127 protein-coding genes, 11 tRNA genes and 3 rRNA genes (2 of these 141 running past the window's edge) are annotated in these 115,343 nt (G+C 37.2%); 82 read left to right on the top strand and 59 right to left on the bottom strand.

What is annotated here, in order from left to right:
• The 3 genes in view from KKH39_01810 to KKH39_01800 are tightly spaced (at most 20 nt apart) and all read left to right on the top strand, a layout consistent with a single transcriptional unit that may run on beyond the window.
• Positions 1-433, top strand: the 3' portion of a protein-coding gene (locus KKH39_01810; protein MBU1202757.1) for a DUF523 domain-containing protein. Its footprint begins 35 nt before the window's first position; the window shows 433 of its 468 coding nt (coding positions 36-468); its start codon lies beyond the left edge, outside the window; its stop codon occupies positions 431-433.
• Positions 434-453: 20 nt separating this feature from the next.
• Positions 454-960 (top strand): hypothetical protein, encoded by a 507-nt coding sequence (locus tag KKH39_01805; protein ID MBU1202756.1) that lies wholly within the window; start codon positions 454-456, stop codon positions 958-960.
• A gap of 4 nt (positions 961-964) precedes the next feature.
• Positions 965-1,345: a HEAT repeat domain-containing protein gene (locus KKH39_01800; protein MBU1202755.1), complete on the top strand. Its 381-nt coding sequence runs from the start codon at positions 965-967 to the stop codon at positions 1,343-1,345.
• Between the two features lie 134 nt (positions 1,346-1,479).
• Here the strand turns inward: KKH39_01800 and KKH39_01795 are convergent, their stop codons facing one another.
• The 5 genes from KKH39_01795 to KKH39_01775 form a co-directional block, all read right to left on the bottom strand.
• On the bottom strand, positions 1,480-1,812 hold the full coding sequence (locus tag KKH39_01795) for an SDR family NAD(P)-dependent oxidoreductase (GenBank protein ID MBU1202754.1): 333 nt from the start codon (positions 1,810-1,812) through the stop codon (positions 1,480-1,482).
• A 134-nt stretch (positions 1,813-1,946) separates the two neighbouring features.
• On the bottom strand, positions 1,947-2,930 hold the full coding sequence (locus KKH39_01790; protein MBU1202753.1) for an LD-carboxypeptidase: 984 nt from the start codon (positions 2,928-2,930) through the stop codon (positions 1,947-1,949).
• Between the two features lie 190 nt (positions 2,931-3,120).
• Positions 3,121-4,179 (bottom strand): hypothetical protein, encoded by a 1,059-nt coding sequence (locus tag KKH39_01785; protein ID MBU1202752.1) that lies wholly within the window; start codon positions 4,177-4,179, stop codon positions 3,121-3,123.
• Positions 4,180-4,498: 319 nt separating this feature from the next.
• Entirely contained in the window at positions 4,499-4,894 is a 396-nt protein-coding gene (locus KKH39_01780; GenBank protein ID MBU1202751.1) for a hypothetical protein, read from the bottom strand.
• Positions 4,895-5,152: 258 nt separating this feature from the next.
• Positions 5,153-5,548 carry an NUDIX hydrolase gene (locus tag KKH39_01775; protein MBU1202750.1) on the bottom strand — a complete coding sequence of 132 codons (396 nt, stop codon included), beginning with the start codon at positions 5,546-5,548 and terminating at the stop codon, positions 5,153-5,155.
• Between the two features lie 87 nt (positions 5,549-5,635).
• Here KKH39_01775 and KKH39_01770 point away from each other — a divergent pair, with 87 nt between their 5' ends.
• From KKH39_01770 to KKH39_01750, 5 genes are read left to right on the top strand one after another with little or no spacing between them, the layout of a single operon-like run.
• A complete protein-coding gene (locus KKH39_01770; protein ID MBU1202749.1) occupies positions 5,636-6,442 on the top strand; it encodes a methyltransferase domain-containing protein in 807 nt (268 codons plus the stop codon).
• Positions 6,443-6,454: 12 nt separating this feature from the next.
• Positions 6,455-7,537 carry a Gfo/Idh/MocA family oxidoreductase gene (locus KKH39_01765; GenBank protein ID MBU1202748.1) on the top strand — a complete coding sequence of 361 codons (1,083 nt, stop codon included), beginning with the start codon at positions 6,455-6,457 and terminating at the stop codon, positions 7,535-7,537.
• 45 nt (positions 7,538-7,582) lie between these two features.
• Positions 7,583-8,734 carry a phosphopentomutase gene (locus KKH39_01760; protein MBU1202747.1) on the top strand — a complete coding sequence of 384 codons (1,152 nt, stop codon included), beginning with the start codon at positions 7,583-7,585 and terminating at the stop codon, positions 8,732-8,734.
• 2 nt (positions 8,735-8,736) lie between these two features.
• Positions 8,737-9,906, top strand: a complete 1,170-nt coding sequence (locus tag KKH39_01755; GenBank protein MBU1202746.1) for a DegT/DnrJ/EryC1/StrS family aminotransferase — start codon at positions 8,737-8,739, stop codon at positions 9,904-9,906.
• Positions 9,903-10,817, top strand: a complete 915-nt coding sequence (locus tag KKH39_01750) for a glycosyltransferase (protein MBU1202745.1) — start codon at positions 9,903-9,905, stop codon at positions 10,815-10,817. The genes KKH39_01755 and KKH39_01750 overlap by 4 nt, the downstream gene beginning before the upstream one ends.
• Before the next feature lie 174 nt (positions 10,818-10,991).
• Here the strand turns inward: KKH39_01750 and KKH39_01745 are convergent, their stop codons facing one another.
• From KKH39_01745 to KKH39_01735, 3 genes are all read right to left on the bottom strand, one after another.
• Entirely contained in the window at positions 10,992-11,141 is a 150-nt protein-coding gene (locus KKH39_01745; protein MBU1202744.1) for a hypothetical protein, read from the bottom strand.
• 5 nt (positions 11,142-11,146) lie between these two features.
• Positions 11,147-11,335 (bottom strand): hypothetical protein, encoded by a 189-nt coding sequence (locus tag KKH39_01740; protein MBU1202743.1) that lies wholly within the window; start codon positions 11,333-11,335, stop codon positions 11,147-11,149.
• A 174-nt stretch (positions 11,336-11,509) separates the two neighbouring features.
• On the bottom strand, positions 11,510-12,244 hold the full coding sequence (locus KKH39_01735) for a hypothetical protein (protein MBU1202742.1): 735 nt from the start codon (positions 12,242-12,244) through the stop codon (positions 11,510-11,512).
• A 197-nt stretch (positions 12,245-12,441) separates the two neighbouring features.
• Between KKH39_01735 and KKH39_01730 the strand changes: the two genes are divergently transcribed.
• Positions 12,442-13,950, top strand: a complete 1,509-nt coding sequence (locus KKH39_01730) for a B12-binding domain-containing radical SAM protein (protein MBU1202741.1) — start codon at positions 12,442-12,444, stop codon at positions 13,948-13,950.
• 100 nt (positions 13,951-14,050) lie between these two features.
• On the opposite strand, the gene KKH39_01725 is transcribed toward KKH39_01730, so the two are convergent.
• From KKH39_01725 to KKH39_01710, 4 genes are all read right to left on the bottom strand, one after another.
• Positions 14,051-14,125 (bottom strand) — tRNA-His (locus KKH39_01725).
• 94 nt (positions 14,126-14,219) lie between these two features.
• A tRNA-Arg gene (locus tag KKH39_01720) sits at positions 14,220-14,294 on the bottom strand.
• Between the two features lie 45 nt (positions 14,295-14,339).
• Positions 14,340-14,621, bottom strand: a complete 282-nt coding sequence (locus KKH39_01715) for a four helix bundle protein (protein MBU1202740.1) — start codon at positions 14,619-14,621, stop codon at positions 14,340-14,342.
• A gap of 113 nt (positions 14,622-14,734) precedes the next feature.
• Positions 14,735-16,483, bottom strand: a complete 1,749-nt coding sequence (locus tag KKH39_01710) for an ABC transporter ATP-binding protein/permease (protein ID MBU1202739.1) — start codon at positions 16,481-16,483, stop codon at positions 14,735-14,737.
• A 164-nt stretch (positions 16,484-16,647) separates the two neighbouring features.
• On the opposite strand from KKH39_01710, the gene KKH39_01705 reads away from it, so the two are divergent.
• Genes KKH39_01705 through KKH39_01695 form a run of 3 tightly spaced genes read left to right on the top strand, consistent with a single transcriptional unit; the run spans position 16,648 to position 18,137 of the window.
• Positions 16,648-17,040, top strand: coding sequence for a hypothetical protein (locus KKH39_01705; GenBank protein ID MBU1202738.1), 393 nt, complete (start codon positions 16,648-16,650; stop codon positions 17,038-17,040).
• A 19-nt stretch (positions 17,041-17,059) separates the two neighbouring features.
• Positions 17,060-17,500 (top strand): RpiB/LacA/LacB family sugar-phosphate isomerase, encoded by a 441-nt coding sequence (locus tag KKH39_01700; protein ID MBU1202737.1) that lies wholly within the window; start codon positions 17,060-17,062, stop codon positions 17,498-17,500.
• Positions 17,493-18,137 (top strand): ribulose-phosphate 3-epimerase, encoded by a 645-nt coding sequence (locus KKH39_01695; protein MBU1202736.1) that lies wholly within the window; start codon positions 17,493-17,495, stop codon positions 18,135-18,137. Before KKH39_01700 ends, KKH39_01695 begins: the two co-directional genes overlap by 8 nt.
• Positions 18,138-18,140: 3 nt before the next feature.
• On the opposite strand, the gene KKH39_01690 is transcribed toward KKH39_01695, so the two are convergent.
• The 6 genes from KKH39_01690 to KKH39_01665 form a co-directional block, all read right to left on the bottom strand.
• Complete coding sequence (locus tag KKH39_01690) at positions 18,141-18,755, bottom strand: MFS transporter (GenBank protein ID MBU1202735.1); 615 nt, start codon at positions 18,753-18,755, stop codon at positions 18,141-18,143.
• Between the two features lie 5 nt (positions 18,756-18,760).
• Positions 18,761-20,143, bottom strand: a complete 1,383-nt coding sequence (locus KKH39_01685) for a HAMP domain-containing histidine kinase (GenBank protein ID MBU1202734.1) — start codon at positions 20,141-20,143, stop codon at positions 18,761-18,763.
• A 2-nt stretch (positions 20,144-20,145) separates the two neighbouring features.
• The gene (locus KKH39_01680) at positions 20,146-23,679 is read right to left on the bottom strand and encodes a hypothetical protein (GenBank protein MBU1202733.1); all 3,534 of its coding nucleotides are present in this window, start codon (positions 23,677-23,679) and stop codon (positions 20,146-20,148) included.
• Between the two features lie 86 nt (positions 23,680-23,765).
• Positions 23,766-24,566 (bottom strand): hypothetical protein, encoded by an 801-nt coding sequence (locus KKH39_01675; GenBank protein MBU1202732.1) that lies wholly within the window; start codon positions 24,564-24,566, stop codon positions 23,766-23,768.
• Between the two features lie 4 nt (positions 24,567-24,570).
• Complete coding sequence (locus KKH39_01670; protein MBU1202731.1) at positions 24,571-25,428, bottom strand: 2-oxoacid:ferredoxin oxidoreductase subunit beta; 858 nt, start codon at positions 25,426-25,428, stop codon at positions 24,571-24,573.
• Positions 25,429-25,524: 96 nt separating this feature from the next.
• A complete protein-coding gene (locus KKH39_01665) occupies positions 25,525-27,297 on the bottom strand; it encodes a 2-oxoacid:acceptor oxidoreductase subunit alpha (protein ID MBU1202730.1) in 1,773 nt (590 codons plus the stop codon).
• Positions 27,298-28,453: 1,156 nt separating this feature from the next.
• Between KKH39_01665 and KKH39_01660 the strand changes: the two genes are divergently transcribed.
• The 7 genes from KKH39_01660 to KKH39_01630 all read left to right on the top strand — a co-directional run bounded on the left by KKH39_01660 (position 28,454) and on the right by KKH39_01630 (position 34,702).
• Positions 28,454-28,672 (top strand): ferredoxin, encoded by a 219-nt coding sequence (locus KKH39_01660; protein ID MBU1202729.1) that lies wholly within the window; start codon positions 28,454-28,456, stop codon positions 28,670-28,672.
• Between the two features lie 3 nt (positions 28,673-28,675).
• A complete protein-coding gene (locus KKH39_01655) occupies positions 28,676-29,920 on the top strand; it encodes an aminotransferase class V-fold PLP-dependent enzyme (protein MBU1202728.1) in 1,245 nt (414 codons plus the stop codon).
• Between the two features lie 49 nt (positions 29,921-29,969).
• Positions 29,970-30,677 carry an iron-sulfur cluster assembly scaffold protein gene (locus KKH39_01650; protein ID MBU1202727.1) on the top strand — a complete coding sequence of 236 codons (708 nt, stop codon included), beginning with the start codon at positions 29,970-29,972 and terminating at the stop codon, positions 30,675-30,677.
• A gap of 109 nt (positions 30,678-30,786) precedes the next feature.
• Positions 30,787-31,431 (top strand): superoxide dismutase, encoded by a 645-nt coding sequence (locus KKH39_01645; GenBank protein ID MBU1202726.1) that lies wholly within the window; start codon positions 30,787-30,789, stop codon positions 31,429-31,431.
• Between the two features lie 6 nt (positions 31,432-31,437).
• On the top strand, positions 31,438-32,328 hold the full coding sequence (locus KKH39_01640; GenBank protein ID MBU1202725.1) for a patatin-like phospholipase family protein: 891 nt from the start codon (positions 31,438-31,440) through the stop codon (positions 32,326-32,328).
• Positions 32,329-32,346: 18 nt separating this feature from the next.
• A complete protein-coding gene (locus tag KKH39_01635) occupies positions 32,347-33,003 on the top strand; it encodes a redoxin domain-containing protein (protein ID MBU1202724.1) in 657 nt (218 codons plus the stop codon).
• Positions 33,004-33,325: 322 nt separating this feature from the next.
• Positions 33,326-34,702: an MBL fold metallo-hydrolase gene (locus tag KKH39_01630; GenBank protein MBU1202723.1), complete on the top strand. Its 1,377-nt coding sequence runs from the start codon at positions 33,326-33,328 to the stop codon at positions 34,700-34,702.
• Between the two features lie 35 nt (positions 34,703-34,737).
• On the opposite strand, the gene KKH39_01625 is transcribed toward KKH39_01630, so the two are convergent.
• Entirely contained in the window at positions 34,738-35,007 is a 270-nt protein-coding gene (locus KKH39_01625) for a hypothetical protein (GenBank protein ID MBU1202722.1), read from the bottom strand.
• 186 nt (positions 35,008-35,193) lie between these two features.
• Here KKH39_01625 and KKH39_01620 point away from each other — a divergent pair, with 186 nt between their 5' ends.
• The gene (locus tag KKH39_01620) at positions 35,194-38,148 is read left to right on the top strand and encodes an adenosylcobalamin-dependent ribonucleoside-diphosphate reductase (protein MBU1202721.1); all 2,955 of its coding nucleotides are present in this window, start codon (positions 35,194-35,196) and stop codon (positions 38,146-38,148) included.
• A gap of 56 nt (positions 38,149-38,204) precedes the next feature.
• On the opposite strand, the gene KKH39_01615 is transcribed toward KKH39_01620, so the two are convergent.
• Positions 38,205-39,071, bottom strand: a complete 867-nt coding sequence (locus tag KKH39_01615) for a tyrosine-type recombinase/integrase (GenBank protein MBU1202720.1) — start codon at positions 39,069-39,071, stop codon at positions 38,205-38,207.
• A 152-nt stretch (positions 39,072-39,223) separates the two neighbouring features.
• On the opposite strand from KKH39_01615, the gene KKH39_01610 reads away from it, so the two are divergent.
• Positions 39,224-39,835, top strand: a complete 612-nt coding sequence (locus KKH39_01610; protein MBU1202719.1) for a hypothetical protein — start codon at positions 39,224-39,226, stop codon at positions 39,833-39,835.
• A gap of 550 nt (positions 39,836-40,385) precedes the next feature.
• Here the strand turns inward: KKH39_01610 and KKH39_01605 are convergent.
• Positions 40,386-40,820: a hypothetical protein gene (locus KKH39_01605; GenBank protein MBU1202718.1), complete on the bottom strand. Its 435-nt coding sequence runs from the start codon at positions 40,818-40,820 to the stop codon at positions 40,386-40,388.
• 470 nt (positions 40,821-41,290) lie between these two features.
• Here KKH39_01605 and KKH39_01600 point away from each other — a divergent pair, with 470 nt between their 5' ends.
• The 4 genes from KKH39_01600 to KKH39_01585 all read left to right on the top strand — a co-directional run bounded on the left by KKH39_01600 (position 41,291) and on the right by KKH39_01585 (position 46,217).
• On the top strand, positions 41,291-41,845 hold the full coding sequence (locus tag KKH39_01600) for a hypothetical protein (GenBank protein MBU1202717.1): 555 nt from the start codon (positions 41,291-41,293) through the stop codon (positions 41,843-41,845).
• Between the two features lie 11 nt (positions 41,846-41,856).
• Complete coding sequence (locus KKH39_01595; protein ID MBU1202716.1) at positions 41,857-42,678, top strand: hypothetical protein; 822 nt, start codon at positions 41,857-41,859, stop codon at positions 42,676-42,678.
• Positions 42,679-42,868: 190 nt separating this feature from the next.
• Positions 42,869-43,327 carry a hypothetical protein gene (locus tag KKH39_01590; protein MBU1202715.1) on the top strand — a complete coding sequence of 153 codons (459 nt, stop codon included), beginning with the start codon at positions 42,869-42,871 and terminating at the stop codon, positions 43,325-43,327.
• A gap of 316 nt (positions 43,328-43,643) precedes the next feature.
• Positions 43,644-46,217, top strand: a complete 2,574-nt coding sequence (locus KKH39_01585) for an N-6 DNA methylase (protein MBU1202714.1) — start codon at positions 43,644-43,646, stop codon at positions 46,215-46,217.
• A gap of 199 nt (positions 46,218-46,416) precedes the next feature.
• Here the strand turns inward: KKH39_01585 and KKH39_01580 are convergent, their stop codons facing one another.
• On the bottom strand, positions 46,417-46,608 hold the full coding sequence (locus tag KKH39_01580) for a hypothetical protein (protein MBU1202713.1): 192 nt from the start codon (positions 46,606-46,608) through the stop codon (positions 46,417-46,419).
• A gap of 254 nt (positions 46,609-46,862) precedes the next feature.
• Between KKH39_01580 and KKH39_01575 the strand changes: the two genes are divergently transcribed.
• From KKH39_01575 to KKH39_01525, 11 genes are all read left to right on the top strand, one after another.
• Positions 46,863-47,144, top strand: a complete 282-nt coding sequence (locus tag KKH39_01575; protein MBU1202712.1) for a hypothetical protein — start codon at positions 46,863-46,865, stop codon at positions 47,142-47,144.
• Positions 47,119-47,535, top strand: a complete 417-nt coding sequence (locus KKH39_01570) for a hypothetical protein (protein MBU1202711.1) — start codon at positions 47,119-47,121, stop codon at positions 47,533-47,535. Before KKH39_01575 ends, KKH39_01570 begins: the two co-directional genes overlap by 26 nt.
• 67 nt (positions 47,536-47,602) lie before the next feature.
• Positions 47,603-48,520, top strand: a complete 918-nt coding sequence (locus tag KKH39_01565; GenBank protein ID MBU1202710.1) for a hypothetical protein — start codon at positions 47,603-47,605, stop codon at positions 48,518-48,520.
• An 80-nt stretch (positions 48,521-48,600) separates the two neighbouring features.
• On the top strand, positions 48,601-49,131 hold the full coding sequence (locus KKH39_01560; GenBank protein ID MBU1202709.1) for a hypothetical protein: 531 nt from the start codon (positions 48,601-48,603) through the stop codon (positions 49,129-49,131).
• Positions 49,132-49,239: 108 nt separating this feature from the next.
• Entirely contained in the window at positions 49,240-49,728 is a 489-nt protein-coding gene (locus KKH39_01555; protein ID MBU1202708.1) for an NUDIX domain-containing protein, read from the top strand.
• A gap of 129 nt (positions 49,729-49,857) precedes the next feature.
• Positions 49,858-50,208: a hypothetical protein gene (locus KKH39_01550; protein ID MBU1202707.1), complete on the top strand. Its 351-nt coding sequence runs from the start codon at positions 49,858-49,860 to the stop codon at positions 50,206-50,208.
• 84 nt (positions 50,209-50,292) lie between these two features.
• Entirely contained in the window at positions 50,293-50,580 is a 288-nt protein-coding gene (locus KKH39_01545; GenBank protein ID MBU1202706.1) for a hypothetical protein, read from the top strand.
• Positions 50,581-50,714: 134 nt separating this feature from the next.
• Positions 50,715-51,524 carry a hypothetical protein gene (locus KKH39_01540; GenBank protein ID MBU1202705.1) on the top strand — a complete coding sequence of 270 codons (810 nt, stop codon included), beginning with the start codon at positions 50,715-50,717 and terminating at the stop codon, positions 51,522-51,524.
• A 75-nt stretch (positions 51,525-51,599) separates the two neighbouring features.
• On the top strand, positions 51,600-51,782 hold the full coding sequence (locus KKH39_01535) for a hypothetical protein (protein MBU1202704.1): 183 nt from the start codon (positions 51,600-51,602) through the stop codon (positions 51,780-51,782).
• Between the two features lie 126 nt (positions 51,783-51,908).
• Entirely contained in the window at positions 51,909-52,712 is an 804-nt protein-coding gene (locus KKH39_01530) for a hypothetical protein (GenBank protein MBU1202703.1), read from the top strand.
• Between the two features lie 217 nt (positions 52,713-52,929).
• Positions 52,930-53,682, top strand: a complete 753-nt coding sequence (locus KKH39_01525) for a hypothetical protein (protein ID MBU1202702.1) — start codon at positions 52,930-52,932, stop codon at positions 53,680-53,682.
• Between the two features lie 105 nt (positions 53,683-53,787).
• On the opposite strand, the gene KKH39_01520 is transcribed toward KKH39_01525, so the two are convergent.
• Complete coding sequence (locus KKH39_01520; GenBank protein ID MBU1202701.1) at positions 53,788-54,114, bottom strand: hypothetical protein; 327 nt, start codon at positions 54,112-54,114, stop codon at positions 53,788-53,790.
• A 249-nt stretch (positions 54,115-54,363) separates the two neighbouring features.
• Here KKH39_01520 and KKH39_01515 point away from each other — a divergent pair, with 249 nt between their 5' ends.
• Entirely contained in the window at positions 54,364-54,765 is a 402-nt protein-coding gene (locus tag KKH39_01515) for an NUDIX domain-containing protein (GenBank protein MBU1202700.1), read from the top strand.
• A gap of 66 nt (positions 54,766-54,831) precedes the next feature.
• Positions 54,832-55,185, top strand: a complete 354-nt coding sequence (locus tag KKH39_01510; GenBank protein ID MBU1202699.1) for a hypothetical protein — start codon at positions 54,832-54,834, stop codon at positions 55,183-55,185.
• Between the two features lie 217 nt (positions 55,186-55,402).
• Here KKH39_01510 and KKH39_01505 read toward each other — a convergent pair whose 3' ends face one another.
• From KKH39_01505 to KKH39_01495, 3 genes are all read right to left on the bottom strand, one after another.
• Complete coding sequence (locus KKH39_01505) at positions 55,403-55,816, bottom strand: hypothetical protein (GenBank protein MBU1202698.1); 414 nt, start codon at positions 55,814-55,816, stop codon at positions 55,403-55,405.
• Positions 55,817-56,245: 429 nt separating this feature from the next.
• Positions 56,246-56,620 carry a hypothetical protein gene (locus KKH39_01500; GenBank protein MBU1202697.1) on the bottom strand — a complete coding sequence of 125 codons (375 nt, stop codon included), beginning with the start codon at positions 56,618-56,620 and terminating at the stop codon, positions 56,246-56,248.
• Between the two features lie 447 nt (positions 56,621-57,067).
• Positions 57,068-57,706 (bottom strand): NYN domain-containing protein, encoded by a 639-nt coding sequence (locus KKH39_01495; GenBank protein MBU1202696.1) that lies wholly within the window; start codon positions 57,704-57,706, stop codon positions 57,068-57,070.
• A gap of 144 nt (positions 57,707-57,850) precedes the next feature.
• Here KKH39_01495 and KKH39_01490 point away from each other — a divergent pair, with 144 nt between their 5' ends.
• The 11 genes from KKH39_01490 (at position 57,851) to KKH39_01440 (ending at position 66,350) form a co-directional block, all read left to right on the top strand.
• Positions 57,851-58,090, top strand: a complete 240-nt coding sequence (locus KKH39_01490; GenBank protein ID MBU1202695.1) for a hypothetical protein — start codon at positions 57,851-57,853, stop codon at positions 58,088-58,090.
• 344 nt (positions 58,091-58,434) lie between these two features.
• The gene (locus tag KKH39_01485; GenBank protein MBU1202694.1) at positions 58,435-59,070 is read left to right on the top strand and encodes a hypothetical protein; all 636 of its coding nucleotides are present in this window, start codon (positions 58,435-58,437) and stop codon (positions 59,068-59,070) included.
• On the top strand, positions 59,063-60,355 hold the full coding sequence (locus tag KKH39_01480) for a nucleotidyl transferase AbiEii/AbiGii toxin family protein (GenBank protein ID MBU1202693.1): 1,293 nt from the start codon (positions 59,063-59,065) through the stop codon (positions 60,353-60,355). Before KKH39_01485 ends, KKH39_01480 begins: the two co-directional genes overlap by 8 nt.
• A gap of 163 nt (positions 60,356-60,518) precedes the next feature.
• The gene (locus KKH39_01475; protein ID MBU1202692.1) at positions 60,519-61,058 is read left to right on the top strand and encodes a histidine phosphatase family protein; all 540 of its coding nucleotides are present in this window, start codon (positions 60,519-60,521) and stop codon (positions 61,056-61,058) included.
• 137 nt (positions 61,059-61,195) lie between these two features.
• Positions 61,196-61,930: a class I SAM-dependent methyltransferase gene (locus KKH39_01470; GenBank protein ID MBU1202691.1), complete on the top strand. Its 735-nt coding sequence runs from the start codon at positions 61,196-61,198 to the stop codon at positions 61,928-61,930.
• A gap of 163 nt (positions 61,931-62,093) precedes the next feature.
• A complete protein-coding gene (locus KKH39_01465) occupies positions 62,094-62,432 on the top strand; it encodes a cupin domain-containing protein (protein MBU1202690.1) in 339 nt (112 codons plus the stop codon).
• A 148-nt stretch (positions 62,433-62,580) separates the two neighbouring features.
• Positions 62,581-62,994 (top strand): DUF1599 domain-containing protein, encoded by a 414-nt coding sequence (locus KKH39_01460; protein ID MBU1202689.1) that lies wholly within the window; start codon positions 62,581-62,583, stop codon positions 62,992-62,994.
• A gap of 62 nt (positions 62,995-63,056) precedes the next feature.
• Positions 63,057-63,596 carry an NUDIX hydrolase gene (locus KKH39_01455; protein ID MBU1202688.1) on the top strand — a complete coding sequence of 180 codons (540 nt, stop codon included), beginning with the start codon at positions 63,057-63,059 and terminating at the stop codon, positions 63,594-63,596.
• A 601-nt stretch (positions 63,597-64,197) separates the two neighbouring features.
• Entirely contained in the window at positions 64,198-64,902 is a 705-nt protein-coding gene (locus KKH39_01450) for a hypothetical protein (GenBank protein MBU1202687.1), read from the top strand.
• Between the two features lie 167 nt (positions 64,903-65,069).
• Positions 65,070-65,444: a hypothetical protein gene (locus KKH39_01445; GenBank protein ID MBU1202686.1), complete on the top strand. Its 375-nt coding sequence runs from the start codon at positions 65,070-65,072 to the stop codon at positions 65,442-65,444.
• Between the two features lie 36 nt (positions 65,445-65,480).
• Complete coding sequence (locus KKH39_01440; protein MBU1202685.1) at positions 65,481-66,350, top strand: PhzF family phenazine biosynthesis protein; 870 nt, start codon at positions 65,481-65,483, stop codon at positions 66,348-66,350.
• A gap of 125 nt (positions 66,351-66,475) precedes the next feature.
• On the opposite strand, the gene KKH39_01435 is transcribed toward KKH39_01440, so the two are convergent.
• Entirely contained in the window at positions 66,476-67,081 is a 606-nt protein-coding gene (locus KKH39_01435) for a hypothetical protein (GenBank protein ID MBU1202684.1), read from the bottom strand.
• Positions 67,082-67,665: 584 nt separating this feature from the next.
• Between KKH39_01435 and KKH39_01430 the strand changes: the two genes are divergently transcribed.
• From KKH39_01430 to KKH39_01415, 4 genes are all read left to right on the top strand, one after another.
• Entirely contained in the window at positions 67,666-68,289 is a 624-nt protein-coding gene (locus KKH39_01430; protein MBU1202683.1) for a hypothetical protein, read from the top strand.
• A gap of 206 nt (positions 68,290-68,495) precedes the next feature.
• Positions 68,496-69,269, top strand: a complete 774-nt coding sequence (locus KKH39_01425; protein MBU1202682.1) for a CPBP family intramembrane metalloprotease — start codon at positions 68,496-68,498, stop codon at positions 69,267-69,269.
• A 141-nt stretch (positions 69,270-69,410) separates the two neighbouring features.
• Positions 69,411-69,596, top strand: a complete 186-nt coding sequence (gene csrA, locus KKH39_01420) for a carbon storage regulator CsrA (protein MBU1202681.1) — start codon at positions 69,411-69,413, stop codon at positions 69,594-69,596.
• 144 nt (positions 69,597-69,740) lie between these two features.
• Positions 69,741-70,265, top strand: a complete 525-nt coding sequence (locus tag KKH39_01415; protein MBU1202680.1) for a leucine-rich repeat domain-containing protein — start codon at positions 69,741-69,743, stop codon at positions 70,263-70,265.
• Between the two features lie 40 nt (positions 70,266-70,305).
• On the opposite strand, the gene KKH39_01410 is transcribed toward KKH39_01415, so the two are convergent.
• Both KKH39_01410 and KKH39_01405 read right to left on the bottom strand, forming a co-directional pair.
• Positions 70,306-70,896: a hypothetical protein gene (locus KKH39_01410; GenBank protein ID MBU1202679.1), complete on the bottom strand. Its 591-nt coding sequence runs from the start codon at positions 70,894-70,896 to the stop codon at positions 70,306-70,308.
• 109 nt (positions 70,897-71,005) lie between these two features.
• Complete coding sequence (locus KKH39_01405) at positions 71,006-71,230, bottom strand: hypothetical protein (protein MBU1202678.1); 225 nt, start codon at positions 71,228-71,230, stop codon at positions 71,006-71,008.
• Positions 71,231-71,475: 245 nt separating this feature from the next.
• Between KKH39_01405 and KKH39_01400 the strand changes: the two genes are divergently transcribed.
• Positions 71,476-72,372, top strand: a complete 897-nt coding sequence (locus KKH39_01400; protein MBU1202677.1) for a glycosyltransferase — start codon at positions 71,476-71,478, stop codon at positions 72,370-72,372.
• Between the two features lie 68 nt (positions 72,373-72,440).
• Positions 72,441-72,734, top strand: a complete 294-nt coding sequence (locus KKH39_01395; protein ID MBU1202676.1) for a hypothetical protein — start codon at positions 72,441-72,443, stop codon at positions 72,732-72,734.
• Positions 72,735-72,821: 87 nt separating this feature from the next.
• On the opposite strand, the gene KKH39_01390 is transcribed toward KKH39_01395, so the two are convergent.
• Positions 72,822-73,100 (bottom strand): hypothetical protein, encoded by a 279-nt coding sequence (locus tag KKH39_01390; protein ID MBU1202675.1) that lies wholly within the window; start codon positions 73,098-73,100, stop codon positions 72,822-72,824.
• 196 nt (positions 73,101-73,296) lie between these two features.
• On the opposite strand from KKH39_01390, the gene KKH39_01385 reads away from it, so the two are divergent.
• From KKH39_01385 to KKH39_01300, 18 genes are all read left to right on the top strand, one after another.
• Positions 73,297-73,824 carry a cob(I)yrinic acid a,c-diamide adenosyltransferase gene (locus KKH39_01385; protein ID MBU1202674.1) on the top strand — a complete coding sequence of 176 codons (528 nt, stop codon included), beginning with the start codon at positions 73,297-73,299 and terminating at the stop codon, positions 73,822-73,824.
• A gap of 61 nt (positions 73,825-73,885) precedes the next feature.
• Entirely contained in the window at positions 73,886-74,326 is a 441-nt protein-coding gene (locus tag KKH39_01380) for a DUF4430 domain-containing protein (protein ID MBU1202673.1), read from the top strand.
• A 27-nt stretch (positions 74,327-74,353) separates the two neighbouring features.
• Positions 74,354-74,878, top strand: a complete 525-nt coding sequence (locus KKH39_01375) for a hypothetical protein (protein MBU1202672.1) — start codon at positions 74,354-74,356, stop codon at positions 74,876-74,878.
• Between the two features lie 267 nt (positions 74,879-75,145).
• Positions 75,146-76,177, top strand: coding sequence for a type IV pilus twitching motility protein PilT (locus KKH39_01370; protein ID MBU1202671.1), 1,032 nt, complete (start codon positions 75,146-75,148; stop codon positions 76,175-76,177).
• 1 nt (position 76,178) lies between these two features.
• A complete protein-coding gene (locus KKH39_01365) occupies positions 76,179-77,135 on the top strand; it encodes a cyclic nucleotide-binding domain-containing protein (protein ID MBU1202670.1) in 957 nt (318 codons plus the stop codon).
• A gap of 67 nt (positions 77,136-77,202) precedes the next feature.
• Positions 77,203-77,278 (top strand) — tRNA-Arg (locus KKH39_01360).
• 112 nt (positions 77,279-77,390) lie between these two features.
• Complete coding sequence (locus KKH39_01355) at positions 77,391-77,657, top strand: GIY-YIG nuclease family protein (GenBank protein ID MBU1202669.1); 267 nt, start codon at positions 77,391-77,393, stop codon at positions 77,655-77,657.
• Positions 77,648-77,723, top strand: a tRNA-Lys gene (locus tag KKH39_01350). The genes KKH39_01355 and KKH39_01350 overlap by 10 nt, the downstream gene beginning before the upstream one ends.
• Positions 77,724-77,843: 120 nt before the next feature.
• Positions 77,844-78,062 (top strand): hypothetical protein, encoded by a 219-nt coding sequence (locus tag KKH39_01345; GenBank protein MBU1202668.1) that lies wholly within the window; start codon positions 77,844-77,846, stop codon positions 78,060-78,062.
• A gap of 96 nt (positions 78,063-78,158) precedes the next feature.
• Positions 78,159-79,064: an RluA family pseudouridine synthase gene (locus KKH39_01340; protein ID MBU1202667.1), complete on the top strand. Its 906-nt coding sequence runs from the start codon at positions 78,159-78,161 to the stop codon at positions 79,062-79,064.
• A gap of 56 nt (positions 79,065-79,120) precedes the next feature.
• Positions 79,121-79,726: a cytidylate kinase family protein gene (locus tag KKH39_01335; protein MBU1202666.1), complete on the top strand. Its 606-nt coding sequence runs from the start codon at positions 79,121-79,123 to the stop codon at positions 79,724-79,726.
• Between the two features lie 226 nt (positions 79,727-79,952).
• Positions 79,953-80,345: a 50S ribosomal protein L19 gene (locus tag KKH39_01330; protein ID MBU1202665.1), complete on the top strand. Its 393-nt coding sequence runs from the start codon at positions 79,953-79,955 to the stop codon at positions 80,343-80,345.
• A gap of 92 nt (positions 80,346-80,437) precedes the next feature.
• A tRNA-Leu gene (locus KKH39_01325) sits at positions 80,438-80,527 on the top strand.
• An 11-nt stretch (positions 80,528-80,538) separates the two neighbouring features.
• Positions 80,539-80,615 (top strand) — tRNA-Ala (locus KKH39_01320).
• 164 nt (positions 80,616-80,779) lie between these two features.
• Positions 80,780-80,856, top strand: a tRNA-Val gene (locus tag KKH39_01315).
• An 86-nt stretch (positions 80,857-80,942) separates the two neighbouring features.
• Positions 80,943-81,674, top strand: a complete 732-nt coding sequence (locus KKH39_01310) for a sulfite exporter TauE/SafE family protein (GenBank protein ID MBU1202664.1) — start codon at positions 80,943-80,945, stop codon at positions 81,672-81,674.
• 193 nt (positions 81,675-81,867) lie between these two features.
• Positions 81,868-82,131 carry a hypothetical protein gene (locus KKH39_01305; protein ID MBU1202663.1) on the top strand — a complete coding sequence of 88 codons (264 nt, stop codon included), beginning with the start codon at positions 81,868-81,870 and terminating at the stop codon, positions 82,129-82,131.
• A 57-nt stretch (positions 82,132-82,188) separates the two neighbouring features.
• Positions 82,189-82,374 (top strand): hypothetical protein, encoded by a 186-nt coding sequence (locus KKH39_01300; GenBank protein MBU1202662.1) that lies wholly within the window; start codon positions 82,189-82,191, stop codon positions 82,372-82,374.
• 129 nt (positions 82,375-82,503) lie between these two features.
• Here the strand turns inward: KKH39_01300 and KKH39_01295 are convergent, their stop codons facing one another.
• From KKH39_01295 to KKH39_01280, 4 genes are all read right to left on the bottom strand, one after another.
• On the bottom strand, positions 82,504-83,769 hold the full coding sequence (locus tag KKH39_01295) for an endonuclease Q family protein (protein ID MBU1202661.1): 1,266 nt from the start codon (positions 83,767-83,769) through the stop codon (positions 82,504-82,506).
• A 447-nt stretch (positions 83,770-84,216) separates the two neighbouring features.
• A 5S ribosomal RNA gene (gene rrf, locus KKH39_01290) occupies positions 84,217-84,331 on the bottom strand.
• A gap of 209 nt (positions 84,332-84,540) precedes the next feature.
• Positions 84,541-87,655 (bottom strand): 23S ribosomal RNA (locus tag KKH39_01285).
• Positions 87,656-88,123: 468 nt separating this feature from the next.
• Positions 88,124-88,402, bottom strand: coding sequence for a 3D domain-containing protein (locus tag KKH39_01280; GenBank protein MBU1202660.1), 279 nt, complete (start codon positions 88,400-88,402; stop codon positions 88,124-88,126).
• Positions 88,403-88,789: 387 nt separating this feature from the next.
• Between KKH39_01280 and KKH39_01275 the strand changes: the two genes are divergently transcribed.
• The 8 genes from KKH39_01275 (at position 88,790) to KKH39_01240 (ending at position 95,074) form a co-directional block, all read left to right on the top strand.
• Entirely contained in the window at positions 88,790-89,554 is a 765-nt protein-coding gene (locus KKH39_01275) for a DsbA family protein (GenBank protein MBU1202659.1), read from the top strand.
• Positions 89,555-89,715: 161 nt separating this feature from the next.
• Positions 89,716-90,354 (top strand): DsbA family protein, encoded by a 639-nt coding sequence (locus KKH39_01270; protein ID MBU1202658.1) that lies wholly within the window; start codon positions 89,716-89,718, stop codon positions 90,352-90,354.
• The gene (locus tag KKH39_01265) at positions 90,338-90,769 is read left to right on the top strand and encodes a vitamin K epoxide reductase family protein (protein MBU1202657.1); all 432 of its coding nucleotides are present in this window, start codon (positions 90,338-90,340) and stop codon (positions 90,767-90,769) included. Before KKH39_01270 ends, KKH39_01265 begins: the two co-directional genes overlap by 17 nt.
• Positions 90,770-90,774: 5 nt before the next feature.
• Positions 90,775-91,161 carry a large-conductance mechanosensitive channel protein MscL gene (mscL, locus tag KKH39_01260; protein MBU1202656.1) on the top strand — a complete coding sequence of 129 codons (387 nt, stop codon included), beginning with the start codon at positions 90,775-90,777 and terminating at the stop codon, positions 91,159-91,161.
• Positions 91,162-91,333: 172 nt separating this feature from the next.
• Positions 91,334-92,158, top strand: coding sequence for a transketolase (locus tag KKH39_01255; protein MBU1202655.1), 825 nt, complete (start codon positions 91,334-91,336; stop codon positions 92,156-92,158).
• 71 nt (positions 92,159-92,229) lie between these two features.
• Complete coding sequence (locus KKH39_01250) at positions 92,230-93,189, top strand: transketolase family protein (GenBank protein ID MBU1202654.1); 960 nt, start codon at positions 92,230-92,232, stop codon at positions 93,187-93,189.
• A 4-nt stretch (positions 93,190-93,193) separates the two neighbouring features.
• The gene (locus tag KKH39_01245; GenBank protein MBU1202653.1) at positions 93,194-94,165 is read left to right on the top strand and encodes a hypothetical protein; all 972 of its coding nucleotides are present in this window, start codon (positions 93,194-93,196) and stop codon (positions 94,163-94,165) included.
• Positions 94,166-94,345: 180 nt separating this feature from the next.
• Complete coding sequence (locus tag KKH39_01240) at positions 94,346-95,074, top strand: hypothetical protein (GenBank protein MBU1202652.1); 729 nt, start codon at positions 94,346-94,348, stop codon at positions 95,072-95,074.
• A 73-nt stretch (positions 95,075-95,147) separates the two neighbouring features.
• Here the strand turns inward: KKH39_01240 and KKH39_01235 are convergent, their stop codons facing one another.
• The 17 genes from KKH39_01235 to rpsP all read right to left on the bottom strand — a co-directional run bounded on the left by KKH39_01235 (position 95,148) and on the right by rpsP (position 106,370).
• On the bottom strand, positions 95,148-95,558 hold the full coding sequence (locus KKH39_01235) for a GtrA family protein (GenBank protein ID MBU1202651.1): 411 nt from the start codon (positions 95,556-95,558) through the stop codon (positions 95,148-95,150).
• 23 nt (positions 95,559-95,581) lie between these two features.
• Complete coding sequence (locus KKH39_01230; protein ID MBU1202650.1) at positions 95,582-97,144, bottom strand: GDP-mannose 4,6-dehydratase; 1,563 nt, start codon at positions 97,142-97,144, stop codon at positions 95,582-95,584.
• Between the two features lie 148 nt (positions 97,145-97,292).
• The gene (locus KKH39_01225) at positions 97,293-98,375 is read right to left on the bottom strand and encodes a peptidoglycan DD-metalloendopeptidase family protein (GenBank protein ID MBU1202649.1); all 1,083 of its coding nucleotides are present in this window, start codon (positions 98,373-98,375) and stop codon (positions 97,293-97,295) included.
• 35 nt (positions 98,376-98,410) lie between these two features.
• Positions 98,411-98,893, bottom strand: a complete 483-nt coding sequence (locus tag KKH39_01220) for a hypothetical protein (GenBank protein ID MBU1202648.1) — start codon at positions 98,891-98,893, stop codon at positions 98,411-98,413.
• A 5-nt stretch (positions 98,894-98,898) separates the two neighbouring features.
• Positions 98,899-100,107, bottom strand: coding sequence for a replication-associated recombination protein A (locus KKH39_01215; protein MBU1202647.1), 1,209 nt, complete (start codon positions 100,105-100,107; stop codon positions 98,899-98,901).
• Positions 100,108-100,204: 97 nt separating this feature from the next.
• Positions 100,205-100,456 (bottom strand): YdeI/OmpD-associated family protein, encoded by a 252-nt coding sequence (locus tag KKH39_01210; GenBank protein ID MBU1202646.1) that lies wholly within the window; start codon positions 100,454-100,456, stop codon positions 100,205-100,207.
• A complete protein-coding gene (locus KKH39_01205) occupies positions 100,449-100,988 on the bottom strand; it encodes a hypothetical protein (GenBank protein ID MBU1202645.1) in 540 nt (179 codons plus the stop codon). Before KKH39_01205 ends, KKH39_01210 begins: the two co-directional genes overlap by 8 nt.
• 32 nt (positions 100,989-101,020) lie before the next feature.
• Positions 101,021-101,554 (bottom strand): NYN domain-containing protein, encoded by a 534-nt coding sequence (locus KKH39_01200; protein MBU1202644.1) that lies wholly within the window; start codon positions 101,552-101,554, stop codon positions 101,021-101,023.
• Positions 101,555-101,667: 113 nt separating this feature from the next.
• A tRNA-Gly gene (locus tag KKH39_01195) sits at positions 101,668-101,743 on the bottom strand.
• Between the two features lie 52 nt (positions 101,744-101,795).
• Positions 101,796-101,872: transfer RNA gene (locus tag KKH39_01190), tRNA-Pro, on the bottom strand.
• An 83-nt stretch (positions 101,873-101,955) separates the two neighbouring features.
• Positions 101,956-102,030: transfer RNA gene (locus KKH39_01185), tRNA-Phe, on the bottom strand.
• A 23-nt stretch (positions 102,031-102,053) separates the two neighbouring features.
• Positions 102,054-102,130: transfer RNA gene (locus tag KKH39_01180), tRNA-Ile, on the bottom strand.
• Positions 102,131-102,366: 236 nt separating this feature from the next.
• A 16S ribosomal RNA gene (locus KKH39_01175) occupies positions 102,367-103,852 on the bottom strand.
• A 330-nt stretch (positions 103,853-104,182) separates the two neighbouring features.
• Positions 104,183-104,851, bottom strand: a complete 669-nt coding sequence (gene trmD / locus KKH39_01170) for a tRNA (guanosine(37)-N1)-methyltransferase TrmD (GenBank protein MBU1202643.1) — start codon at positions 104,849-104,851, stop codon at positions 104,183-104,185.
• Positions 104,852-105,026: 175 nt separating this feature from the next.
• Positions 105,027-105,455, bottom strand: a complete 429-nt coding sequence (locus KKH39_01165; GenBank protein ID MBU1202642.1) for an NUDIX domain-containing protein — start codon at positions 105,453-105,455, stop codon at positions 105,027-105,029.
• An 80-nt stretch (positions 105,456-105,535) separates the two neighbouring features.
• Entirely contained in the window at positions 105,536-105,859 is a 324-nt protein-coding gene (locus KKH39_01160; GenBank protein ID MBU1202641.1) for a KH domain-containing protein, read from the bottom strand.
• 106 nt (positions 105,860-105,965) lie between these two features.
• Positions 105,966-106,370: a 30S ribosomal protein S16 gene (rpsP, locus tag KKH39_01155; GenBank protein ID MBU1202640.1), complete on the bottom strand. Its 405-nt coding sequence runs from the start codon at positions 106,368-106,370 to the stop codon at positions 105,966-105,968.
• A gap of 211 nt (positions 106,371-106,581) precedes the next feature.
• On the opposite strand from rpsP, the gene KKH39_01150 reads away from it, so the two are divergent.
• Positions 106,582-107,421, top strand: a complete 840-nt coding sequence (locus KKH39_01150; GenBank protein ID MBU1202639.1) for a hypothetical protein — start codon at positions 106,582-106,584, stop codon at positions 107,419-107,421.
• Between the two features lie 62 nt (positions 107,422-107,483).
• Here KKH39_01150 and KKH39_01145 read toward each other — a convergent pair whose 3' ends face one another.
• The 8 genes from KKH39_01145 to KKH39_01110 all read right to left on the bottom strand — a co-directional run.
• A complete protein-coding gene (locus KKH39_01145; GenBank protein MBU1202638.1) occupies positions 107,484-107,765 on the bottom strand; it encodes a hypothetical protein in 282 nt (93 codons plus the stop codon).
• Between the two features lie 171 nt (positions 107,766-107,936).
• A complete protein-coding gene (locus KKH39_01140) occupies positions 107,937-110,489 on the bottom strand; it encodes an AAA family ATPase (GenBank protein MBU1202637.1) in 2,553 nt (850 codons plus the stop codon).
• Between the two features lie 372 nt (positions 110,490-110,861).
• Positions 110,862-111,554, bottom strand: coding sequence for a ribonuclease III (gene rnc, locus KKH39_01135; GenBank protein ID MBU1202636.1), 693 nt, complete (start codon positions 111,552-111,554; stop codon positions 110,862-110,864).
• 4 nt (positions 111,555-111,558) lie between these two features.
• Positions 111,559-112,422, bottom strand: coding sequence for a transcription antitermination factor NusB (gene nusB, locus KKH39_01130; protein ID MBU1202635.1), 864 nt, complete (start codon positions 112,420-112,422; stop codon positions 111,559-111,561).
• 1 nt (position 112,423) lies between these two features.
• A complete protein-coding gene (gene rpmF, locus KKH39_01125) occupies positions 112,424-112,621 on the bottom strand; it encodes a 50S ribosomal protein L32 (protein MBU1202634.1) in 198 nt (65 codons plus the stop codon).
• Positions 112,622-113,003: 382 nt separating this feature from the next.
• The gene (locus tag KKH39_01120) at positions 113,004-114,866 is read right to left on the bottom strand and encodes a VanW family protein (protein MBU1202633.1); all 1,863 of its coding nucleotides are present in this window, start codon (positions 114,864-114,866) and stop codon (positions 113,004-113,006) included.
• A 5-nt stretch (positions 114,867-114,871) separates the two neighbouring features.
• Positions 114,872-115,084, bottom strand: a complete 213-nt coding sequence (locus KKH39_01115; GenBank protein MBU1202632.1) for a hypothetical protein — start codon at positions 115,082-115,084, stop codon at positions 114,872-114,874.
• 1 nt (position 115,085) lies between these two features.
• Positions 115,086-115,343: the 3' portion of an Hsp20/alpha crystallin family protein gene (locus KKH39_01110; GenBank protein MBU1202631.1), read on the bottom strand. It continues 186 nt past the right edge of the window; the window shows 258 of its 444 coding nt (coding positions 187-444); its start codon lies beyond the right edge, outside the window — the gene reads right to left on this strand; it ends in the stop codon at positions 115,086-115,088.

Raw genomic sequence — 115,343 nt, 5'->3', positions numbered from 1 at the left:
AGCAATAAGCGCTTGCCTCTTAGGTATACCCTGCCGCTGGAATGAAAAAGGTAAAAATAATCCTAAAGCTATAAAAGAATTTTTAAAAGGCAAATCTCTGATAATATGCCCGGAAGTGCTAGCTGGATTGCCAACTCCCAGGCCTGCTTGCGAAATATCAAGCGGCGATGGCAAAGATGTATTGGCTGGTAAAGCCAAAATAGTAGATAAATATGGTATTGATTACACTGAAGTATTTATCAAGGGAGCAAAACTTGCTTTGGATATTATTCAAAAAAACGAAATAAAAAAAGTGTTACTTAAATCCGGTAGCCCCACTTGTGGGGCACTTCACATATATACCGGGGACTTCTCAGGACAAAAAAAGAAAGGTCTAGGAGTCTTCGCGGCTCTTTTACAAGCCCATGGAATTGAAATAGAGGAATTGGACTAAACCTTAACAGGAGGCCGGCTATGAACAGAAGCAAAAGGTTTGTCTTTTTGTCCTTTTGTGCTACAGCTCAAGGGGTAAGGGCTCAAGGTATTGTCCGAAAATACCCGGCTATAATAACCCCTGTCACAGAAATGCTTACGAGGCATAAAATAAACATGGTACAAATGCCCTGTCCGGAGCTGATATTTGACGGCTTTTGTCGTAGGCCTTGTCATAAGACCCACTATGACAAGGTAAGTAACCGGGCAGTATGTCGCCAACTAGCTCAGACAGTAGTAGGCCAGATGATCTTGTTTAAAGACAACGGCAACGAGCTGATGGCTGTCTTAGGCATCGATTTTTCTCCTTCCTGTGCCGTAGATCTGATTTACGGAGAAAAAAGACAACACCTAAGAGGTAGTGGTATTTTCGTTGAGGAATTGCAGTCTTTGATGCATAAACAAAGCCTAAGGGTGCCTATGATTGGCATCCGACTCTACCAAATGGAAGACACGCTAAAGCAGTTAAGAGAGCTGCTAGAAAGGTAAAGCCATGAAGAGGAATTTTGACCCCGTGAAACTCAAAGCTTGGCTAGTTTGCCCAGATCCTTACCAGAAAGGTACGGCTGTCAACATTGTCTGGCACGATAAAATCGCTGATCCGGGGGTGGTGGTGTTGGTTGAACATCTGGTGCTCACCGACGACACCGACTACATCCGCTGCGATGCTATACGCTGCCTAGGTGATCTGGGTCTGGTCCGATCCAAGGAATGCCTCATCAAGGCACTGTCTGACAACCACTACCTGGCTCGCGGTCACGCTGTGCTTTCGCTGGAGAAAATTGATCCCAATTTTCTCCAAATTCCCGAAATCCGACACCTTATCGAAGAAGAAACTCACCCCTTTGTGCGATGGGCTCTGAGCATAAACTGAAAAAACGAGCGCGAGATGTTATGTCTCGCGCTCATAATTTTTATTTTACAATCAAAAAACCATTCCTCTACCCACTGACTGATGGAATAATTATTTGATGGGTTGACATAGTCAGGGATATTAGAACTTTTTTCTTAACTAAATGCTAATTTTTTAACTTTTCTAGCTACAATAAAAGGAATACGTAAGTATGTACCAAATCTATAATCTCTTACTTTGATATCTGCTCCATTTTTTAACTTATATTTATTCATCGCCGTGTTATACACTACCTCGACCACCTTATCAGTAGACACACCTATATTATTGACCAATGTTTTAATATCTGACTCATTTGATAAATCCAAATGATAGCCAGGTCCTTTGGTGGTATGATAAGTGCTTATAACTGTATACCCTTCTTTAGAAAATTTATCTGCCAAAGATTTCCCTATTCCTGTAGCTGCCCCTGTTATTAAAATATTCATAATTATATTTTAAATAAATTAATATTTTCATTATATCAAAAAACCGCTTTTAGAGCGATTTCTTCTATGGGGTCGCACTGTGGAGCGTATTAGGACTTCGTTCTTTGTAATGGATAATATAAAAATCCCTATGCTTAATGTTTTATAAATTCAATTCTTGGTGCTTTACTAGCAACAATTTCTACTGTACCACCTATAGGAAAGGTTATCTTGGGATCAGTGTGCCCAAAATCTACATTACAAATAACTGGTATCTTTGATAATTCTTTTTTTGATTTTATTATATGCCTAATTTTTATCAAATCCATTTCGCTGGCTTTTTGAAACCTACCAATAATGATTCCTTTTACTCCGCTAAATCCTGGTTGCTGAATTACTGATTGTAAATTTCGATCAAACTCTACAGCCGAATAACTTCCACCGAATTCATCATCTTCAAAAAATAAAATGCTATTTTTAATGTTGGGAAAATAAGATGTGCCCTGTAGTAGATTAAAGGTGCATAAATTACCACCTAAAGAAGTGCCCTTCGCCTTACCACTGTTTATTATCTTCCAACCAGTGTTTTTTACTAGCTTTCTCCCTTTTTGATTTTTATACCATTCATCATCACTCCAGTTTTTGCTGGGTATAATTTTAAAAGTGTCTTTTTGCATCAAACATTTCTTGAAATAATCTAATGTATAATCAAAATATAACTCTTGACCAAATGTAGAATAATGTGGCCCATAATAACTTACTAACCCTGCCTTTTGAAAAATAGCATTGTTCAAAATAGTAATATCAGAATAACCACATAAAATTTTAGGGTTACTTTTTATCAATTGCCAGTCTATATAATCCAATAACTGATTACTACTAAATCCCCCTATTACTGTAATAATAGCTTTAACATTTTTGTCAGAAAATGCCTGGTGCAAGTCACTGACTCTATCTTTTATATTAGATGAGAGGAATGTGTCTTTTTTATTTATGTTTCTTCCAAAACTTAATTTTAAACCAAGACCAGCAAAACGTTTATTGGCTATACTTTTTAATTGATCGGATATAATAGCCATAGAACGTGAAGGGGCTATGACCCTTACTTCATCGCCTTGGCTAAGTTTTTTTGGAAAAATTATTTTCATAACATAATTATAACAAATTTATACTTTTAGTTCTAACTCTATTTTAGGGATATCAAAAAACCATTCATTTTGGAATGATTCTTTGATAGGATCGCATATGGGACACTTTCAGAACTTTTTATGATAAGTATGACGATGATGATTTGCGAAGATTAGATTATTTGTTGGAGATTTAAATAATTTATTTTAAAAATTTAACTGAATCAATAACGTCGTCAAATTCATTTATAAAATCCTGACTTGATATTACATATTTGTTATCGCCCTTTATAAAATAAACGTAATTATAATCAATACCTATATCAGAGCTAGCAACAAATTTTGTTGCCTCAATTCCATCAACCGTTACGACTTCTCTACTTATTAGCTCTGAAAATGGACCTTCTGTCACATTACTAATATAATCCTCTAAATTTTCATCTATTTGTTTAATTGTAATGCACCCCTGTTTACAAAAGCCGTAAAACTTTATGTCTGTTTTATTAAAATCATCTGATGATACATAATCTCTAGGCACAGATAAACTGATATTAAAATTTTTTAAATTATAAACTGGCCGCTCCTCTCCATCTAAAAATTTGAAAGTTTTAATAAAAGAGTTAAAAATATCAGGTAAATCTGAATAACTATATATCACTATAAAATTATCACTTGGAGTTGAAATAATTATAATTATATCTTCCATAACTCCTTCACGACCAACTTTTAAGCCAGGCCTATTATCTACTTGTATATCTTCAATATATGTAACATCACATATCTCGGGACTATTACACCTTTCTTTTAAAGAATTAAATGCCTTTTTAATGCCCTCTAAAGAATTAAACTTTTCTCCTTTTATTTCTGGATTGTATTCTTCAACTGTGTATATACTAGCTAATGGAAAAATCTCTGTTTCTCTGTCAAAACTACCAATTAAGCCCACCATAATAATTCCTGATTCTTCTTTATTGCGAATCTCATAAGTTGGGGGATACTCAAAACTTATTTTATTTATAGAATCATTATATTTTATCCAATCATCTATATTTATCTCTTGTTTATCTTTTGTAGCAACCTCCTTGTCTTTCTCATTATTAACCTTAACAACTCTAGATAATTGATTATACAAATTATTTAAAGTATTTTGTTTATCTATCTCTTTCCAGACAAAAACTCCTGTGATAAACAAAGACCCTATTATTCCTCCAATGATAGTTACCATTATAACATCATTGAATCCTTTTTGATTTAGTTTCATATTTTTATTTTAATAACACATTCATTATACCACATTGCCAATTCTAACTCTATTTCTGGGTATCAAAAATCCCCAATGAAATTGGGAGCTTTTGACTGGGGTGCCACAGTACCCGCCTGCTACGCCTGGGCGTAGCGATGGCGGGCAGGGAGCGTATCGGAACTGAACTGATGTTTATATAGCTGAACTGACAATTTTGTAATGCAAAGATATTTTAAATTATTTTTTATTTTTGGAGCGTTAGAATTAAACATAGCTTTATAAAATGAAAGGCCCCGTCCGAATTGACGAGGCCACCACGGTCTGAGTTGCCAGCTGGCTATGTAATCTCAGCTCGCAAATCTTCATGGCTGGTCCCCCAAATGGGTCCCAAGGTGCTTCCATCTGGTAAATGGAGAATTTTTGACTGGCTATAACCAAAATGCAACATACAATGCAAAGTACGTAAGGCAGTTTCAGTATCATCACGCTGGATGGCATTATGTTTTCTAAATCCATACCAGTCATCCTTCCCAGTCCAAGTGATACATCCGCCAAGATAGTAGGCGTGCACTTCAACGGGCCCACCAGCCACCTCAACGCTTGCCCTCAGATGTGTCTCCCAACAGGTAAAATCGTCAGGATAATACACGGGACTTCTGTCGGTAACATCTTCAAAGTCTGTTGCGTGACCAAAAACCTTGAGCACCAACTCGCTAAACTTTTGGAGTGTCATAATCCGCTTCCTTCCTTTGCTTTAGCAACCCACGGAAATAACGATGATCATCTTAAGACTATAAACTATATATATATTTGTCAAATAGCAAAAATACCATAAAAATGATTTATTATACCTAATAATCTCTCGGTTTTTTATATTCTAATTTAAACGATTTTGACCCAGCTCCTCGCGAGGGGCTGGGTGACATACCAAAAATGACATCCCCTGCTATGGAAATGCCACTGAGTAGTATTTGATTATTTTAGGTTAGAACTAACCTATAAATTTCTTAATTGTTTTCTTATAACCATCCCTCATATTCAGCCCATCAATCTCATCAACTGGCACCCATCTATACTCTGTATATTCGTCATTTTCTTTTATTTCTTCTTCACCAAAATCACAAACATAAGTCAAAATAATAAAATGGTAATTAGTATCATCAACTTCTGAAGAAAATGTCCATGAGTCAACTATATTTTTAATATCTACATTATTCCAGCCAAGCTCTTCTTTAAGTTCTCTTTTTAGGGCTTTTTCTGGAGTTTCACCATGCTCTATACGACCACCGGGCATCTCCCAAACACCTTTAGGGTCTTTAACAAGAAGGATTCTTTTATCCTTCTCAAATAGTGCTTTTACAGTTGTTTTTTGCGTCTTTTTAGTCATATTCTTATGTTGACATAATAACCGTTTTCTGGTACTTTGTAAAGTCAAAATTGTTTGACGCTGTACCTTGACAAGGAGTAGATAGACATGAGGATCAAATACAGTGATCCGCAGGCCCAGTACGGGACTGCGCGCAATCTACTCAACAGAGAGCTTGCTTGGGATAGATACGGCGTCGGCGCTGGTAAATATGGCATAGACTTCATCCACTTCGAGGGCGATGAGCTGGTATTAGATGCTGGCTCGGGAACCGGAAGAGATGTTGCCATAATCACCCAACGACTGAACAAAGGCGGGAAAGTCTTTGCCGTAGATATTTCACAAGCACTGTTGAGTATCACTTGCCAGAGAGCTTGTAACACGATCAGCACACCCCTGTGCGCTATTGCGTCAATTGAAAATCTGCCTTTCGGCGATGATCAATTTGATGTGGTAGTTGCCAAACACGTTCTGAATCACGTGGATGATCTTGAACATGGGTTAAGAGAATCACTACGAGTAGTCAGAAAAAAGGGAAAGGTGATTATTACAACTGGAGTAAAAACTCCTGACGATGACCTACTGAGAGTATGCCATCAAGAAGCAATATCTCGCGTTGGCATCGAAACCAACGTACGCCTTTCTCGTTCACCTTTCCACTGCGGAAATGCCAGAGAGTACCTCGATAATCTCTTCGGAGATGTAAGGTACCACTTCTATGGTTTCCAAATGGTGTTTCCTGACGTAGACAGCTTCATGCTGTACTACACTACCCTGCCAAGTTTCCAAGAAGCGACCAGCGATGCAGCTACAAAATCTGCCCTGGCAGCAGAAATGAGAAATCTGTTGTCCAGCAGGGAGCTGCCAATCGTATTGGACAGATCACGCGGAACTTTCGTCTGCACCAAAACCTAGAAGGAGAAAACGATGTCTCTAAAAATCGGCATCGTCGGTGCAGGCGTAATGCTCAAGTACCAAGCTAACGGATTCCGTTCAGCTGGTGCTGAGATAACCTGCGTTGCCGACACGAATCCAGTCGCGGCCCAAAAAGCCGCAACTGAGTGGAAGATACCACGAGTTTTCACTTCACTTGAGGAAATGCTGACTCTAGCATCTTCGGATGTTGACGCTGTCAGCATTCTCACACCTCCAGCACACCACAAAACACTTACTATTCAGGCTCTGAGAGCTGGGAAGCACGTGTTCTGTGAAAAGCCCCCGGCAATGAACGCGTATGAAGCTCAAGAGATGTTCTCGGCTTCTCGCGCATCCGGCAGGCAACTCCTGTTTGACTTCAACAATCGAGCACGGCCAGAATCACTGGAGATCATCCAACGTATCAACAGTGGATTCTTTGGCCGGATCAATTCTGCCCAAGCTGTTTGGGTTCGTAGATCAGGTATTCCGGGATACGGAAACTGGTTCACCAACCAGAAAATAGCCGGTGGCGGAGCGCTAATGGATCTGATGCACATGCTAGACTTAGCCCTATACTTTATGGGCTACCCCAAACCGAAACATGTGCTGGGTCAAACCTTCAACGACTTCATGGATGACCCCTCGCGCAGAGGTCCCTACGGAGTACCAAACGGAGACGGTGTCACGGATGTTGAATCAAGTGCTCACGCCACCATCACCTTCGAAACTGGGCAAGTGCTCACGCTCCACATTTCTTGGGCCGAAATGGTTCGAGAAGAAAAATGCTTTGTGACCCTGCAAGGGCAGAAAGCTGGGGCTATGGTTTCTAGACTGTTCCAAGATAACGCCGGTGATACAATTACCGGCACCTGTGAGGTATACTCACAGGAAGATGGTCAGCCGAATAACCAGAACATCTCTGTCCCCTTCGATAATACGATGGGACGCGTAGCTGCTGCAATCAACTTCGTTAGATCACTACAAGGAGAGGATGAACCACTGACTAGCCCTCTGGAGGCCTGCAGACTGATGAGCATCGTTGATGCCATCTATCTTTCGGCGAAAACTGGGCAACCAGTGGCGCTCGACTGAAAAGTCGGAAAGGAAAGAACGATGTTTCGACGCATAATTATCCTAGTGATGGATAGCGTCGGCATCGGCGCTCAGCCTGACGCAGCAGACTACAAGAGCGTTGGCGCTAACACATTCCATCACGCAGCTGAATCGCTCCCGGACTTCCGAGTTCCCAACTTGGAGAGGCTAGGCTTTGGTAATATCGTCGGCGTCAATAATGTACCGACGGTTGATTATCCCCTGGCTCACTACGGACGCATGACCGAGATAACCTCAGGAAACGACACCTTTGCTGGTGTCTGGGAAATGGCAGGCGTTACCTTCGCAGAACGATTCGCGTCGTTCTACCCTAGGATGTCAGCTGACCTGGTGCGGCAAATGCAACAGGCCATAGGCACCCTAACACTGTGTAATGCCTACGTTTCCGGTTTCAAGGTGTTTGACGAATGCGCTGACCAACATTTCGCAACAGGCCAGCCAATCGTCTACACCTGCGATGACGGTGTAGTCTTGGTGGCGGCTCACGAAAGTGTTGTTCCGCCCGCCAGGCTACATGACGTTGCCTGGAAGATGTCTCGTTTCTTCATCGGGAAAAATGTCACGAGAATCATCGCTCGAGCCTTCATCGGTGAAAAAGGCGACTTTGTCCGCACCGAGAACCGAGCTGATATTGTCGTGCCACTTGATAAGAACCGTGAACACCTCTTCCGCCGAATACGAGAAGTCGGAATGCCTTTCACGGTTACCGAACACCTCGCTTCAGTGATAGGCGATGAGTTCGTCACCGAGACAATTCCCGGTGTCATGGACTCGGCTGGTGTCATGGACGCTGTCCTTAGACACTTAGGAACCGGTGGTGATGGCGCGGCCATGTTCGTTGTGCCGGACTTCGATATGTCCGGCCACGCGCGTAAGCCACGTCAATATGCCCGTGATCTTATGTACTTCGACCAAAGACTTGGCGAAGTTCTGCCGATGATCGGTCGTGACGATCTTCTGCTGATTGTAGCCGACCATGGCTGCGATCCAGTCATAGCGATCCGGGGACATACGCGAGAGTACGTACCTCTTCTGGCACTGAACGGTGGCGATCGACCAGGCTCAAACTTGGGAACCCGAGCGAGCTTCGCCGATCTAGGACAGACCGTCTGTCACCTAATAGGAGCCAATCCTATTCCTCTTGGCGAAAGTTTCGCCGACAACATCAAGGAGTGATTATGTTCGAAGAACCTTCACTGGCAATAAACGGTGGTCAAGCCGTTTATCCAGCAGGTCTCAAACGAGGTCGGGTCTTCGGCGAAGAAGAGCGGCAAGCTGTCTGGGAGGTAATGGGAAGAGGTGTAGTTTCAAGAGCAGGCATGGGCGAAATGGTACAACAGTTTGAACAAGCGTTCGCTGCGTACCACGACTTGCCCTATGCGATTGCAACTACGTCTGGCACCACTGCCCTTCATACGGCTGTCGATGCTTTGCAGATAGGCCATGGAGACGAAGTAATTGTCCCTGACTTGACCTTCGTTTCCACCGCTTCGGTAGTTCTACAAACCGGGGCGAAAGTCGTGTTTTGCGACATTGACCCCCACACCTTCAACCTGTCAGTCCGTGATCTGCGTTCCAAAATAACCAATCGCACCAAGGCGGTGATCGTGGTCCATCTATACGGCATGCCTGCCGATATGGATCAAATCGTGTCCCTGGTGAAAGAACGTGGAATCCGTCTGATAGAAGACTGCGCCCAAGCTCATGGAGCTACTATTAGTGGGCAAATAGTAGGTACCTTCGGAGACATTGCCTGCTATAGTTTCTACCAAACGAAGAACATGAGCTGCGGAGAGGGTGGAATGGTTGTCACTAGAAATGAAGAGTTGGCTCGGCGGTGTAGATCGCTGACCCGACACGGATTGACCAGTGATAACCTGGCCGTATACGACTACGATAAACTCGGCTACAACTACGCAATGACAGAGTTACAGGCGGCTATTGGGCTTGTCCAACTGCGTAAGCTGCCGGACCTCAATCGCTCGCGCTGTTATAACGCTGCGCTCTATCGTGACGGTCTGAACGAACTTCACCTACAGTTCCAAGATGATGCAGATGGTCACGTCAATCACTGCCTGACTGCAGTCCTTATGACCAAACTATCAGCACATCGAGAATGGTTTCTTAAGGCTGTAAGGGCTGAAGGAGCCATGGTCAATTGTCTTTACCCAGTAGCACTTTCTAGAACTGCGGTATTTGCTGGTTCCAACCAGCCTGTAGTTTCACACCGGGTGACAACATCGCTGTTTAACCTATACACCAACCCCGACGTGACCAGTCATTTCGTTGACGTCTGCTGCACTGCTGTCCGCAAGGTCTGTAGTGCTATGATAGGAGGTGAATCATGAAATATATGTCGTACTTAGACGCCGCTGACATGGCGCACCTCTTGGCTCTCAAACAAGAGCGCCAAATAACGATCAGCTTGGCTCTCCCCGTCAAAAATGAGGAGACAACAGTTGTTCGTGTCATCGAGTGTGCTATGTCATGTCAGCCATTGGTCGATGAGATCATCGTGCTCGACAGCGGATCAACCGACAACACCTTGGATATGTGTTCTCAGCTTGGCTTCAAAGCAATTCAAGATGAGCATACTGCCAAGGCCATATCTATCCCCTTAGCAAGAGGAAAAGGCTGGAATCTATGGAGTAGTGTGTACTATACCACTGGCGATGTCGTCGCCTGGATTGACACCGACATAGAGAACATCCACCCCCGTTTCATCTTGGGAATTATCGCTCCCTTCCTGATGGATCCTGAGGTAGTCTTTACCAAGGGATACTACAAGCGACCCAAAGGTGACGCTAGGGTAACCGAGCTTCTAGCTCGACCTTTCCTCAATATGCTATTTCCCGAAACCGCCGATTTCATACAGCCCCTGGCTGGAGAATATGCTGGGACTCGCAAGTTCCTCGAGAAAGCAACCTTCTATTCTGGTTACAGCGTAGAGGTCGCTATACTGCTCCAAGCAGTACTCGAATATGGATCAGAGCGAATCACCCAAGTATTTCTCGACGAGCGAGTTCATCCACTGCAGGATGTCCCTTCACTCGGCAAGATGGCAGGCAACATATTGCACACGCTTCTTCACCTTGCTGAACACTACCAACGACTGACACTCCAGGTAGACGTCCAGCAGGAAGTGAAGGTGTTCAATGCCACCATCGGCGGAGGTCAAGACATCACTTCGGAAATGCTTCACGTCGCAGACACCGCTTTGCCTTGCGTAGTTGGTCTCCCCAACTACCAGGCAAGATAATCTGCATAGACGGAAAAGGCCCAGATCACATTCAGTGATCTGGGCCTGCTTTTTTTATTATTTTATTTCTAATATCTTCTCGCTACTACCCCTAAAAATGATTGTGGCACAATACAGAAAGTTAGAACTCAAATACAACAACAAAAAGAAAATATTTACATTCCTGTATTCTAATTATTTCTTTTTAAACATTTTTTGTAGATGAGGACGCACATTATAACCTAACCCAAATCCAACAAACAGCATTCCAATGGTTGGATTACTATTTAAAAAGATAATCCCTACTACAACCAAGCCAGCTCCTAATGTGTCTTGTATTTTCATATTATTTATTTCTTATTTTCAAAAAATCCTTTACCAATAAATACTCCTGCGCTAATGCCAATAAAAAATAAAAGCAATGGCCCAGGTTGATCTTTAGAAATTAATACTGCAGATATAGCAATAACTGGCGCAATACCGTACATTGCCTTTTTAGGAATAGTTATATTTTCTTGTTTTATTTTTTTCTCTTCCATATTTTTATTTTAATAACATTATCATTATATCAAAAAACCGCTTTTAGAGCGATTTCTTCTATGGGGTCAGTCTCAGAACGATATTATAACTATTCTCTCAGATAAAGAATACATGGCTAATGTTAGAGAGAATATACTAGCTATAAATAATTGCAAAAAATGATGTTTATATTCCTAATTTACTTCAATCTTCTTAGCACCTTGCCAAGAAAGTTCATAAATCTGTTTCATTGCTTCGGCAATAGCCTTGTTTTCAATAACAACTGACATCTCATCGGCGTAATTCATAAAAGCAACTTTATTATTATAAATATTAACTTCAATCATTGGCCAAAACTTATCTTTTGGTACAACAATAGTCTCAGAGAGCTCTGATTTATCATATCCTTTATGTTTAGTGTGCCAAACTGATCCTTCACCAGCAATACGCCTTGCTTGAATGTTGAGTTTTACTCTTTTATCAATATAAGCGTGGTCTTTAGGAAAACGTTCAAAGTAAGCATTGGTATTCCATTCTAAAATAGCATCTGGTTTTTCTCGCAAAGTGTCATCATAAATGTTTTGAATAGCCTCTTTGCCTTCATAAAACACAATTTTTGGTTTTGACTCGCTTTTATTATATACAGCCTCCAATTCTGGTAGGGCTTTTTTTATTTTTTCCCGTAATTGATCAGTCATTGCTAATAGTTTGTCTGGTGCCTCAGCTACAAAACGAGTTTTACCACGTTCAGTGCTTTTACCAATCACACCTCGCTCTATTAAATAGTCTAAAACTGAATAAACTGTAGTTCTCTTTAGACTAGCTTGTTTAGCAATGTCCTGTGCTGAAGCTTTTCCTAAGCCTAAAGCAGCTAAATAGACCTTAGCTTCATTATCAGAAAAACCTAGTTGTTTTAATATACTTTCCATATTTTTAAATTATGTCGAATCTTTCGTCATCATTATAATACATAATTCCCCTTTAGTCAATAGCCCTTTTAATAATAGGCTGAATTTACTCGACAAAACTGTCGAGTATCGTTGACATAATAGGCAAAAATTGTTATAATTTTATGTTTTAGATCACCAGTCCTTTAACAATCAACAATCCCCCCCGAAGGGAGCCCATGATGAATCCGAAAATGTCGGTAAAAATAATCCCCGAGGGTGTTATTTACAACAACGAAGAAGAAAGTCGTTTGACTGTACTTCTTCTAGTGCCATTCTATAGTTTCTTTGAAAAATATGAAACTCGTAGAGCTGGTTGCCCCCTAGGATTAGAGCTCATTGCTGTTGAATTGGTTGCCAAAGGTTTCAATGTAATTTTCATTGATGCCTGCATGGCTGCCTATAACCAATTCACCCCACAAGATGACGGCAGTATCCGCTATGGATTAACTGACCAGCAGCTAAGAAAACTGCTAAGTCAATTCAATCCTGACATTGTCGGCATTACTAGCTTGTTTAGCAACCAAGCAAACAATGTCGCCCGAGTCGCTGCCCTAACCAAAGAGGCCTACCCCAAAGCAATTATCACCGAAGGTGGCTCCAATGCCACTGGTGATATAGAAAGGGTATTAGAGGATCCAAACGTTGACATGGTAATTCGAAAAGAAGGAGTTGTGAGCTTTCCTGAGCTCTGCTACTCCCTGGAATCCAACCAATCATCACGTAACTTCACTCCCGTTCTCGGAGTAAGTTATAAAGATTCGATTGGTAAGCCAGTAGACAATCCTGGTCGTGGATTACTACCCGATCTGGACCTTCTGGCACCGCGCCGTTTGGAAATCCCACTTCACCCAATGTATGACACGCCCGAGCATACAGGTGGGAGTCGCCACCAGAAAGAAGGAAGACTTGCTTACATCATGTCTAGCCAAGGTTGTCCGCTGAAATGTGACTTCTGCCATATTCATATTATGGCGGGAAACATTCGCTACTACAGCCTAGCTAGATTTGAACAAGAAGTCGTGCTTCTAAAAGCAGCTGGTGTCACTGAGCTAGTTGTCGAAGACGACATGTTCTTTGCTGACATGCAGAGAGCAATGGCTATCTGTGACATCCTGAAAAAACACAGCATGAGCTGGTTTGAAGAGGGTGGCCTCTCAATGTTCAAGTTTATGAAGCCGGGACATAACCTGACTTATAAGCAAGTCTTAAACAAGCTTGCCGAGTCTGGTTGCTACCGCTTCTACTTAGCTATTGAGTCGGCAAATCCTCAATCCTTGATAGAAAGTCATAAGCCCCACATCAACACCAGAGTAGAACCAGCTGAAGAAATTGTCCGCTACGCTACCAATTCTGGTATTGAAGTAGTCGGTGGCTTCATGGTTGGCTTTCAAAACGAGTCTCTGCAAGACATGGAAAGGACGGTAGAATACGCCATAAAATTGAAGCAAGTTGGGTTGGCTTATGCGATGATTTTCATCGTTACAGCCATTCCTGGTACCATGGCCTACAACAAATTTCAGTCTTTGTTCCCTGATCTTGATCTCCGAACGAGCCACGAACGAGCGGCATTCCCTGTAGGTGGTTTGACTCCTGAGGAGCTAACCAAGCTTCGATTCCAATGGATGCAAGAAGTCAACGGCGACTGTATGATGGTCGCCAAAGAAACCAAAAACTGGGGGTTGTAAAAGTGAGCCTTCAAGTCTACGGACTTGGAGGCTCTTTCATTTTAGTTCTATTCCCTTCTTTGGTTAAACAAAAACACCGCTAAAATTAGCGATATTTTCATGGGGTGCCCAGAGGGAATTGAACCCTCATTAAAAGCTCCACAAGCTTCTGTGTTAACCATTACACTATGGGCACCACGGAAATAATTGCTTAATAGACTAATTGCCTATTTGTCTAATTGTTTGATTCAATTAAACTATTATTCAATTGAACAATTATACAATTAATCTGGTACCCCGGCCAGGAATCGAACCTGAATCTAAAGCTTAGAAGGCTTCTATTCTATCCGTTGAACTACCGGGGCATAAAATAATAGCTTAATAGACTAATTGGTCAATAGGTTAATTGATTATTTTTTCAAATTTATCCTTGTGCCTTTTATTAAGCCGTTTATCTCTTTAGGAAATTTTATTATCAAAGTCCTTAATCTATCCGCCTCTGTCTTTTTTATAAGACCCCTTTGTATGGCTTTATTTATCCAATCAACTGATTCATAAAAAGAAGCTTTGGCATAATTGAAAAATACTATTTTATCTTTCTTATAATACCTATACCAACCTTTTACTATTTTCCAAACAATATTGGATAATTCAAAGCCAATTTTGTAACTTTGATGTTCGCTATACTTCATAAATCGCTCTTCTTCTTCAAATAATTTACCCTATTAATCTAATATGCAATTAAACTATTATACGATTAATTAGGCACGCCAAAGTATAACAATAATTACTCAATTAGTCAACACTAATCTATGCTAGCTGACTGCTGTTTCCATAAAGCACTATAAAGTCCACCTTGTTTGACTAGCTCTTCATGACTACCCTCTTCTACTACTTTGCCTTTTTCCAAAACATAAATATTTTTGACGTGCGATATAGTAGACAACCTATGAGCGACTAAAACTGTGATAAGACTAGGACGCTCTTTGGCAATATTTTTTATAGTCTTAGTAATTTCCAACTCTGTCAATGAATCAAGACTGGAGGTCGCCTCGTCAAATATCAAAATACTTGGATTACGTAATAGTGCTCTGGCAATAGCTAGCCTTTGTTTTTCTCCACCCGAAAGCTTGATACCTCCCTCGCCTATCTTGGTGTCCAATCCGCTCTCTGCTCTTTGCAAAACACTGCTGGCTGCGGCCATCTGCATCACCCTATAGCAATCATCTTCTGTGGCACCAGGACTGACAAATAAAAGGTTTTCACGAATGGTACCAGAAAAAAGCTGAGTATCCTGAGAAACCAGACCAATTTTTTGTCTAAAACTTTTATTTTCTGTATCCGCTATATCTATTTTTTTATTTATTTTTATTTTACCAAATTGTGGCTGATACAATTTGAGTAGCAGCTTGACGATTGTACTTTTGCCGCTTCCAGACGGTCCGACCAAAGCTACGCTTTGCCCAGCCTTGATGTCCAAACTGATGCTATTGAGAGCGTGTTTGGGACTACCCTGATAGGTAAAGACCACATCCTCAAAAGAGATAGACTCCACATTGTCTACTACTATGGGATTGTCTATCTGCTTTTCCGGTTCCATAGCCAAGACTTTTTCTAAAGCCTCGCTGCTGCTTTTGGCTTGCTGATATTGCTCAGCCAAGTTGCCCAGCTCAGCCAAAGGACTAAATAAAAAGAATGAATAAAACAACAATGTAAAAAATTGTCCCAAACTGATAAGGTGATCAAACATCAAATATAACATAATAAACATGATCAAGGCTCGTAGACCATTGAGCAAAGTACCTTGGATAAAACTCAGCGTCCTGACTAGTTTGACTCTTTTTAGTTCCAAAGAAAGAATATGTTCATTGACATCATTGAGTCTTTTTATCTCTTGGTCTTCTAGACCCAAGCTTTTGACCAGCTCTACATTTCTCAAAGTCTCGGTAGTAGCTCCGGCCAAAGCAGACTGCTCTTTGACTACTTGATTTTGGACCAGCTTGATACGGCGAGATATAAAAAATATAGTAATAGCCAATGTCGGTACAATAAGAGCAATGCTAGCTCCTATTATCCAATGAACAAAAAAAGCATAAATAAGTACAAAAATAATACCTAGTAAATAAACAAAGAGTAAATTGACCAAGCCCGTAATCAATCTTTGTAAATCATCTCTGGCTTTTTGCATTTTTTGTAGTATCTCACCCGAACTTTGATCGGCAAAGACAGAATAAGGCAAATAAAAAGAATGTTCCACGCTCCTAGCATAAAGCTTGGTGCCCAGACGATGGGTAATCACATTGACATAATAGTCCTGAAAATTTTTGGCTATCCTAGACACCAAAGCCACGCCGACAAAGGCCAAAAGTAAAAGACCAGAGCCACGAAAAAATTCCTGCTTGGTCAGCTGGTCTACCTTGGAGGCATAATTATCTATCAATAGTCGAAAAATCTGCGGATCCAACAGAGAAAAAATCTGATTTATAGCGGCCAAAATCAAGACTCCGGTGAGCATTTTTTTGTAATCTTTTATATATCTAAATAATAATTTCATATAAAATATATTTTAGAAACTAATCTTAACATCAATATAATTTTATATCAATTACAAAATATGGTAAAATAAAGCTACCAGTCCAGCTAAGCCCATTAAAAATTAATAGTGAGTTTTTAACGGGTCTAACTGAGCAAAATATTATAATATTAACTTCTAACTAAGTGAAAAACCATAAAAAAACAAAAGCCGAACTAGTGTTCTGGAAGGGACTAACCAACTTTTGGGGTATTATTACTTCCCTTATCTTTTTGCTCACTTTTTTCAAAATTTGGGATATGAGCTATCTGCTGACTGACATCACTATCATCTACCTATCTATCCTCTCTATTTTTACCGGCGTCAAAGAATACAGCCGTTGGAAAAACAAAGATTTCTTTTCCCGCTACAACGGTGAGATATTTATAGTGACCTGGACAATACTGATGCTTATATTTATTGTCATTAGTGCTATTGATAAAAGATATCAGCTATACTCCCAATTTACCGCTACTTATCTTTCTATCCTAGGCGTATTTGCTATATCACTTAAGTCAAAAAGTTTAAAAAATAAATAACCCCTAGGGTTACAAAATTATGACTAAAATCATCTACATCGCGGCCGACCACAATGGCTTTAAAAGTAAAGAATATTTAAAAGAATATTTTGATAAAAAAAATATTACCTATACCGATCTGGGAAACAAAAAATTTCAAGCCTCCGATGATTATCCAGGCTTTGCCAAAGCTGTGGCCAAAAAAATCCAAAAAGATAAAAATGCTACTGGCATTTTGCTCTGTGGCTCTGGACAAGGCATGTGTATGACTGCCAACAAATTCAAAAACATCCGAGCCGCTCTAGGCTGGTCATCTGCTGCGGCTCGTCGAGCTCGCCACGATGATGATGCCAACATTATTTGTCTGCCCGCTTGGAGACTAAACAATGAAAAATCTCTACAAGTAGTCAGAGCCTGGCTCGCTACAGACTTTGGTAATTTAACGCGCTACAAAAGACGAATTAAAAAAATAAATGTCTAAAAAAATCAAAATAATCCCCTCTATATTATCAAAAAATAAAGCTGAATTCACCAAACACTTCAAAAAAATCAGCCCCTATTTTAACTATGTTCAAATTGATATTATGGATGGTCAATTTGTAAAAGAAAAAAACTCTATCACTCCTGATGTAGTCCAATATCTAACTAAAAAACATAATTTAGAAATTCATCTAATGGTAGATGGCGTTAGTAAATATGTCACTCGTTGGGTCAAACTCAAAAATGTCAAAAAAATAATTTGGCACTATGAGGCCAATACTGACCATGACCGAATCCTGGCTATCAATAAATTCCTAAAGGCAAAAAAAATAAAAACAGGGCTAGCTATCAACCCCAATACACCGCTCTATAAAATAAAAGACCTAATAAAATATTTTGATACTATCCAAGTCATGGGTGTCACCCCTGGCAAGCAAGGTCAAAGATTCCAGCCCAAATCATTAAAAAAAATCAAAGCCCTGCGCAGTAAATATCCCAAATTAAATATAGAAGTAGATGGCGCCGTAAATGAGCAAACTTTCCCGGCAATTAAATATGCCGGTGCCAATATAGTTTGCCCCGGATCATACTTTCAAAAGTCTAAAAATATAAAAGAATCCCTCAAAAAAATAGCCTAAAGGCTATTTTTTATATAACTGATTTTTGATAAGTAACAACAAAAAGCTACTGAAAATAGAAATAATAGAAATCAAAACAAACAACGAATTAAAACCAAAACTTTCTATAATAAACCCGCCCAAAGCCGCCGCTCCAGCCATACCAATCCCTGACAAGATGTCGTATAAACTCCACTCAAAACCTTCTTTACCCTTGTCTATATGACGAGTAAAAATAGCACACCAGCCCGGATAAGAAATGGCCGCCGCTATTCCCATCAACACCTGAAGTAAATAAAGCTCCCAAACACTAGTAATAAACAAATAGCCTAAATATAAAATTCCTATTAAAAAAGTGCCCAAAAAAGCACTAAATAAATCATCCTTCTCAGATTTTGACCGATCAATATACATGCCGACTGGTATCTCAAATAAAGATTTACAAATCAAATAAAGGGCGGCGGCAATACCGATTGTTTCTATACCACCACCGGCAATTTTATCAGTCACAAAAATAGCAAAAAAAGGAGCAAAAAGTTGATAAGAAGACCAAAATATAAAATCAGAAGCTATAAGTATTTTGATTATAATATTTATTTTGTAATGACCAATTGATCTGACTATACTTCTAAAATACATAAAATTTATTTTTTATTTTCCTCTTGTTTATGAGTCAATGGATTATATATTGGTATTGTAAAATAAAATTGACTGCCCACATGTTTGATACTATCTACAAATATCTGACCACCTAGTATTTCTACAATTTGCTTGGTAATCCATAAACCCAGACCAGTGCCCACAATACCTTTGGTATCATCACTTTGTATTCTATAAAATTTTTCAAAAAGACTTTGTCTTTCTTGAGCTGTCATACCAATACCGCTATCTTTGACAGTAATAGTGACAAATTTTTTATCACTGGCCTTAGCAGTAAGCTCTATCTCACCCTGCTTGGTATATTTGACCGCATTACCCATTAAGTTTATGACCACCTGCCTAAACCTGTCTTCATCAGCCCAAATACGAGGCAAATCATCAGCTAGATCTTTTTTAAAAATCAGTCCTTTTTCTTTTATTCTAAATTCAAATTCATCAGCCAAGCTATTTAGGATTGCTTTAGTGTCTAATGGTAGCCTTTTGATAATCAACCTGTTTTGTTCAATCCGACTGACATTTAAAAGATCCTCCACCAGGCTACCTAGACGATTGATAGACGCTTCCATGATTTTAAAACCTTTGGTACCCTGTTCATTCAAATTGCCATAGTCACCTTCCAAAGCCATAGACACAAAACCTTTGAGTGTTGTGATAGGAGTTCTAAGCTCATGAGAAGCAATAGAAATAAATTCATCTTTCATCTGATCTACCTCTTTGAGTTTTTTAAAAAGTATCGCGTGCTCAAACAGACGAGTATTCAAAGCCAAGAGCAAAATTACAATCATTATGGTAATAGCTAGGATAATATAAGAATTGGTCAGCGTTCCTTTGACCAAGTCATCAATCAATTTGAGCGACAGACGTAAGCTGAGTATCGCTTCCTTATCACCTGTTTTGGAATGAAGAGGCATAGCCAATTCCCAAAAACGTTCGTCAGCTCTACCGGTCTCAGCCAAACCAGATACTAATGTAGCAATTGCCTCATCCTGATGCCAAGCTATTATATAATTTAGATCATTAGCTGAATTCCCGACTTTTTCCGCTTGCAAACTGGCTATTGTCTTAAAATTTTCTCCCTCTTTGGCCAACACATCAAAAGTAGTCAGCCCTATATTGGATTGAGCTAGTGATTCTACTTTGGCTTGCAATTCATTGGTATCAGCTATGTCTTGATATACAGTAGCATCAAACACCTGTCCAATAAGCAGCGCCTGTCTCTGCAAACTAATATCAATATTTCTCTGAAAAGATTTGACCGACCAAATTGTATTTAAAATAATAGCCAAAGGAATTAAAATAATCAGGATAATAGCATATATCACCTGCTGATATTGTTTTAGAAAAAAAGTGGTTTTTATTTTTGCCATTTTTATGCCTCTAGATCAGGCCTCTTGCCTCTATGAAGAAATAGTATAATACCCAGCGCAAAAAATATTAAGAATGCTGCTCCCAAAATATAATAAACGAGTAAATTGTTGACACTATCAGGCACTTCACTTTCATCAAAATAGCTATCTGCTGTCACAGCCTGAGCTTCTTTGATTAAAAAGGAAATAGGCTGAGATTGTTTGACTATTTTACCAGTGTCATCATTGACTGTCACATATACCCTATGGTGTCCTTCAGCCAATGAATGTTTTATATCATATGACCAGTTACCACTGGCGTCTGTTTTGGTAGTCATAACTAGTGGCAAAGAACTATACAAATAAATGTTTACCCAAGTATTGGGGTCAGCCTGACCATTTAATTCCACTTCTTTCTCTTGAGAATTAACAGAAGCTACTTTGAAACTTTTGTCTATCTTTTTTGATTTTTCTTTGGGTTGTTCCAGATTGATTTTTGACAAAATAATCTTGTCCAAATTAGTCCTTTCTCTGACTAAAGCTCCCGGACCCAAAGGATCGTAACCATTATTTATCTCCATACCATCCGAATAGCCGTCACCATCACTATCACTATTGTTTGGATCAGTTCCATAATATCCTTCTAAATCATCAACCAACCCATCTCCATCACTATCTGCTATCATAACTGCTTGATTGATAACGGTCAGTTTATTGGTGTCTTCTAGCACGGTTTCCTTAGTTGATGGTGCAACCAAAACTTTATAACTATCTTCTTTTTTAATTGGCAACAAATCTTCCAAGCTAATTCCTTTATTTTCTAGCTCATTACTGACTTCCAAAATTTCTAAATTTTTACCAATCAAAGGTGCAATAGCTTCATTTATCATAATACTTCTTTTTTGAGCTACTACCAAACGATTGAGATAGCTATTTCTCAAAATATCAGTACAAAGGCCAGTATCTACCAACTGACAATCAACCTGACTGCCGTATTTTTCCAAAAGATAATCTTTGCATTGTTCTTTGTCTATTATACTTTGATCCTGACATTCCTTGTCCACTTCTATCCTATTTAGATAATCCTCACAAGCCACTTCTTCATAAATATCCTGATTAATACATCTGTTATCCAAAGAATCCATCACTGCTCTAAAGCGCAGACAAGTATTTTCATCAATAATACCCGCTTCTAAACAACTAGTATACAGACCAATGGCCACATCTGATCCACCACCGGATCTAATCTGTTGTGGTTGTTTATTTTCTTCTACTTGATCTTCTAATTCTTCTTGATCTGTTGGAGCATAACCAGCTAAATAACTATTTATTATTTCAAAAGTAAGCTCATTACTCTTGATAATAGTACTATCATTTAAAGCCAACTCTACATAAGCTTTATAAGTACCATCTTGAGACAAAATTGAATTGCCAGATGTATCTCTGAAAGTATCAAAAAGATAAGGTGTCTCTGGATTGTCTCCCAAAAATATTCCCCTGACAGCGGCATTATCCCAGTTTGATCTGGATAGTGCCCCACTAAGTACTTCTCTATCCTGACTATCTTTTATCCAAAAACTTAAAATTTGATCATAATCAATAGGATTAATACTAGTAGCCACATAAAATAATAGACGTTGATTTTGAGCTTCAACTATAGGTATGGGTCCAAAAATTTTTACTATTACTTCCTCTTCTTCTACTTCTTCTGTCGATTGATTTTCCGAATTAAAATATGAAATTAGTTTGGTCTGACTATTTATAATAGTATCACCATTATAACTAAGACTTATTTCATAATTGCCATTTTCCAAATCATCCTGCAAATCACCGGCTACAACTTTGTAAAAACAGTATGTACTACCCAAATTTTGAATTTCCTGCCTAATAGTATTATTTATTACACTTTGATCACAGTTAATTAGCTGAGCCGGAGAAATGATTTCTTCTTCGGTAGCTGTATTATGAAAAACAAATGATAAGTCTCCTAAAATATTACCACTACCTATCAATACACTCTGTGGTTCCAAATTGGTAGATATGCCGTGTAAATATAAATTTGTTTCCGCTGGGATTGGTGCCTGTTCTTCTATCCTATCTAAAACAATAGAAAGATCACTAGCGATTGTCTCGCCTTGATAAAGAGCTTCCACATGTAAAACATAATTTTCTCCGTCTGGTAAATAATCATCCAAAATAACTTCTCTTACCCAATTAAGACCATCTGTTTTTGGTACAGTTGTTTCTCCGATAGTAATGGAAGGATTTTGGCTATCATAGATTTCATATTTTACCGCTTCTGTCTCAAAATTTGTCTGAACATTTAATGTAAAAGAATTTTGGCTAATGACCTGCCCGTCTTGAGGTGCATTAAACAAAAATACTGGATCTTTTTCCTCAGGCTCATTAATATTGTTTATGATTATTGTTGTAGTAGCCAATTCAATAGGATCAATCACAGTTTGATCTTCTAAATAATACATAAAGCTCAGGGTATAATCACCATTTGGATAAACCGGCTCACCATTAAGCTGGGCTGTAGTATCTATTGTTTTTTTCAAGTGCCCATCTGCAGCCAATTCTAATAGTATTCTAGCATTGTTGTTTATAATCACAGCCACACGCTCCGATGGTAGCTGGAGTTGATAGCTTGGCACTACATCAATTTGTAAGTCGCCTGACACAGTGGAATTATTTCGAGGAGACAAAACATTAATTTGCAAATTTAATATATCTTCTTGATCTACCAATGATGGTTCAATTATATTAAAAATTATACTGGCTACAGTTATATATTGCCTAGTACTAATTGCTTGGACTTCCAACGCTAAATAATAAGTGCCAGCAAGCAAAGGAGACAAATCCAATACACCTGTACCTGTATAGGAAGCCGCCGTATAATTGGCACTGGCTGTAGCAATGACCTTATTAGCTTCCTCAAAGCTTCTAACTGTAAACCTGGCAACATCCATATCAAAATCTTCATAAACCATCTCATTACCCGTCAACTGAACATCTATATCTAGATTGATATTATTTGGATAATATTTACCCTCCATTGGAGAGATAAAAGCAACCTGAAAAATATCTGTTGAATTTACACCCTCAAGCGAAGCCGCAAGCTCACCAACAATATTTACTACCTGTGGTATTGATACTTCGTTTTCTACAAAAATTCCCTTGTCAAAAATAGGCACTACAGCTTGCAGATAATAAGTGCCCGGTACAAACTGACTGACATCAAGTATAGCCTGAGCTTTCCAGGTGCCGTCGCTTTGTTTGTCTGCTTCAAAATTTAATCTCTGATTAGTAGCTAAGTCGTACCAAACAAAATAAGCGCCAACCAAGTCCTGGTATTTATCAGAACTCAATTGAGCTTGGATATAAAAAGCCTCGCCAGCTTCCAGAGACTGACCAATAGATGGATTGACAAATACTGCCTGCAAATCTTGACTGTTATCATTGGCTCTGACGGCCACAAAAACCAAAGCTTGCAAAACTACCAAAATACTAAAAAAAAGTAGAGCTAAATGATTTTGTATTTTCTCAAGTGTCATTTGTTTTTATAAGTAATTTAACTTTTATTATTATAACATAAATAACCCGCCGCGGCCAAAGGCCGCGGCGGGTTAAAAAACATCTATTACTGACAAGGGCAAATTGCAAAACGACTGGCTCCGGGCGCTTGATTACACAAAACTACTGTGTCTTGAGTCCAACAATCAGCCCAGTCGTCACTAGTATAAGGTGGATAGCCGCTAGTTGCCTCGGAGCAACTAGAACTACAACCACTTGACAAATTCTTGGCCAAAGCACAATAAGCGCTACCTCCCGAGTCAACATCTGGTCCATAACTTACGCCTGACACACACCTTAGGCCCACATCAGCACAAGCTGTATTACAATTTTGATTTAAGGCATCGTCCAAGATCCAACAGTGTCCGCCGGCATAGGCGCTACAATTTATATCAATAGTGGAAGTATTGGCAATAGCGGTTGAGCCACCATTGGTGCAAGCTCCCACTACCAATTTATTATCACTGGTTTTTTTTACATAATAGCCAGTATCGGTATTTGCGGTCTTGTCAGGATCTATTGGTAACTGTGGCAAATAATCATTATAAAAATCCTGATCCGCAATACGCAAACACGGTAAGCTGCTGCCGTCACAGCTCAAATTGCCCCCGCCTTGGACAGTACACAATACTTTTTTGCCGGTAGTGATTACCCCCAAAACTGGCAAAGCCCCGCCATTATTTTTTGTGTAGTCTGATATAGCGGCTGACAAAACCATAACCGCCTCTTGCCTTTTTTTATCTTTGGCGACATTTATCCTAGCAGTTGGATCAATCCAGACAAAAACTGATGCACCTATTATCAAAATAACTGCTACTGTAATTATCAGTTGTATCATACTAATTCCTTGGGAAGAGATTTTTTTCATACAACTAAGCAAAAGATTTTACCAAACTACTAATATTTCTAACTCCCATTGGGCGCTTGACCAAAGCTTTGCCATTTAACTGAGGCAAAAAATTGTCATAGCTGGGACGACTTGATTTGTAAAACAAACCATAAGGAATTTTGTCTCCCCAGATCAATGATTCTTTGAAAGCCATTTCAATATTAGCTGGATTATATTCTTTGTTTTCATCCAGATTGTAAAGCCTATCAAAATAAAATTTAAATGTGTTGATTTTATTGAAAGTCACACAAGGCTGATAAACATCCACCAAAGAAAATCCTGGATGATTGATAGCTTGCTTCAAAAGTTCTTTAAGATGATCAGCATTGCCGGCAAAACCACGAGACACAAATGTACCGCCAGCTGACAAAGCCAAGCTTATTGGATTGGCTGAGACCTCTATCAATCCTTCCGGAGTGGATTTTGTCTTAGTGCCTTTGTCAGTTGTTGGAGCAGCTTGGCCTGTTGTCAGACTATAGAGCTTGTTGTCATGAGTAATATAAGTAATATTGGCATTACCCCTGACAGCATGAATAAAATGACCCATACCCTCGCCATAACCATCACCGTCTCCGGCCATGACAATTACTGTCAAATCTTTGTTGGCCAATTTAGCACCAACTGCCGTAGGCAGCGCCCGGCCGTGTAAAGAATGCCAGCCATAAGCTTTCAAAAAATTTACCCCATTACCACTACAGCCTATACCAGCCACCAAAAGCACATTTTCCGGCTTTAGACCCAATTCTATTAAAGCATTTTTAAGAGCAATAATAATGCCAAAATTTCCACAACCAGGGCACCAAGTATTTTTGTAGCTTGTATCCCAATCTTTTTGTTTCATATGTTTTTGTCATTCCGGACTCGATCCGGAATCTAAATTACTTTTTCAAATTAAACTATATAATTACCGCGTACGCAAAAATGGTAAATAAAAATATTAAAATTTCTTTAAAGCACTAATTATTTCCTCTCTGAAAAAAGGTCGGCCGTCATATTTGAGTAGTCTATTTTTTATTTTTATACCAGTCTCTTGAGCAATCAAATTTCCTAATTGACCATTACTATTATTTTCAATAAGTAAAATATCTTTTGACCTGCCCAAAATATGCTTGCTGAATTTATCAGCCAAAGGCCATAGATATTGATACTGCATTATTTTTATTTTGGATTTTATCTTGTCCGGCAATGATACATAAGAATCAAGCACCACACCCTTGGTAGAACCCCAAATAACCACTGTCTTTTTGGCCTTAGGATTGCCGTAGACCAAAGGCTGTGGCATAATACTTTGAAAGGTATCTAGTTTTCTCTGGCGCTTATTGACTTGCTCAATACGATTATCAGCCTCTTCCCAAGAAAAACCATACGGATTGTGCTCATCGCTGTTGGCAATATAAAGACCACCTTTCATACCCGGCAAAGCACGTGGCGAAATACCGTCTTTGGTCACCATATAGCGCAAATATTTTTTTATTTTATTTAGTTGAGCTTGAGTCAACAATTTTCCTCTGTCTACTTTGACATTTTTTGTATCAAAGGCAGGCACAGTGGTATTTCCTTCGGCAATAAATTTGTCTGACAAAATAATTACTGGCAACTGATAAATATCAGCTAGATTGAGAGCCTGATGAGCCAAATCATAAGCCTCCTGAGCATCACCTGGTGCCAAAATAATCCTAGGAAAATCCCCTTGAGCAGCGTGGAGCATAAATTGCAAATCACCTTGCTCTGTCCAAGTAGGCAGCCCAGTAGCTGGCCCTGATCTCTGGACATCTATCATCACTAGCGGCGTTTCGGTCAAAGAAACCAAGCCCAGTGTCTCGGTCATTAAAGAAAATCCCCCGCCTGAAGTGCCGACCATTGCTCTAGCTCCGACATGTGATGCTCCCAGTGCCATATTGGCTACGGCTATTTCATCTTCAGCGTGCTTGACTACAATACCAGTTTTTTCCGCTACTTCGGCTAGATAATGAAGAATTGAAGAAGACGGAGTCATAGGATAGGCCACATAAAAATTGAGCCCCCCAGCTAGTGCTCCCAAAGCTAAAGACTCATTGGCTGAGATTAAAATATTGTTTTTACTTTCCAGTTTTGGTAAATGACAGATCAAATCTCCTTTAAAATTTTTGGCCGCAAAATCATAGCCGTCTTTTAAAGCCTTGAGATTACCATCAATTATTTTTTTGCCCTTGTTGGCAAAATTTTGTCTGACTACAGCATTGGCAATAGTAAGATTTTGTCCTATCAAATAAAGACTTGCTCCGATAGAAACCACATTCCTCATCAAATCACTGCCCGCTGACTTGGCCATACTGGTCAGTGGCATGGGCAAGCCGTGAATATTATTTTTTTGCAACTTAGCAGGAGATATTTTTACTTTTTCCTGATCATATATCAAAATCCCGCCGTGATATAAATCAGCAAAATTCTTGCTGATTGTATTTTGGTTTAGGGCTACCAAAATATCTGCCTGTTTGGTCACACTGTTGACTGGTCTAGTATCAGCCATTAACTGAAAAACATTGTGTCCACCACGAATAAGTGAAGGATACTCTGTATAATCAAATAATTCATAACCTGCCCTCATCATAACTTTGCCCAGCATCATACCGGCTGACTTGATGCCAAATCCAGCCTCACCACAAATTTTCCAACTAAGCTTATTTTTTGTTTTCACCCTAGTAATAATTTTCTTTTGTTTTTTTAACATAATATAACCTTATAGAATAATTTTACTTTTTATTTTGATACACCCCATTTTTTAGTATTAAAAAACTTTACTTTTATTATAACATTTTTTAGCTTAAAATAAAAAACCAGCCGAAAGAGTCCGGCTGGGTAAAATACACTCACTACAAAAAAGTATATTTTTTATTTCTCTCAGGGAGAATCTTTATTATTTAATGAGTCTTCTTTTGTTATATTTTGATCTGATTGTTTATCATCAGTCACCATTAGATCATCAGGTGGCGCCTGCATTATCTCATGCTCAGGTTCTTGCATTGGCAAATTCTTATTATTGCCCGAAGAACCAAATAAGTTTTTCCAAAATGACATAACTCAATTTTTACTTTTTATTTTTGTTTTTCTATCTCTGAACAAAAGCCAGAGATTCTTATACTACTTGGCTAGCAGTACAAGGTAAGCGGTGCCCATGAAAACACGAGCAATACATAATAGGTTTGATGCATTTTTTTGTTTTTATTTTTGTTTTATCTCGAGCCCTGAGTAAACTCCAAGAGTCGAGAGATATTTTTTGAGCTAACTTTTGTTTGATAGAGATCAAACACTAAATGAATAGGTCAAATAGACAAGCCCTAAGAGAAATAGACAAAGAGTTGCCCAGTTCTCATGACTCTCGACTGTAGGATTGCATCGCCACGGCGAGAGCCTAAAAGATTTTATCTTTTTCATAAAAATGATTATTAATAATTAAACAGCTTTGCCTACGACCACAAGTAGAACAAATGCGCCTACTGCGCAAAGAACAAATACTGCCCAATAGTCACTTGAACGCAATTCTTTGTCGCCTGGTTTTATAACCAGTTTGAATGATTCGACATTATTGTTAAGCATAACCATCCTTTCCCACCACTTTACTAATTAAAAATTAAATTTTGTGGAAGCTTTTTTAAAAATGTAAGTTTGGGGACTTATTGGAGCTTTATAACCTTTATCTTTAGCTATAAAACAAAAAAATTGGCTGACCGCCTTTGCGGATCAACGCCAATTTCAACTTACATGTCTTAAGGATAGCACAAAAAAACGCTTTTGTCAACTTTCAATACCAATTTATTTACTTTTTTATCTATATCTTGTATGTTATAATAAGTATCTAAAATATAATAAATTAATCACTTATATATATGAAAATAGAAGTAGACAGAGAAGCTTGTACTAGCGTGGCCACTTGCATTGATGTGGCTCCTGGTACCTTTGAGCTTGATGACGAGGGCATTGCCATTGTCAAAAACCCAAAAGGAGATGACGAAAAGACTATTATGCAGGCTGCCCAAAGCTGCCCGGTAAATGCCATTATTATCTATGATGATGATGGTAATCAGCTTTATCCTCCTAAGAAATAGTCTATGAAAAGAAATGTATATTTAGACTACGCCTCAACCACTCCGGTTGACCCGCGAGTTTTTTCGGCTATGGAACCGTATTTTACCAAAAATTTTGGTAACCCCTCTAGTCTCTACAAATTGGGCCTCAAAAATAAATTGGCCATCAATGAAGCCCGCTACAATATCAGCAAAATCATAAATTGTCAGGCTGATGAAATAATTTTTACTGGCGGCGGTACAGAAAGTATCAATTTGGCACTCAAAGGTGTGCTGACCAATATTGAAAAAGGTCATATTATCACTTCCGCTATTGAGCACCACGCCGTACTCCACTCTGCTGAAAAGCTCAATCGCTCATTTGGGCATGAAGTGTCTATTTTGCCAGTTGATGAATTTGGTCTAGTCAGACTAGACGACGTCAAAAAAGCCATCAAAGACAATACAGTCATAATATCTATCATGATGGCCAACAACGAAGTCGGCACTATTGAGCCCATTCAAGAAATCGGGGCGTTAATTAGCAAAATTAACAAAGAAAGAGTAGCTAAAGACCTACCGCAAATATATTTTCACTCTGATGCCTGTCAGGCAACAGGAGCAATAGATATCGATGTCCAAAAAATGCATTTGGATCTTCTGACTATAAACGCCAGCAAAATATACGGTCCCAAAGGAGTCGGGGCATTGTATATCAGAAATGGTACCAAACTAAAAGCCCTGGTTGATGGTGGTGGACAAGAAAAAAACCTAAGAAGTGGCACTGAAAATGTCCCCGGTATTGTTGGTTTTGCTAAAGCCGTCGTGCTAGCTCATCAGGAAAAGAAAAAAGAAAATGCCCGTCTGACAAAACTACGAGATTGGTTGATCAAAGAAATACTGACCAAAATACCAAAAACTAGATTGAATGGACATCCCAGCAAAAGACTGCCAAACAACATCAATATTTCTATTATGGATATAGAAGGCGAAGCTATGCTCCTCTATCTTGATGAAGTCGGTATACAAGCTTCAACTGGCTCAGCTTGTACTTCTACTACCTTGGATCCCAGCCATGTCATTACCGCGCTAGGCTGTCCCTATGAAGCCGCCCACGGTTCTATGCGTTTTACTCTAGGTAAATATACCAAGCTAGAAGACCTCAAATATTTGATGAGTCAGTTGCCAAAAATAGTAGACCATTTACGCCACGCCTCTCCGGTAATAATTGATATGAAAGAAGTAGCCAACTCTGTAAAAAATGCTGTCCGAGAAATCAAGGAATTATAAAAAGCCCGTCATTGGGAGAAAAAATAATAAATTTAACTAAATTATATATATGCCAAATCAAAGATCTCGAGCGAAGTCGAGAGAAGCAAAAACCCATAGCAAGCCCAGCGCCGCAGCTGGCGTAGATGTCGTACCCAAAGGCACCAATGACGTCTGGGTATATACAGATATTGTCAAAGAGCACTTCTTCCATCCCAAAAACCTAATAATGGATGCTTCCAAAGTAAAAGATTATGATGGTCTGGGCATGGTCGGAAGTCCAGCCTGCGGCGACATGATGAAAATATGGATTTGGGTCGACAAAAAAAATGATAAAATAAAAAAAATGAAATGGCAGACCTTTGGTTGCGGATCAGCAATTGCTGCTACCTCTATGCTTTCGGTCATGGTCACCGAAAATGGTGGTATGAAAATAGACGACGCCTTGGAAATAAAACCTCAACATATTACCCAAAGATTAGGTGACCTACCAACTAGAAAAATTCACTGCTCAGTCCTAGGTGACAAGGCCTTGTTGAGTGCTGTCAACAATTACTTTATAAAATCAAATCAAAAAGATAGGATTATCAAAGAGCAGATCCGTATCATAGATAAAATTGCCAAGGTAACTGACCATGATATAGAAGAAGCAGTGCTTGAAGGCGCCCATACTTTGGAAGATGTCCAGAAAAAAACCAAAGTCGGCGTCGGCAATCCAGCTGTCATTCCCGAAGTAGAACAACTGATTAGATTTTACACCGAAAAATATTTTGGGTAGCCTAACATACGCTAACAATTAATATATTAATTATATTCACCCCGTTAGAAATATTACAATAATCTAACGAGGTAAAATATATACTATTTAAACATTAAATTTACACTATATGCAAAATCCAAATATTTCTAACGGGGTGACCGAATTTAAAACCCCCGACTTACAATATCCTTACAATGCACTTGAACCATACATTGACGAGGAAACAATGAAAATTCATCATGATAAGCACCAAGTTGCTTATACTACCAATTTTAACAAAGCCCTAGAATCTCATCCTGAGCTTTTTGCCAAATCAGCCGAAGAAATACTCAGAGACTTAGCCTCAGTACCAGATGATATTAAGATGGCAGTCAAAAACCACGGTGGCGGACATGTCCACCACAGTCTATTTTGGGAAATAATGGGACCAGTTGAACAAAATGGCCAGCTAGAAGGCGAACTCTTGGAAATAATAGATGAAACCTTTGGTTCTTTTGATGAATTCAAAACCCAATTTGAACAGGCCGCTATGACTGTGTTTGGAGCCGGCTGGGCCTGGTTGTCCCTTGATGAAAACAAAAAACTAATTATTGAAAAAACATCCAACCAAGATAGTCCTCTTTCTCTGGGACACACACCTATCATGGGTATTGATGTCTGGGAACATTCATATTATCTAAAATATCAAAACAGACGTCTAGAATTTGTCCAAAACTTTTGGCAAGTCATAAACTGGAAGGCAGTTTCAAAAAAATACAGCGAAAATAAATAAATACAGATGCAACCAGATAGAGACATAGTATTAATAATAAAAGGTGGGACTATACAAGGAGTTTTTGGCTCCGGAGTTATGGTCGCTTTTCAAAGACACAATCTCTATCCGCGCATCCACTCTATCTATGCTGTGTCTTCCGGCGCTCATAATGCCGCCTATTTTCTAAGTAAAAAATCACATGAGGCTGCCAGTGTCTATTATGATCGACTCTACAAAAAACACAGTTTTTTAAAAGACTTATCTTTTAAAATAATCTGTAGAAAATTTTGGGATCTTTTTATCCATAATAAAAGCTTTGATATCGTTGATCTAGATTATGTAGAAAATATAGAACGTAAAGAAATCCCCTTAGATGTTGAAAAAATAAAAAATTCCCCTATTAATTTTTATGTCCGGGTCTTTAATCCTAAAACACTAAAACTGGAATATCTGGACGGCAAAGTGGACACTATCAGCCGATTGATACAATCGGCCAAAGTCCCCCCTTATGCCTTTACCAAAATAAAAAATGACAAATATCTTGATGGTGGCATAATGCCGACCAGAGATTTTATCAAAAATGTCGTCAAAAAATTTCCAGACAAGACAATCATCTATATTTTCAACGACAAAAAAACTGTCAAAAGAGTTTTGCAGTATCTACCTTGGGATCTTTTGGATGTTTTATTTAAGACTAGGTATTTGGGCATTAGATATGGCATCAAACACTTATTTAGTATCTTCAACTACCCTTATGTAGTAACTTTGAAAAAATACAAACACGTCCATGTACTCTATGACACAGTCAATACCAGTAAGCGTGAAAGAAGCCGAGAAAGAATTATCAAATCATATGAACACGGCATCCGACAAGGTGAAAATGTTTTGAAAAAATTAAACCATATCAAATATTAATAATTAAATTTTACGAACATGCCAAAATCAAATATTTCTAACCCCGTTAATGAATGTTGTGGCGACGGTGACGGCTGTTGTCAAGAAGAGTCTTGCTGTTGCGGCAACTGTGCCCCAAAAATAGATCATAAAGCCCCCGAGTTTACAGCTCAAGCCTACTATCAAAATGAAGAAAAAAAAATTAGCTTATCAGACTATAAAGGTAAGTGGCTAATCTTATTTTTCTATCCCAAAGATTTTACCTTTGTTTGCCCAACTGAATTGGGAGATTTGGCTGATAGATACGAAGAGCTAAAAAAACTAAATACCGAAGTACTTTCTGTCTCAACCGATACTATCCCCGTACACAAAGCTTGGTTTGATGCTTCAGAAACTATCCAAAAAATAAAATTTCCCATGGTAGCTGATCCTACTCATGAGATTTGCCGCAAGTATGGCGTCTTGATAGAAGAAGAGGGCATAGCTTTGCGAGGCACTTATATCATCTCACCAGACGGTGAAATAAAGACCATTGAAATCCACGGCGACGGTGTAGGACGAAGTGGTAATGAGCTACTTCGCAAATTGCAAGCCGCTCAATTTGTCGCCAAATATGGTGATCAGGTCTGCCCAGCCAACTGGGAACCTGGTAAAGATACTCTAAAACCTGGTATGGATTTGGTCGGGAAAATATAAACCAACCTCGCAGGTTAAAGTCAAAAAACCGCTGAAATCAGCGGTTTTTGCTTAAACCAACCTCGCAGGTCATTGTCATTGCCTAGCAATCTCCTAGCTTGTGGATTGCTTCGTTGCCTTCGGCTCCTCGCAATGACTTAAAAATAATAGCGGTTTTTTTATTGGCAAAAAAATGTTATACTTTTTATATCAAACAAAAATAGTAAAACAAAAATGTGCCCAATTAGAAATTCCCTCAACAAAACTAAAGTAATAAAGCATAATGAATCATTATATGATTTTTCTAATTGGAGAAATTATTTAATAATTAATTTCTAACTGGGTGAATATCAAACTTACATCCTATGGAGCGGCCGAACAAGTGACCGGCTCCTGTCATCTTCTCAATATTAATGGCTATCGTATTTTGATTGACTGCGGTATGTTTCAGGGTAGTTGGGAAAATTATCTCAAAAATTGGGATGATTTTTTGTTTGACGCCAAAGACCTTGATGCGGTGATTCTCACTCACGCTCACCTTGATCACTGCGGACGCCTACCCAAGCTCGTCAAAGCCGGCTACAAAGGCAAAATATATGCCACTGACGCCACTATTGATTTGACCAAAATTGTCTTGGACGACAGTTTCTATATCATGAATGAAAAAGCCTTTAAGAAAAAACTACCCAAACTCAATAGCCTGGAAGATCTCAACAAAACTTACAAAAACTTTGTCCCTATAAAATACGACCAAAAAACCAAACTCAGCGAAAATATATCTTTCAAACTACACAATGCCGCTCATATATTGGGCTCGGCTTTTGTAGAAATACAAGCTGGCCACCAGACTATTGTCTTTTCCGGTGATATCGGCGGGCAAAACATGCCTTTGGTCAAAGATATAGATACAATCCAAGGGGCAGATTATGTAATTTGTGAAAGTACTTATGGTGATCGCGTACACGAAGACACCAAAACCCGCGACAAAAAACTACTAGAGGCAGTCAAAAGAGTCACCATCAATCATTCTACCCTCTTGATAGCTATCTTTGCCCTAGAGCGTACTCAGGACATCTTGAAGGTCCTCAATGACTACTATGAAAAGCATCTGGACTTTACCGTACCGGTTTATCTGGACAGCCCCATGGCCGCTCAAGCTACCCAGATATACCAAAAGCATCTAGAGTATCTCAACAAAGCTGCTCAAGATGATCTTAGTCATGATAATAATATTTTTAACTTTCCCCATCTAAAAATAACCAACAATATCCGCCAGTCCAAACAAATCAATCTAGCCAGTCCGCCCAAAATAATTCTAGCCGGCTCGGGTATGATGGAAGGCGGCCGTATGATTCACCACCTGGCTCGCTACGCACCGGAAACAAAAAACACCATGCTCTTTATGGGCTTTCAGGTGCCTGGTACGCTAGGGCACAAAATACTCCAGGGCACTTTTGACTTTGACTACTACGGCCAAAAAATACCCATCAAATGCCAGACTGATCAAATAGACGGCTTTTCTGCTCATGCTGACCAAAAATCCCTGATCAAATGGCTAAGTAATTTCAACCTGCCTACCGGCAAGGCAGGAAAAACAAAAAAAATTATCCTCAGTCATGGTGACAAAACAGTGATGGAGCATTTTGCCAAAGAAATACAAGACAAACTCCAGCTAAAAACTGAAATAATAAAAAATAACAGCCCTATAGAACTGCTCTAAAACAAAAATCAACCCTAGGGGTTGATTTTTTAATTCTATCTTTTGTTCAATGGATTTTCTACATCCTCTTCGGGCTTTTTTTCATTTTCCAAAGGCAAAGACGGATATTTTTGACCGTCCAAATCACCAATATAATAAATCGGGTCTACCAAATCACGCTCATCCACTTTGCGTGGCTTGGGCGGATGCACTTTGTCGCTACGTAGAGCTGATTTTTTGTTTCTTTTGAAGAATTTTCCCATGAAAGTATCATAGCAGATAGTTTTTTGGCTGACAATAGGCCAATATTTTTGGATAAAATACATAAATTGGACAATTTTTTGAATAGGTCTTATAATAGATAAGCTTAAAACAAACATAAAAAGACAAAAATTTGGCAAAGCGCAATCTTGTGTGCTATAATGATTTGGGACACAAGATGTTGTGCCAAAACATACAATTTTTGTCCTTTTTTTATCTAACTAACAAAATTTTAGTTAATATAAAACCCCATGCCAGCCAACAAAATCAAAAAAAGAGATGGTCGCCTAGAAAAATTTGACCAAGATAAAATAAGAAAATCCGTTTCTCAATCCATTATCTCTGTTGGATTGAAAGACAATCCTATTTCCAACAAAATTACCAAGCAAGTTACTGATTATTTGGAAGAAACTTATCATAATTTTGATCAGATTACGACTGACGATATCAGAAGTGCAGTCAATATAGTGCTTTTGGAAAACGACTATCCGGAAGTGGCCAAGGTTTACTTTAAAATGAGGGGCAAAAAGCTAAATACCCAGACCAATATCAGTCCCGGACTCAAACAAATCAAAAAAAGAGACGGCTCCATTGTAGATTTTGATAAAAATAAAGTCCTCAACGCCGTTTTTAAAGCTGGTGAAGCCAGTAATGAATTTGGTCGTGAAGAAGCCCGCCGTCTAGCTGATGTAGTGACCGCTATTTTGGAACACAAATTCAACCAACGCTTAATACCAACTGTAGAGCAGATTCAGGATATCATTGAAATCATCCTTATCCAATCCAACTGGGCCAAAACTGCCAAGCACTTTATCCTCTACCGCGAACAAAGAAAAAAAATCCGTCTAGAACAAGGCAAAGACATTACCAGTAAAGAAGTAAAATCTCTTCAGGAAAAAGGCATACTACTGAGCAAGCAAGCCAAACATATTTTGAATAATTCTACCAACTTTGATGAATTAGGCAGAATTATTTTTTTGGATCGCTATTCTATCAAAGATAAAAGAGCCGATATTACCACCGGCGATTTGGTCATTGTCATTACCAAAGAGGATCGCAAATATCCAAAAAAAGATTTGGGTATTATCCAAGAAATGCTAGCTGATGAAAAAGCCAGACTCTATATGCTAACTGGAGTATACGCTGACCGCGAAAATAATTTTGAATTTGTCCAAGATATTTTCAAATGTGACAAACCACGCGAATCAATCAACGATGCTCATAGAAGAATTGCCAAGGCAGTAGCCTCAGTAGAAACTGAAGAAGAAAATAGGACAAAATACTTTGAAGAATTTTTTGAAGCTCTACAAAATAAATATATTCAGCCAGGCGGTCGTATCATGACTGGTGCCAATGTAGACCAACACGGCAACTATACTTCCAACTTGACTTTGTTTAACTGCTATGTCCTACCAAGCCCCTTGGACAGCCGTAAAGCCATAGTCAAAGACAGCTTGCATCAAATGGTAGAAGTAATGAGTCGTGGCGGCGGAGTAGGTATGAGCCTCTCGGCTCTACGACCCCGCTATGCTTATGTCAAAGGTGTACATGGCAAATCCTCAGGCTCTGTATCTTGGGCTGGATTGTTTAGCTATGCCACTGGACTGATTGAGCAAGGTGGCAGCCGCCGCGGTGCTCTAATGCTAATGCAATGGGACTGGCATCCAGATGTGATAGAATTTATATCTTCCAAAACAGTAGCCGGCCAAATAGAAAATGCTAATATCTCGGTCATGGTCTCTGACTCTTTTATGAAAGCCGTCAAAAATGACGAAAACTGGAATCTAGAATTCCCTGATTATGAAAATCCAGCCTATGCCGATATCTACGACAAGACTTGGAAAGGCGATCTCCATGCTTGGAAAGCCGCTGGCTACCCAACCAAAGTCTACAAAACACTCAAGGCTCGTGATTTGTGGAACAAGCTAGTAGCTAGCGCCCATAGTAGTGCTGAGCCGGGCGTGGTCTTTATGGAAAGATACAATAAACTATCCAATTCATATTATTTCAACCAAGTAATCTGTACCAATCCTTGCGGTGAACAGGGCCTACCAGGCTGGGGAGTCTGCAATCTAGGCCATCTTTATCTAGCCAGCTTTACCAGTCAGATTGGCCAAGATGACTTGGGACCTTTGTATGAAGTCAATTGGGACGAACTGAAAAAAGCGGCCCGTACTCTGACCAGATTTTTGGACAATGTCATAGATTTGACTCCATATCACTTTCAAGAAAATGAAGATAATCAAAAAAATGAACGCCGAGTCGGTGGTGGTACTCTAGGACTAGGCGAACTGCTTATCAAATTGCGTATGCGCTACGGCTCTGACCAGTCGCTGGACTTTATTGAGCAGCTCTACAAGACCATCGCCGTAGAAATGTATAAAGAATCATCGCGCATTGCCAAAGAAAAAGGTGCTTTTCCAAAATTTGACGCTGACAAATTCCTAGACTCAGGCTTTATGAAAACAATGCCTGAAGATGTCCGCCAGATGATAAGAGAAAATGGCATCCGAAATGTCACTTTGACTACCCAAGCTCCAACTGGCACTGTCGGCTCAATGCTCTCAACTTCAACTGGAATAGAGCCATACTATGCCTTCAAATTTTATCGCCAATCTAGATTAGGCTTTCATGAAGTATATATTCCAATAGCTGAAGAATACCGCCACAATGGCTCTTTGCCGGAATTTTTTACCTCGGCTATGGAGCTGACACCACTCGAGCATATCAAAGTCCAAGCTGCAGTACAGAAATGGACTGACTCCTCTATCAGTAAAACGGCCAATGCTCCAGCTGACTTCACAGTAGAGCAAACTGCTCAGCTCTATGAAAAAGCCTATGAGCTAGGCTGTAAAGGAGTGACTATTTATCGTGACTCTAGTCGTGATGAGCAAGTACTGACTACTGATGCTAATACTGAAGAAAAAAATCTAGCCTACAATGGTGAAAGAAAACCAAAAATCCAAGAACAAATCCCAACATTTAAAGAAGCCGTCAAAGCGGAAATCCCAGAAATGCAAAATGCTCGCAAACACGCTGATTTGGAAATCCCAGAGCCAGGTGAAGCCGAGTTGGATCCAAGTAAATACGGTCCAGAAGTAGGCAAGATTTGCCCGCAGTGCCACCAAGGGGTGATGGTCAAATTTGGTGGCTGCACTGAATGCTCCAAACAATGTGGCTTCAAAGGCAGCTGTGATATGAAATAAGTTTTTGACTGTATTAAAGTAAATAATAAAACCCGACATAGCTGTCGGGTTTTTGTTTAATCAAGTGGACTTTTGATGCCCCGAAAAAAATCACGAGCCACCTGAGTATAGATTTCAGTTGTTTTGATATTTTGATGACCAAGTAATTTTTGGATATACCTGATATCTGTCCCCGCTTCCAAAAGATGAGTAGCAAAGGAATGACGCAGGCTGTGGCAACTGGCGTCTTTTTTTAGACCTGATTTTTCAAGGGCCTGATCAAATACTTTTTGAGCGCTTCTTTGACTCAAATGACTTTGACCAGACTGTCCACTAAATAGATATTTTTGGTTGGCTGGTAATTTTGGTAAATAAATATTTAAAAATTTTATGCTTATGCCACTTAGCAATGTATATCTGTCTTTGGCACCTTTGCTATCTTTGACCAAGAGACTCCTGCTCTGCAAATCTAAATGACTTATTTTTATTTTGACTACTTCTGACACTCTCAGACCAGAACCATAGAGAAGTGACAATAATAATTTGTGTTTTAGATTGTGCGCGCAGTTGATAATTTTGATGATTTCCTGACGCGTCAAAACAATCGGCAAAAATTTTTCTTTTTTCGGCCGACGAATACTAAAAAACAGCTTCCGATGCAGAATCTGTCCATAATAAAACTTGAGAGATGAGATAACACTATTTAAGGAGGTATTGGAATAATTTTGGCTTTTGAGATACAGGAGATAATCTTTGACGTCCTGACTACTAATATCTCTAGCCGACTTGCCAGTCCAGTCCAAAAATCGCTGGTTGTGAGACAAATAGCTCTTGATGGTGCGCCCAGAAAACCCCCTGATAATGAGCTCCTGAGCCAGGCTAGCCAGAGGATGACTATTGGCTAAAAACTGGGACTTTTGTAGCCCCTTTTCATCGCTTTTCATAATACTTTGTGATTAATGCTTAATATTTACATATTGGCTAATTTGAGCTACGATGTCAATAGGTGCACAAACACACTGTTAGCTGAAATAAATAACTTTATTCGGCTAACGCCGAATATTTAAATGAATTTTATTTTTTAACCTTAATAAATATGGAAAAAACCATTTTAAACCTAAATAATAAGGCTTGGTATAGACTTATAAAAGTAATATTTATTATTGTTTTTGTCATAACAATTAGCATCGGTAATTATGAAGTCTTTCAGAATAAATATAATAAATTAGACTTAGAAAAATCTACTCTGACATGCAATAGAAGCACTGGTAAAGTAACTTATAAATTAAATGAACTGTCAATATATTATGGCCTAGAAAATAGTTTAAAAAACTACAATTATAAAACTTTTTATTCGGAACCAAGTAATGAATATGCCATAGAAAATATATTAAAAAAATGTAATTCTAAATTTACAGCAAACATTAGTATCTACGATTTACAAAGATACTTTGACATAAAAAATGATGAGCCATTATTTGATGCAAGTAATGATGATCAAAAGTGGCAAAATAGAATTGACCAGGAAAAATCTATTAACTCACCAATAAGTTACACCAACCATCTATTCGATATAACTCCAGTATATTCTTCTGAAAATTTCTTAAAATCTTTTTTACTGACTAATATTATAATAATCCTAATATTCGTATTTATACAAAGAATTTTTTATTATATTGTTTTAGGGTCAATAAAACCAAAAAAATAAAATTCATTTAAACAACTCGCTATGCTCGTTGAATTTATTTACATCAGCTAACACCCCATATGCGGTTCAGCGCCTTGTCAGGCGCTTCACCAAAATTGCTTGGCCTAATTCTTTAACTAACTAATAAAATATGACTAATTCTTCAAATATACTAAACCTAATTGGCTTAATAATAAATACTGGAGCTTCTTTAATATTGTTAATTTCCTATCTTAACATTACTAGAAATGTTAATGATGATTATATTATAAAAATGGACGATAAAGGAAATTATACACAAATTAAACATCTAAAAGATAAAATGGTTGGATTATTAGCCTTCACTCTATATAGTATAGGATTTTGTTTACAATTCATTGCTATTATAATTAACTAAGTGCCTAAGTTAAAGGTAGGCGGCCTGCGCAACTTCGCATATGGCGGTCTGTTGTATGAAATCGAATTTTCTATTCATATAATAAAACAATCTTTTAGAGATTGTTTTTTGTTTGGGAATTTTTTGGAAAAAAAGAGACCCTATTCTAACCCGGGTCTCGTGGAGGGTGCTGGCCTAAGCCAGTGACATGGGAAGGACGATACACGCAAACTCCGCCGCGAAGGAAAACCAAACAATCCTCTTCCTGATGCCGTACTTCTTCACCTCAGCGACGGCAAGGGTGACAGCAATTCCTTCAGCGACGGCGAAGGCGATGCCGGGAATAATGGCAACACCTTTAACGAAAGCGAAGGCGATGCTGGCAGTAGCAGCAGCGAAAAGGAATACGAAGGGAACGGCGGAAGGGACAGCGAGAACGAGGGCGGCGACAGTGAGAACAGTCAGAGTGACGGCAGCAAGCGTGAGAGCAGAGATGGTGCCGGCAGTCTCCTTATTACCCATTCCTAGGGCAACGAAGAAAACCACCAAAGTTAACAGAACTGCCAGCATCTGCCACTTGCCGAGCTTGTTCCAGAACAAGCTACCCTGGGAAACAACGGTGGTAGTCATGAAATTACTCCTTCCAAGTTTGAGGAACACAACCAATGGCCTGAATTGACCGATTTTAGTTAACAAAATAATATATCATAAACACTATATCTTGTCAACCTTAAAAACCCAAAAATTCCCCTAAATAATAGTAAATGTCTAAGAAAATTCGACATCAGACAACACTACGTATACGGTTTCGCGAAGCATTATTTAAGAACAGGTAAAGTAAAATTTATCTGTTTTTATATAGTTTAGACTAAACTAAAACAGCTCCACCCAAATTCTACTTTTCATTTTATGCTTGCACTCCGTGCTATTTTAGCATAAAATTCAAGTAGAACTTCGCATACGCACGTCTGATAGATGACATACATTTTTCCTTTTTGGCTAAGATAAGCTAAAATTTAAATTATACAAATTTGATTTTTATCTATTTTAGTTAGGGGGTTGAAATAAATAAATATAATATTAACTAACAACTAAACAATATGAGTGATCAAAAAAAAGATTCCTATGACGTATTGCGTGAAATCGTCAACTTAATACAAACACTTCCAGAAGACGAACAACTACAAACCATGCGATGGGCATGCGAAAAATTAAATATTAATATACCCGGAATTACACAAGAGATAAAGCCTGATATCCTTAATAACATAACTCAAAATGCATCGACTCAACATACAACATCTAGAGATATAAAAACTTTTATTGATGGAAAAAAACCATCTTCCGATAATCATTTTGCTGCCGCTGTTGCCTACTATTATCAATTTGAAGCAAGTGAAAAAAAGGACACCATATCAATGAATGATTTAATAGAGGCCACAAGACTTGTGGGGAGAACTAGGATAAAACGTCCAGATCAAACTTTAGTAAATGCAACTAAAGCTGGGTATTTAGACAATATTTCAAGAGGTGCATACAGATTAAACAGTGTTGGAGAAAATCTTGTTGCAATGGTTCTTCCAAATACAGAAAGTACTGCAACTACATCAAAGAAAAGAAAAAAAATTGTAAGAAATACTAAAAAGAAAAAATAATCACTCTAGCTATGGCAATTAACGACAGCAATATTTCAAATATTTTAATTACCTTACTAGATGAAGCTGAACGTCTTAAAAAAATATTGCGAAAAGAAAGCGGAGATCAAATACGTTCAAAATCTACACGTGAGTTTATAAGAACAATTTCTTTAGCGTGGTTCGAAAAATATAAAAATATTTTTTCTCCTTTATGCGTAGATTCTGAACTATATACTAAAATTAATGATGACTATCTACTAATAAATGAATGGTCGCATTCAGCTACTAGTAAAAATAAATACCTATCCCTTATTAAGGGATTAAGAGGTAAACTAATAAAATTGCAATCCGAAACAATAACAAACCAAAAACCAAAAGTAGAAAATAAAAATATTACTTCATTAGAAAATCTTGTACAAGATGACTACATGCAACAAATCATATATAGTCGTTTCGATGAAATCCAAAACTGCATCAATGTAGCACCTCTTGCTGCCACAGTAATGATGGGTGGATTACTGGAAGCATTTTTTCTTGCGCGCATAAATAAATTAACAGATAAAAGTACTATTTTTAAACAAAAAACAACCCCAATAGACCCAAAAACTAAAAAACCTCGTAATTTATCGGAGTGGACACTAAGTAATTTTATTGATGTATCATTCTCTATGGGCTGGGTGAGAAAACCAGCAAAAGACATAGGCACTACTATAATGGAATATAGAAATCTAATACACCCCGAAAAACAATTAAGATTAAAAATCTTTTTAGAACCACAGGACTCTCAAATGTTTTTTGTAATCTTTAATGAGTTAACTAAACAAATAATAAAAAGTGTAGAAGCAAAATAAAATTATAAATTAGACAAAGCGCCTTTGGCTCGGGCGCATTCACCCCCTAACCCCCTCTGCGCCCTCGCCAAAATTGATAAAAATCAAATTCTACTTTTAAGAAATAAAACTCTTTAAAGTTTAAGAAAAAATGTACATCACCTATCACCGCGTATCTGGTTCGTAAGTTAAATAAAATCTTTATAAAACTATGGTAGATTTAAAAAAAATTATCGTTCAAGAAATACTAATGAGAGCTATTGCTCTTAAAGATAAATATACCAAAGAACATGGTGCTATAGCGACTTGGGCTTGTATTTTTGCCCAAACTGAAGAAGAATATAAGGAATTGATTGAAGAAGTAAAAAAATTTGGTGAAAAATTGAAAGACACATACAGTGGCCCTATATTCATATTAAATGAGCCTATAGGAAGAACTATTAGAGTATTAAAAATTAGAGAATTTGATCCTAATAAAAAAGAAAGGGGCGATGCAGATTTTACAGTGAAAAATTACGAAAATTTTAAAAAAGAAAATTTGGGCAAAAATAATTTTAAATTAATACCTAGAGACGGTTTTGAAATGATAGAATTAATGGAATCTGGTAATAGTGTATTGGCTTATTTTTCCAATCCTCCTATTGAAGAGCAGTATAAAGATTTTATTTAACTTACTCACCCAAATTCCTCGCTCGTTTGCGTGGTGCGCTCCGCGCAATTTTACCACGCCACTCGCTTCGGAACTTCAGATACGCACGTCTGTTAGCTGAAATATTCCTTTTCTTTTTCGGCATTTAACAAACAATTATTTTTAAAAATTACAAATTTCTTTTTCTTTTTTTAGGAGGGGAACCTGCCTGTCGGCAGGAGCAGATGTTTCCTCCGCTACGCTTCGGAAACGATTTATTTATATCTCAGAATTGTGTTTTTATTTTAAATGAATTATACTTGTATTATAAATAGTATAAAAACTAAATTAAACCAATATGAGCCAAAGTACTCTATTTCAACTTAATTTAAAAGACTTAAAAACCGAAGCCGAGGTAGAAACTAGGCTCTTGGCAAAATTATTTAATGATCTCGGCTATACAGATCAATCTGTTATCCCCAAAAAAAGACTCCTTAATTTGATGGCTAATGATGGATCCAAAAAAATAAAAATTGAAATAGATTTTTTATTACTTGGTAGCAATGGAAATGCAAAAGTAGTAGTAGAGGCTAAGGATCCAAATAAATCCATAAACGAAGCATGGGGACAAGCTGCAAGCTATGCTCTTAGTTATAACCGAGATAAATTAGACAAAGAAAAGGTCAAGTGGTTATTAATCAGTAATGGTTTTATAACTTCGTTATTCAAATGGGACAGCAGTACACCAATCGTAACATTACAGTTATCAGATTTTGCCAGTGGTTCACCAGCCTATACCAATCTAAGAAGTTATATCAAGTATAAAACTGCTGATGAAGTAGTGCACGGTGATGGATTAAAATTTGAAATCGTTTCGCCTGACGAATTGAATAAAATCTTTCAGCAAACGCATGATTTAATTTGGAAGAGGGAAAAACTTAGCCCTACTGATGCTTTTTTTGAATTTTGTAAATTTATATTCATTAAGATTAATGAGGATAAAAAAAGAGGACAAAATAATGAAGACATCCCAACATATAAAATTCCACTTACCAGCGAGTGGTTAGATGCTCAAAAATCAACATCAAAACATCCTGTGCGAGACATTCTTTTTAATAAATTACGAGACGATTTAGAAGCTGCAATACATAGAGACAAAAAACGTAGAATTTTTGAAGAAAATGAAACTTTTAAATTGAGTGCCTCCACCTGCCAAGATCTAATAAAAATATTTGAAAAAATTAATCTTAGCTCAATTGATGAAGACCTTAACGGACGAATGTTTGAAGTGTTCTTAAACGCTGCCGTAAGAGGACGAGCATTGGGGCAATATTTTACACCCCGACCAGTTGTTGACTTTATGACCCGAATTGCCTTATGTAATGTGGATATTAAAAATCCGCCAAAAGTTATGGATGCATGTGCAGGAACAGCTGGTTTTCTCATTGAAGTTATGGCTTATTTATTATCTGGATTGAGAGATGATACACGCTTTAGTAATACAGAAAAAGAAATAATTAAAAACAAGATCTGTAATGAACAATTATTTGGCATTGAAGCAAATGAACGTGTTGCAAGAATTGCTAGAATTAATATGTATTTACACGGCGATGGTGGTAGTCACATATTTCACGGCGATGGATTGGACGATTTTCCAAAAATTGCAGAAGACATGAAAGATGAAAGAAAATCTGAAATTGAAGCAATGCAAACAAAAATCATGGAAAATAGCTTTGACTTGGTACTAACAAACCCTCCGTTTAGCATGGTGTATGACAGAAATAATGAAGATGAAACAGATATATTAGACCAGCGCCATATTGCAGACGGGATGAAAAGTGCAAAATCAAATATTTTATTTTTGGATCGATATTGGAAATTACTGAAATCAGGTGGCGAAATATTACTGGTTCTTGACGACACAGTATTAAACGGGAAAAATCAACAAAATGTTCGAAACTGGATAGTAGATAAATTTATAATTTTAGGAGTTCATTCTTTACCATTTAACGCATTCTTCAAGGCAAAGGCAAATATAAAAACGTCAATTTTACATCTACGGAAAAAACAAAATGATGATGAACGACAAAGTCACATTTTTATGTCTATAAGTAATAATATTGGACACGACAACTCCCTCAGAGACACCTTAGAGCGTAATAATTTAACTGATATTTTAGTATCTTATTTAGAATGGAAACGAACAGGGATACTGAAACCAACAATTAAAGAAAATCAAAACAAAAATGAAAACTTAGAATGTCCGGAACAAATTTGGATTACTCCACCAGAAGAATTAATAATTGATAGATTAGATGCTTTTTTCTATGCGCCTGAGTTAAAAAATACCTGGAATAAAATTTTAGAGCTCGCCGACAAAGATAAAATTGAAATTAAAAAAGGTATAGACGTAAAAAAAAGAGCTAAAATTAATGGCCTGCAAAAAAATGAATTTAAAAACAAACAATTTCATTATATTGAAATTAGTGACGTAACTGACTATGGCTTGCCAATAAACTACTTAACTGACAATTTTGAAAACCTACCATCGCGTGGACAATACAAAATTCAAGAAAATGATGTTCTAATGGCGATAAACATTAGTTCACGAGGAACTGTTATGCTGGTACCAAAAGAAATGGAAAATTTTATTTGTACATCTGGCTTTTGGGTATTTAAAACAAAAAATTTAGAAGAAAGTATGCTGTTATGGTATTCGTTAAGAAGCGATTTATGCAAAAAACAAGGATATTATTTAGCTCAGACAGCCAGTCAACCTGAATTAAAAACAGACGCTTGGAATGAATACTTCTTAATTCCAATTCCAAAAGGAGATACAAAGAAGGAAGCACTAAAAGAATCCTTAAAATTTACTGAAAGCCTAAAAACAATGTTGCATGCAAGAGATATACGTTTTTCTGAAAATAGATAACTTTTTTGGGCTCGGGCATTCACCCCTTAATCCCCTCTGCCCTTCGCCCAAATTGAAAAAAGAAATTTAAATATTTAAAAAGTAAATTCTAGAAAAGGAATACATCAGCTAACACCGCGTATCTGGTGAAGTAGGAGAGAAAAATAAAAAAAAGCGCCCCGCAGTTGCAGAGCGCCGAGACAGGACTGAGTCTGTCCCACTAGTCGAGAGAGAGTTCGCGGAGAACGGCGTTGATCTGGCCGTTCAGGGTATCGGCACCACAGGTGCACTGTCCTGCCATCAATGGATCTTCGGCAGGGCAAGCCTCCTTGTGCTCGACCTTCATGTCTTCCAAGCGAACCTTCGCTCGGATGATCTTCTCGAGCAATTTCCTCTCCTCTGATACTGACATGAGCTGTCCTCCTCACTAGGTTGGTGGTGAATAATGCAGGGAACGAACAATATAAAATACCAGAATATCTATAATATGTCAATATCTTTAAAATAGGCTTTTTCTCTCCTACTTCACCCAAATTTTCTACTCAACTCCGCTGCTCTTGCGCTACGCTCCACTTCGCGCAATAATTATAACAGCTTCGTTTCGCAGAAAACTTCAGATACGCTTGTCTGTTAGACGCAATTGTCCTCTAATGATAAAATATAAATATGAAATTAAACAAAGAACAACAAAAAAAATTGTTGGAAAAACTGCAAGAATCTTGGCCAGCGCCAAAGGCCTGTTCTGTTTGCAAACACAATGAATGGGATATATCAGATATAATATTTGAGTTAAGAGAATTCCATGGAGGCAACATGGTTATAGGAGGAAAATCAAACATAACTCCTGTAGTCTATGCAACGTGCCGAAATTGTGGTAATACCCTATTTTTTAATGCCTTAAAACTTGATTTAATTGAAAAGAATGCCGAAGAGCCAGATAAAAAATAATAATGATAGCGATTTAGAATTTTCTGAATCTTGTCAGATAAAATCACCTGAACCAAGGCGCGGCTTTCCTATGTTTTGGCCTGATTGGAATAGATTAAAAAACATGGCAGATAAAATAAAATCACCAACAAGCCTTTGGCAAGTTCTAGGGCCGGCTTTTTTTGGTATAGCCTTATCCGCTCTAATAGGAGGGCTAACAATTTTGGAAAAAGACCACCCAAATAAAACTTTATGTTATTGGCTTTTTTTGTTGTTCTTAATTATGGGAATATTTAGTTTGTTAATTCAAAGAAAACACAAAGAGGTATCAAATTTTAGTAAAGAACAATTAATAGACGAAATGAATAAGTTGGAAAAACCATATAAAGAAAACGAGGACAACAGCGTCTAACACCGCGTATCTGGCTACGCTACGCTTCGCCCATATTTGTCCGCTAATAATATAATAATATATTTCTATGCCAATATTTGATACATCTCATACAAATCTCAAAAAAATAAAAGAATCCGCTTTTAAAAACGAGCGGGAAATACAGTCAACAACTGAAAAAAATCTTAATGAAATTTTTTCCTTAGATTTTATCAAGTCAGAAGTTGCTCTAAATGGATTGAGAATAGATTCGCTGGCCTTTGATAATGAACTAAAGGCTTTTGTTATAATAGAATACAAAAAGGATAGAAATTTTAGCGTAATAGATCAAGGTTATGCTTATCTTTCTTTATTACTCAATAACAAGGCTGATTTTATACTTGAATATAACGAAAGTAAAAATCAGAGCTTAAAACGAGAAGATGTAGACTGGTCTCAATCTCGTGTAATTTTTATTTCCCCTGAATTTACAAAATACCAAAAACAAGCAATAAATTTTAAGGATCTACCAATTGAATTATGGGAGATATCAAAATTTGAAAATAATACAATATTATATAATCAACTACAATCCCCTGAATCTAGCGAATCAATAAACAAAATAAGCTCTAAAAGTGATGTCGTAGAAAAAGTTAGCAGAGAAATAAAAATTTACTCGGAAGAAAAACATTTAGAAAGTCTGCCGGAAGAGGTAAAAAATAAATATGAAGAAATAAAGGAAAAAATTTTAAACATATCTGACAATATAACTGTAAGACCAAGAAAATATTATATAGGATTTATTGCTGATACAAATTTTGTAGATTTTGAACTAAAAAAATCAAAGATTAAAATTTGGATAAATCTAAAAAAGGGACAACTAAATGATCCAAAGGGCATTGCTAAAGATGTATCAAATATTGGCCATTGGGGAAATGGTGATTATGAAATTGTAATAACTCCTAAAGATGAAACTTCTTATATATTGACCCTTATAGAGCAATCATATAAAAAGCACACAGCTTAGATTCAGTGGCGGACAAACATCAGATACGCTTGTCTGTTAGGCGAAATAAGTATTAATTTAAATTTTATTAATAAAAAAATATGGAAACTTTTTGGAATATGTTCCTTGGGGTATTAGCCGGTGTAATTGCAGGCAGTATAATAAATATCTTATTGGATGTAATAAAAAACAAAGTTAGTGAAAAAAATCGAAAAAAAAATTTCCGGTTTGAAATAGACTACAATATTACACACGTCGAAAAAATACTTGAGGAATTTAAAGTATATAGAAATCATGTCAATGGTGATATACTATTTAGATATTTTGGATATTATCAATTATCTAAAATTCTTAATTATTCAATAGACTCCATGTTACAAGACGGAAGTGTATATAAATTCCTCAAACATGAAAATATTACAAAACTCAAAAACTTTTTTTCCGATTTTTCCCTAACTGCAGAAAATTATCTTAATAATCAAGTTAAATGGAATAAAGAAAACATTATGAAAGACGGGATAAAACAAGAGCCAATTAAACAACTTGCTTTAAGCAATATTGATTTTTGGGAGAATAAATATGAAGAACACAAAAAAGCGCTTGGCGATATAAAAGAAAATATAAAATTATAAATTAATACTTACTCTCCGCTTCGCTCCGCCCTATCGGGTCGCCCAACACAGGATTGCCGATTCGCAAATTTATAAAAATATTTATTAAAAAACTCTTAATTATTTAATATGAAATTAGAACTAGTAGAAGTAGTAGACAAAAATGATAAAGTACTAAAAATAATCGATAGAAAGTCTGCTAAAAAATCAGATATTTTGAGAGTGTCTAATATTATGATTATAAATGATGAAGATGAAATTCTTCTCCAATTACGTTCGGAAAATAGTTATAACTACCCTTCCTATTGGGACTGTAGTGGCGGTGGTCATGTAGATTCTGGGGAAGACTATTTTGGATGTGCTAAAAGAGAGCTTTTTGAAGAAATTGGTGTCAAAACTGAATTAGAATTATTGGGCAAACATTACATTGAACTTGATGATGGGCGCAAACATTTTAGCACTTTCTTTAAAGGAAAATATAATGGGGAATTTAATATTGACCCTAATGAAGTTACAAAAGTACAATTTTTCACAAAAGAGGAAATAAAAAAAATGATTAGCAACGGTGGAAAATTTCATCCTGAATGTTTATTTGTATTAAATAAATATTTTTATTAATTTGCTCATCCAAATTGCTCGTTCGTTTCGTGGCTCGGCTCCGCCGAAAGTTTAGCCACTTCACTCTCTCACAACTTCGGCAATCCACGTCTGTTAGGCGAAATACAGATTTTCCTTATTGTGTAATTTATGAAAATAGCAAATATTCCAATAAAAAAGATTCTTAAATGGGTTTCAAAAACACCTGATGCTGGATTTAATTTTCAAGACCTTCAAAATGGCTTAAATGTAAGTAGTAGTGATGCGCAAAAAATCTACTACGAGTTTCTAAAAGCAAATGGATATATCAATAATTCTGGAAGCAATCCTGCGCTCTACATAAAAACATCTAAGGTTATGTCGGACTTGAATGCTATGAAAACGTGGTTTGAACGACCCGTCGGCTTAATCATTATAGGTGTGATAATTGTGATCATTGCTATGGTCTTCACTTCTCAATGGCCATCCATTTTAAAACTAATATCAGAATGGGGTATTTAAAGGAAAATCTGTACATCGCCCAACATCGGGTATCCGATTCGCAGGTAAGAAAAATTTTACAAATAAAATAATTAATATAAAATTATGAAAGTGGGACTAAATTTAAACCTCAAAGAGTCACCTATGTATGTAAAAATCCTTGCATATAGTGGCTTAATTATATCCGTTATTGCTTCGCTGGCAATAAATGGTTCGGATATCTTCCAATTACTTGGTGGCATTATTGGCATACTTTTTATGACACTCATACTTGAAATAATACCTTATTTGATTTTAAAAAAGAAAATCAAAAATGCCCACGGAACAATCTTTTCTATTCTATATGCAATAACGGCTATCCTTACTTTAATAGGCTCATTTGTTAGGAATTAATAAGGATAATTTTTCTTACCCGCTCATCCAAATTCCTCGCTCATTTGCGTGCTCTGCTTCGCAGAAAGTTTAGCACGCTATTCGCTTCGGAACTTCGGATACCCTGTCCTGATAGATGAAATAATAAAAATTTTATGGAAAAAGATACTGGTAAAATCATAGAAAAAATAATGGGAGACAGTGGACATGACTTTCACTTAACAATTTCAAAATTATTAGAAGAAAAAGAATGGACAGTGACAAATAGCCCACACTATAATGATCCTGTTGAAAATAAACCTAGAGAAATTGATATAATTGCTGAAAAAAATATTCAAGTTGGCGGTGGTATGTTCAGTAATTCTACAGAGACATTAACGATAAGATTAATAATAGAGTGTAAGTATATTAAACCACATATAGTATTTTGGTTTTTAGATAAAGATCCAATAAAGTCTAAACAATTAGCAAAAAATAATCCCATCCTTCAAAATCAAGAAGATTTTTACCTAAATTACGAAAATAAGATGCACCATTATTTAAAAGATAATGAAGCCGTAAAGGAATTTAGTACAGAAAATGATAACAAGATCTTGGATAAAGCAAAAAACGAAGTCATGCATGCAAGTCTCTTTTACTCCAATAAAAGAGGTGGAAACTACAACACTGTAAATTATCCACTAATATTAGTCCCTGACTTCACTAAATTTAAACGAGCGGCTAGTGATGGTAATAAATATGAAGATATTAAAAATAATTTTGAAATTGAAGTTGAATACACATATAAAGACAAGCCAGAATATTTTCTAATTGATGTTGTATCAAAAAAGACCATTGATGATTTTCTAAATTATCTAGACAATAATGATATTAAAATCCTAAAAACTGCGCTGTATAATTCTATTGAAGAAAGAGAATTCAAAAAAAGGAATGCTAGGCAAAATAATCAAAACGGTTATTGGTAATAAAATATTAAAATTTTTATCACATCACCTATCACCGCGTATGCGGTTCGCGAGCTAAATAATTAACAAAAAAATATGGATTGGAAATTACTTATACCTATAGTACCTGCTCTGGCATATATCGGATTTCGTATTTTTACAAGAGAGGTTTCTGAACTTAACAAAGAGCACGAGGATTACCTAATTAGCGAAGGCATAAATCCTAATAATAAAAAAGATGTTATTTATGTGCCACCTACTGAAGAAAAAGACAAATAATAAAAAGGGCTCGCTCACCCAAATCATTCTTTCGCAAATATGATTTCAAATAATTTTATCATATTCGCTCAGTCACGACTTCGCATACGCACGTCTGTTAGCTGAAATATTAATTAAATTTTAAATATGAATAAGAACGAGTTACCTATAAACATAGGGCAAGAAAACGAACAAAAACCAGAAAATACAATAGAGAAGAGAAAAGAAATTATTGATCAGCTTCATAGCGCTCTTGAAGGCAATTCATCTGTTTTTGCTTTTTTTCTTGAAGGAGCAGATGTACATGGTACCGTGGACGAATATTCTGATATCGATGTACGTCTTGTCATAGAAGACGAAAATATAGAAAGCGTTATTCAAACGATAGAAGCCGCATTGTCGAATATTGATTTTAAACTTGAACATACACGACCTGGATATGATTGGCCCAAAATGCTTTATCATGTGCAGGGCACATCAAAATTTTTAATTATCGATATTACTCTGCAAACATACTCTGACTCTACGAAATTAAAAGCACAGGGTAAAACCACATTGTTCGACAAAAAAGGTATTTTAGAAACTGAATCAGGAAGCGAAGAAAATGAACGCAAAAATATTATAGCTCAAATCGAAAATATTGAAGCCCGAGTTTCTCTTCGTAACATGTGTCTAGAACGAGAATTAAAACGAGAAAACTATCTTGATGCGCTCAAAATATATCACGATCTAATTTTAGACAAACTTATTGAAGCATTGAGGCTTCTTTATTCTCCGCAGTGGCCAAACATAGGTCTTAAACATGCGTCAGTTGATTTGCCACCAGAAGTTGTTCAGGAAATCGAAGATTTATACAAAACAAACTCCATTGAAGAAATACAAGAAAAAAGCAAAAAAGCAGATGAATTAATGCGAAAAACTTTGGAAGAATTAAAGACAAAATTTAATTAAAACATCAGCCAACACCGCGTATGCGGTTTCGCGAAGCAATATCAAAGAACAGGTAAAGTAATATTTATCTGTTTTTATATAGTTTAAACTAAACTAACACTGCTCCACCCAAATTCTACTTTTCATTTTATGCTTGCACTCCGTGCTATTTTAGCATAAAATTCAAGCAGAACTTCGCATACACTAGCCTGATAGATGAAAACCAATTCCATTATATATGATAAGAAAAAATGAATATTTAGAATTGCCAATTTTTGATGTGCTTACCAATTTTGGCTTTCAACACTTCAAAAAACATTATTATTTCAATACAAATGCTATTTTTTGGTCACTATCTAGACTTTTTTTATACTACGATCGAATAATTTCTGAAACTAACAAAAACGAACCAAACCACTATAATATAGCAGCTGATCTAGAAAGTTTTATAATAAGACAAAGAATATTACTAAACGATATAGCTTATATAATATGGCAGACATTGCCAAAAAATACCAGAAATCTAAAAACCCCCACAGGCCCTGCTCATCCGCAAGACCAAGAAATGAGTATACATGATTTATATAAATCGTTAGAAAAAAAACCTACTATAGACATTGCATTAAAAAAAATATTAGACAAAAATAAAAAATGGATTTTCAAATTAAAAGAACAAAGAGAAAAAATAATTCATTACAAATCTCAAATAGTCATATTTGGAACGAAACCATTGTCATTTGCTATGATAAATAGTAATGGACCAGAAAAAACATATATTGATGAAAGAGGTCGCAAAAAAGTTGAGACACTACAGATAATAAATTTCATAAACAACCAAACTAAATATTTATTAAAATTTATAAATACTGACATCAAAAATTGGCTAATAGAATATATATCTAATAATAATATAAAGTATGACCATGTCTTAGATGGACAACAACTTCATTGTACGGGTATAGCTACCTATAAAAAAATTAATAATTTATAACGCCATGGAATTGGTCATCATCTATCACCGCGTATGAGGCGAAGAGAAATAAAGTTTTTTAAAAAATAAAAGAGCCGCCCAGTTTTCAGGCCAGGCGGCAAATGATCACAGGCCGAGTACAGCCCGTTCTTCCGAAGTCAGCTTGGACAGAGCCTTCTGTCGAACCTGAAGAAGGGCACTCGTGTCATCGTGGATGTTGACTTCCTCTCCTCCGAAAAGGAAATGGCTTTCACCGTTGCTGATGACGAGCACTTCGACGGTCTTGTGGAAGTGGCGGTCAGCCAGACCTTGAGTCCAAGCTGTGGCTACACCACCGTCCATGAAGAAGTCGACTGACTTGACCTTCATGCCGTCTTCGTCGACCCTGAAGACTTCGAACACCTTCTGGACAGTGTAGCCATCGAGTTTCAAACCAACCAAATTGGAAGACATATTTTTCACCTCCTTTCAGAGGTTTAGAGTAATGAACTACTCTGGCCTAGCCAGAACTAATAAAATACCCTATCATTTATATAGTAATTAGTCAATAATTAAGCAAAAACTTTATTTCTCTTCGCGCAAATCACTCGTTCCTTTCGGTGATAGCACTCCGTGCGATTCTATCACCTCCAGTCACTCGTGACTTCTCATACGCTTGTCTGTTAGGCGAAATACTCCTCATTCCCAGAATTTTTTAAAACTATGCAATATCATAAAAGATCAGCAGTAATTATAATCAAAGATGAAAAAATTCTTTTAATACATAGAATTAAAAATGATAACGAGTATTATGCATTTCCTGGAGGAACAATAGAAAAAAACGAAAAATCTGAAGAAACCGCTATTAGAGAAATAAAAGAAGAAACTAATTTAGACATAGTTTTGGATAAATTACTTTGGGAATATAAAGATGAGCACCATTACGGATATTATTTCTTAGCTAAAACATTTGAAGGAAAAATTAAATTAGGTTGGCCTGAAACTGGAAGAAATAATCCAAATAACCAATATAATTTGGAATGGATAAAATTAGATAATTTAGATAATATTCTATTATATCCTGAAGAAATAGCAAAAAGAATAAAACAAACTTTTAATAAATAAAATTCTGGGAATTCGTCGTACATCACCCAACACCGCGTATGCGGTTCGCGGACTAAATAAAATACTATGAATGAACATTTTGAAAATCCATCATCACCAGAAAAAATAGACTATAAGGCTCTATTAAAATTACGTAAAGTAGATATTGATAGAGAACAGCGGACTTGGGTATTTTCTGTTACTGAAAATTTTACTATATTTATAACCTCTAAGTTTCACAAAGGTTTATCAGATAATTATGGAGTTGACCCCGATAGCACATTAACAGAAGGGTATATTAAATTTGATGAGCAAGGAAATATAGAAAAAATTAATTTCAAAAATCCCGTATATCAACCTGCACCTGCTTTTAAAACAAACAATATAGATTTATTTAAATTACAACGTGCGGTAGAAGAAATGATTATGGAAGATATTTAGTCCGCTCACCCAAATCGTTCTTTCGCCTATGTGGTCGCTACGCGAATTTTACCACATAGGCTCAATCACGACTTCGCATACGCTTGTCTGTTGTATGAAATCGAATTTTCTATTCATATTATAAAACAATCTTTTAGAGATTGTTTTTTGTTTGGGAATTTTTTGAGAAAAAAAGAAGAGACCCTATTCTAACCCGGGTCTCGTGGCAGGGGCTGGCCTAGGCCAGTAAAATGGGAAGGAGAATGGCGACGAACTCCACTGTAGATGAGAGCCAGACAACTCTCTTCTTGATACCATACTGTCTCACTTCAAGGTTAAGCATGATAAAAACTAATCCTACAACACCAACTAAGAGGATGGCGACTTGAGTGATCATGACAGTAAAAACACCAATAGCGAGGACAGCGGTGGGAATGAGCGGAGCCGGAGAATTTGTGAAGGCGGCATAAGCTCCACTGACAAACATGATGAAGGCCACAACAAGAGCGGCGATCAGTCCGGCCAATTCCTTCTGACCCGTCAAGTGCAAGGCGATGAAGAAGGCGGCCAGCACCACGACGATGGTCAACGCTTGCCACCAACCAAGCTTACGCCAGAACAATCTGGCCTGAGAAACAACGGCGGTACTCATAAAGTTACTCCTTCCAAGTTTGAGGAACACAACCAATAGCCTGAAATTGGCCTATTTTTGGTGAATAATATAGTATAGCATAAATACTCTATCCTGTCAATCTAAAAATCCTTCAAAAAATTCCCCTAAATAATAATGAATACCTAAAAAAAATTCGACATCACACAACACCGCATTTGCGGTTCCGCTCCTCTATTCTTTCGTCGCTTCACCTACATTGCCTCCTCATAGCCGTGATGATATAATAATTTTATCACGGCTTTTTCGTCGGCAACGTCGCAAATGCTGTCCTGTTGTATGAAATTAAATTTTTCTTTACTCACATAATCTCCAATGAGATTTTTTTATTTTATACAAAATGAAAAGGGACGAAGCTTTCTGAAACTCCGTCCCCAAACGATGGAAATGTACATTCACTATGTCGGAAGATCATCCGACAGACACCTGACGATGCAGAGATGAAAACTTGTTAATTGATGCCGTCAACAAGGTGCTGAAATAGCTCAAGGGGATCAATATCCCCATGTGCAACTCTTTGGCGTATTCGCCACTCACCTTTTCGACCAGGTTCCAGCCGAGCAGAAAGTTCAGGAAAACGAAAGCTCCAAAAATGAAGCTCACCACAAAACCCAGGTAAAGATCACCAGCTTCGGTGGGACTTTCTGCTTCCATAGCTGCGGCTAGTAATACGCCGACACACAGACCCACTATCATGGCCGAAGGAATGGTGTGATAGGAAATCATCACGACGTTGGTTGTGGCCAATAACAGCCACAGACTGTAAAGCATCCAATTCTTAATCATCTCGCTCTCCCTTCTGTAAGAACAACCAATGAGCTGAATTGCTCAATTTTTGGTTTTCATAATAATATATAATATTTCGCTTATTCCGTCAACACAAGCTCCTATCAAATCAAGAAAAATTTAATATCACACAACACCGCATTTGCGGTTCCACTCCTCGTGCCTCGTCGCTTCACCTACATTGCCTCCTAATATCCGTGATGATATAATAATTTTATCACGGCTATTTCGTCGGCAACGTCGCAAATGCTGGCCTGTTGTACGACATGTGATTTGTGACTAAAAATTATGCCATTTTTCATAAGTATTGACAAATTTTGGCATATTATATAAACTAATAATGTCCTTGGGTTTTAGCCATAAAACTTAAGGGGTTAAAACACCATAGAAACACCCTCGTGCTCTGCACGAGGGTGTTTTGTATATCTATATTATCTTTTTACTTTATTATCTATCCTCTTGATTCTTAAGATCACAACCATGTATCTCTACACAATTTTTAAGATCAAAATACCCATCACCACCAGTCCTGAGTTCGTTTGATATGCATCCTTCTGTAGAAAATATATATACTTTTTTAGCCTTACCACCCAGATTTCTTAAATAACTAATCAATGGCAAAAAATCCGAATCACCAGTAACAAATACCGCTATATCATATGCTGTGGAATATTTAATTACATCTATCGTAAACTCTACATCAAGATTACCCTTTTCTTTTGTTTTTATTTCTCCGGTATCTTGATCATAAATAAGCTCTCCTTTTTTATCCCTCAGGTTGATTGTTTTTAATGGTTTTTTTATAACTTCAAATTCCAATCCTTTTTTCAAATATGTTAAAAATTTATGAATTTTATCAATCTGCACCTGAGGTCTAGTCCCGTCTTCTGGATAGGCAACATAATAAAAAATCTTGAAAATATCCCCTGAAAATTTTTCTTTGAAAAAAGATTCAAGTTTATTAACTTCAATCATTTTCCCAATTTTTTTATAGACTTCCCATAAATTTCCTGCATCTATAAAAACTGCAATTTTTGTAGATTTTACTGATAATTCGGATTTTTTCTTCCCTTTAAATAAAGCCATAATATTACTAAAATAACACAAATCACACGATCGCACAACACCGCGTATGCGGTTCGCGGACTAAATTATTTGCCCTATAAATAAATTTGAAATATACTTTAAAAGTGAGCTAAAGTCACTGTTCTTCAACTAGGAGGTAACGAGGTGAAAACCGAGAAGAAAAGTAGCCGTCCTTTCTGGCTGTTTCTTGGCACGCTGATCGTCTTGACGATCGTGCTACTGGCAATCATGGGTGCCGAACAGCGAGGACAAGTACTTTCCTACTTGCTGGAAAGTATCAAAGTACTGCCTGTGTTGGTAGCAGTGGTGGTACTTGGCACCGCATTCTGCCTCTGGCAGATATCACGAATACCCAATCGGCCTACTAAGTCTTCCGGAAAATAGACATCGTGTACCTCAAGAATCTAGAGAGGACGGCATCCCGTCGTCCTCTCATCCATTTAATAATACTTGGCAAATAATTTAGTCCGCTCACCCAAATCGTTCTTTCGCAAATATGATTTCAAATAATTTTATCATATTTGCTCAATCACGACTTCGCATACGCACGTCTGATAGATGAAATACATTTTTCCTTGCTGGTTTTAGACCAGCTTTTTTGATAACGATACGAATTTGATTTTTATTTATTTTAGTTAGGGGGTTTATGGTATTTTACCTAATATTAGACAAATTAATATATATCTATTGACATGGTATTTCAGATATAATACAATTATGTCATACATATGAAACGTAAATCAAAAAACAATCTACTTGAAGAATTAAAATCTTTACCATATTTCAGTAAAGAGCGTATTTACCAATTAGGCAAAAATGAAAAAAGCTACAATCTAAAAGATAGCACTCTTAACACATATATAAGTCGCTTCTTAAAAGATAAAGAAATTATTCCTCTCAAAAGGGGCTTATATGTATCAACGCATTTTTATAATAGTAATAAAAATAATCTATCCTATTCTTTCTTCCTTGCTAATATCATTAAAAAACCATCTTATATAAGCTCGTGGACAGCACTCCAGTATTATAATCTTTCTACTGAAATAATACACACCACAATATCAGTCACACCAAAGGTCACTAGAAACTACAAAACTAAGATAGGTACTTTTTCATATCGATCTTTAAAAAAAGATTTATTCTCAAATTTTTCTTTAATAAAAGATAAGTTTGAATTTTTTATTGCCCCTCCATCTAAAGCTCTATTTGATCTACTTTACTTCAAAACTAAACAATTCCGAGGCATAAAGATTAAAGATGTTGACTCAATAATTAATGATCTACGTATTGACATAAATGAAATGGATGAAGAGGAAAAAAATAAATTCTACTTAATGATAAATAATTATATACGTCATGAATAATCAAATTATTATAGCGCTTAAAAAAAAGCTAGAAGAAATATCTGCATATGGAGGCGCCACTGCGGAGACGCAACGTAATGCTATAAAAGAAGAGCTACAATTTTATGTACTAAATTTTATATATCATCACCCAAAATATAGCGATTGGATTATGTATGGTGGCTCTGCACTTCGCATATGTCATGAACTAAACAGAATGTCGGTCGATTTAGATTTCGAAGTAGACCATGCAATCACAAATGACTTCTTAGATAAATTAAAGGAAGAAATCGTAGCTCATTTTAAAAACGTTTATAATATTGACACTGATTTTCTAACAATTGGGGTTACTAACAATAGAGGCCTCACACTAAAATTTCATATAGGTGAAGAGTTAGGGTTGGATTTCTCCTCTAAACAAGTACACATTAAAATTGATTTAAACCATTTTGTTCCTCCTAAAACAGTAGTCACCGAAAACATACCAAAAAATAAAGACCAATTCTCTTTTGCCATAAAAACATATAATCTATCGGCTCTTATGGCCAGCAAAATTGCCGCTATTTTTTTACGTGGGCAACGTGGAGTTGACAAAAGTATATATGAAGAAAAAGGACGTGATATTTATGATTTACTATGGTACATGTCAAAAAAAATTATACCAGATTTAGACTATCTGGCAGCGAAAGATATTAAGTTTGCTGATCCTAAAGAACTCTTTAATAAAATAACTATCAAGATATTAAATAATGAAAAAACTGACGATAACTTGAAACAAGATTTAACACCTCTATTTATAGATCAAACATTCATAAACAATTGGCTTGCTAATTGGCGAACTAGCTATTTACGATCACTAGAAGAATATAAAATCTACACGGTAACTACTCTCGAAAAAATAAATGTATACCAAGATTTTCATACAGATATATTCTCTTTTATGTATCAGTATAACACCACTGAAAATAAACAAGTTAAGATTATACTTCGCATTAGTGATTACTGGATTGATTTCGGCGAAGGAAATTTATTAATTGAAACTAGTGAAAAAATAAAAAAACTATTTAAATTTAATAGCAATGGCTGGACTAGTAATCCTCCTTCACAGGAAAAATTAATGCAATATGCAGAATTATTCTATAAAAAAATTGAAGAATATTTTAAAAAAACCAACCATATAATGTTAGGCGAAATCATAACTACTAAAGTAATTCGAATGACTGCTGATAATTTAAATCAAAAAGAACAAATATTACTAAACAAAGCTGCTCTTCTTTCCTGTGGATTAGACGACTTATTAAAATAATCTTTTTCGGCTCGGGCGCATTCACCCCCTAACCCCCTCTGCGCCCTCGCCAAAATTGATAAAAATCAAATTCTACTTTTAAGAAATAAAATTCTCCAAAGTTTAAGAAAAAATGTACATCACCTATCACCACGTATGCGGTTCGCGGACTAAATAAAATTATATGAGTGTAAAAATAACATATTTTGTTCATGGAACAACAGCCGACAATGAAAAAAATCTCAGCACTGGTTGGGCGCCAGGAGAGTTGTCAGCATTAGGAATACAGCAAGCCAAAGACTTAGGAAGCCAGGTTGCCAATAAAAAATTTGATATTATGTTTTGTTCAGACCTAAAAAGAGCGGTAGACTCTGCTAATTTAGGATTTGAAGGTAAATATGAAATTGCTCAAGATAAAAGATTACGAGAATGCAACTATGGAGATTTCAATCAATCTAATGAAAAAAATGTTGATTACAAAAAATATGTAGACACTCCATTTCCTAATGGCGAGAGTCTAAAAAATGTAGAAGATAGAATAAAAGACTTTCTGGACTTTTTGAAAGAAAACTATAATAATAAACATATAGCCATCATGGCACACAAAGCTCCTCAATTAGCCTTAGAGGTGTTAACTAAAGGGAAAACTTGGCAAGAAGCTATTGATGAAGATTGGAGAAATACCAAATCTTGGCAACCTGGCTGGGAGTATGTCTTAGAATAATTTTATTTGTCCGCTCACCCAAACCCTTCGACTCCTAGCGTGCTCTGCTTCGCAGAAATTGTAGCACGCTACTCGTTCACGACTTTTCATACGCTTGTCTGATAGATGAAATTACTTAAAAATTTTAACCAATTAAAATGAAAAACAAATTATCAAAAAAACAATTAAAAGATATTTACCAGCTAGATGCACCCCATAAATGGATGGAGTTAATTAATAGTGGAGAAGAAAATAATCCCTATTTTAAAACTTATCTTCGACAAAAAAAGCGACTTGAAAATTTACTAAAGCCCATTAAATTCAATTCAGATTTTCGTGTTGTCGAATACGGTTGCGGAAATGGTCTTTGGGGTGAGCTGATTCACAATAGAGTAAAATCCTATACTGGTGTAGATTTTTCAGAACAATTCATAAATCTTGCAAAAAGAAGACATAAAGCACTTAATATTAGAAATACTCGGTTCAACTGTAATGATATAATCAAATTTTCAGAAGAACACGATAATGAATTCGATCAAGCTTTTTCTATGGACTTCAGTGAACATGTTTATGACGATGATTTCATTTCTATTTTTACAGCCATTCGAAATACATTAAAGCCAAACGGGAAGCTCTATCTCCATACTCCAAATGGGGATTATTTTCTTGAGTTATGCAAAAAAAATGGAATTCTAAAACAGTCGGTAGGACATATTGGGATAAGAAATGTAAAAAAACATATCAATTTATTGGAGAAAGTTGGATTCAAAAATATAGTAATCTATTATTTGCCCCATTATATAAAACTCTTATCTGTTTTTCATTTTATAAGTTATTTACCAATAATTGGAAAATTCTTTAAAGCAAGATTACTTATTAAGTGCATAAAGTAAAATTTTTAAGTAACATCGCCTAACAATGACTACGCGGTTCATTCCTTCGCTTCGCTCAGTCATTCTCCCACATTTGCCAGTGGTACGCTTTCAGCGCATTTTACCACTGGCAAACGTCGCATAGTCATGAACGTTAGATGAAATAAAAATAAATTCCTATATTATGAAAATAGTAAGTATAAAAAATATTCCTGGAGATAGTGTTTCCCATAATCCAGAAATAAAAAAGAAAATTTTAATAGCCAAAGGAGAAATTCCACAACTAATGACATTTAGCAAGGCTATTTTAAAACCAGGCCAATCTTCTCAAAGTCATGCGCATGATACAATGTATGAGGTATTTTTTATTATATCAGGTAAGGCTATCTTTAATATCAATAATAATGAAACAGAAGTAAGTGAGGGCGACTGCATTACAATTGAACCAAATGAAAAACATTTTCAAACTAATCCATTTGATTTGGATGTAAAATTTTTATACTTTGGAATTGCAACAAATTAAATAAAAAAGGAATTTATTTTTACATCGCCCAACACCGCGTATCTGATTCGCGGACTGAAAAATTGACATACACTAAGCATAATGGTATAACTTTACTAGAAATAGTTCCTTAAATAATCTACCACCATCAAGCTAAGGGGAGTCAAAAATGACTAGGAAAAAAGGCAGCTACACCTTGAAGTTCGCTGACAAAGAATTGCCCAAGCCTGAAGATCCTCCCATGACCAAAAGGTATCAGGCCATTTTGAGAGAAGCACTGGGTCTTTTCATAGAAAAAAATAACGCCTATAAAAGTGTTTTTGTAGAGTATGGAGTTGTAGGAATATTCGTAAGGATACGTGACAAACTAGCTAGACTTTTTTCAGATGATGAAACCATCGCTGATGAAAGTATAGTAGAAGACTTTCTAGATATCGCTAACTACGCTCTGATGGGAGCAATGATCAGCCACTTTCACTTGCGTAGAGGTATACAATGTAATCATCTCTACGCTGTAGTTGATGAAAAGGCTGGTAAGAAAAAATTGCGCTGCATAAATTGTGATGAAGAATTACATGTGTAATAAAACTATTCTGTGCTCGGTACATCTACAAATGGTATACCGAGCACTATTTATATAAAAATATGAGATATAAAAAAATAAAATCAAAAATATCCTATAAAAACCCCTGGTTTAAAATAGAAGACCATACTGTAATAAGGCCAAATGGTAAAAAAGGGATATACAGTTTTTTGAAAAAATCTTCTGGTGTAGTAATAATAGCTTTAGATGATGACAAATCTATATTTTTTACCAAAGAATACAGATACCCAATAAATAAAAAAGTGTGGCAATTACCAGCCGGCTCAATGGAAGGGAAAAATATCTTAAAAGAGGGCAAAAAAGAATTATTTGAAGAAACAGGACTAAAAGCAAAAAACATAAAAAAAATAGGTGGCTTTTTCATTGCTCCTGGTCATGAAGACACTTTTGTTCATGTACTTTTAGCCACCAACTTAGACAAGTCAAAAATAGGCCTAGACTTTAAAGGGGGTGATGAAGATATTTCTGAAATAAAAAACATAAAAATAGCCAAAGTAAAAAATATGACTGAAAAAGGTGAAATAAACTGCGGCATTAGTGTAGCTGCCTTAAATATATTTCTGTGTAATAAAAATTATTAATTTTGCAGTCCGCTCGGCCAAATCGTTCTTTCACCTATGTGGTCGCTACGCGAATCTTACCACATAGGCTCAATCACGACTTCGCATACGCTGTCCTGTTAGATGAAATATCGCTCTAAATTGACAAGAGAATATTTAATAACTAAGATTATATATTAATGTTTCTTTAACAAATACTTTTAGGAGGCTGAAAGGAGGTGGATATGAGATGCATCGACGCAAGAGAACTATTGAAAGGTAAGTCTATATCAAGACCAACAAAGCCCGGTGAACACCACACTAGATTCCTACCCACCTACATCGAAGATTACAGACACGCACTTCGAATGACGGCTGATACTATGCTTCGCCAGGCAAAAGAAGGCTCTAAATAACGAGCCCAACACAACTAAAACCAGCCTCTTTCGGGGATTGATCTTACGAGACAATCCCCTATTCCTAAAAATATTTGTTAAAGTGAACGATACATAGCACTCGTCCGCTACGCCAAGTGTACCTGCCCGACATGCCAGTCATGGCAGACGGGGCTTTGGCAGGCGAGCAACACCCCATATGCGGTTCGTGATCTAAGAACAAAATTATTTTTAACAAACATAAAGTCATGAAAATTAATAACCAAAAAATTAATAAAAAAATGTTTAGGACAATTCTTATTATTTATTCATCACTAGGTGTCGCCTTCTATATTCTTACCATATATCTACTATATATTGGATTAAAGGAAGGTGTACTCGAAGGATTTGATGCTTTTGTGATACCTCTTTGGCTATTTATTATTTTCCCAATATTTATAACTATATTAATGATTATAATAAAAGGCGGAAAAAGTAAAGATAAAAAAGGGTTCTTTATTATTTCGATAATGGCAATTATTGCTGAATTAATTTTATTTAATTTTGCATTATACGTATTAATAGACGTTAGAAGTGAAATTTCAATAAATAGATTAAAAAAACAAGAATACGAGTTATCTAAAAATGCCAACTCTTATAAAGAATGCGCCGACATGACATATTATATAGACCGTTGCGCAAACACAGTAAATGAAAAAACTGGTGACTTACAAGGATGCATAAATCTTTCTATTGATTATGCTAAAAAAGGAGGAATTTGTCAGGCTGGCGAATTTTTAAAAGACGACCCAATATGCCTAAAAGGATTTGCTTGCATTAAAAAAAATACTCGAACATTTGATGGTCACAAATGGAATGGATCCAATCTAGATAGTTTATTAGTTGGTTATGCTGATGGGACTTACAAGTGCGAAGCAAATCAATATCACTATTGTCCTCCTACTGAACAATAATTTTATTTTTCACGTCCGCTAAGGCAAAACGTTCTTTCTCAAATATGCCGGTGCAACAAACTCACTGTTATATCATATTCGCTCAATCACGACTTCGCATATACTGACCTATTAACTGAAAGAGATATTACAAAAATATATAAAAATTTAATGAATAATATAAAACTATGAAAAAAAACATTAACATTTTTTTAATTATTTTTGTGCTTTTATTAACAGGCTGTTCTAGTATCAATAAAGAAAATTCTGAGCAGGTTCCTACCATAAATAATAACGAATTAAGTTGCAATGATTTATTCAAGAAATCCTATAAAATAACAGCAGCTATGAATTATTGTGAATCTGATTCTGATTGTCTGATTGTAGAGGACTATCTTTTTGGTTGCTACTATTTAGCAAATAAAGATGCCGATGAGGCGCCTATAAAACAACTAACAAAAGACTACAATTATAAGAATTGCCCGCCGGTAGAATTTGATTGCTATAATGTCGGATTAACAGTAAAGTGCCAAAATGGCCAATGTGTGGCCAATGATGACTAAAATAGCTTTGACCAGTTGGAACGGGTCGTGCCAAATATGAACATCAAAGTCTTTACACTCAATGCATTTTCTAAAATAACCAATGGTGGTAACCCTGCCGGAGTAGTTTTGAATTCAGACAATCTTTCCACAAAACAGATGTCATTAATCGCAAAAAAAGTGGCTTTTTCTGAAACCGCTTTTGTTCAAAAATCAAACAAAGCTACTCTCAAAATAAGATTCTTTACTCCAAATAAGGAAATCAATTTATGTGGCCATGCAACGATTGCTACTTTTTATTTATTGGCTAAAAAAAAGCTTTTAAAGCCAGGTCATTATACTTTGGAATCAAAATCTGGGATTCTTAATATTGAAATTAAGAAAGATAAGGCCATTTTCATGAACCAAAACTTACCAAAGTTTTTAAATAAACTCGAAAAAAAAGAAATAGCGAAATCATTGAACATCCCAGAGAAAATAATTCCCAATGATTTACCTATTCAAATTGTATCAACTGGTTTAAAGGACATTCTTATACCTATCAAATCTATTGACGCTTTAGATAAAATAAAACCAAATATCAACTCCATTTCTAATATTGCTAAAAAACATAAAGCTATTGGCTATCATTTATTTACTTTGGAGACAAAATATAATTCAAACGCCTACTGTAGAAATTTTGCTCCACTATATGGTATTTCTGAAGAATCAGCCACTGGAACCGCTACTGGTGCTCTGGCTTGTTATTTATTTAAATATGGAAAAATCTTAAAAAAACAAATAAACAATTTGACTTTTGAACAAGGATATTCAATGAAAAGACCTTCTAAAATATTGGCCAATCTAAAAATCAAAAATAACAGCATTATCGAAATTAAAATCGGCGGGCTTGCTTCCAATATTAAAGAAGTTAAAATAAATATATAATTTTTATTCACAGCGCCGCGTATCTGGTTTCGCAAGAAAGAAATTTGAGATTGTTTTTTGTTTGGAGAATTTTTTGGAGAAAAAAGAAGAACCGCCTCAACCTTTCGGTATATTGGCGGTTCGAATCAAGTGTGTACATTCCTAGCTTTGGCTCTGCTGATCAAGTAGATCACAAAACTTGTGGAAGGCACAGCCCTGATTATGTAAACCCATGAAAAGATGTCGTGTTTTACCCAAGCAGGGTAAATCGCAATGACACTTGCCGACAACACGGCAGCCCAAAGGAACAGCGGTTCACTACTTCCCTTGGCCGTCCAAAGCTTCTTGACCGTACCAATGTAGGCCACCAAAGCGATGCACTGAACCAATATGTAGGAAGTCAACGGCCGACGACTGATCAGCCAGAAGATGACGATCACGCCACCGCCAACCAAACACCAGGCCTGCAATTTGTTGAAAGCTACCCTCAAGGTACGGTGACGGATATGAGAAGCCATCACCCCGAAGAAGATAATACTGGCATTGACAAGACCAGCGGTAACAGCGATGTTGGCAGTCCAAGATTTCTCTGGGCTATTCCAATACATCCAGAAGGACAATGTCAGAGTGACCTGAATCAGAATCCAGGTGGCTGGAACAGGGCTAGTCTGACCAATCCAGGCCCGACGAACATAGTCCAGACCTGAAACAATCAAGAGCACAGTGGCAACTAAGACACTAATTCCGTACATGGGAAACCCCTTTGTTTAAGAACTGTTTATAGGGTAAAGCCCTATCGTTAACTGACAATTATATCATATTTTTACTATTTTGTCAATAGCAAAAATAACAAAAAAAGAGACCCTATTCTAACCCGGGTCTCAATGGGTTTCCACACTACTTCGGGGAGTTGAGTTTGCAGTTGATGGCAACCAACAGGGACAAGGCTACCACACCGAGCAGATAGTAACTACTCGTGGGATCTTTGCGGATTACAATCAATCCGATCAATCCCAATGCGGCAGACCAGATGTTGAGGACTTTTGCGACATATCTCCAAACACTCATTACACACCTCTCTTCTGATGACAGGTACACAACCAGTGGCCAGAATTGACCTATTTTTGGTTAATGCTATATTATATCATGAATACTACATTATGTCAAGGTTAAAAAATACCCAAAAAATTCCCTTAAATAATAGATTTTAACTAAAAAATTCAACATCATACGACACCACATTTACAATTTACCTGCATTGCTTCCTCATGACCATGATGATATAATTATTACAAATATTCATTTAGACAATATAATTTATTAATAAATAAAACTTATGAAAAAAATAATTACATTGAGTGTCTTGTCAATAGGAGTCATATTTATAGCAGGGTGTACTACGCAACAAACGGCCACTACAAACGAAAATGCTAATCAAATAACGACCGAAATCAACAAAAACACCAATCAGGCAGAAACTTCAGCTGTTGCAAAACAACCAGCACCAGCAACTGATGAGACTTTATCTTGGCAAATATACCAAGGTGATTACGGCTTTGAAATTAAATATCCGCAGAATTGGGAAATCGTCAATGAAGTCAATGCCAAAGATCTCAATCGTCCATCGGCAGTATTATTAAATGTTTCTTTTGGTGATGGAACCAGAGGCAATGGATATGACGGGGAATTATTTATTTCCGTATATGACAAAAAAACAGCTGACACTGAGACGCCAATAAAAAATGTAGGTACACAATTTAGTGATAGACAAGAGAAAAGGGAAAACATAACAGTCAATGGTGTTTCTGCAGTCAAGGTCACAATCACTACGCCATCTACTCCGAGTTGGATTTATGAAGTAATCGTATTAGAAAATGGTAATTACAGTTATTTAATAAATAACGGCGCTATCAAAAGCGATTTATTTGATAAATTTTATAATAGCTTCAAACTCAATTAGAATAAGGCCGCTAGAAATAAAAACTAGCTGCATCACGACCACATCAGCCAAGCTGGTCGTTCCATAAGTAGACACGCAGGTATAAACTTACTATCAGAAATAAGGAAGAACTGAAAAGGGATTGGCTGCCCCGTCCGTGTCGGAGTCCCCAAGTGCATGGACTAGGGGGCTTTTTTTGAAAAAATATAAAGCTTTATAATAAAAATATGAAACTAAAAAATTTAATCAACTGGAAACTATATTTTGTCCTATTGCTAGCTAGCCTTTTTTCTATCATCCTTATCATGCCCTATATAATGTCGGTGCAGGGTGATATTTTGAAACAATCTCCTCTACCACTACCTCTAGTAATATCTTTAGCTATAATTCAAAGTACTGTCTTGATAGGTGTTTTGCTATTTATTGGATTAATACTCTCAAAAAAAATCGGCCTACAAATACCTATTATTGAAAACTATCTTGCTAAACAAAAAATAGAAATAAATATCAAAGATACTATCAAAATATCTATTCTACTTGGTATAGTAGCCGCCCTAGCTATCATAATTTTGGAATTTTTGTTTATCAAACTAGGTGTCCGTGTCGGCGAGCAGATATCTGCCCCAGTCTGGCAAGGTGTTTTGGCCTCTTTTTATGGCGGCATTAGCGAAGAGATTGTGATGAGATTGTTTTTTATGACTTTTATAATCTGGCTGCTTGCCAAGATTAGCAAAAGCCAAGACAAAATACTGGAAAAAAATTGGCTTGTTTGGACAGCAATTATACTTTCTTCTATTTTGTTTGGTCTAGGCCACCTGCCAGTCACAGCGGCTGTCACAGCTATCACTCCTCTGGTACTAATTCGGGCTCTAGTCTTAAATGGTGTAGGTGGAATAATCTTTGGCTGGCTATATTGGAAAAAAGGTTTGGAGTCAGCCATAATTGCCCACTTCTGTGCTGATATAATGCTCCATGCTATATTTTTTCCACTAGTCTCATAAATATCTTACCCCGCTTTTTGAGCGGGGTTTTATTATTGACAAAAACCCCTAAAAACCCTAAAATAATTGCGGTTCATTTTCACCCTAGCTCTATAGCTAGACAGACTACTCAAGGATGACTCACTCTTCAGGGAGGAAGACATGCTTATCATCAGTCGCAAAAGAAGCGAGAGAATCATGATCGGCGATGACATCGCCATTATTATTGTCGACATCCGTGGCGACCAAGTCCAAGTCGGCATCGACGCCCCTCGCTCCATCCCCGTGCATCGGCACGAGATCTACGAGGCCATCAAGGCCGGCAACTTGCCGACCGATAAAAAGTAGCCGAGATCACTCTGCGCAAACGAACTGGCTCTCGCCATTACTAGCCAGGGGCAGCCCTCGTCGCCAAAAGCGACGAGGGCTCTTTCATTTACACAGTTAACTATATAGGCTACACTACAGGTATTATAAGTAAACAACAAATATATGAAAAATATAGCTTTTATAGTGCTTGTAACTGCTTTTTTGGTCACAGGATGCACTATCACAAAACCAGCTACCAATACCAACAATACTAATGAAAATACCAACACAAACAGCGAAGTAAACTCCGATACTAATGAAGTTGACATTGGCAACAACAATCTAAATCTAAGTAATCAGGGATTAGACAAAATACCAGAATATGTTTTTTCTCAGACAAAGTTGGAAAGCCTTAATGTTTCCGGCAATAATTTGACCGGCTCTATCCAGGCTGAGATAAGGCATTTGCAAAATCTACGTGTCCTCAATGCCAGCAACAATCAGATGACTGGCGTACCGGCCGAGATTGGTCAACTATCCAAACTAGAAATATTAGATTTATCCAACAATCAACTGACTGGCCTACCTAATGAATTGGCAAATTTAAAAAATCTAAAAGCACTCAATTTATCTGGTAATAATTATTCTCAACATGATCTAGACATAATCATTCAAGGTCTGCCAAAAGACATAACTATAATAAAATAAATTTAAAACCCGTAATCATACGGGTTTTAAAATATCTGTTTTAAAATAATTTTGGCCGACGAAATGCCCCAGATGATCCACCTAATGATCCGGAAGAGCTTGGTAAAGAAGACGATCCACCTTTATATGGGCTACTAGAGACATTAGCATTTTTGCCCTGCCCTGGGCTTAAAGTATTGAAACTTGGTGATCCATAGGGACTACTATTTTTAGTATCATTCTTACCAAAAGAACCTGGCTTATTTCCTGTCTGCAAGAAACTGGGTAATTCTCTTTCATACTTTCTTCTGGGGCTAATTTTTTTGGAAATAGTTTTTTTTACTTCAGGAGTTTTGTTTTCCGGTTTAGGAGGATTGGACCAGTGATCCAAAATATCCCTTACATATTTTTTATCCCGACTAGTAAGACTTTGATCCATTTTGAGTATCTCTTGATAATCCGATCTTCGACTACTACTGTCATAACTACCACGCCTTATAGCCGACTGCCTTTTTTTGGCAACCTCACTAAGAGCCTCTTGATTGTCACGCAAAGAACTTAAGTCCCCAAATCTGGTGCTGGATTTAAATCCTTTGTCCCAACGCTTGGAACTAAAGCCCTGACCTGTTGGTAAATCTTGTATTTTTCCCATATATATTGTTTTATTATTTATATAATAACACATAGCTTTTTCCTTGGCTAATGAAAAAACAAAGGCGTTCGAAAAATTCGAACGCCCTTTTGATTGACCAGCGCCAAGCCTAGGGCACGCCCATTTGCGAGGCCGTATCAATCTTGTAGCGAGAACTGACTTCCAGCTCACCGGAGGGCACATCGGCCCGGACGCCCAGGCTGGTAAGTTCTGAGTTCAGCTGATCCTTGGAGATATGAATCTGTTCGGCAGCTACCCCCACCGAGATAAGAGCTTTGGCCAAAGCTCCCAAATCATGGCTATCAGCTACCACAAAAAGACGTTTGACTGCCATTGGTCTTCCTCCACAAATTGAAAGAACAAAAAAACTGACCATCACCATGACGATCAGCTTGTTGTGTCTTTTTTGTCTAGCAAATTTAAAAACGGCAGAAGAAGCTAACCATCATAGTTAACTTCGGGGTCGGTTGTATTGTGAAGGCAAAATGTTTCATAAATTTTACTGTCTTTTTATATTAACATATTCAGAAAATATGTCAAAATTTACATCTTACTATATATAAGATAATATTATACTATATGAAAAACTGCTCAATAGTGCTATCTACTTTCAACCGACTGGCCTATCTCAAAAAATGTCTAGAGGCTTTGTTGGCTCAAGACTTTTCCGAATATGAAATTGTCATAGTTAATGACGGATCTACTGACGACACCAAAGAATTTTTGGACAGCTTATCTGATCCTAAAATAAAAATAATTCATCATAAAAAAAACTTGGGTTTAAGTGTAGCCAGAAATACTGGTATCAAAAACACCTATTATGACATAATAGCCTTTACTGATGATGACTGCCTACCGGAAAAAAATTGGTTGAGCCAATTGGTCGCTGGATTTGACAGTGAAAATGTCGGCCTGGTCATAGGACAAGTTTTTTATATTGACAAAAATTACAAGGGATATTTTCCTGAGCGCCTGGTTCAAAATATCAAGGCCCACTGGCCGATGGGTGCCAACGTTGCTTATCATAAAAAAGTTTTTGATACTTGCGGATATTTTGATCCTCAATTTTTCAAATATAATAATGAAGATTCGGAAATGGCTATTCGTACTGTCAGTTATGGTTTTGATTTTAAAAAACAACCCACGGCTGTCGTCTGTCATCAGGCAGATAATTGGACCACCAGATCACTTCTAAAATCTGCACACAACGGCTCGGTCTGGCCAATCCTAAAGAAAAAATACCCTAAAGATTATTTAATTTTTAAACCCCCTATAAAATTTGGACTGTTTGTAAATTATGTAGAATATTTTCATATTTTAATTTTTCCTATTATTATACCAATTTTATTTATTAGATATCTGGCTCACGGCAAAAGAGACTTAAAAATATTTTTTACCAAATGGCCTATTTATCTGCTACTCAAAAGATTTTATATTTATGAGGAGGCTATAAAAAATAAAATCCTAATGCTTTAATATTCTGTCAATTTTGCCAGAAAATTATAAATAAGCTAATATAAACATATAAAATTAATTAAAAAAAAATGGATAATAATGAACGCAAAAAAATAAAAGATTATTTAAACAGCCCTGATACTGACCTCTTAGAAATTATCTATGATCAATTTGACACTCCCAATGCTGACCTAGCTAAATGGATCCTCAATTATAGGCTGTATGAAAATATGGTGCGGCTCAACCAAAGTATTGAAAAAAATAATTCCGCCAACCAAAAATACCAGCGTTATATGTTTTGGCTGGCGTCTTTTATGTCTTTTATGACTCTGCTCAACCTATTATTTATAATGTTGAGCACTTGGATAAATATCCCTGCCTAAATTTTTGTAAAAAGAAAACCCACCTATGCCTCGTTGGCATGATCAGGTGGGTTTTTTGTCGGGGGAAGACACTGTCTGCATCCTCCTTTACTGAAAATGAGCCGGATTCCACTGGCACAGGTTCTTGTAGGCCAAAAAAATGGCCAAGACCATAAAGACAGTCAACAAGGACACTAGCAGGGAATAACGATTGAAAGGAATCTCTCTCTGGTATTTTTCCAGCCTCCAAATAAGCAAGGCTGGGGCAGCCAAGAGCAAAGAGATGAGCCTCTTCAGAAAGTGGTCAGGGACCAAGAGCAAGACGCTTATCTCCAAAACTATGACCAAGAGTGACCAAGCAACGGGGCTTTTTAAGACCCTATTCATTTTCACCAGCCTTTCTCGGGGGATGTGTTGGTATATCGGGGATTAAGGACTATCATCAGTGTCAGTTTGTTGCTGATTATCTTGCATTGCATTCCCTTTCATTTCAGGGTAAAATTGATGTACTTAAGCTAACTGAGTAGCTTTATTTTTATCTTATACCGCTACTTCATATATTGTCAACAAAATGGCTAAAAATATAGGAAAAATACATATATATACTGGCGATGGCAAGGGAAAAACCACCGCTTCTCTGGGGCTGGCTATACGAGCTATTGGCAATGGCTTAAAAGTCGGCATTATCTATTTTGATAAAGGCGGAGAATATTACAGCGAAAGAAAAATATTGGACAAATTGGAACCATATGGTCTAAAATACCAAGCTTTTGGCCTACCTCGTATGATGGGCAGCCGATTTCGTTTTGATAATATACCCGAAGATATAAATCAAGCCAAAGAAGCTATACAATGTGCCAAAGAGTGGATGACTATTAATTTAGATATGCTCATACTAGACGAAATAAACACTACAGTAAAAACTGAGCTTCTAGAATTAAATGACCTACTAAATCTAGTAAAACAAAAACCTAAACACTTGGAGCTTATTTTGACTGGACGCTATGCTCCAAATGAAATCATTGAACTAGCTGACTTGGTTAGTGAGATAAGAGCTGTCCGACATTACTCTGAAAAAGGCTTGGATGCTCGTCAGGGAATAGAATATTAATAATTTATTTTAACAGATAAAAGAATAAATAATATAAAATAATTAATAGACATTTAATATTATGACCGAAAAAAATCCGAAAAAAATTTTACAAATCCTTATACCTCTAATATTTGTTTTTGTTATTATTGTTTTGTGGCAAAAACAAGGCCCTCAATATTTTGCTGAGCCAAAAGAAACACCAAACACCAGAATCATAGTAGTCAAATTTGAATTTGACAATGAAGATGTTGTTCAGTTACAATATCCACACCGAAACCCCTCTGAAAGTCTCCTAGATATCGCCTCTAACATATCCGCTGAGCAGAACTGGGATTTTTCTTTTGAAGATTACGGCGAGATGGGCTATTTGGTCACCAAAATAAGAGATCATGAAAACGGCATTGACCAAAAATACTGGCAATACTTTGTAGACTTTGAGCAGCCACTCATATCTGCCGACAAATTCTTCCCCCAGCCAGGTCAACTTATAGAATGGAAATTTGAAAAATCTAGACTTTAAACAAATTACATTGAGCAAAGCCGAAATATGACAAAATCAAACTTTATTCTCATCGCCATAGTCAGCTTAATAGCCTTAGGAGCTAGGTTTATTCCGCATATACCAAATTTTTCACCACTGGCCAGCGCTGCTTTATTTGCCGGTGTATACGGTCGAGACAAAAAACTTTTATTTTTACCGTTAATTGCTTTATTTATCTCCGATATATTTATTGGTTTTTATGAAATAGGTGTTATGGCTTCTGTCTATCTTTCTATGCTACTGACCGGCTTTATTGGCATATTTATAAAAAAATATAAAAACACCCTCAATTTACTAAGCGGATCACTAGCCTCAGCCTTACTATTCTTCTTAATGACCAATGTGGCTGTTTGGTATTTTGGCTCTTGGTATAGCCATGATCTGGCTGGCCTGGCACTATGTCTGAATCTGGCTATTCCTTTTTTCAAAAGCACTCTAGCCAGCAATTTACTCTATAGCGGATTACTATTTGGAGTTTATGAAGCTTCACTACAACTGACAAAAAATAAAAAACTACTAAACAATCAATAATTTATTATATTAACAAAAGTGTCGAGCTTAGCTCGGCGCTTTTGTTACCCCGCACCAATCTTATTTTTAAAATTGGTGCGGGGTTTATTTTGTGCTATAATAAACCCAGTTAAACCTGTTTAGAAGCTTAGCTTCAACGGATTTAGAAATTCATCATCATAACAAAACAAAAGCAAATTATTTAAAAAGATAAAATAAGCCCCATTAAAAATTTGAATACTCTTACACTAACAAGATAAGTATAAATTAAAATTAATTTCTAACGAGATGAACATCAACGAACTATTTAAAATAGCCACTCAAAAAGGAGCTTCTGATTTGCATATTATAGTCGGCAAACCGCCAATACTCAGAATTGACGGGGAGTTAAAAATGATCCCCGAAAAAGCAGACATCACTCGAGACGCTGCCGAGGCTATGGTTTTTTCTATTTTGACAGAAAGACAAAAGAAAAAATTTATTGATGAGCGCGAACTTGATATTTCTTACGAAATTGCCAAATTCTCTCGCTATCGTGTCAACCTGCACTGGGAAAAAGACAACGTCGGTTTGGTGGCTCGTGTCATTTCCAATGATATACCAGTGCTTGAAGATCTAGGTATGCCGCCAATTGTCAACGAAATGATAGAAAAAAGTAGCGGCTTAGTACTAGTCACTGGTCCGACTGGTTGTGGTAAATCCACTACCCTAGCTGCTATGGTAGAAAAAATAAATCAACTTCGCTTTGCCAACATAATTACCTTGGAAGACCCAATTGAATTTATTCATAAACCAAAAAAAAGTATTATCAAACAAAGACAATTGGGCAATGATATGATTACTTTCCAAGATGCCTTGCGCCATGTCCTCAGACAAGACCCAAATGTTATTATGGTTGGTGAGGTCAGAGATCTAGAGACAATGAGCGCTACTATTACTTTGGCTGAAACCGGACATTTGGTGCTAGCCACATTACACACTCACAATGCCGCCCAAACTATTGACCGTATTATTGATGTCTTTCCACCTCATCAACAAGCTCAGGTCAGACTTCAATTATCTATATCTTTATCCTGTATTATATCTCAACAACTATTGCCTCGCGTAGGTGGTGGTCGAGTAGCTGCTCGTGAAATATTGGTCAATACTCCGGCTGTTGCCAACATCATCCGCGAAAACAAAATACCGCAGATAAAAAGCGTCATTCAAACCAGTGCGGAAGAGGGCATGTTTTCTATGGAGCAAAATATAAAAGATATACTTTCTCAAAATTTGATAGAAGAAGCTACCGCCTTAGCTTATCTAAATAACATAAATTAAAATGGCCAAATTTGATTTAGCCAGCGCTCCTCTTTTTAAAGATTTAGACAAAAATGAGCTTTCTTTGGTCAATAACTTTTTGGTAAGCAAAAAATACCAAGAAAATGCAATCCTTTTAAAAAAAGGCGAAATCAGAGATAAAATATTTATTATTACCAGCGGCTTGGTAGCTCTACAAGCTGAAGTAGAGGGTCACCAAACAATCGCCCTTTTTAAAGAAGGCGATGTAATGAGTGAAATGACTATTATTGAAAAAGAGGGCGTCCATCAATACAACTTGAGAGTAGTCAGTGAAGAGCTAGAAACCATGGAGCTACTAGCCCAAAGCTGGCCTAGTATTATTAAAAAATCCCCACAAATTGCTACCAAAATTTATAAAAACATCGCCCTTGATCTAAAAAATAAACTTAATCATTCCAACAACAAGTTGGTTACTTTATTTGCCAGCGGCAAGATAATCGGTGACTATGACAATTTAGAAAATATATCTGACTATCTTTTAAAAATTATTCTGAGAGTAATCCCTTCTGACAAAGCATTATTTATCACCTACTCCCCTGACATTACCAAAGCCCATGTTAGAAAAAACATTGGTTATACAAATATAAAAAATGATTTATATTTTGATATAAACTCTGACAACATATTAAAACAACTTATCAATGAACCTGATACTGCCATATTTTATCACAACACCTGGCCCAAAGGATCAGAAAACTCAATTTATAAATGCCAGCGGGTTATTATCACACCAATTCATATTAAAAAAAGAGTCTGTGGTTTTATCATATTGGGAAACAAAAAAAACGGTCGAGATTTTAGTGACAACAATAAAATACTACTAGAAGCTATCGCCACTCAAGTAGCTCCGGCAATTGAAGAAATATCTTTGGAAAAGATAAAATCCGCCCAAAAACAGGTAAAAGAAGTATATATTGATCCTTTTAACAAGTATTGATTTTTTTTGAATATTATGTTATTGTACTGTCTGCAGTAGCTTAAATAAGCTACTTTTTAAAATGTCGGCGGCTGTAGCTCAATGGATAGAGCACTTGGCTTCGGACCAAGGGGTTGTGGGTTCGACTCCTACCAGCCGCGCCACGTAAAATTCGCTACGCTCATCACGTGGCATGCCATATTATATTTTTGCCCTTATAGCTCAGTTGGTAGATCCGCCAACTGGCGGACTCTTAAGCAAAAAGCTTGATATTATATGTTCACTACTTACGTAATATATAATAAGGATAAAAACAAAATATACATTGGCCAAACCGCAAATTTAAAACAAAGATTGGATAGGCATAATGGTAAATTGCCAAATAAAACAAGCTCCTTTACTGCAAAAAATAAAGGCCAATGGTTATTAGTTCATAAAGAATTTTTTACAGAAAGAAAGCAAGCTATTAGTAGAGAAAGAGAATTAAAAAGTGCACGCGGAAGAAAGTTTATTAAAAATTTAATTATAAATAAGCCCTTATAGCTCAGTTGGTAGAGCAGTTGCCTCTTAAGCAAACGGTCCCAGGTTCGAGTCCTGGTGGGGGCACCATTAAAATAATCCCTTGTTGGGGATTGTTTTTTTATATTGTCGTTATTGACAAATTTTGCTAATATTGTTAATATCATTGATTCCCTCCAACTGTCCACCCTTTACCCGCGAGGAGAAAACATGAGTAAATTCAAAGCTGGCCATCGGGTCAAAATCAACATGGCAGCCGAAGCTGCCAGAGGTTTCATCAGCCGCCATCCGCGGTTGACCGGGCCCTTCCTGGTCAGGGGAACACACCCCAAGGGGGAAAACGACCAAGGACAGCTGGTCTGCATCCAGCTCTCCGAAGGTCCGGGCGACGTCGTCGTCGTCGAAGCCCAGATTCTCCAGCTGGCCTAATGGCCACCCACCTTCTTACAACGGAAGTGTCGAGGGCGGCTCGCAACTTGCGCGCCGCCCCTTTCTTTTTAATCAAAATTTTGTTAAATTATAGCTATGGAATTTATATATCAAGAAGAAGACAAACAACGTCTAGACAAATATTTGCCAGACAAACTAGATATCACTCGTAGCCAGATAAAGAAACTCATTTTATCTGGTCAAATTTTAGTAAATGACAAAGCTCCTACTGTCCATCACTGGCTCAAACCTGGAGACAAAATATTTTATCAGCCCAAAGAAGTAGAAGAAAAAAATGCAGAGTTTCCGGCTGAGCCAAAAATAGTTGACGAAAATAATGAATTTATTGTTTTGGAAAAACCAAGTAATATGCTCTCCCACCCCACAGACAAAGGAGAAATAAACACTATGGCTGACTGGGTCATGCAAAAATTTCCTCAGGCACAAAAAATAGGTGAAGACCCAAACAGGCCAAGTATTGTCCATCGTCTAGATAGAGAAGTATCCGGATTGATGGTTATCCCTCTGACTCAGGATAGTTTTGATAGCCTAAAAAGACAATTTGCCGATCGCACAGTCAGAAAAGAATACACTGCTTTAGTTCACGGCCAGCTTATAAATGACCAAGGAGAAATCAATCAACCCCTAGAGCGCGATAAAAAAACCGGCCTTATGAAAGTCCAGTCCGGCAAAGAAGCTGGAAAGATAGCCCTAACCACATATCAAATTATAAAAAGATTTGTAAATTATACTCTGGTAAAAGTCCAGATAAAAACCGGCCGCATGCATCAAATCCGTGCTCATTTTTATAGCATCGGCCATTCTATAGTCGGTGACAAATTGTATCAAACCAAAGACATCCGAAAAAAGAAAAAAGTTTTGGATCAGAGGATATTTCTTCATTGTACTTTTTTAAAATTCAAAGACCTAGAAGGTAACTGGCATGAATACAAATCTCCCCTGCCACATCTACTTGATCAATTTTTAAATAAGTTAAAATAATTCACCCCGTTAGAAATTCACAATTTTATACGGGTCCCACAAGAAAAAATATTATTATGCGAACTACTAAAATTTCTAACGGGGTAAACCCTATTATCACCATCTCTGGCACTCCGGGCAGTGGCAAAAGTACTGTCGCCAAAAATTTACTCAAAAAATACAAAGCTGAGCGTGTTTATGTAGGCGGTCTTTGGCGTGAAATAGCCACCGAAAAAAATATGACTTTAGAAGAGCTAAACGAATATGTAATCAATCACCCCAAAGCTGATATTGAAATGGACAAGAGAGCATCGAAAAAAGCCAGGGAACTAGCCAAAAAATCTATGGTCATAGTAGAAGGCCGAACTCAATTTATATTTTTACCTGAATCTATAAAATTATTTATCAAAGCGGACATCAATGAAACTGCCAAAAGAGTTTGGCAACAGCTAAAAAATGATAAACATAAAGAAAGACAAAACGAATCTCATATAAAATCTCTAGAGGAGATGATAACCAAACAAAAACATCGAAAAGCCCAGGATATTAAGAGATATAAAAAAGTATACAAAATAGACTATACTGACGAGAAAAACTACGATTTTGTACTGGATACCACCAAATTATCTATTGACCAAGCTGCCCAAAAAGTAGCTGATTTTATCAATAAAACAGTTAAATGAACCCATCAACCCAAGGGTTGACAAAATAGGTATTTTTAGCTAGAATAGACTAGTCATTTAAACAATAATGACTTTTTTTATCCTCCTTTGCCGATATTTTTTAAGCTAAATTGCTATTTTTATGGGCTCCGGAGGATTTCGCCCCCTAACTTTAAACAAAGAAGGATATTAACTAAAATAATTTTGGTTTGATATGGGGCTCAATAAGTAATATATATTAAATTTTATGGCCGAAGAACAATCAAAGACCCCGAGCAAAGACAAGGCTGAGGGGAAAAAATCAGAAAATAAAGTCAAAGAAAGCAAAGAATCTCTAGAAATCAAACCTGGCATGACTGTCAAAGTACACGAGACTATCCGCGAAAAAAATGCCAAAGGTGAAGAAAAAGAGAGAGTTCAAGTCTTTGAAGGCATTATAATAGCCAAAAAACACAATAAAGAACTCGGAGCTACTATTACTGTCCGCAAGGCTTCTGGTGGAATTGGTGTAGAAAAAATATTTCCTGTAAATTCACCACTAATTACCAACATAGAACCCATCAAACAAGCCCGAGTAAAACGTGCCAAATTGGGATATCTGAGGACACAAAAGAAAAGGCTCAAAGAAAATAAGTTGTAATAAGCGAGTCTGCCTCGTGGCGAGACTTAATTATAAATAAAGCTACTGTAGTTATTTACAGATTTAATAGTTGTGTTGTCTTTGATAAATTAGCGGGCGTGGTGGAATTGGTAGACACGCAAGGTTGAGGGCCTTGTCCTGGCTTTTTCGGGGTGGAGGTTCAAATCCTCTCGCCCGCACCATCATATAGCGCGGGCCCATAGCTCAGTTGGCTAGAGCGCCTGCTTTGCACGCAGGAGGTCAGGAGTTCGACTCTCCTTGGGTCCACCATACTGATAGAATAATAGATTAATAGTATAATAGGGTAATTGCATCAATTCAATTAATCTATTAGTCAATTATGCTATTATACAATTAGTTTAGGGCGCTTAGCTCCCACCTTCGTCCTCCGGACTTCGGACGGGCAAGCAGTTGGCTAGATAAATTATAAATACGGGTGGCTAGCTCAGTTGGTTAGAGCACTTCGTTTACACCGAAGGGGTCATAGGTTCGAATCCTTTGCCACCCACCATCAAAAAACCTATAATAAAATTTAGGCTTTTTTGTTTATAAAATTTTGTTAGTGCAGAAACTTTTTTGTTCTGTTATAATAAAGCTATGTCCAGTGAAATAATTATAGCCTTTACGATAACTTTTTTTGTGAGAATAATCAGCGCTACTACAGGCGGCGCTGGTCTTATTTTAATACCTACTTTGATATCTCTAGGTTTGACACCCTCTGTAGCTATCGCCACCAATAGATTTGGTGCCACAGGAAATGTATTATCTATAATAAGATTTCATCAAGATAAACAAGTAAAATGGTCTTTAGGAAAATTGCTAATTATACCTACCTTGATAGGTACAATTTTAGGAACCATCGTAGTAATAAATATTGATCAAAATTTATACCAAAAAATAATAGGTCTAGTAATAATCTTATCTCTGCCTTTTGTATTTTATAAAAAAAATATCGGTCTAAAAGAATTTGAAATATCTAAAACTAGGAAAAGAATTGGAATTTTATTAACAGTAGTGGCTAGTTTTATGGGCGGTGTATTTGCTTCTTCTGGTTTATGGTTTACTTATCTTTTTTTATTTTTTGGTCTAACAATGCTACAAACAGCTGGTACTAGAAAATTTTTAGGTACCATCATTGCTAGTGTTTCGGTCGTAATGCTTATCTTTGCCAATTTAATCAATTGGCCGATTGCCATAGCTGTTCTAATCGCTAGCTTACTAGGTGGTTGGGTAGGAGCTGATTTAGGCATAAAAGCTGGTAATCTTTGGGTAAAAAGAATATTTATAACTGCCGTAGTGTTGATGGCTTTAAAAATAATATTATTTTAAACATAAATGTCACATTGACAATTCTAGGTGCTTGCATCTTTTACCTTGGCTGGCGTAAAATTTTTCCGCTGGCCTCTTTTTTATTTTTAAAAAATTCGATTAATTAAAAAAAATAAAAAATTGTGTAAAAACTATTCTCAGTTTTTTAAAAATGTGGTATAATAAAAGATGTAAAAAATTTAAAAAGTTATTTATGACATTTGGAAATTTTATTTTAGGATTATTGATTGCTGTTGTAGGATTTATAATTGTCTGGCAATCTAATTGGTTGATGATAAATTTTGGAAGAATTGGCTGGGCAGAACAACACTTGGGCACCGAAGGAGGATCACGATTGTTCTACAAAATTATTGGAGCAATAATCATTATCACAGGCTTTATGTGGGCCACAGATCTAACTGGCATATTTGTCCGTTGGGTAGCCACCGCTATTTTTGGCGCTCAGTTAGATACATAAAATCAAAATAAAAGTCGTTAAAACAAAAATATAAAAAAAGAAAGGAGGTGAAGTAAAGTGAAAAAGAAAACTACTAAGAAAAAAGTAGCCAAAAAGACTACTAAAAAGAGAGTAGCTAAGAAAACTACTAAGAAAAAAGTAGCCAAAAAGACTACTAAAAAGAGAGTAGCTAAGAAAACTACTAAGAAAAAAGTAGCCAAAAAGACTACTAAAAAGAGAAAAACTGCTAGAAGAAAAAAATAGTTTTTCCATAAAACAAAAATGAAAACCCCTTTACATCCAGTGGAGTATGGGGGTTTTTGTATTACTATTCATTACGAGCAAAGCACGGAAATCTAAAACATTTTAGATTGCTTCTCCTCGCAATGACAATCAAAATAGCGCCGTCTGTTTATTATTTTTAGCTGACTGTTTTTCTTCTTCAGAAAAAACTTCTATAGTGCCATACTGCCCATCAAATCCTGGATTAAGTTTTATTTTGTTTTGTCGCATTCTGATTATACCTTGCGCCAAATTTTCCGGCATTATTTTTTTTAACTCACTAAAATCCAAATCAAGTAAAACTTTAAATTCATTGCCGGCCTGACCAATAATATCTAAAAATAAATTTTGCACCCTTTTACTGGATCTACCCATACCAAAATAATCTGCTATAAGACTTGGTAATGGCACAATACTTTTATAAGGTATATGTTTTGATTTATTTATTTTGTCCTTTGCTATATCTGACAAATCTTCAATCTGACTGACTACACCGATAGTCAAAGATTTTTTACACTTTGGACAAATACCTTTTAATTTTTTTGTTGCCTCAGGCGAAGAAACAAAACCACACTCACGATGCCCATCATAATGATACATACCCTCTTCTGGGAAAAATTCTATAGTATAGAGAAATCTTTTTTTGTCTTTAGTAGCAATGATGTCTATTATTTCATCATAAGTATTATATGTGAGATTCATGACATTAGCTTCACGCCCAATTTGCGGTCCGCTATGAGCATCCGAGTTGGAAACTAAAGTTATATTATCAAGCTCCGATAAACGCCAATTCATAATCGGATCTGATGACAGGCCTGTTTCAATAGCTCTAATGTGCGGTGTTAATTCTTCAAAACATTCCTTCAAATTATCAAAACCACTTTTAGAACCAAAGACCGCAAACCAAGGAGTCCAAACGTGAGCCGGTATCATCATCGCTCTTTTATCTGTATCCAACATTATCTGCAAAATCTCTTTGGCGCTCATGCCCAGTATTGGCCGACCATCAGAAGCCAATTTTGCACCTCTGTCTGCCAAAGATTTATTAAATTTTTTGGCTGAGGCCAAGCTAGGCATCAAAATACAGAGATGAACCCGCCTAGTTTTGCCACCTTGGCTATATATACATGAAACTTCAGTAGATATTATAAACCTAACCTTCGAGGTTGAATTCTTTAATTTATATAACCCACTATTATTATCCTCCTCTAGATTGTTTTGCAAATTTTTAAACCATTGAGGATGAGTAAAATCAGCGCAAGATATAATATCTACGCCTTTTATTTCTGACCATTTGACCATCTCCTCCAGATCAAAAGTCTTGGAAGTAGCCCTAGCATATTTGGAATGTATATGAAAATCAATTATTTTTTGCATGAAGTTATCTTAGCAAAATTATAAGTTGACGTCCACACAAATAAATAATAAACTAAAAAAGGCCATGCAGCTAATGAAAGGGGGTACGAATGAAAAAACTCATGTGTGATATGGCCACCTAAATCCCGTCTTCCGTAGGGGTGCTTCTCTTCTCGTGTAAATGCGAGATAGTCGGCAAACAAGGCAGATCCAAGCGGGTATCTCAGCCTTCCGGCAACAGGGCTTTCGTTGTTGTTCACCCTGCTTTGAGAAGACTCGAGCCACCCCTTTAAGGGGTTAACAACAAGAGTTGACCTCGCAGGTCAATTCAGCTATGTAGACTAGCTCGGGAAAAGGGAACCTAAAGAATCCCAGTCTACACTGGGGCGACACCGTTGTCGCCCCGCTTTTTTATAAAAAAACTTGAACAAACAAAAAACAACACCTATTTTATAGAAAAGAGCATAGTTCTCGCGACTGCCTACTCTCGCAGGAGTCAAGTCCTACTACCATCAGCGCTGGATTGCTTAACTACTGAGTTCGGGATGGGATCAGGTGTAACCAATCCGCTAATGCCACGAGAACTATACTCTCTTCTTAGGTATTGTTTTATGCAAACTGTTTTAAGGGAGTGATAAAAATTACCAGTCCCAAAAACAATATCAGGATCAGGAACATCAAGATTATCTTGATCATTCCTGCCCGCTGCGCACTCGCTTTAGCGAGGCGAGCATGTTTATCAATGTTCATGAGCTTTATATATCTTAAGCCACAAAAACTTCCAAAATTTTTAATGGTTGCTATCGATTTATTAGTACTCCTCTGCTAAATACATTACTGTAATTACACATAGAGCCTATCAACCTGATCGTCTATCAGGAATCTATAGTGAATTCTAATCTTAGGGACGGCTTCGCGCTTATATGCTTTCAGCGCTTATCCAAACCGAACGTAGCTACCCAGCGATGACCTTGGTAGGACAACTGGTACACTAGAGGTTCGTTCATCTCGGTCCTCTCGTACTAGAGATGAGACCCTTCAAAATTCAACGCCCATAGCGGATAGGAGACCGAACTGTCTCACGACGTTCTGAACCCAGCTCGCGTACCGCTTTAATTGGCGAACAGCCAAACCCTTGGGACCTTCTCCAGCCCCAGGATGCGATGAGCCGACATCGAGGTGCCAAACCAGGTCGTCGATATGGACTCTTGGACCTGATCAGCCTGTTATCCCCGGAGTAACTTTTATCCGTTGAGCTTCCGCCGTCCTATATCGTACGGTCGGATCACTAACTTCTGCTTTCGCAACTGCTCGAGTTGTAGCTCTTGCAGTAAAGCTGGCTTATGCGTTTGCACGACGACTCCTATTTCCATCAGGAGCTAGCCAACCTTTGTAAACGCCTCCGTTACATTTTGGGAGGCAACCGCCCCAGTTAAACTACCCATCAGATACTGTCCTTGCTCCGGATTCACGGAGCTAAGTTAGATTTAGAATTACACAAAGGTGGTATCTCACCGGCGACTCCACTAGAACTGATGTCCTAGCTTCAAAGTCTCCCACCTATACTGAATAAGTATAGCCCTAAACCAATACCAAATTGTAGTAAAGCTTCACGGGGTCTTTTCGTCCAGCTACGGGTAACGAGCATCTTTACTCGTCTTGCAATTTCGCCGAGTCCTTCCTTGAGACAGTCTCCAAATCGTTATGCCATTCGTGCAGGTCGGAACTTACCCGACAAGGAATTTCGCTACCTTAGGACCGTTATAGTTACGGCCGGCGTTCATCCGCGCTTCAGTTCTCCCCGGGAAGGGATCCCCTTAACGTTCGGACACTGGCCAGGCATCAGCCCCTATACATCAGCTTGCGCTTTAGCAGGGACCTGTGTTTTTGGTAAACAGTCGCTTGGAGTCTTTCGCTGCGGCCCAGCTTGCGCTGGGCAGGCCTTATCCCTAGGTTACGGCCGCTATTTTGCCGAGTTCCTAAAGGAAGGTTCTCTCGTACACCTGAGGATACTCTCCTCACCCACCTGTGTCGGTTTACGGTACAGATACTACTGTCTTAGCTCTAGAGGCTTTTCTTGGTGACCTTTTAACTCAGATTGACTTTGGTCGGGTGACCGTAGTCTTCCAACTGATCAAACTTTTATGTGCCCGGATTTGCCTGAAGCACAAGTCTTTACAGCCGACGCTCATAACCGAATAGCGCCTGAGTATCCAAATCACGTCCCCCCATCGAAATACAGCAGTAGGGCAGGAATATTAACCTGCTCTTCCATCGACTACGCCTTTCGGCCTCGCCTTAGGATTGCCTAACCCTGGGTCGATTCACGTTGCCCAGGAAACCTCGGGTTTGCGGTGTCGGGGATTCTCGCCCCGATTTTTGCTACTCATGCCAACATTCTCACTTCTATGCGCTCCACAGCTCCTTTCGGTACTGCTTCAACACCCATAGAACGCTCCTCTACCACGTGTCTCGCCAAAGGCGGACACATCCCAAACTTCGGTACCAAGTTTAGCCCCGTTAAATTTTCGGCGCGAAGTAACTTGACTAGTGAGCTATTACGCTATCTTTAAAGGATGGCTGCTTCTAAGCCAACCTCCTAGTTGTATAAGTTACAACACCACCTTTTACACTTAACTTGGATTTAGGGACCTTAGTTATGGGTCTGGGCTGTTTCCCTTTTGACCAATGAAGCTTAGCCCCCATGGTCTGACTCCCATAGTATACGTAATGGCATTCGGAGTTTGATTGGAATGGGTATGGACGCAATGCCACCCCACTCCATCCAGTGCTCTACCACCAAAACTTAAACTACAAGGCTAGTCCAAAAACTATTTCGAGGAGAACCAGCTATTGCCGAGTTCGATTGGAATTTCTCCTCTTACCACAGCTCATCCCCTAGTGTTGCACGGCTAGTGGGTTCGGGCCTCCACGAAGTGTTACCTTCGCTTCACCCTGGCCATGGTAAGCTCACTCGGTTTCGGGTCTAGTACATGCAGCCTACAAATTTTATACCCTCCGCCCTAAGGCGGAAAATATAAAATTTGTTACGGACTATTAATCCTCGCTTTCACTTTACCTTCCTCCCAAAGGAGTTAAATAAGCTACATGTAACTAACTCGTTGGCTCATTCTTCAATAGGCACGCCGTTACCCGTTCATACCCGAAGATATGCATAGGGCTTCGACTCCTTGTAAGTATATGGTTTCAGATACTATTTCATCCCCCTTCCGGGGTGCTTTTCACCTTTCCCTCACGGTACTAGTTCACTATCGATCATCAAAAGTATTTAGCCTTAGCGCATAGTGACGCTAGATTCCCACAAGGTTTCACCGGCCTCGTGGTACTTAAGAAAATTATTGGCATACTATTTTTTGCTTTTCGTCTACAGGGCTATCACCTTCTTTGGCCAGTCTTTCCAAACTGTTCGACTAAACATAAATAATTATGCTCTGAGTCCGTAAGTCTCAGAATAATAACTTCTTGCAACCCCATAGCTAGCATTAAGCTTACGACTATTTCACTATCTCTCATCTATACCCGAAGGCATAAACTCAAAATAACTTATCTAATCTATGGTTTAGGCTTTTCCCGTTTCGCTCGCCACTACTCAGGGAATCGAGATACTAATAGAAATCAGTGACAAACGAGTTGTCAACGATTTCTATCAGTACATTAATTCTTTCTATTCCTCCAGCTACTAAGATGTTTCAATTCGCTGGGTCTTCTCCTACTAGCCTATGTATTCAGCTAGTGGTTTCTGTGCTTTTCACAGAAGGGTTTCCCCATTCGGAAATCTCCGGATCAGAAGTTGCTTATCACCTCCCCGAAGCTTATCGCAGATTGCTACGTCCTTCATCGTCTTTTGATGTCTAGGCATCCACCATATACCCTTATTTAGCAACCATCAAAAATTTTGAAAACTTTTGATGGATTTTTTCTCTTTTTATGGATACGAGATATATTTTCTTATAAAGATGCTCATAAACATTTGTTGATATTTATGATATTGTTTATTCAATTTTCAATGTCCAATTGCCTTAACCGGCAATAAGTAGCTTTTTAAAAAAGTCGCGTAAGCCTACTTATTTAAAAAACTACTTACTATCGATTAATTTTAAGGTGCTAAAAAATCCGCAGTTAGCGGACTTTACGCAAACGTAAATTGATTGCCCAAAATCCTTTTATCTATTGAATTTAAGTTTAACTATCATTTACTATTTTGCTAATAATTTCGTTTAATTTTTTACAGCACGCGTATTATATACTAAAAATAAATACTTGTCAAATACCAGGCCCCTGTCTCCTAGGCACTTCTCCCCCTAAATCAGGGGGAGAAGCAAGGATGGTAATATTTCTCTAATTTTAGGTAAAATTATAAAATCTCCATTTTTAAGAATTTGGCACCAAAATTAATAGCTTCAGATTTTTCGGCCATCCAAATATCCATATGATAATAATATCGGGAATTCATGCGGTCTTCTACTACAAATTCTTTATCACCATATTTATCAGGAAAACGAACAATTGTGCCTTTTGGCAAGAAATTGGTGGCTACAATACCGTCTCTAACATGAGTACCAAAAGCAGTAATAAAAGGAGTATCGTCAGTCTGGCCAGGTTCAGAATTATAAGCTGTAACTACGATATACATAGTCTTTCTGGCTGACCTTAGCGGAATTTCTGGCAAAGTAGGACCATTATAATAGGCTCTGATGCTTTGATTAGGAATTGGCCCAACTGGTTGATTATTTATAAAATCTTCAGAAAAAGCTAACTCTGGAAAACCAAATACCAGTAAAAATACCAGTAAAAATAAGCTTTTTAACTTTTTTCCCAACTTATAAATTGTTTTCTTTAGCTGTTTTGTTGTCATAAAATTTGGCTAAATTAAAACATCCCTTTGTGGGATATTGCAGTATGATAGCACAAATTTTGATTTTTGTCAATCCTTATAAACCCAAACTAAAAAATATATTTGTAATACAAAATAAAAGTTGATATAATATACAAACCTTTATAATTAACTAAAATCAAAAATATGGAACAACATCACAGTAACAAGGGTCCAATAGACAACTTAAAGCCAAAGGCTGCTTTTAAAGCTGGCTTGCTTTCAGGCTTGGGAGTAATGTTTGCTATCGGGTTCTTTGTTTTATTGGGCATGATGCTCAACGGTAAAGATTTTTCTTTAGGAAAAAATACCAACTCTAATAATAACAATCAGATAGCAAATGCCAACACCAATGATAATGCTGCTGCCGCTGCTATAACTATTCAGCCAGTTGATAAAGACAAAGACTGGATACGTGGCAACAAAAATGCCAAGGTCTCTATCATTGAATTTTCCGATATAGATTGCCCATTCTGTCAAAGATTTCATGACACTATGAATGAAATAATGAAAGAATACGGCAATGATGTTAATTGGGTCTATAGACATTTCCCACTAACCAGTCTTCATCCTGAAGCTGCCAAAAAAGCTGAAGCGTCCGAGTGCGTAGGTGAACAAGGTGGTAATGATAAATTCTGGGAATTCTTGGATAAAGTATTTGCAGCTGGAACCAAGGTTGCTGATTTGGGAGTTGTAGTATCCAACATGGGATTGAATGCTAATGACTTTCAAAGCTGTCTGGATTCTGGAAAATATGCCGCTAAAGTACAAGACCAATCTCGTCAGGCTCAAGCCGCCGGTGGTCGTGGTACTCCATATAGCATCATAATATCAGGTGACCAAAAAGTACCTATCCCTGGCGCTTTGCCAATTGATAGTGTAAAAGCTTCACTTGATTCTATATTAAAATAAATTAAATTAATTTTTCAAAACTCCCCCGTCCCAAACACAATAGAAGGACGGGGAGTTTTTTATTATCAAAAAATTATAGCTACCTCGTACCGTTTTATTGACTAAGAAAGTAGTGCGAGGTAAAATATACTTATTAATTATTATTAAAATTATTTATATATATGAAAGGAAAACAAAGAGCCTTTTTTTGGTCAGGGATTGTTGTAGTATTAACTTTTTTGACCTTAATAATCATTCAAATTGCCAAACCAAACAACGAAGGTTCAACAATACTAACTGATCAAGAATGGATAAAAGGTAATGAGAGCGCTAGTGTCAGTTTGATAGAATATAGTGACTTTCAATGCCCCGCTTGTGGAGTATACTATAGTCATGTCAAATCTTTAGCCGAAGAATTTGGCGATAGAATAAAAATAATCTACCGACATTATCCATTGGAGCAAATTCATCCTTATGCCAATTTGTCTGCTCAAGCAGCAGAAGCTGCTGGCCAACAAGGACAATTTTGGCAAATGCATGACCTGCTTTTTGAAAATCAATCCACTTGGTCAAACTCCCAACAACCAGAACAAATTTTTGTAGATTATGCCAACCAACTTGGTCTAGACATAGAAAAATTTAAAAATGACATGGATAGCCGAGAAATAAAAAATGCTATCCGCGATGATGAAATCAGCGGCAATCAGGCGCTCGTAGAAGGCACACCCACTTTTTTCTTAAATGGACAAAAAATCGCAAATCCCCTGAGCTATGATAAATTTAGACAAATAATAAACAATGAGCTTGAAAAACAACAATAAACTAATCTACGGTTTTTTGACGCTTGGCCTAATTGGCTTTGCTGACGCCTTGTATCTAACAGTATCGCATTATACTGGAGATATTGCCTGTTCGGTTATTTCCGGCTGCCAGGAAGTGCTAGTTAGCCCGTACAGTGAAATTTTTGGTCTGCCTATTGCTCTGTTTGGAGCGGCTTATTATCTTTTTATTTTTTTGACAGCCGTATTTTACTTGGATACTAAACATATATTAGCTTTTAAAGTATTGGGTTATCTGCCAATTATAGCTTTTGTATTTTCTCTATATTTAGTTTACTTGCAGATATTTGTAATACACGCTATTTGCCAGTATTGTATGCTATCAGCACTTACCTCTACCCTTATATTTATATCCGGACTATTTTTACTAAAAAACAAAAAAATAGAATTAAACTAATATCTATGTTTCAAGAATTCAAAAAATTTGCCATGCGAGGCAATGTTATGGATATGGCGGTTGGTGTAATTATTGGCGGAGCCTTTGGCAAAATTGTCACTAGTTTTGTAAATGATATTATCATGCCACCAATTGGTGTGCTGACTGGAGGAGTCAATTTTTCCAAATTGGCTATTACTTTGAAAAAGGCCACTGAAACTTCTAACGCTATTACGCTCAACTACGGATTGTTTATAAATACAGTTGTAAATTTTATTATCATTGCTTTTTCTATATTTATAGCTGTCAAACAAATCAATAAATTAAAGAAAAAAGAAGAGGCCAAACCCAAAGAAACTCCAGAAGATATACTGCTTCTCAGAGAAATAAGAGATTCATTAAAAAATAAATAAAAAAGCCCCGCAATGCGGGGCTTTTTTATTTATTTAATAACGCAAATATGATAAAATTTACCCTGTTAAATAAATTCAAATTTTGATATACTAAATTTATAATAAAATATAATCTACAAAAATTTGAATTTAATTTTTAAACTTTGTTTAAAAATTATTTAACAGGGTAAATATGGCTAAGCTAACTATAAAACAATTACAAACTCTAGCTAATCAAATTCGTCAGGATATTATAGAGATGACATATCGTGCTGGATCAGGTCATCCGGGCGGATCCTTGGGTATGGCTGATATTTTTACAGTATTATATTTTTATATCTTAAACCATATTCCAGAACAGCCAGACTATCCATATCGTGACAGACTGATATTATCCAATGGACATATAGCGCCAGTTCTTTATTCTAGTTTAGCTAGGAGCGGTTACTTCCCTCTGGTAAAATTAAAAAGTCTAAGAAAAATTAATTCACAATTACAAGGACACCCACACTATGGTAGTCTGGCTGGAATAGAGACAAGTTCTGGACCATTGGGCCAAGGAATATCTCAAGCAGTCGGTATGGCTCTGGCAGCTAAAATGGGTAAACTGAAATATCAAATATATTGTGTCACTTCTGACGGTGAGCACAATGAAGGCCAGCTTTGGGAAGCGGTAATGAGTGCCAATAAATACAGGCTAGATAATCTAATCACTATAATTGACAATAATGGTATACAAATTGACGGCTATACCAAAAATATAATGCCACTTGGCTCTCTCAAGAAAAAATACCAAGCCTTTGGCTGGCAAGTAATAGAAATAAACGGGCACAATATAAAACAAATAATAACCGCTCTAAAAAAAGCTAAGCAAGCCAAAGGGCCGGTAGCTATTGTTGCTCATACTACTTTGGGCAAAGGTGTAAAATTTATGGAAAATAAATATGAGTGGCATGGTAAAGCACCTAAGGAAGATGAAGCCCAAAAAGCCTTAAAAGAATTAAAAAACGCCATCTAATCCCCCCAACCCTTAGGCTACACTCAGAGCTCGGGATCTGGTCTAGCTCGAAAGTGCCAAACAAAATAATTATGCCAAACAAATATATAGAAAAAAATATCAAACAAAAATCCACTCGCGACGGTTTTGGCGACGGTATTTTAGAACTAGGTAAAAAAAATAAAGATGTAATAGTAGTGTCAGCTGACTTAGCTGAATCAACTAGGGTAGATAAATTCGCCAAAAAATATCCTAATCGCTTTGTAGAAGTGGGTGTAGCCGAACAAAATATGATGGGTGTAGCCGCTGGGCTATCTTTTTCCGATAAAATAGTCTATGCCACTAGCTTTGGCGTTTTTAATCCGGGAAGAAACTGGGATCAAATAAGAGTAAGTGTTGCTTATTCAAAGGCCAATGTAAAAATAATTGCCTCTCACACCGGACTTTCAGTCGGTGAAGATGGCGCTAGTCATCAGGCTTTAGAAGATATAGCTTTGATGAGAGTTTTGCCAAATATAACAGTACTTGCCCCAGCTGATTACAATGAAACTAAAAAAGCAACCATTATGGCGGCCAAAATAAAAGGGCCAGTTTATATTCGTTTTGCTAGGCAAGCTAGTGCTGAGATAACTTCAAATAATCCTCCTTTTAAAATAGGCCGGGCTAATATACTTAAAACTGGTAAGGATTTAACCATTGTTGGCTGTGGACCAATTTTAGAAGAAGCGCTCTTAGCCGAAAAAGAGTTAAAGAAAAAAAATATTTCTGTAGAAATAATAAATTGCCACACTATCAAGCCACTGGATAAAGCCACTATATTGCGTAGTGTCAAAAAAACCAAACATTTGATCACTGTGGAAGATCACCAAGTAGCCGGCGGCATGGGCTCAGCAATAGTAGAAATGTTGGCCGAAAATTTTCCAGTACCCACTATGATGATAGGTGTTCGTGATAGCTTTGGTGAATCTGGTGAGCCAAAAGATCTTTGGGATAAATATGGACTCAGTTATCCAAATATAGTAAACGCTGCCTTAAAAATATTAAAAAAATAACTATATGCGCCAAGTATTTTTAGATTTTCAAAAACAATTTGAATATCAACCCATTATAGAAAATAAAAAAACTTACAAAAAATCTGACCGTTTTATCGTCCTTGGCATGGGTGGTTCAGCTCAAGCCCAAGGTATTATAAACAGTGTCGCTCCTAATATACATATTATTACTCACAAAGACTATGGATTGCCGGCAATGTCTGACAAAGAGCTCAAACAATACTTAATAATTGCCAATTCATACTCTGGCAATACCGAGGAGTCTTTAGATGGCCTAAAAAAAGCTCAGCAAAAAAAATTAAATATTATAGTCATTGCCACTGGCGGTAAATTAATATCTTTTGCCAAAAAAAATAATTTGCCATATATCCAAATGCCAAATTTTGGTATCCAGCCTCGATGCGCCTTGGGTTTTAATACTCTAGCCATGCTCAAAGCTATGAACCAAAACAAATTATATAAAGAGCTCAGTACTTTGGCCACGACTTTGAAAGGTAAAAGCTACGAAACTCGCGGCAAAAAATTGGCTAAATCATTAAAAAATAAAGTTCCTGTGATATATGCCTCTACCAATAATGAAATATTAGCCTATTTATGGAAAATAAAATTTAATGAAACCGGAAAAATTCCTGCTTTTTATAATGTCCTGCCGGAAATGAACCACAATGAAATGACCGGATTTGATGTGGCAACTACTACCAAAAGTCTTTCCAAAAATTTTTCTTTTATATTTATTCATGATGACAATGACCATAAACAGATTCAAAAAAGAATGCAGGTCATGGACAAGCTATACAAAAAAAGGAAACTACCTGTCACCAACCTAAAACTATCTGGCAAAAATAAATGGTTTCAAATATTTGCCAGTGCCCTGACAGCTGATTGGGCCGCCTACTATACTTCACAAGGATATGGATTAGAATCCGAACAGGTCCCTATGGTTGAGGACTTTAAAAAAATATTGGCGAAATCCTGAGCGTAGCGAAGGGCTGAAGAATTCAAAAAAATGATATAGATAAAATAAATAATAAACCCGGCCGCGCCAAGCGCGGCCGGGTTTATTATTTTTGACAAAAACATAATTAATGTATAATATAAAGTGTTTTCCTCCCCCATCGCCATTCACCCTGTAACACCACAAACGAAGGAGAATCCGATGAATCGTGTTAAACTGTTCCTTATCATCATAATGGCCTGCCTGCTGACTGGCTGTGCCACTAGCAGCAAGATCACTCTCGGCAAAGCAGAAAGCGCTGGGGCTTTGACCGGCTCTATTGCCAGGACGATCTGCCAGCAAGCAATCGCAGAACACCAGGAAAAAAACGAGTGGCCAGATGCCGCCCGCCTAGCTCAATTGACTGGACTATCAGCCCACAACCGCTACCACGACCAGAGCTACGCTGTCTGGTTGCTGGATAAGCCCTACTACCCCATACCCACCCAGATGGATTCCACCCAGACTTTTGCCTTCTACGGATACTACTGTGCCGAGGACACGAGCTACTACAGCTACTGCCGCATCTATTACCAATACGGGCCAGGCAAGCTGGAGTTGTCCAGCTCCGAGAAAAAGGCTAGCCTACATGGGCTGAGCTTATCCATAGAGGAAAAGCTCTTGATCTTTTTTCATGAAGCTACCAGCCTTTCGGATTTATCAATCTTCGGTAAGGTTCTTGGCGATAGCGCCGAGAAGATTAGCCAGATTTCCCCCAATCCTACGGCCAAGCAGCTGCTCTTCGAATTTTCTATACCGCTTTTGGTCGAGTTCTTCCACCAGAGCGAACAGTTGCCACCCAATGGCGACCTTTTCCAGGCCAAGTTGGAAGAATTTTCTCTCCAACTGGCCACCTACATACACAGCCTAGACTGGCAACACCCAGACTGAAAGGCCCAAAAAGCCCGCGGTCGAGCTTAGCTCGACCGCGGGTCTCTTTTTTAACCCAAACATAATCTAGTAACTATTTTATCCTGAAAGTAAAATATTTATTACCAAAAAAATTCCAAAAAGTAACCAGAGCTGAAGCTAAAATTTTGGCAACTAAATAATGAAACCCCCAATGCTCAACTGATATATACATCATATTGTTGTTTATGAGCAGTCCTAAAGTAGCAATAATAAAAAATACCGGCAATTGCTTGCGGCGTTTTCCATTGGATCGAAAAGTCCAAATACGATTGAGAGTATAATTTACCAAAGCTGACAATATAAAAGAAAATGTGGCGGAAACAAGATAATGCCAGCCTGCCAAATCAGTCAAAATAAATAAAATTGAAAAATCAACTACGCCCGCTGTCAAACCAACTGTGGCATACTTGGCGATTTGTTTATTGTTTTCTTTGGCAAAGTTCCAAGCGTGTCTAAATGGCATTTTGTTTTTGTTTTTTTATTTTATTATAAACGGGAACTGAGTATTTCAAGTTCCTGAAATTTTTCCTTAGTTTTTTTGGCAACGTACTCCCAACCTTTTTCCATATCCACTCCCTCAGTAGTACTATCATCCTCCAGCCAGGCCAGCTGTTGTTGACTAAGCTCGCCAACTACCTGCATATAATGAGCCCTCTTAAATATCAAACGGTAAAAAGGCTTTAGTACCCTTCTTTTTAAAGCCCGTTCATCTTTTATTGTTCCTTCATACAGACTCACCAAAAGAGCTCGATTTGATAAAATAGAAAATATTACAGCCGCCAATGATCCATAGCTGGCCATAATACCCCAAGCCGCTTGGTAGTCTCTTTTTTTATGTAATTTTATTGCTCGAAATGGCGCAATAAAAGGAAAAAGATATTTATCAAAATTATTACCCAGTCCAATTCTGTAGACATTTACATTGCCTATCTTTTCTTCATTTTTTATACCCGGTTTCATTTTGGCAACGAGCATATCTACCTCATAACCCAAAAGGTCATCCGTAATATTTTTTACAGCTTTTTCAACCGGTCCTTCTACCGGATAATAACTAGTTGCAAAAGCCACTACTTTTGTCTGATTGCCCAAGCGGCTCTTAAAATCTACTATGGTTTTACTAAGACCCTCATCAAAATCAATTTGCGGTTCCCAATCAAGCAATTTTTTAGCCCGACTGATGTCCGGACATCTTTTTTGGGGGTCACCCCAACGCTCCGGAATACTATCATAATTTATATAAACAATATTACTAATACTACCAGCCGCATCTTTGACACTTTGTGCCAAACTTTCAATCGTCCTTTCATCTGGATTACCAAGATTGATTGGCATAAAACCCAGTCTCTCTTGTGGCAACACCATAAGCCTGTCAACCGCTACTATCAGATCATCAATATACATAAAACTTCTGGACTGATGACCAGTACCATGTACAGTGATATCTTCACCAAGTGCCGCCTGCAAAATAAAATTTGATATGACTCTGCCGTCATTAAACATCATACGTGGACCATAAACATTAAAGAGCCTGATAATCCTAGCATCCACTCCATATTGTTCGTGATAATCTTTACAAAGCGACTCGGCAGCCCGTTTACCTTCATCATAGCAGGAGCGCTTACCAAGTGGATCAACGTTACCAAAATATTCTTCTTTTTGTGGATGCTCTAGTGGATCACCATAAACTTCTGAAGTAGAAAATTGTAAAAACTTGGCATTATACTTTCTAGCCAGATCCAGCATATTGCGTGTTCCATCAACTGAAGTACGCATAGTAAGAATTGGGTCAAACTGATATTGCACCGGGCTAGCTGGACAAGCTAGATTATAGACCTCATCAAGACTATCAAATTTTTCTCTTATAGCTTCTATAATATTATGTCTAATAAGTTTAAAATTTTTGTTAGCTAAAAGATGAACAATATTTTCTTTTTTGCCAGAAAAAAAAGAATCAACACAAATTACTTGGTGCCCTTGATTTATAAAATAGTCGCATAAATGAGAGCCTATAAAACCAGCTCCACCGGTGATTAAAACTGTCTTTTGCACCTCATTAGAGATTAATATTTACAAATTTATACACCTCATTAGAAAGAATATTAGAATTTCTAACTAAGCGCATATCCTATATTTTGCCCCAAAAAAAGGAATTAGTCAATGTAAAGACAAAACAATAAAACAACCGCTAGCGGCTGTTTTATTGTAAGTAATCACCAAAACTAAAGCCTTGACCCTCCAAATCATCAAAATATTTTATAGTCAGATACCAGTTTGGACCAAACTCTCTGACAGCTACTTCTTCACTGACTATCCACTGTAGTTCTAGATTATTAGCTACATAAAATACTTTTGGCAATATTTTATCTCTGACCAGCCAACCAGCCTGCAAATACTGATTGTTTACTGGATTGCTGATTGTGCCAATATTTTCTGTAACTGTATTATTACTGATTGCTTGACTGCTATTTATCACATTTCTAGTCAGTGGGCCAAAATACCCGACCGCTGGACTAATACCATTGTCCTTTTGAAAATTTATAAGAGCCGCTTGAGTGGCCGGACCAAAATAAATAGTTTCATTGCCCGGTGAGCCTGCTCCTGATGTTGATACCACAAAGCCGTGGCTATTCAAATATTTTTGCAGTTCTTTGACATCTAATCCTTCATCACCCAATTCTAAATCTCTGGAAAACTGATATGTAGGCGTAGATACCTCCGTTTCATCTGTAGCTACTGACTGACCAAGAGCCGCCATCAAGGATTGATATGAGTTTATAGATTGTCTACTAGGTGTCCATATTTCAAAATGAAGATGGTGTCCAGCATACTCAGCATTGCCACTATCTCCGGCAAAAGCAATGACCTGACCAGCCGCCACCTGCGCTCCTCTGACTATATTACTTGGAAAAGCATAAACTCTAATTTCTTTGCCGTCATCTGTGCCAGGAGTGTCATTGTTGATATGTAAGTATCTATATGAATAGCCTTCACTATCCTCAATATATATTGCCAATCCCCAACCTTTATCGCTCTCTACTATATATGACACTCTACCATTTACTGCGGCTACCAGTGGTGTCATCTGATCTACCATAATATCTATTCCTTCATGAGTGCGACCACCGCTGCGAGGATCACCATAACTATCATTAAAATTATAATCCCAGCCGCTTTCAATCGGAAAAACAATGTCTCGAGTTTCTTGAGCTCGGACAGAAAATGGATTAAATATAAGAGTATATATGATAAGGGGCAATATTATTGCCTTTATTTTTTGCATTTTTCTATTATAGCAAAAAAACAACGTAAAAGAAATCAACTATTAAGAGCTTTCTTTATCATTTTTATTTTATCCTTATCGGCTGTGCCTCTTTTTTCTTGCCGATAATTATCTCTAAGTAAAGTTTGATAAGTCAATAAATATTGTTCCAAGCTAAGTGCCCTATAATTTACTCCCGCCTGTTTGACTAATTTAAAATCTCTGACACCATCACCGATAAATTTTGCCAAATCATCTTCTTGGGCAAAAGCAACTTCATACTCGTCTTTCAAAAACTGATGCTCATTTTCATTGTTTAAATAAAAACCAAAATCTTCCATTATTTTAATTATCTGTTGCCATTTGTTTTCTAATAACTTTTTCGGTATTAAAATATCAATATCATTAACTTTAATCTCTTGTACTAATAATAAACTAAGACCTAGTGAACCAAATAAAATCGGATTCACCAACAGTTCTTTATTTAATCGCTTAGTTATTTGAATAAATAAATTAAATTTATCTTTATTGCTGAGCATAAATATTAATCTTTTAAATATTTTTTATTTTTTAATTCTTTTGGCAAATACTCCTGCTCTTCCTGATAATCAAAATCTGGACTATACTTATAACCCTTACCATAGCCCAAATCTTTCATCAAATCCGTCGGAGCATTTCTAATGTGCAGTGGCACTGATAAGTTGCCGTGCTTTTGGACGTCCGCTTTTGCCTTATTATAAGCCACATACAAATCATTGGATTTTTTACACTTGGCCATATAAACCACAGCCTGAGCCAAGATTACATTACACTCTGGCATGCCAATAAACGAACAAGCTTGATAAGCAGATACTGCTTGTTCTAGAGCACGGGAATTGGCCAAGCCAATATCTTCAGAAGCAAATCTGACCAAACGACGAGCAATATATATTGGATCCTCACCAGCTTCGAGCATCCTAGCTAGCCAATACAAAGCAGCGTTAGCATCTGAGCCGCGCATAGATTTATGCAAAGCAGAAATAATATTGTAATGCTCTTCGCCATCCTTGTCATAAAGTAAGTGTGATTTCTGGTATGCTTCTTTAACTGTTTCTTGACTGATAGTTTTAGAAAGAGAAGCTGCATATTCCAAAACATTTAAGGCTGCCCTGGCATCGCCGTTACTAAAATCAGCTATCAAATTTTTGACTTTGTCAGATATTTTTAGCTTCAAATTGCCCAAACCATTTTCTTTGTCTTTCAAAGTATTGTCTATTATTTTTTTGATGTGCTCTTTGTCCAATCTTTCTAAAACAAAGACCCGACAACGAGAAAGCAAAGCACCACGCACTTCAAAGCTGGGATTTTCTGTAGTGGCGCCAATGAGAATTATGGTGCCTTTTTCCACGTGAGGCAGGAGTGCGTCTTGCTGAGCTTTATTCCAACGATGGATTTCATCAATAAACAAGATAGTCTGTTGACCTAGTCTTTTGTTTTGCTCCGCTCTGGTGATAAATTGTCTCAATTCTGCTACGCCGCTAGTTACTGCTGAAATCTGCACAAAATCAGAATGAGTAGAGTGAGCTACTATATGAGCTAGAGTGGTTTTGCCCGAACCCGGTGGTCCCCAAAAAATCATTGGTGGCACATTGTCGCTCTCAATCGCTTGACGAAGCATTTTCCCAGTACCCACAATACTATCCTGACCAAAAAAATGCTCCAATTTTTTGGGTCTCATTCTGTCAGCTAAGGGTGTCTGATTTTTAATCGCCATATAGAAATCTTAGCAAGAGCCTATAAAAAAGACAAACCCCCTTCTTTATAAAGAAAAAATAAAAAACAAGCCACAAAAGCCTGTTTTTAAAACTATATTATCTATGCGGACAACCAGGCCAACAACATGGTCTTCGTTTACCTTTGAGCATATCAGCGCACACTCGCTCTATGTGTTGTTTTCTTGTTTCCAACTTCTTAACTGATGTAGTCCAGCAAATCCATTCGTTGCGCGCCAATGGTGTAAGGTCGTTCCAAGCAGTTGCTATTTTTATAGAAGCGCTTAGTGCTTTTTTTAAGTCTGCAGGTACAGCGTGAACCACACCGCCGGATATTTTTATTTTAATCATAATACTTGTTCATTAAAAATTTTGTAAACTCCTGCATTTCTGCTTGTGCCCGAAGCAAAACTTTCTCTTCACTTTCATCGGGTTTTAAATACTTTTCTTTATACTTAGCACTGGCCAATACAAAAGCATTAAAAATACCTCTTGGGTTTATTGTTAGTTTATAAACTTCGTCAACATCTCTGTCTGCATAAAATTCATCCAATAGCTTTTGCATTTTCTCTCTTTGTAAGGCGTTGGCCTCACTCCATTGCCTTTGCAATTCTTCATCATCTCTCCAACCCTCTGGTTCTGGCTCTTCTATATCAATACTGGGATACAAAAATGACCTATCGTTTTCTTTATCCGTCAAATGACCCTCACAAGAAGCACTGGTAGAAAAATCATGAGCCTTAACAGCAACTATGCTGTCTTTGATATTTTCATCAATACCAAAACCAAGACTATCGGTAATTTTTTCAACTTCTGCCCTTAATTTTCTTATGTTTAATTCTTTTTCTGATAAATTTTCCTGAAAACTATCTTCAAAACTCATAAATTTATGATAACAAAATTTCTAATCACTAATTATTTTTTTCTGGGATATGTGCGAGGAGCTTTGTACACAAACCAATCTTCTTTGGTGATTTCATAAAAATAATCCGCCTCGTCAATCAAAGCTTGGGCAGCTGTTTTTTTGACAGCGGCTATTTCTACTCTAACTCCTTCCCCTTTGAGATGATCCACTAAATCTATATAATCTGAATCACCAGACATGATGATAATAGTATCTACCTTGGAAGCCAGTTGAGTGGCTTTGATAGTCAATGGAATGTCGGCTGATTTATGACAAGCTATGACTGAACCATAATAATTTTCGTGCAGTCTTTCGGCAAACTTAGAAGATATAGATTTGCCTTCTCTAAAATATAGTAGTCTATTGAGTCCTCTACCGTTCAACAAACGCGGAATTACTTTATCAAAATCAATCATAGTATTTTGATTTTTGGAAATATCGTGAATACTTCTTTCTATGTTATTGCCATCACAAAGTATAGCTACTGATTGATTGATTATAGCATCTAAAGTTGATTTACTAAGGCCTAGGCTATTTTTTATCATTGGATTATTTTAATAATATTTTAAGTATAGCAAAAAAACGCCATAATTGGCGAATTTTATTTAGGTTATAAAACCCTGTGTCTGGCTGTGCCATCAGAAGCTTTAGCGAAGGATGGAGCGGGTGAGCGGAATCGAACCGCCCTCTTCAGCTTGGAAGGCTGACATAATAAACCACTATACGACACCCGCCTACGCTTCGCTTCGGCGAGGCAGGCCCGCCACTGCGAAGGTAAATTTTAAATGGTCGGGGTGAGAGGACTCGAACCTCCGGCCTCATCGTCCCAAACGACGCGCGCTAGCCAACTGCGCCACACCCCGTAAATAATAGTGTAATTGATTAATAGGTTAATAGACTAATAGTGTTCTTCAATTAAACAATTATACTATTATACAATTAATCGTGGTGCCACGGGGCGGGATCGAACCACCGACACAAGGATTTTCAGTCCTCTGCTCTACCACTGAGCTACCGTGGCCAAACTTTTAAAAACGCTTAAACTGGTGGGCATGGGAGAACTCGAATCTCCGACCCCCACATTATCAGTGTGGTGCTCTAACCAACTGAGCTACATGCCCATCAACTCAAACGCTTTTATAGTACAACAGGTCAGATAATACCAGAAAAATGATTTTTTGACAAGCCTTTGTCAAACCAGCTTCTTACAAAAAAAGCCCTGCATCAAGCAAGGGATTTTTTATTTTAATAACTTAGAAGTGACTACTTTTAGCCAACTATCTCATCCCATAATATGGGAGGAGTTCGACTATGAACAACTGATTGTGAGATGAGTTGTTCTGATTATACTCCTTAGAAAGGAGGTGATCCATCCACAGCTTCCGCTACGGATGCCTTGTTACGACTTCACCCCTATCACCGGTCTCACCTTCGTCCAACTAATGTCAGCCTTCGGGTGCTACCGACTCTCTTGGTGTGACGGGCGGTGTGTACAAAGCCCGAGAACGTATTCAACGCCGCGTAGCTGATCGGCGTTTACTAGCGATTCCAACTTCATGAGGTCGAGTTGCAGACCTCAATCCGAACTGGGACCGGCTTTGATGGGATTGGCTTCACCTTGCGGTTTTGCGACCCATTGTACCGGCCATTGTAGCACGTGTGTTGCCCCAGACGTAAGAGCCATGCTGATTTGACGTCATCCTCGCCTTCCTCCCCGTTAAACCGGGGCAGTCTCCTATGAACATTTAACATAGGATAAGGGTTGCGCTCGTTAAGGGACTTAACCCAACATCTCACGACACGAGCTGACGACAACCATGCAGCACCTGTCTAGCACTCTCGAAGAAGCTCTAGTTTCCTAGAGTTTGCAGCTAGATGTCAAGTCTGGGTAAGGTTCCTCGCTTATCGTCGAATTAAACCACATGCTCCACCGCTTGTGCGGGCTCCCGTCAATTCCTTTGAGTTTTAGTCTTGCGACCGTACTTCCCAGGCGGGGTACTTAAGGCGTTAGCTTAGTTAGACAGCACTGAGAGGGTCGATACTCCCAATGCTTAGTACCCATTGTTTACGGCGTGGACTACTGGGGTATCTAATCCCATTCGCTACCCACGCTTTCGTCCCTGAGTGTCAGAACCGTTCTAGCAAGCTGCCTTCGCTTTTGGTATTCCTATCGATATCAACGCATTTTACTACTACACCGACAATTCTGCTTGCCTCTCCCGGCCTCTAGCTCTAGAGTATCTTTGGCAGTCTTGAAGTTGAGCCTCAAGATTTGACCAAGGACTTTTAGAGCCACCTGCGGACCCTTTACGCCCAATCAATCCGGGTAACGCTCGCCACCTACGTATTACCGCTGCTGCTGGCACGTAGTTAGCAGTGACTTATTCATCAGGTACCGTCACGAATTCGTCCCTGATAAAAGATCTTTACACTCCGAAAAGCTTCATCGATCACGCGGCATTGCTCCTTCAGACTTTCGTCCATTGAGGAAGATTCTTGACTGCAGCCTCCCGTAGGAGTCTGGGCAGTGTCTCAGTCCCAGTGGGACGGGTCATGCTCTCACACCCGCTACACGTCGTAGCCTTGGTGAGCTTTTACCTCACCAACAAGCTGATGTGCCGTAGGCTCCTCTCTATCCGACGGATCTTTACATGGGAATGACATATGTCCCCCCATGTCTATCGGGTATTATTCCAGATTTCTCCGGGTTATCCCCGAGATAGAGGTAGATTACCAACGTGTTACTCTCCCGTTTGCCAAGCCTAGCAAGCTAGGCTTTCGACTTGCATGCCTTAGACATGCCGCCAGCGTTCACCCTGAGCCAGGATCAAACTCTTAGTAAAAACTATAGAATTTGAGTCATATTGACTCAATAATTGAAAATAAAAAATTGAATTGACTAAAAGCTCGTCACTTCCAAGTCATTAAATTTTTGTGGTATTCTCTTGTCAAATAACCTTTCAATATTAAGAAAAAACAGCAAGGTCCGAAACATTCAGACACTACTGTCTTATCTTTATTTGCAACTCAGGTTGTTTTCAATCAGCTACGAAAGTTTTATACCTTAAAATTAATGCTCCATCATGATAGTGCAAAAAAAGGAATTTGTCAAGTATAATATATAAGAATTTAATAAACTAGCTTATAGTCTAATAAAAATCCCAAAAACTAAGTTATTTCCTATACTTTGTCTGTTCCTGCCTCCATTTAGCTATTTTACCATGGTGCCCTGAAAGTAAAATTTCTGGAACTTTAAACCCCCTAAAAACCTCTGGTCTGGTATATTGAGGATATTCAATATTAAACTTTTCAGTTTTTTTATCATATTGAGAAAATGACTCTTCTTGAATAGACTCCTCTTTACCCACTACTCCTGGCACTAATCTAGCCACACTATCTATAATACAGGCAGCGACCAGCTCTCCGCCGGTAAGTACAAAATTGCCCAAAGATATTTTTTCATCAATAAAATTATCAACTCTGGAATCAATTGCTTCATAATGCCCCGCTATCAAAATCAGCCTTTTATATTTGGTCAGACGCTTGACCTCATTTTGGTCAAAAGTTTTACCCTGGGGTGACATCAATATCACTCTGGTAGATTTATTTTTGCGCGGATAGATTTTTTTCAAAGTTTTATAAACCGGCTCAATCTGTATGACCATGCCTGGTCCGCCGCCATAGGGCGTATCATCTACTTTGTGATGTTTATCAGTCGATTGTTTTCTGATGTCGTGAGTATTTATTTCTATTAGTTTTTTCTTTTGGGCTTTATCCAAAATAGAGCTATTAAAATAACTGTCTAAACTATCAGGAAAAATTGTAAGTATGTCGAACTTCATTTCTAATTTTTATTGTCATTGCGAGCCCTGAACGACTTGTGGTGAGCGAACTCGAACCAAGTCGAAGGGCGTGGCAATCTAAAATTTTAGCTTGCTTCACTGCGTTCGCAATTACATATTATTTTACTTAAATCACCATTTAAAATTACCGGCTTCATGGCCAATATTCATAACTTCATAATTTATCTTTGTACAGATTCAAAAAGTTAGGAAACTGTGAATGGGTATTTTGTGGTATATTACTCAATTGATACCATTTTATTTCGTCAAACTTGTGTGGCTCACCATTTTTTACAATAGATCTGTCTATTAAAACTTTAAAATCTAGGGCTAACCAATGCGTCTTTTGGCCATCATGCTCTCTGTGCACATCTCTATAACCTAAAAACTCATATTCAATTACGTCACTACAATACTCCTCTTTAATTTCTTTCCGTAAAGTGTCTATCACAGTATGCCCAAATTCTAGTCCGCCTCCACCAATATCCCATCGACCATGTTCATCACGACACTCTTTAGATCTTTTGGCCATCATAAAATTGCCATTTCCATCATGACAAAAATAGACAACACTTATACCTGTATAATCAATCCCCTTTTTCATAATCTAATAATATTATAAATTCCACAAAAACAAAAGACCGCGTTTGCGGTCTAATGTTTTATAATATAAATGTTCAAAAATTATAATTTCAAATCATCTACATCGGCGTCTGAGCTAGAAACTTCTTCTCTTGGAGCTTCTTCTCTTGGAGCTCTACCTTCTTTTTCTGGTTCGTAAACCTTCAAATTGACATAAGAATTATTCTTGTTGCCAATGATACGCAGAAGAGTCCTTAGAGCACGGGCTGTTTGACCCTGCTTACCGATAATTTTTCCCATTTCTTCTGGGTTGACTTTTAAAGTCAAAAGTACGCCTCTTTCGTCGATATTCCTTTCGACAACAACGTCTTCTGGTTTTTCGACTAAAGCTTTAACAACTGTTTCTAAAAATACTTTATCTTCCATGTCTTTTTGGTTAATTATCTTCTAAATCGGGTTATACCCTTTTAATGAGCAAGAATAACTTTTTATATTATATAATTGCTTTCAAATAAGGTCAAGAAGCAAAAAACTATTCTTTAATTTGCTCTTCTTTAACTTCTTCGTTTTTTTCTTCAACAACTGGCTGCTCTTCAACTTTTGGTTCAGCCTCTTTAGCCTTAGCTTCAGTGTCTGCCTTGTTCTTTTCGTTCTGTTTGGCTTGTCTGGTTTTAGTAATTCTTACAGATTTGGCCTTTTTACCTTCTATAACGCCTTCTTTGATAAAAAGATTGTTGACGGTATTAGAAGCTTGGGCACCTACAGAAAGCCAATGTTTTATTCTGTCTTCCTTCAAAACGGCCTCTTTTTTATGAGGATTGTAGTTGCCTAGGATTTCTAGGTGATTTCCATAGGTATCCTTGGATTTTTCTGAAACTACCACTCTATAAAGTGGCTGTTTTTTTCGTCCGACTCTTTGCAATCTAATGGCTAACATTTAATATTTCGCTTGTTAATTATTACTGAAGTAGAAGGGCTCTACCCGTTAAATCCCGCTTAGCGGGAACCCCGTTTTGACGGGGTTATTTAACGGGGTCAATATTACTATAATTAAGGACTTATGTCAATACATATATTAAAAAATAAGCTGGACTTTATTTTTAAAATTGTTATAATAAAAATCAGTTTTAAAATTTTATCAAATAAAAATGGAAAAAAAATTGCTAATTGGCTTTATTGGCCAGGGATGGATAGGCAAAAATTATGCCGATGATTTCCAAAATCGCGGTTTTAATATTGTCCGCTATGACATAGATACCTATGCCGAAAACAAAGATAAGATAAAAAATTGTGACATAGTGCTTATTGCTGTGCCTACTCCCACCACTCCAGAAGGTTTTGATGATTCTATAGTGGATGAAGTTTTAAATCTCATAGGTGATGGTAAAGTTGCCGTTATCAAATCTACTGTCCAAGTCGGCACCACCAAAAAAATGCAAACACAACACCCCAATATAATTGTAATGCATAGTCCAGAGTTTTTGACCGAAAAAACAGCTGCCCATGATGCTAAACATCCTTATAGAAATATTGTTGGTGTCACTGATATCAAAAATGAAACATTAAAGCAAAAAGGTGAATTAGTTTTGAGCGTACTGGCCAAAGCACCCTACAACAAAGTCATGCAAGTAGAAAACGCTGAAATGATCAAATACGGTGGTAACTGTTGGTTTTATTTCAAGGTGGTATTTATGAATATGTTTTATGATCTGGCTGAAAAAAAGGGTCTTGATTTTGAAACTATCAAAGAAGGAATGAAGCACGATTTGCGTATTGGCCCAACACACCTTGACGTCATACACCAAGGTGGCCGTGGTGCTGGCGGTCATTGTTTTATAAAAGACTTTGAAGCTTTTATAGAAATGCTTGATAGTGTAGATCTTGATCAACAAAAACAAGTGTGTGAAGCAGTCCGCGATATCAATCTAAAGTATCTGACTGACTCTGGCAAAAATCCTGATCTTGTCCGCGGAGTTTACGGAAAATAATCTAAACCAAAAAAAGACCCCCGCCAAACTACGTTCGGCGGGGGTTCTCGCATGTATGGGACTTAGCCGGCGAAATCCGGCGGCAGGAAAGAGCGGGAAACGGCGATGTGGCCGATACTCGACTTGAGCAAGGCGTTGTGACGATCACTGTCACTGTGGAGTTGAACGGAGAAACCGTCCACACAGTAGACATCGAAGATATGTAGTTTGACCCCGTCAGAAGTCATGATGTGGTCGAGCTGACCGTTGCTTCCCAGCCGGACCAACAAGTCTTCACCCAGATCCTCCAAGCTCAGAAACACTAGGTCTCCGTCCATCACCCTAGCAACCGCTTTGTCTTTCATGTTAAAAACTTTCCTTTCTTTTTTTGGGTCCTATCGTGGCGAGTGTTTTTATGCTTCTAGTATAAAAGCTGAGATATGTACAGAATCAATTTTAATAATAACCATATAATATAATTTTTGTCAATTATAAAGCCCGCCGCGTAAAACGCGGCGGGCTAAAAAATCTATATATTATTGAGCTATTTCATCAGCCTGATCAAAACTCATAGACAATAACTTTGATACTCCATCATCTCCCATAGTCACCCCATAGATAATTTTTGATTTGTGCATTGTGGCTCGATTGTGAGTAATGGCTACAAATTGAGTTTTGGCCGATAATTCTTCTAAGATTTCTGCAAAACGCATAGAGTTGGCTTCATCTAAGGCTGCATCTACCTCATCTAAAACCACAAATGGCGAAGGACTATTGGCAATAATAGCACAAATAAGAGCAATAGAGGTCAGTGCCTTTTCTCCACCTGAAAGCATATTGATACTGGCCAATCTTTTACCTGGCGGCGTGGCTTTTATCTCAATACCATACTGTCTTTTAGTTTCTACTTCTTCCTCATTTTCTTCCTCGGAATTTTCTGATTCACCAGCTTTATTTACTCTGACATCTTGGATGTCCAAAATAAGTTCTGACTTACCACCATTAAATAATTTTTTGAAATACTGATTAAATAAATTATTTATATTTCTAAAACTCTTGTCAAACTGCTTGGAAATAGCCTCTTCCAAATCCTTAATTACTTTTTCCAAATGATCTATAGCTTGAAGCAAATCATCGCTCTGCTCTTTCAAAAAATTATAACGCTCTGATACTTCATTATATTCCTCCAAAACCATTTCATCAATTCCTCCGATAATGCTCAATTGATTTTTTAAACTATTTATTTTTTCTCGGCTTTCTTCTACATTGATTGAGTTTGTTTTTTTGAGTTCAAAAACACTGAATTCTTCTCGTATCTCACGCTCAAGCTCTTCTTGTCTGGTTTCCAAACGAGCCAATTCTACTTTTATTTCATTGAGCTTAGAATTTTTTTCATTAAAGTTTGCTTGTACTTCACGAAATCCTTTTTGGGCTTGCACCAAAGATTGCCTTTTGTCTTCCTCAATTTTATTAAACTCTTGGATTTGTTTTTCTATTTCTGAGAGTTGTTTATTTTTATCTTCTATCTTGGTGACAGTTTCTTCCAGTTGTTTAGAAGTATCAGACTTATCTCCAGCCAATCGTTTAGCATCGGACTCTAATTTTTTTAGTTCTTGCTCAGCACGCTCTATTGCTTCTTTTATTTTATTATCTTCGCTTTCTAGGACTGCTAGCCTAGTGCGAGCTTCACTTATTTCCGCTACCAAATTATCCTTACTGGAAAGCATTTTATTGAACTCGTTTTGCCAAATCTTGCGGCTATCTTCTTTGGATACTTTTATTTTACTAAATAAAGCGTTGACTGCTTCCGTCACCTGATAGCAGGCCTTTTTCAAATCTGGCAAAATATCAATAGTCTCCATTCTTTCCAAAAGCTCCTGAAAACTAATCTGTTTTCTCAAAATACCTTCTAATTTTTCACGCATTTCTTCAGGAGAAAGCTCACCATTATTCAAAAGCTTATTTTCCAGCTTGGAAAACTCTTCCATTATTCCTTGCCGCTTCTCTTCTAACTGCTGGAGATTGTCTTTGGCAATCTTTAGACTAGTTTGTTTTTCTGACAAAATTAGTTTGTCATTATTGATCTGATTTTTTAGCTCCTCTATCCTCGCTTTTAGCCAGACAATGTCGGATTTACCAGATGACATTAATTTTAAATCGGCCTGACCTTCCAAAATTGTTTTTTCTTTTATCAGTATAGATAACTCACTTTGAGATTGGGCCAATTTTTTTTGTAATATTTCAAAATTATCCTGACGAGATGAGGATTTTTCTTCTTTGTCCAACTGGGTCTGAAGGTCTATTAATTCTTGATTCAAATCTGCTACTTCTTTTTGTAATTTATCAAATTCTTCTTTTTTAACTTTTAAGTCATCATTGATATTGTTGGTCAGAAAACTATAATAGCTTGTTTGTATTTCTTTGAGTTCCTCTTCCAACTTTTCTCTTTTTTCCAACCTCTTTACCTGACGAGTCAAACTACGCAGTCGTGGATCAAGCTCAGCCAAAATCTTGGCACTTTGTTCAAGATTTTCTTTGGAGCCTTCCAATTTATTGATAGCCTGATTTTTTTTGATTTGAAATTGTTTGACACCCGTTGCTTCATCAAAAAATTCTTTTCTCTCCTGACCAGATGACACCAATATGGAATCAATCATGCCTTGACCAATCACGCTATATGTTTTTTGACCAAAGTTAGCCTTAGCCAAAAGTAATTGGACGTCAAACAAACGAACTTTATTGTTGTTTATCAAATATTCACTCTCGCCACTTCGCTCTATCTTTCTGGTAATAACAATCTGTTCATAATCAAGTTCTGCCTGGCGATCAGAATTATTAAGATATAAACTAACCTCGGCATATCCGAGTTTATTTTTCTTATCAGATCCGGCAAATATGACATCCTCTGATTTTTTACCCCGAAGAGTTTTGATACTTTGTTCACCTAGTACCCAACGGACTGCATCAGCAATATTTGACTTACCACTTCCATTTGGACCGACAATTGCTGTCATGTCCCGATTAAAAATTAAAGTGGTCGGATTAGCAAATGACTTAAAGCCTTGAATTTCCAGTTTTTCTAAATACATACAATAAAATAAAAACGCTTGAATTAGCGCTATTATTTTAGCATATATTTTGTTTTTTTTAAATTCGCCCCGTCAAATAGCGCAAAGTGGAAACAATATTATTGCTATTTGATGTAAGAAAAAAGAAAGGTCCCCGACCTCTCCCGATTATTAGATGTTTTCGCCAAAAACACCCAGTCGAGAGAGGTCCGAGGACCAGAAACCGTTGTAGGACGATGGGGGGGGATTGTGAGATTGGAGGTGTCCTTAGGCCGCAAAGCGACTCAGTTTTGCAGGCCTATCCTGACAACGGTTGTGGAGAAGATCTATTATATATTAATAATAGCAAAAAATAGAAATATTAAAAAGCCCCTGTGCTCAGGGGCTCTGTTTCTACCATTTTTTCTTTTTTATGGCCGCTGTAGCGGCGGTGGTTTGAGCCTCTTGTTTACTATAACCCTCGCCCTTGGCAACCAGTGTTTTTTCTAGATATACTCCTACTACAAACTTTTTATTATGATCTGGTCCGGATTCTGAAATAACACGATAATGCGGAGTGACGCCCTGCTGCTCCTGAGCCTTTTCCTGAAATCTAGTTTTGGGATCAATATATTCTTTATCTTTTATAATTTTTGACAGTTGTGATAATAAATATTTTTTTATAAATTTATCAGCTGTTTTATACCCCCGATCCAAATATATAGCCCCTACTATAGCCTCAAAGGCATTGGCCAATATATATTGCCTAGCTTTTTTATTGGTATCCTGAGACTCGCCTTTGGAGAGATACATAAATCTATGGACGCCAAGCTCTTCAGAAATACTAGACAACCTATCACCATTTACCAAAGAGGAACGCCAGTTGGTCAATATGCCTTCTGCCTCACTATAATTGTTGTATAAATAATCAGTTACTACCAACTCCAAAACCGCATCTCCCAAGAATTCTAACCTTTCATTGTGATCAAGTCCAAAATTTTTGTGCTCATTTAAATAAGACCTGTGTACCAGGGCTGATTTCAAAAAATTAATATCTTTAAATTTTACGTCTAATTTTGTTTCCAAAACGGATAAATTTTTTTCCATGTTTTTACTTTAAACCGATTTTTTCCAAACCTTTATTAAAAATATCTTTGGCATTTTCATAGTCTATCCTATCTAATGCTTCTGACAAAGGGAACCATTTTACATCTTTGAGCTCGCTTACTTTAGGCACGACAATTTCTGTGTCTTTGGTCTCAACTAAATAATATTTAATGAGTTTGCGATATGGTTTTTCATTTGGCTTATGCACTTTTACTTCTGTTTCACCCAAATAGCCATTACTATCTAGATTTTGTAAGCCTGTTTCTTCAGACAATTCACGTAGTGCTGCCTCTTCTTCATTTTCCCCTGGCTCAATACCGCCTTTGGGGAATGTCCATTTGCCATAGGCATCCATGATAAGCACAAAATAATAACCATCGTCTGTCTGACGATAAATCATACCGCCGGCTGATACTTCTTTTATACCTTGGCTGGGCAAATCTTGCTTTTCCCCATTTTTGACCATTTCTTTGTAAATACTGCCCAAAACTCCGTTTACGAATTTACCACTTGAGTCACCGCCAAAAGCTTTGGCCAGCTCAATTGCTTCATTGATTGCTACTTTAGGTGGTATATCTTCTTTGAGTTTTAATTCAAAAACACCAATACGCAAAACATTTCTGTCTGTCATTGTGATTTGATCTATTGGCCATTCAGGAGCAAATTGGGCTATTAGGCCATCAATCTTTTTTTGATTTTTGACAATGCCATTTACCAATTCAAAAGAAAAGCCCTGATCATCAAAATCAGGAGCGAATTCTTTTTTTATATACTCCAAAATCTCTTTCTGGTCTTTTTTTCCTTTTAGAAAATCCCACTGAAAGAGCGTTTGAAGAGCAATTGTTCGAGCTAAGTGTCTATTAGCCATTTTATTTTTGTTTGTTTCCTCTGCCTTTGGCAGCTACTTTTTTTGTTCCTTTATAATATCCGCATTTGGGGCAAGCACGGTGAGGCATAATGCTTTGACCACAGTTGCTACACTTTGTAGTAATTTTTTTGGTTAGTGCGAAATGTGATGCTCTTTGTCCGCCTTGAGATTTTGTCCTTTTCTTTGTTGGTGTACTCATAAATGTTTTATAAAAATTAATGTCTATGATAATAGCCCAAAAATCTACTCTAGTCAAGAAATAAATATCAGGGCAAATTTCAAAAAACTGCTTTTATTATAGCATATTTTAACCGGCTTGACAAAGATAAATAAATGTGCTATTATTCCATGTTACAGAGTCAGTAAATTATTTTGGTCAGTAAAAATCTGTGTTTTCAGGCAACTGTGTCCACGACAAGCATGGGGATCATCTCTAAGATTAAATTTGGCTCTGGCTCAATTTTTTCCAGAGATGATTTTCTTGGGCACAGTTGTCTGGAAATAAAGATCATAAAAATATAAAGAAAATTAACCCTGCACCATACGGTGCAGGGTTTTAGTTTGCAATAATTTCAAAATTGTTATTCAGCTGGAGTACTGGTAGCTGTCTGATTTTCTTGCTGCTCGGCCAAAAGCTCTTCTTCAGTCACCCCGAGTAAACAGACTTCTTGCCAAGGTATATAGTGACTATAAAAAGTAGTTTCTACCGGCTCTGGTTGCTCTGGATACTGGACACTATAATTAAATTTGGCGTCAGCGCCATAATGAGCCCTTTCTGTACACTTTGTCTGCCCCGGCTCCAGGTCAGTAGTTTTTATTATTTTCTTTTCTGGTGGAGCTACTATATTGTATATCTCCGGCTCGGTAGCAATAGCTACACGACCATCTTCTGTTCCCCAAAAATCAAAATAAAGTTTAGTACCCTCTATCCTAGTTTGAATTAAAATATGTTTGCCTGTATCATTTTTAAATTTAAAGTCAGGCCAAGGACTATAGATAGTAGCGTCAGTTCCTGCTGGCTCATAATAAGAAACCCGATATGAATGATTTCTTCTTTCGGTGATTGGCAAACCAGTACCTAAAGCTGCTCGAAAAACGGTTGTCCCAATTTGACAAAGACCTCCACCGTATTCAGGAATAGTTTGATTACCTTTTATAACTAGCTCCTGCCTATAACCATGTTCACCATCAATTTCTCCCAAAGCAGTAATGAGAGAAAACTCCTCATCTGGTTTTATAAGCATACCGTTCAAAGTATCAGCTCCTACTCTAATATTATGAATACGATTGACAGGACTACCACTAAAATCAGATTCGCCAATGCCGATAATCTCTACGATTCCCAAATCATTAACATCTTGATTATCCACTTTTGATTCGGCTACCTCTACCACAAATGGCACCTCTAGTTCTCCCGGATTATTCAAAGTCCCTTCCATTGATTTTAGAGTATCCTCTAAGTTTATGGTCAGACCATCTTGACTGCTGACAAACTCTGCTACCTTACCATCTACCAACTTAAACTTTGCATCTTGCACCGGTATTTCTATTTCATCCTTCATACCAACTTCTTTTATATATTCAGCAAAAAGATTATTATCCAGTCCAACATAAAAATCATTAGCTCCTTGTTTTAATCTTAACCACTGGCGCCAAATATCATTTGGTATATTCCAATCTCTTTCTTCATAAGTCAAATAAAAATCTCCTCGTTTAGAAGTGCTGGCTACTTTATCCTTGTATCTTTCAAGCACCTCTTTGCTAATAGCTGGCTTATCGGCTATCACCAAAAGGTCTATCTGACTACTCATCAGCTGTTGTATCTGATCCTTGGTCTCTGCTAGAGCTAGCTGATAATCAAAAGTTTGTCCAATGCTTTCTTGAGTAATACCTAAACTACCATCTTCCTCAAAAAAATAACTGGCTTCTTTCTTTTCTAAAAGTAATTCTTTAAAACTATTTTCTAGTATCTGTTGATTTTGCTCCTTATCCCATTTGTAATAAATAGGAAAGTCTCGCCCCTTGGTCAAGGTTGCCAATTTATTAAAAAAGTTACCAAAGCTTTTATCATTTTGGAAACTAGTCACTTCCAAGAGAGTTTTTTCTACATCCCAAGATACCAGCCAAGCTAAACTGTCGGCTCCATCTATAGCTGCAATATTTGGATATATGGTCACTTCTTTATTATTTGCTTTATAAACAAAGCCACGGCTATTTACAAAATCAATTCTTTTATCCAGCTTGGCTCTGGCTTCATCTACAGTAATACCACCAATATCTACTCCGGCCACTGATATACCTTTTAATATCTTGCCTTGGTAGCTATTTTCCACATAAGCATAGGCTCCAAAAGTTCCACCAACTAGAATTATAAAAATAGCTACGGGAATCCATAACCATTTTTTTGCGACGATGGATTGTTTATCAAAAAATTTTTTTTCCATAATAATTATTCATCTTCATTTAAAAGATCATTCAAAATCTTTTTACTTTCTTGATCTGCTAAATTATTTTCACTAAAAGACAAAAAATATTCCTGACCTTGTTTTAAGTCTTTGAAAAAAAGTGCGGCATCAATAGATATCTCCTGACCAGATTCTGTCCTAAAAAAATTTTTGCCCTTATCCTGATGATCAAAAAATACTTTTTTATTGTCCAACATTTTAATTTTCGTCTTTTACTTTTATGTTTATATCTTTACCTTTGGTTTTAGGTAAGGTGATAGTCAGTACACCGTTTCTAATTGTAGCTTCTATCTTGTCTTCCTGAACATCAACTGGCAATATAATAGAACGAGAAAAATTACCCCAATAACATTCTTGATAAAAATAGTCCTGCTCGTGAATAGTCTTATCCTTTCTCCTTTGCCCACGGATAGTGATCATATCACTGTCAAAAGAAATATCTATGTCTTCTGGCTC

The sequence above is a fragment of the Patescibacteria group bacterium genome (assembly GCA_018819405.1).
Taxonomy (GTDB): domain Bacteria; phylum Patescibacteriota; class Patescibacteriia; order UBA1558; family GWA2-36-10; genus XYD1-37-29.
Note: the sequence above shows the minus strand (reverse complement) of the source record. Positions and strands in the feature narration are given on the sequence as shown.

Excerpts from the sequence above, each read along its gene's own strand:
- KKH39_01145 (MBU1202638.1), bottom strand. The coding sequence starts at position 107,765 with ATGAAAGACAAAGCGGTTGCTAGGGTGATGGACGGAGACCTAGTGTTT.
- KKH39_01120 (MBU1202633.1), bottom strand. The coding sequence starts at position 114,866 with ATGGAAAAAAAATTTTTTGATAAACAATCCATCGTCGCAAAAAAATGG.
- KKH39_01530 (MBU1202703.1), top strand. The coding sequence starts at position 51,909 with ATGAATAAGAACGAGTTACCTATAAACATAGGGCAAGAAAACGAACAA.
- KKH39_01455 (MBU1202688.1), top strand. The coding sequence starts at position 63,057 with ATGAGATATAAAAAAATAAAATCAAAAATATCCTATAAAAACCCCTGG.
- KKH39_01805 (MBU1202756.1), top strand. The coding sequence starts at position 454 with ATGAACAGAAGCAAAAGGTTTGTCTTTTTGTCCTTTTGTGCTACAGCT.
- KKH39_01700 (MBU1202737.1), top strand. The coding sequence starts at position 17,060 with ATGACTAAAATCATCTACATCGCGGCCGACCACAATGGCTTTAAAAGT.
- KKH39_01680 (MBU1202733.1), bottom strand. The coding sequence starts at position 23,679 with ATGACACTTGAGAAAATACAAAATCATTTAGCTCTACTTTTTTTTAGT.
- KKH39_01605 (MBU1202718.1), bottom strand. The coding sequence starts at position 40,820 with ATGACTACCACCGTTGTTTCCCAGGGTAGCTTGTTCTGGAACAAGCTC.
- KKH39_01330 (MBU1202665.1), top strand. The coding sequence starts at position 79,953 with ATGGCCGAAGAACAATCAAAGACCCCGAGCAAAGACAAGGCTGAGGGG.
- KKH39_01545 (MBU1202706.1), top strand. The coding sequence starts at position 50,293 with ATGAAAGTGGGACTAAATTTAAACCTCAAAGAGTCACCTATGTATGTA.
- KKH39_01555 (MBU1202708.1), top strand. The coding sequence starts at position 49,240 with ATGAAATTAGAACTAGTAGAAGTAGTAGACAAAAATGATAAAGTACTA.
- KKH39_01610 (MBU1202719.1), top strand. The coding sequence starts at position 39,224 with ATGGAAAAAACCATTTTAAACCTAAATAATAAGGCTTGGTATAGACTT.
- KKH39_01365 (MBU1202670.1), top strand. The coding sequence starts at position 76,179 with ATGGCCAAATTTGATTTAGCCAGCGCTCCTCTTTTTAAAGATTTAGAC.
- KKH39_01150 (MBU1202639.1), top strand. The coding sequence starts at position 106,582 with ATGGAAAAAAAATTGCTAATTGGCTTTATTGGCCAGGGATGGATAGGC.
- KKH39_01540 (MBU1202705.1), top strand. The coding sequence starts at position 50,715 with ATGGAAAAAGATACTGGTAAAATCATAGAAAAAATAATGGGAGACAGT.
- KKH39_01590 (MBU1202715.1), top strand. The coding sequence starts at position 42,869 with ATGGTAGATTTAAAAAAAATTATCGTTCAAGAAATACTAATGAGAGCT.
- KKH39_01695 (MBU1202736.1), top strand. The coding sequence starts at position 17,493 with ATGTCTAAAAAAATCAAAATAATCCCCTCTATATTATCAAAAAATAAA.
- KKH39_01515 (MBU1202700.1), top strand. The coding sequence starts at position 54,364 with ATGCAATATCATAAAAGATCAGCAGTAATTATAATCAAAGATGAAAAA.
- KKH39_01770 (MBU1202749.1), top strand. The coding sequence starts at position 5,636 with ATGAGGATCAAATACAGTGATCCGCAGGCCCAGTACGGGACTGCGCGC.
- KKH39_01635 (MBU1202724.1), top strand. The coding sequence starts at position 32,347 with ATGCCAAAATCAAATATTTCTAACCCCGTTAATGAATGTTGTGGCGAC.
- KKH39_01735 (MBU1202742.1), bottom strand. The coding sequence starts at position 12,244 with ATGGAAAGTATATTAAAACAACTAGGTTTTTCTGATAATGAAGCTAAG.
- KKH39_01475 (MBU1202692.1), top strand. The coding sequence starts at position 60,519 with ATGAGTGTAAAAATAACATATTTTGTTCATGGAACAACAGCCGACAAT.
- KKH39_01405 (MBU1202678.1), bottom strand. The coding sequence starts at position 71,230 with ATGGCAGTCAAACGTCTTTTTGTGGTAGCTGATAGCCATGATTTGGGA.
- KKH39_01370 (MBU1202671.1), top strand. The coding sequence starts at position 75,146 with ATGAACATCAACGAACTATTTAAAATAGCCACTCAAAAAGGAGCTTCT.
- KKH39_01270 (MBU1202658.1), top strand. The coding sequence starts at position 89,716 with ATGAAAGGAAAACAAAGAGCCTTTTTTTGGTCAGGGATTGTTGTAGTA.
- KKH39_01585 (MBU1202714.1), top strand. The coding sequence starts at position 43,644 with ATGAGCCAAAGTACTCTATTTCAACTTAATTTAAAAGACTTAAAAACC.
- KKH39_01410 (MBU1202679.1), bottom strand. The coding sequence starts at position 70,896 with ATGGGAAAAATACAAGATTTACCAACAGGTCAGGGCTTTAGTTCCAAG.
- KKH39_01625 (MBU1202722.1), bottom strand. The coding sequence starts at position 35,007 with ATGTATTTTATCCAAAAATATTGGCCTATTGTCAGCCAAAAAACTATC.
- KKH39_01740 (MBU1202743.1), bottom strand. The coding sequence starts at position 11,335 with ATGGAAGAGAAAAAAATAAAACAAGAAAATATAACTATTCCTAAAAAG.
- KKH39_01430 (MBU1202683.1), top strand. The coding sequence starts at position 67,666 with ATGAAAAAAATAATTACATTGAGTGTCTTGTCAATAGGAGTCATATTT.
- KKH39_01205 (MBU1202645.1), bottom strand. The coding sequence starts at position 100,988 with ATGAGTTTTGAAGATAGTTTTCAGGAAAATTTATCAGAAAAAGAATTA.
- KKH39_01440 (MBU1202685.1), top strand. The coding sequence starts at position 65,481 with ATGAACATCAAAGTCTTTACACTCAATGCATTTTCTAAAATAACCAAT.
- KKH39_01225 (MBU1202649.1), bottom strand. The coding sequence starts at position 98,375 with ATGCAAAAAATAAAGGCAATAATATTGCCCCTTATCATATATACTCTT.
- KKH39_01535 (MBU1202704.1), top strand. The coding sequence starts at position 51,600 with ATGGATTGGAAATTACTTATACCTATAGTACCTGCTCTGGCATATATC.
- KKH39_01310 (MBU1202664.1), top strand. The coding sequence starts at position 80,943 with ATGTCCAGTGAAATAATTATAGCCTTTACGATAACTTTTTTTGTGAGA.
- KKH39_01470 (MBU1202691.1), top strand. The coding sequence starts at position 61,196 with ATGAAAAACAAATTATCAAAAAAACAATTAAAAGATATTTACCAGCTA.
- KKH39_01550 (MBU1202707.1), top strand. The coding sequence starts at position 49,858 with ATGAAAATAGCAAATATTCCAATAAAAAAGATTCTTAAATGGGTTTCA.
- KKH39_01620 (MBU1202721.1), top strand. The coding sequence starts at position 35,194 with ATGCCAGCCAACAAAATCAAAAAAAGAGATGGTCGCCTAGAAAAATTT.
- KKH39_01580 (MBU1202713.1), bottom strand. The coding sequence starts at position 46,608 with ATGTCAGTATCAGAGGAGAGGAAATTGCTCGAGAAGATCATCCGAGCG.
- KKH39_01665 (MBU1202730.1), bottom strand. The coding sequence starts at position 27,297 with ATGTTAAAAAAACAAAAGAAAATTATTACTAGGGTGAAAACAAAAAAT.
- KKH39_01275 (MBU1202659.1), top strand. The coding sequence starts at position 88,790 with ATGGAACAACATCACAGTAACAAGGGTCCAATAGACAACTTAAAGCCA.
- KKH39_01575 (MBU1202712.1), top strand. The coding sequence starts at position 46,863 with ATGAAATTAAACAAAGAACAACAAAAAAAATTGTTGGAAAAACTGCAA.
- KKH39_01245 (MBU1202653.1), top strand. The coding sequence starts at position 93,194 with ATGCGCCAAGTATTTTTAGATTTTCAAAAACAATTTGAATATCAACCC.
- mscL (MBU1202656.1), top strand. The coding sequence starts at position 90,775 with ATGTTTCAAGAATTCAAAAAATTTGCCATGCGAGGCAATGTTATGGAT.
- KKH39_01115 (MBU1202632.1), bottom strand. The coding sequence starts at position 115,084 with ATGTTGGACAATAAAAAAGTATTTTTTGATCATCAGGATAAGGGCAAA.
- KKH39_01140 (MBU1202637.1), bottom strand. The coding sequence starts at position 110,489 with ATGTATTTAGAAAAACTGGAAATTCAAGGCTTTAAGTCATTTGCTAAT.
- KKH39_01650 (MBU1202727.1), top strand. The coding sequence starts at position 29,970 with ATGCCAAATCAAAGATCTCGAGCGAAGTCGAGAGAAGCAAAAACCCAT.
- trmD (MBU1202643.1), bottom strand. The coding sequence starts at position 104,851 with ATGAAGTTCGACATACTTACAATTTTTCCTGATAGTTTAGACAGTTAT.
- KKH39_01355 (MBU1202669.1), top strand. The coding sequence starts at position 77,391 with ATGTTCACTACTTACGTAATATATAATAAGGATAAAAACAAAATATAC.
- KKH39_01510 (MBU1202699.1), top strand. The coding sequence starts at position 54,832 with ATGAATGAACATTTTGAAAATCCATCATCACCAGAAAAAATAGACTAT.
- KKH39_01780 (MBU1202751.1), bottom strand. The coding sequence starts at position 4,894 with ATGACACTCCAAAAGTTTAGCGAGTTGGTGCTCAAGGTTTTTGGTCAC.
- KKH39_01615 (MBU1202720.1), bottom strand. The coding sequence starts at position 39,071 with ATGAAAAGCGATGAAAAGGGGCTACAAAAGTCCCAGTTTTTAGCCAAT.
- KKH39_01375 (MBU1202672.1), top strand. The coding sequence starts at position 74,354 with ATGACAAAATCAAACTTTATTCTCATCGCCATAGTCAGCTTAATAGCC.
- nusB (MBU1202635.1), bottom strand. The coding sequence starts at position 112,422 with ATGGCTAATAGACACTTAGCTCGAACAATTGCTCTTCAAACGCTCTTT.
- KKH39_01690 (MBU1202735.1), bottom strand. The coding sequence starts at position 18,755 with ATGTATTTTAGAAGTATAGTCAGATCAATTGGTCATTACAAAATAAAT.
- KKH39_01565 (MBU1202710.1), top strand. The coding sequence starts at position 47,603 with ATGCCAATATTTGATACATCTCATACAAATCTCAAAAAAATAAAAGAA.
- KKH39_01560 (MBU1202709.1), top strand. The coding sequence starts at position 48,601 with ATGGAAACTTTTTGGAATATGTTCCTTGGGGTATTAGCCGGTGTAATT.
- KKH39_01255 (MBU1202655.1), top strand. The coding sequence starts at position 91,334 with ATGGCTAAGCTAACTATAAAACAATTACAAACTCTAGCTAATCAAATT.
- KKH39_01395 (MBU1202676.1), top strand. The coding sequence starts at position 72,441 with ATGGATAATAATGAACGCAAAAAAATAAAAGATTATTTAAACAGCCCT.
- KKH39_01730 (MBU1202741.1), top strand. The coding sequence starts at position 12,442 with ATGATGAATCCGAAAATGTCGGTAAAAATAATCCCCGAGGGTGTTATT.
- KKH39_01685 (MBU1202734.1), bottom strand. The coding sequence starts at position 20,143 with ATGGCAAAAATAAAAACCACTTTTTTTCTAAAACAATATCAGCAGGTG.
- KKH39_01570 (MBU1202711.1), top strand. The coding sequence starts at position 47,119 with ATGCCGAAGAGCCAGATAAAAAATAATAATGATAGCGATTTAGAATTT.
- KKH39_01505 (MBU1202698.1), bottom strand. The coding sequence starts at position 55,816 with ATGAGTACCGCCGTTGTTTCTCAGGCCAGATTGTTCTGGCGTAAGCTT.
- rpsP (MBU1202640.1), bottom strand. The coding sequence starts at position 106,370 with ATGTTAGCCATTAGATTGCAAAGAGTCGGACGAAAAAAACAGCCACTT.
- KKH39_01480 (MBU1202693.1), top strand. The coding sequence starts at position 59,063 with ATGAATAATCAAATTATTATAGCGCTTAAAAAAAAGCTAGAAGAAATA.
- KKH39_01765 (MBU1202748.1), top strand. The coding sequence starts at position 6,455 with ATGTCTCTAAAAATCGGCATCGTCGGTGCAGGCGTAATGCTCAAGTAC.
- KKH39_01495 (MBU1202696.1), bottom strand. The coding sequence starts at position 57,706 with ATGGCTTTATTTAAAGGGAAGAAAAAATCCGAATTATCAGTAAAATCT.
- KKH39_01340 (MBU1202667.1), top strand. The coding sequence starts at position 78,159 with ATGGAATTTATATATCAAGAAGAAGACAAACAACGTCTAGACAAATAT.
- KKH39_01220 (MBU1202648.1), bottom strand. The coding sequence starts at position 98,893 with ATGCTCAGCAATAAAGATAAATTTAATTTATTTATTCAAATAACTAAG.
- KKH39_01785 (MBU1202752.1), bottom strand. The coding sequence starts at position 4,179 with ATGAAACTAAATCAAAAAGGATTCAATGATGTTATAATGGTAACTATC.
- KKH39_01670 (MBU1202731.1), bottom strand. The coding sequence starts at position 25,428 with ATGAAACAAAAAGATTGGGATACAAGCTACAAAAATACTTGGTGCCCT.
- KKH39_01280 (MBU1202660.1), bottom strand. The coding sequence starts at position 88,402 with ATGTATATCGTAGTTACAGCTTATAATTCTGAACCTGGCCAGACTGAC.
- KKH39_01645 (MBU1202726.1), top strand. The coding sequence starts at position 30,787 with ATGCAAAATCCAAATATTTCTAACGGGGTGACCGAATTTAAAACCCCC.
- KKH39_01460 (MBU1202689.1), top strand. The coding sequence starts at position 62,581 with ATGACTAGGAAAAAAGGCAGCTACACCTTGAAGTTCGCTGACAAAGAA.
- KKH39_01710 (MBU1202739.1), bottom strand. The coding sequence starts at position 16,483 with ATGAAATTATTATTTAGATATATAAAAGATTACAAAAAAATGCTCACC.
- KKH39_01775 (MBU1202750.1), bottom strand. The coding sequence starts at position 5,548 with ATGACTAAAAAGACGCAAAAAACAACTGTAAAAGCACTATTTGAGAAG.
- KKH39_01295 (MBU1202661.1), bottom strand. The coding sequence starts at position 83,769 with ATGCAAAAAATAATTGATTTTCATATACATTCCAAATATGCTAGGGCT.
- KKH39_01250 (MBU1202654.1), top strand. The coding sequence starts at position 92,230 with ATGCCAAACAAATATATAGAAAAAAATATCAAACAAAAATCCACTCGC.
- KKH39_01200 (MBU1202644.1), bottom strand. The coding sequence starts at position 101,554 with ATGATAAAAAATAGCCTAGGCCTTAGTAAATCAACTTTAGATGCTATA.
- KKH39_01160 (MBU1202641.1), bottom strand. The coding sequence starts at position 105,859 with ATGGAAGATAAAGTATTTTTAGAAACAGTTGTTAAAGCTTTAGTCGAA.
- csrA (MBU1202681.1), top strand. The coding sequence starts at position 69,411 with ATGCTTATCATCAGTCGCAAAAGAAGCGAGAGAATCATGATCGGCGAT.
- KKH39_01240 (MBU1202652.1), top strand. The coding sequence starts at position 94,346 with ATGAATCGTGTTAAACTGTTCCTTATCATCATAATGGCCTGCCTGCTG.
- KKH39_01425 (MBU1202682.1), top strand. The coding sequence starts at position 68,496 with ATGAAACTAAAAAATTTAATCAACTGGAAACTATATTTTGTCCTATTG.
- KKH39_01715 (MBU1202740.1), bottom strand. The coding sequence starts at position 14,621 with ATGAAGTATAGCGAACATCAAAGTTACAAAATTGGCTTTGAATTATCC.
- KKH39_01660 (MBU1202729.1), top strand. The coding sequence starts at position 28,454 with ATGAAAATAGAAGTAGACAGAGAAGCTTGTACTAGCGTGGCCACTTGC.
- KKH39_01525 (MBU1202702.1), top strand. The coding sequence starts at position 52,930 with ATGATAAGAAAAAATGAATATTTAGAATTGCCAATTTTTGATGTGCTT.
- KKH39_01800 (MBU1202755.1), top strand. The coding sequence starts at position 965 with ATGAAGAGGAATTTTGACCCCGTGAAACTCAAAGCTTGGCTAGTTTGC.
- KKH39_01640 (MBU1202725.1), top strand. The coding sequence starts at position 31,438 with ATGCAACCAGATAGAGACATAGTATTAATAATAAAAGGTGGGACTATA.
- rpmF (MBU1202634.1), bottom strand. The coding sequence starts at position 112,621 with ATGAGTACACCAACAAAGAAAAGGACAAAATCTCAAGGCGGACAAAGA.
- KKH39_01745 (MBU1202744.1), bottom strand. The coding sequence starts at position 11,141 with ATGAAAATACAAGACACATTAGGAGCTGGCTTGGTTGTAGTAGGGATT.
- KKH39_01595 (MBU1202716.1), top strand. The coding sequence starts at position 41,857 with ATGGCAATTAACGACAGCAATATTTCAAATATTTTAATTACCTTACTA.
- KKH39_01215 (MBU1202647.1), bottom strand. The coding sequence starts at position 100,107 with ATGGCGATTAAAAATCAGACACCCTTAGCTGACAGAATGAGACCCAAA.
- KKH39_01465 (MBU1202690.1), top strand. The coding sequence starts at position 62,094 with ATGAAAATAGTAAGTATAAAAAATATTCCTGGAGATAGTGTTTCCCAT.
- KKH39_01210 (MBU1202646.1), bottom strand. The coding sequence starts at position 100,456 with ATGATTAAAATAAAAATATCCGGCGGTGTGGTTCACGCTGTACCTGCA.
- KKH39_01335 (MBU1202666.1), top strand. The coding sequence starts at position 79,121 with ATGCGAACTACTAAAATTTCTAACGGGGTAAACCCTATTATCACCATC.
- KKH39_01755 (MBU1202746.1), top strand. The coding sequence starts at position 8,737 with ATGTTCGAAGAACCTTCACTGGCAATAAACGGTGGTCAAGCCGTTTAT.
- KKH39_01450 (MBU1202687.1), top strand. The coding sequence starts at position 64,198 with ATGAAAATTAATAACCAAAAAATTAATAAAAAAATGTTTAGGACAATT.
- KKH39_01415 (MBU1202680.1), top strand. The coding sequence starts at position 69,741 with ATGAAAAATATAGCTTTTATAGTGCTTGTAACTGCTTTTTTGGTCACA.
- KKH39_01500 (MBU1202697.1), bottom strand. The coding sequence starts at position 56,620 with ATGATTAAGAATTGGATGCTTTACAGTCTGTGGCTGTTATTGGCCACA.
- KKH39_01655 (MBU1202728.1), top strand. The coding sequence starts at position 28,676 with ATGAAAAGAAATGTATATTTAGACTACGCCTCAACCACTCCGGTTGAC.
- rnc (MBU1202636.1), bottom strand. The coding sequence starts at position 111,554 with ATGGAAAAAAATTTATCCGTTTTGGAAACAAAATTAGACGTAAAATTT.
- KKH39_01520 (MBU1202701.1), bottom strand. The coding sequence starts at position 54,114 with ATGTCTTCCAATTTGGTTGGTTTGAAACTCGATGGCTACACTGTCCAG.
- KKH39_01445 (MBU1202686.1), top strand. The coding sequence starts at position 65,070 with ATGAAAAAAAACATTAACATTTTTTTAATTATTTTTGTGCTTTTATTA.
- KKH39_01435 (MBU1202684.1), bottom strand. The coding sequence starts at position 67,081 with ATGTACGGAATTAGTGTCTTAGTTGCCACTGTGCTCTTGATTGTTTCA.
- KKH39_01795 (MBU1202754.1), bottom strand. The coding sequence starts at position 1,812 with ATGAATATTTTAATAACAGGGGCAGCTACAGGAATAGGGAAATCTTTG.
- KKH39_01675 (MBU1202732.1), bottom strand. The coding sequence starts at position 24,566 with ATGAAAAAAATCTCTTCCCAAGGAATTAGTATGATACAACTGATAATT.
- KKH39_01400 (MBU1202677.1), top strand. The coding sequence starts at position 71,476 with ATGAAAAACTGCTCAATAGTGCTATCTACTTTCAACCGACTGGCCTAT.
- KKH39_01390 (MBU1202675.1), bottom strand. The coding sequence starts at position 73,100 with ATGAATAGGGTCTTAAAAAGCCCCGTTGCTTGGTCACTCTTGGTCATA.
- KKH39_01305 (MBU1202663.1), top strand. The coding sequence starts at position 81,868 with ATGACATTTGGAAATTTTATTTTAGGATTATTGATTGCTGTTGTAGGA.
- KKH39_01600 (MBU1202717.1), top strand. The coding sequence starts at position 41,291 with ATGAGTGATCAAAAAAAAGATTCCTATGACGTATTGCGTGAAATCGTC.
- KKH39_01380 (MBU1202673.1), top strand. The coding sequence starts at position 73,886 with ATGACCGAAAAAAATCCGAAAAAAATTTTACAAATCCTTATACCTCTA.
- KKH39_01235 (MBU1202651.1), bottom strand. The coding sequence starts at position 95,558 with ATGCCATTTAGACACGCTTGGAACTTTGCCAAAGAAAACAATAAACAA.
- KKH39_01485 (MBU1202694.1), top strand. The coding sequence starts at position 58,435 with ATGAAACGTAAATCAAAAAACAATCTACTTGAAGAATTAAAATCTTTA.
- KKH39_01165 (MBU1202642.1), bottom strand. The coding sequence starts at position 105,455 with ATGAAAAAGGGGATTGATTATACAGGTATAAGTGTTGTCTATTTTTGT.
- KKH39_01345 (MBU1202668.1), top strand. The coding sequence starts at position 77,844 with ATGAGTAAATTCAAAGCTGGCCATCGGGTCAAAATCAACATGGCAGCC.
- KKH39_01750 (MBU1202745.1), top strand. The coding sequence starts at position 9,903 with ATGAAATATATGTCGTACTTAGACGCCGCTGACATGGCGCACCTCTTG.